General features: G+C 73.1%; 88 protein-coding genes, 1 pseudogene and 1 riboswitch (2 of these 90 cut by a window edge). Of the genes and pseudogenes, 43 read left to right on the top strand and 46 right to left on the bottom strand.

The annotated features are described in order from the left end of the window. On the bottom strand, positions 1 to 293 hold the 5' portion of the coding sequence (locus GR130_RS35515) for a bifunctional DNA primase/polymerase (RefSeq protein WP_159508506.1). It extends 379 nt beyond the left edge of the window; 293 of the gene's 672 nt are visible here — the first part of the coding sequence; its start codon is at positions 291 to 293; its stop codon lies off the left edge, out of view. 478 nt (positions 294 to 771) lie between these two features. Between GR130_RS35515 and GR130_RS35510 the strand changes: the two genes are divergently transcribed. Both GR130_RS35510 and GR130_RS35505 read left to right on the top strand, forming a co-directional pair. Then, positions 772 to 2,166, top strand: a complete 1,395-nt coding sequence (locus GR130_RS35510) for a transcriptional regulator (RefSeq protein ID WP_159508505.1) — start codon at positions 772 to 774, stop codon at positions 2,164 to 2,166. 258 nt (positions 2,167 to 2,424) lie between these two features. Then, the gene (locus GR130_RS35505; protein ID WP_236573809.1) at positions 2,425 to 4,302 is read left to right on the top strand and encodes a hypothetical protein; all 1,878 of its coding nucleotides are present in this window, start codon (positions 2,425 to 2,427) and stop codon (positions 4,300 to 4,302) included. A 116-nt stretch (positions 4,303 to 4,418) separates the two neighbouring features. Here GR130_RS35505 and GR130_RS35500 read toward each other — a convergent pair whose 3' ends face one another. Further along, a complete protein-coding gene (locus tag GR130_RS35500; protein WP_159508504.1) occupies positions 4,419 to 5,765 on the bottom strand; it encodes an ABC transporter substrate-binding protein in 1,347 nt (448 codons plus the stop codon). Positions 5,766 to 5,936: 171 nt separating this feature from the next. Here GR130_RS35500 and GR130_RS35495 point away from each other — a divergent pair, with 171 nt between their 5' ends. After that, positions 5,937 to 6,395: an SCO4402 family protein gene (locus GR130_RS35495; protein ID WP_201305089.1), complete on the top strand. Its 459-nt coding sequence runs from the start codon at positions 5,937 to 5,939 to the stop codon at positions 6,393 to 6,395. Positions 6,396 to 6,453: 58 nt separating this feature from the next. After that, entirely contained in the window at positions 6,454 to 7,344 is an 891-nt protein-coding gene (gene purU / locus GR130_RS35490; protein WP_159508502.1) for a formyltetrahydrofolate deformylase, read from the top strand. A gap of 92 nt (positions 7,345 to 7,436) precedes the next feature. Here the strand turns inward: purU and GR130_RS35485 are convergent, their stop codons facing one another. Together GR130_RS35485 and GR130_RS35480 are read right to left on the bottom strand one after the other, a co-directional pair. Beyond that, positions 7,437 to 8,885, bottom strand: coding sequence for a zf-HC2 domain-containing protein (locus GR130_RS35485; RefSeq protein WP_201305088.1), 1,449 nt, complete (start codon positions 8,883 to 8,885; stop codon positions 7,437 to 7,439). Further along, positions 8,882 to 9,538, bottom strand: a complete 657-nt coding sequence (locus GR130_RS35480; RefSeq protein WP_159508501.1) for a sigma-70 family RNA polymerase sigma factor — start codon at positions 9,536 to 9,538, stop codon at positions 8,882 to 8,884. The genes GR130_RS35485 and GR130_RS35480 overlap by 4 nt, the downstream gene beginning before the upstream one ends. A 629-nt stretch (positions 9,539 to 10,167) precedes the next feature. Here GR130_RS35480 and GR130_RS35475 point away from each other — a divergent pair. Further along, on the top strand, positions 10,168 to 10,542 hold the full coding sequence (locus tag GR130_RS35475; RefSeq protein WP_159508500.1) for an STAS domain-containing protein: 375 nt from the start codon (positions 10,168 to 10,170) through the stop codon (positions 10,540 to 10,542). Positions 10,543 to 10,596: 54 nt separating this feature from the next. Here the strand turns inward: GR130_RS35475 and GR130_RS35470 are convergent, their stop codons facing one another. The 5 genes from GR130_RS35470 to GR130_RS35450 form a co-directional block, all read right to left on the bottom strand. Further along, complete coding sequence (locus GR130_RS35470) at positions 10,597 to 11,838, bottom strand: sensor histidine kinase (RefSeq protein ID WP_443043722.1); 1,242 nt, start codon at positions 11,836 to 11,838, stop codon at positions 10,597 to 10,599. Beyond that, positions 11,832 to 12,494 carry a response regulator gene (locus GR130_RS35465; RefSeq protein WP_043265689.1) on the bottom strand — a complete coding sequence of 221 codons (663 nt, stop codon included), beginning with the start codon at positions 12,492 to 12,494 and terminating at the stop codon, positions 11,832 to 11,834. The genes GR130_RS35470 and GR130_RS35465 overlap by 7 nt, the downstream gene beginning before the upstream one ends. Positions 12,495 to 12,815: 321 nt before the next feature. Then, positions 12,816 to 13,148 carry a hypothetical protein gene (locus GR130_RS35460; protein ID WP_159508499.1) on the bottom strand — a complete coding sequence of 111 codons (333 nt, stop codon included), beginning with the start codon at positions 13,146 to 13,148 and terminating at the stop codon, positions 12,816 to 12,818. A 142-nt stretch (positions 13,149 to 13,290) separates the two neighbouring features. After that, positions 13,291 to 14,508, bottom strand: coding sequence for a helix-turn-helix domain-containing protein (locus GR130_RS35455; RefSeq protein ID WP_159508498.1), 1,218 nt, complete (start codon positions 14,506 to 14,508; stop codon positions 13,291 to 13,293). 61 nt (positions 14,509 to 14,569) lie between these two features. Further along, positions 14,570 to 15,586 carry a hypothetical protein gene (locus GR130_RS35450; RefSeq protein ID WP_159508497.1) on the bottom strand — a complete coding sequence of 339 codons (1,017 nt, stop codon included), beginning with the start codon at positions 15,584 to 15,586 and terminating at the stop codon, positions 14,570 to 14,572. A gap of 381 nt (positions 15,587 to 15,967) precedes the next feature. On the opposite strand from GR130_RS35450, the gene GR130_RS35445 reads away from it, so the two are divergent. The 3 genes from GR130_RS35445 (at position 15,968) to GR130_RS35435 (ending at position 21,968) form a co-directional block, all read left to right on the top strand. Further along, the gene (locus GR130_RS35445; protein WP_159508496.1) at positions 15,968 to 17,914 is read left to right on the top strand and encodes a serine/threonine-protein kinase; all 1,947 of its coding nucleotides are present in this window, start codon (positions 15,968 to 15,970) and stop codon (positions 17,912 to 17,914) included. A 186-nt stretch (positions 17,915 to 18,100) separates the two neighbouring features. Next, complete coding sequence (locus GR130_RS35440; protein WP_159508495.1) at positions 18,101 to 19,855, top strand: succinic semialdehyde dehydrogenase; 1,755 nt, start codon at positions 18,101 to 18,103, stop codon at positions 19,853 to 19,855. A 160-nt stretch (positions 19,856 to 20,015) separates the two neighbouring features. Then, positions 20,016 to 21,968, top strand: a complete 1,953-nt coding sequence (locus GR130_RS35435; protein ID WP_159508494.1) for a GMC family oxidoreductase — start codon at positions 20,016 to 20,018, stop codon at positions 21,966 to 21,968. A gap of 693 nt (positions 21,969 to 22,661) precedes the next feature. On the opposite strand, the gene GR130_RS35430 is transcribed toward GR130_RS35435, so the two are convergent. Continuing rightward, the gene (locus GR130_RS35430; protein ID WP_159508493.1) at positions 22,662 to 22,970 is read right to left on the bottom strand and encodes a chorismate mutase; all 309 of its coding nucleotides are present in this window, start codon (positions 22,968 to 22,970) and stop codon (positions 22,662 to 22,664) included. A gap of 268 nt (positions 22,971 to 23,238) precedes the next feature. Between GR130_RS35430 and guaA the strand changes: the two genes are divergently transcribed. The 4 genes and pseudogenes from guaA (at position 23,239) to GR130_RS35410 (ending at position 26,694) form a co-directional block, all read left to right on the top strand. Continuing rightward, positions 23,239 to 24,825 (top strand): glutamine-hydrolyzing GMP synthase, encoded by a 1,587-nt coding sequence (guaA, locus tag GR130_RS35425; RefSeq protein ID WP_159508492.1) that lies wholly within the window; start codon positions 23,239 to 23,241, stop codon positions 24,823 to 24,825. Positions 24,826 to 24,945: 120 nt separating this feature from the next. Beyond that, positions 24,946 to 25,545, top strand: a complete 600-nt coding sequence (locus GR130_RS35420) for a Uma2 family endonuclease (protein ID WP_159508491.1) — start codon at positions 24,946 to 24,948, stop codon at positions 25,543 to 25,545. Positions 25,546 to 25,568: 23 nt separating this feature from the next. Next, positions 25,569 to 25,804, top strand: a pseudogene (locus tag GR130_RS35415) (2-hydroxy-3-oxopropionate reductase); the annotation flags it as partial. A gap of 104 nt (positions 25,805 to 25,908) precedes the next feature. Further along, positions 25,909 to 26,694: a class II aldolase/adducin family protein gene (locus GR130_RS35410; RefSeq protein WP_159508490.1), complete on the top strand. Its 786-nt coding sequence runs from the start codon at positions 25,909 to 25,911 to the stop codon at positions 26,692 to 26,694. Positions 26,695 to 26,749: 55 nt separating this feature from the next. Here GR130_RS35410 and GR130_RS35405 read toward each other — a convergent pair whose 3' ends face one another. After that, positions 26,750 to 27,508, bottom strand: coding sequence for a bestrophin-like domain (locus GR130_RS35405; protein ID WP_159508489.1), 759 nt, complete (start codon positions 27,506 to 27,508; stop codon positions 26,750 to 26,752). A gap of 9 nt (positions 27,509 to 27,517) precedes the next feature. Next, on the bottom strand, positions 27,518 to 28,099 hold the full coding sequence (locus GR130_RS35400; protein ID WP_201305087.1) for a hypothetical protein: 582 nt from the start codon (positions 28,097 to 28,099) through the stop codon (positions 27,518 to 27,520). A gap of 399 nt (positions 28,100 to 28,498) precedes the next feature. Between GR130_RS35400 and GR130_RS35395 the strand changes: the two genes are divergently transcribed. Together GR130_RS35395 and GR130_RS35390 are read left to right on the top strand one after the other, a co-directional pair. Beyond that, a complete protein-coding gene (locus tag GR130_RS35395; protein WP_159508488.1) occupies positions 28,499 to 29,767 on the top strand; it encodes a hypothetical protein in 1,269 nt (422 codons plus the stop codon). 206 nt (positions 29,768 to 29,973) lie between these two features. Next, positions 29,974 to 30,513, top strand: a complete 540-nt coding sequence (locus tag GR130_RS35390) for a TQO small subunit DoxD (protein WP_159508487.1) — start codon at positions 29,974 to 29,976, stop codon at positions 30,511 to 30,513. Positions 30,514 to 30,933: 420 nt separating this feature from the next. Here the strand turns inward: GR130_RS35390 and GR130_RS35385 are convergent, their stop codons facing one another. Together GR130_RS35385 and GR130_RS35380 are read right to left on the bottom strand one after the other, a co-directional pair. Continuing rightward, positions 30,934 to 31,155: a hypothetical protein gene (locus GR130_RS35385; protein ID WP_159508486.1), complete on the bottom strand. Its 222-nt coding sequence runs from the start codon at positions 31,153 to 31,155 to the stop codon at positions 30,934 to 30,936. Next, positions 31,152 to 32,603 carry a PspC domain-containing protein gene (locus tag GR130_RS35380; protein WP_159508485.1) on the bottom strand — a complete coding sequence of 484 codons (1,452 nt, stop codon included), beginning with the start codon at positions 32,601 to 32,603 and terminating at the stop codon, positions 31,152 to 31,154. The genes GR130_RS35385 and GR130_RS35380 overlap by 4 nt, the downstream gene beginning before the upstream one ends. 407 nt (positions 32,604 to 33,010) lie before the next feature. On the opposite strand from GR130_RS35380, the gene GR130_RS35375 reads away from it, so the two are divergent. The 4 genes from GR130_RS35375 to GR130_RS35360 all read left to right on the top strand — a co-directional run bounded on the left by GR130_RS35375 (position 33,011) and on the right by GR130_RS35360 (position 38,393). Next, positions 33,011 to 34,810 carry a serine/threonine-protein kinase gene (locus GR130_RS35375; protein ID WP_236574062.1) on the top strand — a complete coding sequence of 600 codons (1,800 nt, stop codon included), beginning with the start codon at positions 33,011 to 33,013 and terminating at the stop codon, positions 34,808 to 34,810. A gap of 91 nt (positions 34,811 to 34,901) precedes the next feature. Further along, complete coding sequence (locus GR130_RS35370; protein ID WP_159508483.1) at positions 34,902 to 36,227, top strand: ATP-binding protein; 1,326 nt, start codon at positions 34,902 to 34,904, stop codon at positions 36,225 to 36,227. 110 nt (positions 36,228 to 36,337) lie between these two features. After that, complete coding sequence (locus GR130_RS35365) at positions 36,338 to 37,051, top strand: LuxR C-terminal-related transcriptional regulator (protein WP_159508482.1); 714 nt, start codon at positions 36,338 to 36,340, stop codon at positions 37,049 to 37,051. Between the two features lie 217 nt (positions 37,052 to 37,268). Next, entirely contained in the window at positions 37,269 to 38,393 is a 1,125-nt protein-coding gene (locus GR130_RS35360; protein ID WP_159508481.1) for an alpha/beta hydrolase, read from the top strand. Between the two features lie 171 nt (positions 38,394 to 38,564). Here the strand turns inward: GR130_RS35360 and GR130_RS35355 are convergent, their stop codons facing one another. Next, positions 38,565 to 39,506: a C40 family peptidase gene (locus GR130_RS35355; protein ID WP_159508480.1), complete on the bottom strand. Its 942-nt coding sequence runs from the start codon at positions 39,504 to 39,506 to the stop codon at positions 38,565 to 38,567. Between the two features lie 346 nt (positions 39,507 to 39,852). On the opposite strand from GR130_RS35355, the gene GR130_RS35350 reads away from it, so the two are divergent. Beyond that, a complete protein-coding gene (locus GR130_RS35350; RefSeq protein WP_159508479.1) occupies positions 39,853 to 40,206 on the top strand; it encodes a hypothetical protein in 354 nt (117 codons plus the stop codon). 165 nt (positions 40,207 to 40,371) lie between these two features. On the opposite strand, the gene GR130_RS35345 is transcribed toward GR130_RS35350, so the two are convergent. Continuing rightward, positions 40,372 to 41,496 carry a C40 family peptidase gene (locus GR130_RS35345; RefSeq protein WP_159508478.1) on the bottom strand — a complete coding sequence of 375 codons (1,125 nt, stop codon included), beginning with the start codon at positions 41,494 to 41,496 and terminating at the stop codon, positions 40,372 to 40,374. 8 nt (positions 41,497 to 41,504) lie between these two features. Next, positions 41,505 to 41,674: riboswitch (cyclic di-AMP (ydaO/yuaA leader) on the bottom strand. Between the two features lie 349 nt (positions 41,675 to 42,023). On the opposite strand from GR130_RS35345, the gene pcrA reads away from it, so the two are divergent. After that, positions 42,024 to 44,525 carry a DNA helicase PcrA gene (gene pcrA, locus GR130_RS35340; protein ID WP_159508477.1) on the top strand — a complete coding sequence of 834 codons (2,502 nt, stop codon included), beginning with the start codon at positions 42,024 to 42,026 and terminating at the stop codon, positions 44,523 to 44,525. A gap of 30 nt (positions 44,526 to 44,555) precedes the next feature. On the opposite strand, the gene GR130_RS35335 is transcribed toward pcrA, so the two are convergent. Both GR130_RS35335 and GR130_RS35330 read right to left on the bottom strand, forming a co-directional pair. Continuing rightward, complete coding sequence (locus tag GR130_RS35335) at positions 44,556 to 46,160, bottom strand: M23 family metallopeptidase (protein WP_159508476.1); 1,605 nt, start codon at positions 46,158 to 46,160, stop codon at positions 44,556 to 44,558. A gap of 224 nt (positions 46,161 to 46,384) precedes the next feature. Further along, positions 46,385 to 47,215 carry an esterase/lipase family protein gene (locus GR130_RS35330; protein WP_159508475.1) on the bottom strand — a complete coding sequence of 277 codons (831 nt, stop codon included), beginning with the start codon at positions 47,213 to 47,215 and terminating at the stop codon, positions 46,385 to 46,387. Positions 47,216 to 47,578: 363 nt separating this feature from the next. On the opposite strand from GR130_RS35330, the gene GR130_RS35325 reads away from it, so the two are divergent. Further along, the gene (locus GR130_RS35325) at positions 47,579 to 48,037 is read left to right on the top strand and encodes a cobalamin B12-binding domain-containing protein (protein ID WP_159508474.1); all 459 of its coding nucleotides are present in this window, start codon (positions 47,579 to 47,581) and stop codon (positions 48,035 to 48,037) included. Positions 48,038 to 48,054: 17 nt separating this feature from the next. Here the strand turns inward: GR130_RS35325 and GR130_RS35320 are convergent, their stop codons facing one another. Together GR130_RS35320 and GR130_RS35315 are read right to left on the bottom strand one after the other, a co-directional pair. Continuing rightward, on the bottom strand, positions 48,055 to 49,785 hold the full coding sequence (locus GR130_RS35320; RefSeq protein ID WP_236573808.1) for a DUF5691 domain-containing protein: 1,731 nt from the start codon (positions 49,783 to 49,785) through the stop codon (positions 48,055 to 48,057). Between the two features lie 93 nt (positions 49,786 to 49,878). Further along, positions 49,879 to 51,330, bottom strand: a complete 1,452-nt coding sequence (locus tag GR130_RS35315; protein ID WP_159508473.1) for an SWIM zinc finger family protein — start codon at positions 51,328 to 51,330, stop codon at positions 49,879 to 49,881. Between the two features lie 169 nt (positions 51,331 to 51,499). Between GR130_RS35315 and GR130_RS35310 the strand changes: the two genes are divergently transcribed. The 5 genes from GR130_RS35310 (at position 51,500) to GR130_RS35290 (ending at position 58,816) form a co-directional block, all read left to right on the top strand. Beyond that, complete coding sequence (locus GR130_RS35310) at positions 51,500 to 52,627, top strand: ATP-binding protein (RefSeq protein ID WP_201305086.1); 1,128 nt, start codon at positions 51,500 to 51,502, stop codon at positions 52,625 to 52,627. Then, a complete protein-coding gene (locus GR130_RS35305) occupies positions 52,624 to 55,257 on the top strand; it encodes a DUF5682 family protein (protein WP_236573807.1) in 2,634 nt (877 codons plus the stop codon). The genes GR130_RS35310 and GR130_RS35305 overlap by 4 nt, the downstream gene beginning before the upstream one ends. Beyond that, the gene (locus tag GR130_RS35300; RefSeq protein ID WP_159508472.1) at positions 55,254 to 56,516 is read left to right on the top strand and encodes a VWA domain-containing protein; all 1,263 of its coding nucleotides are present in this window, start codon (positions 55,254 to 55,256) and stop codon (positions 56,514 to 56,516) included. Before GR130_RS35305 ends, GR130_RS35300 begins: the two co-directional genes overlap by 4 nt. 134 nt (positions 56,517 to 56,650) lie before the next feature. Next, the gene (locus GR130_RS35295) at positions 56,651 to 57,568 is read left to right on the top strand and encodes a hypothetical protein (protein WP_159508471.1); all 918 of its coding nucleotides are present in this window, start codon (positions 56,651 to 56,653) and stop codon (positions 57,566 to 57,568) included. Positions 57,569 to 57,661: 93 nt separating this feature from the next. After that, positions 57,662 to 58,816, top strand: a complete 1,155-nt coding sequence (locus tag GR130_RS35290) for a hypothetical protein (protein ID WP_159508470.1) — start codon at positions 57,662 to 57,664, stop codon at positions 58,814 to 58,816. 194 nt (positions 58,817 to 59,010) lie between these two features. On the opposite strand, the gene GR130_RS35285 is transcribed toward GR130_RS35290, so the two are convergent. The 20 genes from GR130_RS35285 to GR130_RS35190 form a co-directional block, all read right to left on the bottom strand. Further along, on the bottom strand, positions 59,011 to 60,021 hold the full coding sequence (locus GR130_RS35285; protein ID WP_159508469.1) for a peptidoglycan-binding protein: 1,011 nt from the start codon (positions 60,019 to 60,021) through the stop codon (positions 59,011 to 59,013). After that, positions 60,021 to 61,664 carry a DUF6519 domain-containing protein gene (locus tag GR130_RS35280; RefSeq protein WP_159508468.1) on the bottom strand — a complete coding sequence of 548 codons (1,644 nt, stop codon included), beginning with the start codon at positions 61,662 to 61,664 and terminating at the stop codon, positions 60,021 to 60,023. The genes GR130_RS35285 and GR130_RS35280 overlap by 1 nt, the downstream gene beginning before the upstream one ends. 63 nt (positions 61,665 to 61,727) lie before the next feature. Then, positions 61,728 to 63,932: a hypothetical protein gene (locus tag GR130_RS35275; protein ID WP_159508467.1), complete on the bottom strand. Its 2,205-nt coding sequence runs from the start codon at positions 63,930 to 63,932 to the stop codon at positions 61,728 to 61,730. Further along, positions 63,925 to 67,851, bottom strand: a complete 3,927-nt coding sequence (locus GR130_RS35270) for a putative baseplate assembly protein (RefSeq protein WP_159508466.1) — start codon at positions 67,849 to 67,851, stop codon at positions 63,925 to 63,927. Before GR130_RS35270 ends, GR130_RS35275 begins: the two co-directional genes overlap by 8 nt. Next, positions 67,848 to 71,015, bottom strand: a complete 3,168-nt coding sequence (locus GR130_RS35265; protein WP_236574061.1) for a putative baseplate assembly protein — start codon at positions 71,013 to 71,015, stop codon at positions 67,848 to 67,850. The genes GR130_RS35270 and GR130_RS35265 overlap by 4 nt, the downstream gene beginning before the upstream one ends. Before the next feature lie 53 nt (positions 71,016 to 71,068). Then, positions 71,069 to 71,455, bottom strand: a complete 387-nt coding sequence (locus tag GR130_RS35260; protein WP_159508464.1) for a GPW/gp25 family protein — start codon at positions 71,453 to 71,455, stop codon at positions 71,069 to 71,071. Then, a complete protein-coding gene (locus GR130_RS35255) occupies positions 71,452 to 71,799 on the bottom strand; it encodes a hypothetical protein (protein ID WP_236573806.1) in 348 nt (115 codons plus the stop codon). Before GR130_RS35255 ends, GR130_RS35260 begins: the two co-directional genes overlap by 4 nt. 51 nt (positions 71,800 to 71,850) lie before the next feature. Beyond that, positions 71,851 to 72,375, bottom strand: a complete 525-nt coding sequence (locus GR130_RS35250; protein ID WP_159508462.1) for a phage baseplate assembly protein V — start codon at positions 72,373 to 72,375, stop codon at positions 71,851 to 71,853. A gap of 124 nt (positions 72,376 to 72,499) precedes the next feature. Continuing rightward, the gene (locus GR130_RS35245; protein ID WP_159508461.1) at positions 72,500 to 73,642 is read right to left on the bottom strand and encodes a hypothetical protein; all 1,143 of its coding nucleotides are present in this window, start codon (positions 73,640 to 73,642) and stop codon (positions 72,500 to 72,502) included. Further along, a complete protein-coding gene (locus GR130_RS35240) occupies positions 73,635 to 74,018 on the bottom strand; it encodes a hypothetical protein (protein WP_159508460.1) in 384 nt (127 codons plus the stop codon). Before GR130_RS35240 ends, GR130_RS35245 begins: the two co-directional genes overlap by 8 nt. Before the next feature lie 3 nt (positions 74,019 to 74,021). Next, positions 74,022 to 74,693: a hypothetical protein gene (locus tag GR130_RS35235; RefSeq protein ID WP_159508459.1), complete on the bottom strand. Its 672-nt coding sequence runs from the start codon at positions 74,691 to 74,693 to the stop codon at positions 74,022 to 74,024. A gap of 44 nt (positions 74,694 to 74,737) precedes the next feature. Continuing rightward, entirely contained in the window at positions 74,738 to 75,307 is a 570-nt protein-coding gene (locus GR130_RS35230; RefSeq protein WP_159508458.1) for a hypothetical protein, read from the bottom strand. 4 nt (positions 75,308 to 75,311) lie between these two features. Beyond that, positions 75,312 to 82,130 carry an eCIS core domain-containing protein gene (locus tag GR130_RS35225; protein ID WP_159508457.1) on the bottom strand — a complete coding sequence of 2,273 codons (6,819 nt, stop codon included), beginning with the start codon at positions 82,128 to 82,130 and terminating at the stop codon, positions 75,312 to 75,314. Then, positions 82,127 to 82,435 carry a hypothetical protein gene (locus GR130_RS35220; RefSeq protein ID WP_236573805.1) on the bottom strand — a complete coding sequence of 103 codons (309 nt, stop codon included), beginning with the start codon at positions 82,433 to 82,435 and terminating at the stop codon, positions 82,127 to 82,129. Before GR130_RS35220 ends, GR130_RS35225 begins: the two co-directional genes overlap by 4 nt. Positions 82,436 to 82,500: 65 nt before the next feature. Next, entirely contained in the window at positions 82,501 to 84,540 is a 2,040-nt protein-coding gene (locus tag GR130_RS35215) for an ATP-binding protein (protein WP_159510421.1), read from the bottom strand. A 33-nt stretch (positions 84,541 to 84,573) separates the two neighbouring features. After that, complete coding sequence (locus GR130_RS35210) at positions 84,574 to 85,602, bottom strand: DUF4255 domain-containing protein (protein WP_159508456.1); 1,029 nt, start codon at positions 85,600 to 85,602, stop codon at positions 84,574 to 84,576. Between the two features lie 217 nt (positions 85,603 to 85,819). Then, entirely contained in the window at positions 85,820 to 86,653 is an 834-nt protein-coding gene (locus GR130_RS35205) for a hypothetical protein (RefSeq protein WP_159508455.1), read from the bottom strand. Beyond that, on the bottom strand, positions 86,646 to 87,401 hold the full coding sequence (locus GR130_RS35200; protein WP_159508454.1) for a T4 family baseplate hub assembly chaperone: 756 nt from the start codon (positions 87,399 to 87,401) through the stop codon (positions 86,646 to 86,648). The genes GR130_RS35205 and GR130_RS35200 overlap by 8 nt, the downstream gene beginning before the upstream one ends. 106 nt (positions 87,402 to 87,507) lie before the next feature. Continuing rightward, positions 87,508 to 88,032 (bottom strand): phage tail protein, encoded by a 525-nt coding sequence (locus GR130_RS35195; protein WP_159508453.1) that lies wholly within the window; start codon positions 88,030 to 88,032, stop codon positions 87,508 to 87,510. Positions 88,033 to 88,110: 78 nt separating this feature from the next. Continuing rightward, complete coding sequence (locus GR130_RS35190) at positions 88,111 to 89,958, bottom strand: phage tail sheath family protein (protein WP_159508452.1); 1,848 nt, start codon at positions 89,956 to 89,958, stop codon at positions 88,111 to 88,113. A gap of 777 nt (positions 89,959 to 90,735) precedes the next feature. On the opposite strand from GR130_RS35190, the gene sucC reads away from it, so the two are divergent. Together sucC and sucD are read left to right on the top strand one after the other, a co-directional pair. Beyond that, positions 90,736 to 91,914 carry an ADP-forming succinate--CoA ligase subunit beta gene (sucC, locus tag GR130_RS35185; protein WP_159508451.1) on the top strand — a complete coding sequence of 393 codons (1,179 nt, stop codon included), beginning with the start codon at positions 90,736 to 90,738 and terminating at the stop codon, positions 91,912 to 91,914. 21 nt (positions 91,915 to 91,935) lie between these two features. Further along, positions 91,936 to 92,820, top strand: coding sequence for a succinate--CoA ligase subunit alpha (gene sucD, locus GR130_RS35180; RefSeq protein WP_159508450.1), 885 nt, complete (start codon positions 91,936 to 91,938; stop codon positions 92,818 to 92,820). A 91-nt stretch (positions 92,821 to 92,911) separates the two neighbouring features. On the opposite strand, the gene GR130_RS35175 is transcribed toward sucD, so the two are convergent. Continuing rightward, on the bottom strand, positions 92,912 to 93,820 hold the full coding sequence (locus GR130_RS35175) for an RNA polymerase sigma factor (protein WP_159508449.1): 909 nt from the start codon (positions 93,818 to 93,820) through the stop codon (positions 92,912 to 92,914). A 98-nt stretch (positions 93,821 to 93,918) separates the two neighbouring features. Here GR130_RS35175 and GR130_RS35170 point away from each other — a divergent pair, with 98 nt between their 5' ends. After that, positions 93,919 to 95,583 (top strand): cell division protein PerM, encoded by a 1,665-nt coding sequence (locus GR130_RS35170; protein WP_159508448.1) that lies wholly within the window; start codon positions 93,919 to 93,921, stop codon positions 95,581 to 95,583. 27 nt (positions 95,584 to 95,610) lie between these two features. On the opposite strand, the gene GR130_RS40090 is transcribed toward GR130_RS35170, so the two are convergent. Continuing rightward, the gene (locus tag GR130_RS40090) at positions 95,611 to 96,519 is read right to left on the bottom strand and encodes a hypothetical protein (RefSeq protein WP_201305085.1); all 909 of its coding nucleotides are present in this window, start codon (positions 96,517 to 96,519) and stop codon (positions 95,611 to 95,613) included. Between the two features lie 271 nt (positions 96,520 to 96,790). Between GR130_RS40090 and purN the strand changes: the two genes are divergently transcribed. Both purN and purH read left to right on the top strand, forming a co-directional pair. After that, positions 96,791 to 97,435 carry a phosphoribosylglycinamide formyltransferase gene (gene purN, locus GR130_RS35160; RefSeq protein WP_159508446.1) on the top strand — a complete coding sequence of 215 codons (645 nt, stop codon included), beginning with the start codon at positions 96,791 to 96,793 and terminating at the stop codon, positions 97,433 to 97,435. Next, the gene (gene purH / locus GR130_RS35155) at positions 97,432 to 99,000 is read left to right on the top strand and encodes a bifunctional phosphoribosylaminoimidazolecarboxamide formyltransferase/IMP cyclohydrolase (RefSeq protein ID WP_159508445.1); all 1,569 of its coding nucleotides are present in this window, start codon (positions 97,432 to 97,434) and stop codon (positions 98,998 to 99,000) included. Before purN ends, purH begins: the two co-directional genes overlap by 4 nt. An 86-nt stretch (positions 99,001 to 99,086) precedes the next feature. On the opposite strand, the gene GR130_RS35150 is transcribed toward purH, so the two are convergent. Continuing rightward, positions 99,087 to 99,659 (bottom strand): hypothetical protein, encoded by a 573-nt coding sequence (locus tag GR130_RS35150; RefSeq protein ID WP_159508444.1) that lies wholly within the window; start codon positions 99,657 to 99,659, stop codon positions 99,087 to 99,089. 208 nt (positions 99,660 to 99,867) lie between these two features. After that, the gene (locus GR130_RS35145; protein WP_159508443.1) at positions 99,868 to 100,620 is read right to left on the bottom strand and encodes an RDD family protein; all 753 of its coding nucleotides are present in this window, start codon (positions 100,618 to 100,620) and stop codon (positions 99,868 to 99,870) included. A 247-nt stretch (positions 100,621 to 100,867) separates the two neighbouring features. Here GR130_RS35145 and GR130_RS35140 point away from each other — a divergent pair, with 247 nt between their 5' ends. From GR130_RS35140 to GR130_RS41145, 7 genes are all read left to right on the top strand, one after another. Next, on the top strand, positions 100,868 to 101,725 hold the full coding sequence (locus GR130_RS35140; RefSeq protein WP_159508442.1) for a bifunctional methylenetetrahydrofolate dehydrogenase/methenyltetrahydrofolate cyclohydrolase: 858 nt from the start codon (positions 100,868 to 100,870) through the stop codon (positions 101,723 to 101,725). 49 nt (positions 101,726 to 101,774) lie between these two features. Further along, complete coding sequence (locus GR130_RS35135) at positions 101,775 to 102,203, top strand: DUF3017 domain-containing protein (RefSeq protein WP_159508441.1); 429 nt, start codon at positions 101,775 to 101,777, stop codon at positions 102,201 to 102,203. Between the two features lie 139 nt (positions 102,204 to 102,342). Beyond that, on the top strand, positions 102,343 to 103,563 hold the full coding sequence (locus GR130_RS35130; RefSeq protein ID WP_159508440.1) for an NADP-dependent isocitrate dehydrogenase: 1,221 nt from the start codon (positions 102,343 to 102,345) through the stop codon (positions 103,561 to 103,563). Positions 103,564 to 103,994: 431 nt separating this feature from the next. After that, positions 103,995 to 104,984 (top strand): malate dehydrogenase, encoded by a 990-nt coding sequence (locus GR130_RS35125; RefSeq protein WP_159508439.1) that lies wholly within the window; start codon positions 103,995 to 103,997, stop codon positions 104,982 to 104,984. 212 nt (positions 104,985 to 105,196) lie between these two features. Next, the gene (locus GR130_RS35120) at positions 105,197 to 107,125 is read left to right on the top strand and encodes a hypothetical protein (RefSeq protein ID WP_443043719.1); all 1,929 of its coding nucleotides are present in this window, start codon (positions 105,197 to 105,199) and stop codon (positions 107,123 to 107,125) included. Then, positions 107,112 to 107,534 (top strand): hypothetical protein, encoded by a 423-nt coding sequence (locus GR130_RS35115; RefSeq protein WP_328707580.1) that lies wholly within the window; start codon positions 107,112 to 107,114, stop codon positions 107,532 to 107,534. The genes GR130_RS35120 and GR130_RS35115 overlap by 14 nt, the downstream gene beginning before the upstream one ends. 6 nt (positions 107,535 to 107,540) lie before the next feature. Continuing rightward, entirely contained in the window at positions 107,541 to 108,560 is a 1,020-nt protein-coding gene (locus tag GR130_RS41145) for a hypothetical protein (protein ID WP_236573803.1), read from the top strand. Positions 108,561 to 108,617: 57 nt separating this feature from the next. Here the strand turns inward: GR130_RS41145 and GR130_RS35105 are convergent, their stop codons facing one another. Continuing rightward, the gene (locus GR130_RS35105) at positions 108,618 to 108,827 is read right to left on the bottom strand and encodes a DUF5988 family protein (RefSeq protein WP_159508438.1); all 210 of its coding nucleotides are present in this window, start codon (positions 108,825 to 108,827) and stop codon (positions 108,618 to 108,620) included. An 80-nt stretch (positions 108,828 to 108,907) separates the two neighbouring features. Then, complete coding sequence (locus tag GR130_RS35100) at positions 108,908 to 109,699, bottom strand: hypothetical protein (protein WP_159508437.1); 792 nt, start codon at positions 109,697 to 109,699, stop codon at positions 108,908 to 108,910. A 222-nt stretch (positions 109,700 to 109,921) separates the two neighbouring features. Between GR130_RS35100 and GR130_RS35095 the strand changes: the two genes are divergently transcribed. The 5 genes from GR130_RS35095 to GR130_RS35080 all read left to right on the top strand — a co-directional run. After that, entirely contained in the window at positions 109,922 to 111,439 is a 1,518-nt protein-coding gene (locus GR130_RS35095; RefSeq protein ID WP_159508436.1) for an aldehyde dehydrogenase family protein, read from the top strand. A gap of 69 nt (positions 111,440 to 111,508) precedes the next feature. Next, a complete protein-coding gene (locus GR130_RS35090) occupies positions 111,509 to 113,050 on the top strand; it encodes a GMC family oxidoreductase (protein ID WP_159508435.1) in 1,542 nt (513 codons plus the stop codon). Then, the gene (locus tag GR130_RS35085) at positions 113,050 to 114,237 is read left to right on the top strand and encodes a quaternary amine ABC transporter ATP-binding protein (protein ID WP_159508434.1); all 1,188 of its coding nucleotides are present in this window, start codon (positions 113,050 to 113,052) and stop codon (positions 114,235 to 114,237) included. The genes GR130_RS35090 and GR130_RS35085 overlap by 1 nt, the downstream gene beginning before the upstream one ends. Next, positions 114,237 to 114,407: a hypothetical protein gene (locus GR130_RS40085; RefSeq protein ID WP_201305084.1), complete on the top strand. Its 171-nt coding sequence runs from the start codon at positions 114,237 to 114,239 to the stop codon at positions 114,405 to 114,407. The genes GR130_RS35085 and GR130_RS40085 overlap by 1 nt, the downstream gene beginning before the upstream one ends. Next, positions 114,404 to 115,343: the start of an ABC transporter permease gene (locus tag GR130_RS35080; RefSeq protein WP_159508433.1), read on the top strand. It continues 1,058 nt past the right edge of the window; only the first 940 of its 1,998 coding nucleotides appear in the window; its start codon is at positions 114,404 to 114,406; its stop codon lies beyond the right edge, outside the window. Before GR130_RS40085 ends, GR130_RS35080 begins: the two co-directional genes overlap by 4 nt.

The following is a 115,343-nucleotide window of genomic DNA, read 5'->3' as shown; positions in this document are numbered from 1 at the left end:
CCCGTGGGCAGCAGGATCGACGCGCGCGGCTGCTTGCTCCACATACGGCGGACGGCGGACGCGGTGCCGCTGGCCTGGCCGGCCCAGCCGGGCGCGGTCGGATGGGCGCCGGGCGAGCCGCAGCCGGCGGCGTCGCACGAGCAGCGCGGCGTCTCGCCGTCGTGCTCCAGCCATGCGCCGGGGAACACGTCCCAGTGGCGTTCTTCCGCGTAACGCACCGCAGTGTCGAGCAGCTGCTCGCCGCGCTGCTTGGGGATCTGCGAGGCTCCTGTGACTCCGATGGTCTCTTCCACGCAGATGACAACTGCCCGTGTCACCAACGGTTACGGCCGAACGGGTGACAGCCCCGGCGCATCGTTCTGGCACGTGGGGCGCATGGATGCACCGATGGGGGCGCGTGTGCGGCCGGGGGCCGGGGAGCGGGTAGCCACCTGCATGACGGGCGGAGAGGCCGCCCGGCGGCAGCCCGCGGGCAAAAGGGGAGCTCTGCGCCGCGGCGCCGCGACCGGTGCACGGACACCGCACGCCTTCCCCTCTCGTGGATCAGCGCCTCGCACCTCGGAACTTCGGCCGTGGGACTTCGCTCGACGGCGCACGGGCTTCGCGCATAACGCTCGTATCCCGTGCATCCGCTGCAAAGCGCATGGCCCTGGTTCGTACCCCGCATATCCAGGATGTCTCGGATATCCAGGATATGTACGGGGAATTGATCGCGGGGAACGGCGTTCGCCGGTGAACGCGCAGCAGTAACAGCAGTACAGGGGGTACCACATGGCCGCCAGGCCACTCGTCGCGCGCCAGCCCAATGAGCGGCTGCAAGCGCTCATCCAGGAAGCCGCCTGCTCCAACGCGGGGCTGGCTCGCCGCGTCAACATGTGCGGCGCGGAACACGGTCTCGATCTGCGCTACGACAAGACCTCCGTGGCCCGTTGGCTGCGCGGGCAACAGCCACGGGGCCGCGCCCCGGCCGTCATCGCGGAGGCACTCGGCCGCAAACTGGGACGTACGGTCACCATCGACGAGATCGGGATGGCCGACGGCAAGAACCTCGCGTCCGGGGTGGGACTTCAGTTCTCGCCGACCGTCCTCGGGGCCATCGAGCAGGTCTGCGAGCTGTGGCGCAGCGACGTCGGGCGCCGGGACTTCCTCAGCGGCTCGACGGTCGCGGCCTCCGCGCTCGTGGAGCCCAGCCGGGACTGGCTGATCACCGGGGCGGACACCCAGGTCGCCCGCAACGCCGGTGCCAGAGTGGGCGTTTCGGACGTCGCGGCGGTGCGTGCCATGACCACGGCGCTCAGTGAACTCGACCACCGCTTCGGCGCCGGGCACGTCCGCCCGGTCGTCGTGCACTACCTCAACAGCGTCGTCTCCGGCCTGCTGGCGGGCTCGTACCGCGAGGCGGTCGGGCGGGAACTCTTCGCGGCCGTCGCGCGGTTGACGGAACTGGGCGGCTACATGGCCGTCGACACCGGCCAACCGGGCCTGGCGCAGCGCTACTACATCCAGGCGCTGCGGCTGGCGCAGGCGGCCGGCGACCGCGGCTACGGCGGCTATGTGCTCGCCGCCAGCATGAGTCATCTGGCCGCGTCGCTGGGCAACCCGCGGGAGATCGCACAGCTCGCGCGGGCCGCCCAGGAGGGCGCGCGGGGGCAGGTCACCCCCCGGGCGGAGGCGATGTTCTGCGCGGCCGAGGCCCGCGGGCACGCCCTGCTGGGCGACGGCCGGGCCTTCCAGACGGTGGCCGGCCGGGCGCTGTCCGCGATGGAGCGCGCCGAGGCGACCGCCGGCACTGGCGACGACCCGGACTGGATCGGGCACTTCGACCGGGCGTATCTGGCGGACGAACTGGCCCACTGCCACCGGGATTTGGGGCAGCCGGGGCCCGCCGGGCAGCGGGCCAAGGAGGCGCTGGACGGCCATCCGGCGGACCGTGCGCGGCGGCGGGCCATCGGGATGGTGCTGCTGGCCAGCGCCCAGGTGCAGCAGCGCGAGATCGAGCAGGCATGCCACACGGGCACGCAGGCGGTGGAGCTGCTGACCGGGCTGCGCTCGGACCGGGGCGCCGAATATCTGGACGACTTCCAGCAGCGCCTGGAGCCGTATCAGGACGAACCCGTCGTAAGGGAATTCGCCGCACGGATGGAACTGCGCGCCGCGGCGGCGTGAGCAACGCCTCAGGAGCGCCGGAGAAGAGAGCGGAGACACGAGGAACAGGACGGAGAGGAGGAGGGGACGCGAGGCGCGTTCGGCCCTCCGCTGCGGGGGCGGACCGGGATTCCGGCCCGCCCCGTCTGCGGACGGCGCGCCCGGGCGGCGCCCGTGGGGACGGAGGGGGTGGTGACCTGGACACATGGTCGAACGTCGCTGCGAACCGGTAGCGTGCAGCCGACGATCCCGTAGGTCTGCACGATGGTAGGAGTCCCGGTGACGCAGAGCGGACAGGGTCACGACCCGCAGAATCCTGCGGCCGGCCCGGCCAGAGAGGGCGTAGTGCTGCCCGCGAGTGGCGGCGACGCGTGGGCGCCCGACCAGCAGGCCGCGCCGCCGGCCGGCCAGCCGTGGGGCCAGCCCTGGGGTCCCGGGCAGCCGCCCGCGCGGCAGCCGGGATACGAGCAGGGGCAGCCGCAGCCGTACGGACAGGCGCCGGGGCACGGTTTCCCCTCCGCCCCGTCCCCGGGACTGCACCCGGCCGCCCCGGCGTCGGCCCCGCTCCCGGAGGCGCAGCAGCAGCCCGCCGCCTCCCTGCCGCCGCAGAGCCAGGGATTCCCGCAGGGGCAGCAGCCGCTGCCGCCCATGCCGAGCGCGCCGCCCGCAACGCCGCCGCAGGCGCCCGGGCAGCCGGCTCCGGCGCCCGCCGCCCAGCACGCCGGCGCGCCGCTGCCGCCCGCCGCCGCGGACGCCGAGGCGACCGCCCTCATACCCTTCGGCGCGCAGGACTCGCAGCCGGCGTCCGCCGACCAGGGCGCGCCCGGCGCCCCCGCGGCCCCGTTCGGCGCCCTGCCGCCCGAGAGCGGCCCGTCCGCCGCCCAGCCCCCGGCCCAGCAGTACCCGCAGCATCCGGACCCGTTCGGGCCGCAGGCCGCGAACCCGTCGGCCGCCTCCGGTGAGCTGGTCCGCGCGACCCGGCAGGCCGGTGCGCCGCTGCCCCCCGCCGCCAACGAGGCGACCACCGTCCTTCCCCCCGTCACCGGCGGCCCCTCCGGCGCCCCCGGTGCCGCCCCGCTGCCGCCCGAGGCGGCCGGCGAGTCCACCCAGCTGCTGCGGCCGGTCCGGCAGAACCAGGGCCCGGCGCAGGGGCAGCCGCTGCCGCAGTTCCAGCCGATGCCCGGCGCGGCGCCCGCGGACGCTGCGGAGGCCACCCAGCTGCTCCCGCCGGTCGGCGGCGGCATGCCCGCCCCGCAGTCCGGTGCCGCCGCGTACGCCACCGCCCCCGGCGCGCCCGGTGCCCCCGGCAACCGCGCGACGCCCGCCGAGTTCGAGGGCCTGTTCCGCGCCGAGCCGGCCGCGCCGGGCGCCGTCCCCGCACCGGACTCCACCGCGCAGCTGCCGCGCTTCGAGGACCCCGGCCGCCCCGCGTACGGCCAACAGAGCGGCTACGGCCGGCAGTTCCCGCCCGGTGGCGGCCTCGACCAGCCCGCGGCCTACGAGGACGGCGGCGGCCGAGGACGTGGCAAGCTCCCCCCTGCCGTGATCATCGGCGTGATCGTCGTGGCGCTCGCGGGCGCCGGACTCGGCCTCGGCTGGGCGCTGAGCAGCGGCAGCGGCGACGACCCCGGCACGAAGCGGGACCCGGGCACGAGCACCGCCAAGTCGGCGAAGGACAACGGGTCCAAGGCGACCGGCGACCCGGCCGAGGCCCAGGCCAAGGGGCTGGACGCGCTGCTCGGCGACAGCAACAACAGCCGCTCCTCGGTGATCGGCGCGGTGCAGAACATCAAGAGCTGCAGCAATCTCGACGGTGCGGCCAAGGACCTGCGGTCCGCCGCCGGCCAGCGCAACGACCTGGTCACCCGCCTCCAGCAGCTCCCCGTCGACAAGATCCCGAACAGCGCCCAGCTGACCGCCGCGCTCACCAAGGCCTGGCAGTCCTCGGCCGCCGCGGACAACCACTACGCGGCCTGGGCCGACGAGGCGGCCGGCAAGAAGGGCTGCGACGACGGCCACCCCAAGGGCGGCAAGGAAGCCGGGCAGGGCAACGCGGCCAGCGGCGACGCGACCAAGGCCAAGCAGGAGGCGGCGGGCATCTGGAACCCGATCGCCCAGAAGTACGGCCTGACGCAGCATCAGCCCGAGCAGCTGTGAACCGCCGCACGGGCGAGGCGGCTCAGCGCCCGACCGATGGGTCATGTTCGGAAAGGCCCTAGGGGCCGTCCGGTCGGACGGAACCGTCCGGCCGGGTGGGTCTGCCCGGCCGGCTGTCAGTTGCCGTCGTCCGTGCGCCGCCGCTCCAGCGTCAAGGTGACGTTCACGAAGCCGTCCTGGGCCGCGACCAGTTCGCCGTTGCGGACGACCTGATACGTCACCATGCCGTTGACGATGCGCGGGTAGTCCGTGACGGCCAGCATGTCGTCGTTGCGCCAGCGCAGCTTCGGCGTGAGACCGCCGGTGTCGATGGCGCGGTCGCCGCGGTCCAGGGTGGTCTGGAGGGCGTGCCCGGTGATGTCCTCGACACCCGCCTCGTCGAGCTGCCGGATCACCGCGCTCAGCACCGTGTAGGCGATCCAGGTCGTCTGGACGCCCTGGTCGGCCGGGTCGATACGGCTGTCGTCGAAGGCTTCCTCGTTGATGACCCGGCGCATCGGCAGCCAGCGCGGATCGCCGGCGACCGGGTACCAGCCGGTGATGTCCGCGCCCTCCAGAGGGCCGGAGGCGCCGCCCGTGCGGTTCACCGTCGACTGGTCGACGCTGCCCAGTACGGACGCCACCCGCACCTTGGGGCTCTGCTCCTGGAGCCGCCGGAAGGAGTCGAAGAAGGTGTCCGTGTGGTCGCCCAGGGAGGCGGAGACGCAGGAACCGGTCGCCTCGCCGCCCGCGTCGGCCGTCCCGTAGACGGCCGGGTCCGCGCCCACCGCCTTCAGGGCGGCGGTCACCTGGGGCGAGTAGTCGGTACCGTCCTCGGGCGCCTTGACGTCCTTGGCCGGGGCGCGGCTGCCGCTCTGCAGCCCGGCGTCCAGCAGCGACGGCATCTGGTCGCCCTGGATGCTGTCCGGGCGGACCAGCGCCACCCGCTTGCAGTCGCCGGCCAACTGGCGCCCGTTCCCGGCCAGGAGGGCGGCCTGGCCGCCGTTGACCGGATACGAGAGCGGGCTGGCGAACTCCTCGTCGGAGGCGCCGTACCCGCCGATGAACGGGATGCCCGCGACCTCCAGCGGGGACATGAACGAGCGGCCGTACTGGCTGTACGAGCCGACGACCGCCACCGCGCCCGCGTCCACCGCGCGCTGGGCGCACCGGGTGGCCTGCGCCGAGTCGTTGCGCTCGTTGCAGGTGAGGACCTTTAAGGGGTGGCCGGCTATCCCGCCGTGCGAGTTGACCCAGCGGGCGTACGCCTCCGCCATGGCCGGCATGCCCGGCATGTTGGTCGTCTTGGTGCCCTCGGGGGCCCAGGTCATCACCGTGACCGGCTCCTTGTCCCCGGAGCCGCCGCCGAGGACGGAGCCGCAGCCCGAGAGCAGCGACGCGACGACCGCCGTGCACACCGCTGCGGAGGCGACCGCGGAGGTGTGGGGGAAGGGGCGGGGGGAGGGGCGTCGCCGACCGGTCATGACTCGGCAGCCTGCCGCTTTGCCCGGAACGTGCGAGTGACGTCCGGGTAACCGACGGTGACGGAGAGGTGAACTCCGGGGGGCCGCTTGAGATCATCGGGGCGGAACGTACGATCGAATGCTGTGCAAGGTTCGGAGAAGTCTTCCCGTCGCGGGCGCCGCTCGACCACCATGGGCGGTATGCCACTCACTGACATGCCGTGGTGGCGCTGGCGCAGCAATGTGCGCTCCGCGCTGCACATGCTCTCCGACCCCGTCTTCCAGCAGCAGACCTGGCTGCCCGGTCGGCCCGGGTACGGAGACGTCACCGACGCCGTCTACCGGCTCGTCGAGGACACCTGGCTGGACAACTGGTCCGCCGACAAGTACGTCGGCACGATCTTCCGCGACGCCCAGGAGGCGCAGCTGGTCGACGCCGCCGTGCTGCGGGTGCTGCGGATCATGCACCAGGTGGGGGCCGACGCCCCGGTCACCGCGTACATGGAGCACCCCGGCTGGCCCGACGCCGTACGGGCCGCCCGCGAGGCGCATGTGCACCTGGCGGTGGCGGACGGCGAGAATCCGGACACCGTCCCGCACTCCCTCGAAGCGCTGGCCGTCATGACCGGCGCTCTGCAGGGCCCGGCGTGACCGGTGCCCAGGACGCCCCGGTCCGGCCCGGCCCGCGGATATGCGACCCTATGAGGTCATGAGCGAGTCGCAGCCCACCCAGCCCGGTCAGCACGATCGAAACGACCAGTACGTCCTCACCCTGTCCTGCCCGGACAAGCAGGGGATCGTGCACGCCGTGTCCAGCTATCTCTTCATCACCGGCTGCAACATCGAGGACAGCCAGCAGTTCGGCGACCGGGACACCGGGCTGTTCTTCATGCGGGTCCACTTCAGCGCGGAGGCGCCGATCACCGTCGAGAAGCTGCGGGCCAGCTTCGCGGCGGTCGGCGACTCCTTCGCGATGGACTGGCAGATCCACCGGGCCGACGAGAAGATGCGGGTCGTCCTGATGGTGTCCAAGTTCGGGCACTGCCTGAACGACCTGCTGTTCCGCTCCCGGATCGGCGCGCTGCCGGTCGAGATCGCGGCCGTGGTCTCCAACCACACCGACTTCGCCGAGCTGGTCGGCTCGTACGACGTCCCCTTCCACCACATCCCGGTCACCCGCGACACCAAGCCGGCGGCCGAGGCACAGCTCCTGGAGCTGGTGCGGAAGGAGGGCGTCGAGCTGGTCGTGCTCGCCCGCTACATGCAGGTCCTCTCCGACGACCTCTGCAAGGCCCTGTCCGGCCGCATCATCAACATCCACCACTCCTTCCTCCCGAGCTTCAAGGGCGCCCGCCCCTACCACCAGGCGCACGCCCGCGGGGTCAAGCTCATCGGGGCCACCGCGCACTACGTCACCGCGGACCTCGACGAGGGCCCGATCATCGAGCAGGAGGTCGAGCGCGTCGGCCACGAGGTCACGCCGGACCAGCTCGTGGCGATCGGCCGGGACGTCGAGTGCCAGGCGCTGGCGCGCGCCGTGAAGTGGCACAGCGAGCGGCGCGTGCTGCTCAACGGAAGCCGCACGGTCGTCTTCGCCTGACGCACCCCCTCGCGACGGCGCGGCCCGTCCCCAGGCCCGGGAACACCCGGCCAGGGGACGGGCCGCGCCACGTGCGGACCGCGGCCGGCCGATCAGAGGCGGGACAGCGCCGCCGTCGCGAACAGCACGTCGCGGATCGCCTCGCGCTCGCCGTGCTGTCCCACCGCGGTCTCCTCGGGGGAGATGTGCCCGGCGGCCAGCTGGCAGAACTCGTCGCTGTCCAGGGCGATATGGGCGACGGTGCACTCCGGCGAACCGAGCGCCGCCGGGGAGTCCAGGGCTATGTACCAGTGGCCGCCGCCGTTGCCCTCGACCTCCAGATGGAGCGTACGGCCCGGGGCGCCGGCCGCCACCAGCCCCTGCGCCGGCGCCGCGAGCCCGGCCCGCCGGCGGTCGGCCAGCGTGACCGGCAGCAGCCGTGCCGCGAGGTCCACCAGCAGGTGCAGATGCCCGGCGGCCGGCGGCTCGTACGGGTAGTCCACCGCCTCCGCGATGTCGCCGGCGTGCACCCAGCACTCGAAGGCGCGGTCCAGGAAGGAGTCGCGCAGGGCGAGGCTGAACCTGCCGTAGGGCACGTTCAGTTCGGCGGCGCCGCCGCCGGCGAAGGAGACCGTTCTCGTCAGCGCCTGGCTCTGCTCGCGCCACGGATCGTGGACGCCGAGCGGGCCCGTCTCCTCGCCCGCGCTGCGCCAGTACGCCTCGGTGCGGCGCCGCGGGCTCGGGGTGTCCGGCGGGGCCGCGGCACCCAGCGGATCGGGCAGCCCGAGGGCCGTCGCGACCAGCCCGTCCACCGCCATCAGATGCCCGATGACCCCGCCGACCGTGGTCTCGCGCTCGACCGGCCGCTCACCGTCGAACCAGCGCAGCCGCACCGGCGCCCGCCACTCCGACTCGCCCATGTCCCGCAGCAGCGCGTCCAGTTTGGCGGTCTCCGCGTCGTACGGCGTCGCCCAGTCCGGTACCGGAATGCGCGCCGGGCGGCGGCCCAGGCAGCCCTCCAGCACCCGCGAGCGCAGCAGCGGATCGAGATCGAGGCTGTCCGCGGGGTGCAACAGCCCCACCGCGTCGCGCAGCCGCAGCGCCTCCTCCGCGCAGGCGGCGCAGTCGGTCAGATGCTCCTCGACCGCGGCCGTCTCCTCCGGCGAGCAGGCGGCCAGCGCCCAGGCGCCGAGCAGGGACTTGAGCACCCTGTGCGGCGGGGTGCCGCCCGGAGCGGGGAGGGGCGGGTGGTGGTGCGGGTCCCGGGCGTCGTCGGTCACGGGGTCGTCATCGCTCTCGTACTCCGGATCGACGTCGTGGGGCGGGTCGGGGTCGGGCCCCGGGGCGGCACCGGGCTCCTGGGCGGGGCGGGGCTCCGGCAGGCCGTGCGGCAGGCCCGTGATGGCGTCGCCGAGCATCTCGGCGAACGACGCGGGCGGGCCCGGCGGGGTGTCCGGCAGCGGGCCGCGGTCCTCCGCGGCGGGCCGCGGTGACGGTATCCGCGGCCGTTCACCGTGCCCTTCGGGGTGCTCCCGGTCGTCCCACTCGTCCGGGCCCCTCACAGCGACCGCCCAGGGCCCGGACCGGGCGGTGAGTACGGGGCGTGCGAGGGGCGGGCGGGATGCGCCCCCCGGGAGGCGGTGCGGCCGAGCGGGACCGCGGGCAGGGCCTGGTGGTTGTGCGCGGTGGACAGCAACTGGAGGCCCAGGCGGAGCCGGCGCCGCGCCTCGTCCTCCGTGACGCCCAGGTCGGCGGCGGTCTGGCGGTAGTCCCGGCGCTGGAAGTACGCGAGTTCCAGGGCGTCCCGGAGCGGGGCGGGCATGGACGTGACGATGTAGTCGGCGCGGGCGGCGGTGGAGGCCTCGTGGATCTTCCGCTCTATCTCGGCGGGCGCCGGGGCGTCCTCGCCGCAGTCGCGCGCCGAGGCGGCCTCCGTCTGGCGCAGCCGCTGGACGGCCTGCTGGCGGGTGACCCCGGCCACCCAGGAGCGCAGCGAGCCCTGCTTGGGGTCGTACGCGTCCGGGTGCTCCCAGATGTAGCCGAACACCTCGCGGGTGATGCGGTCGGCGGCGTCCCCGTCGTCCAGGACGCGGTAGGCGAGGCTGTGCACGAGCGAGGCGAAGCGGTCGTAGAGCTCACCGAGCGCGGCTGCCTCGCCGCGGGCCAGCCGCTGCTGCATCCGCCTGTCCCAGCGCGGTGGTGCGTCGTGTCCCATGGGACCCCCATCCCTGCCCGTCGCGGCCGGGCTCACACCTCGGCCGCCGCCTCTCACCGTGACCTGTTGCGTCACTCCCGCTCACTCTCGTACCCGCCAGGGTCCCTCCGCGCACGATCCACGGTGCCTCACCCGGACCGGCGGGGCACCGGACCCCGTCGGTCCGTCCGGCGGCCACCGGATCCCGTCCGTCCGCCGGATACGGTGCGTGCGCACGCCGTGACACCGCATCGTGACACCGAATGTAGTGCGCGGGTCCGACACCGCATGCGTCTTTGCGGCAAAGCCCGCCCGCAAGGGCGATGCGGATGGTAATGGCGTGATGACGGTGTGGTGGTGATTCCCGATCGCACGCGACCGAACCGGGAGAGGATCCGATGGAAGCCGGTTGAAACGGAATGATGCGGACTGTTTGTGCGCGTTTCAACCCATGTGTTATGCGCGTGTGACCGGTCGCGGGCGAAAACCCGTCGCCCCGTGGGCATAGCCTTATGGGGGAACGGCCCGCCGCGCCGAGGATCCGGAAGAGTTTCGGGGGAGAGAGGCCGGGCAGTCGAGCCGGGGAAGGGTGGGTTCCGCGTGCAACGGGGGCGCATCCGGTCCGAAAGCGAGCGAAAGGCTTCGAGCGCGTGTCGTTGAAGGTGGCAGAGGACGAGAAGGGCCCCTGGGCCGTACTCCAGGTCTCCGGCGAGATGGACCTGGTCACGTCGCCTGCGGTGCGCCAGCATGTGCACGACGCGGTGGCCGACGGCCGGCGGTCCCTCGTGCTCGATCTCTCCGAGGTCCGGTTCTGTGATTCCAGCGGTGTCGGCGTGCTGATCGCCGCCCGCCGCCTGATGCGCTCCTGTCAGGGGCGGCTGCGGCTGATCCTGCCCGCGCAGGGGGCCGTCGACGGCTCCCACGTCAACCGCGTCCTCGCCGCGCTCGGCGTCCGCCGGCTCTTCGAGGTCTACCCCGACCTGCGCACCGCGGTGGACGAGACCGCGGCACCGCTGTCCGCCTGAAGGCCGCCCGCACCGCGGCCCCGAAAGGCCCCGCGGCCCCCTTCGCCTTCACCGTCACCCTCTCCCGTACGGGAGTTGTGCCCGTACGACGAAGCCGCCGTCGGACGTGGGGCGCGCCTCCAGCGTCCCGCCCAGGCTCTGCGCGCGCTCCCGCAGCCCCACCAGGCCGTGGCCGCCGCCGGGCAGCGCGGGCGCCGTCGCGGTGGCGTCCGGCGGCCCGTTGCGGATCTCCACCAGCAGCCCCGCCTCCGCCCCCTCCGCCGCGTCCGGCGGCTCCACCGCGTCGATCCGGACCCGCACCCGGGCCCCGGGCGCGTGCTTGCGGACATTGGTCAGCGCCTCCTGGACGGTGCGGTACGCGGCCCGCTCCACCGTCCCCGCGCCGCTGGGCCGGCCCGCCCCCGCCATGGCACCGCCCTCGTACGTGACGTCCAGCGCGCTCATCTCGATCAGCCGCGGCAGCTCGTCCAGGTCCGGCTGCGGCGCCAGCTCGCGCGCCTCCTGCGCGTCGCCGCCGGCCGCCCGCAGGACGCCGACCATGTGCCGCAGCTCCTCCAGCGTCCGGATCGACAGCTCGCGGATGGTCCGCGCGCCCGTACGGGCCGCCTCGTCCGCCGTGCTGACCTGCACGGCGCCCGCCTGGAGGCTGATCAGGCTGACCTGATGGGCCACCACGTCGTGCATCTCGCGGGCGAGCCGGGCGCGTTCGGTGGCCTTCACCCGCTCCGCCAGCAGCCGGTCCTCGCGGCGCATGCTGCGGGTCAACTCCTCTATATGGGAGGCCAGTTCGCGGCGCGTGCGGACGAGCAGGCCGAGCGCGATGGGCGCGGCGGAGGAGACCGTCGCGTCGATCAGGACCTGGGTGTTCTCGCGGTACGCGGTCGGGTCGAAGTCGGAGATCGGGTACGGGAGGAAGTGCGCGGCGATCAGCAGCAGCGCGCAGCCGACGAGCCGGACGCGGCCGGGCCGGCGCACGGCGAGGGTGTAGAGGGCGATCATCGGCGCGAACCAGATGTAGCCGATGTACAGGCCCGGCAGGGTGACCAGGAACACCGGCAGCGGCCAGCGCCGGCGCAGCAGCAGCGCCGCCGCGGCGGCCACCGAGACGCCCAGTTCCAGGGCCATCCCCAGCCCGTTGACCAGCAGTGCGTCGGCGATCGAGAGCAGCACCGGCACGACGACCGGGCCGATCCGGAGCAGCCACCGGGCCACCCGGCCGAGGGCGAGCGCCCGCACGCGGTCCCGCAGGCCCCGCCCGCCGCGTATCCGGGACGCACCGTCCCCGGAACTCACCACGCCCCCCGCGGATCCCCCGCCACCAGCCCCGCGCGGTCGGCGACGATGGCCGCCTGGATGCGGTTGATCCCGCCCAATTTGCCCAGCAGCGCGCGCACATGGTCCTTGACGGTGCTCGGCGCCAGCCCCATCCGGTCCGCGATCTGCGCGTTGCCCAGCCCCTCACCGAGCAGCGCCAGCACCTGCGACTCCCGCGGCGTCAGCCCGCTGACCGCACGGGCCGCCGCGGCCTGGTCCTCGGCCGTCAGATAGCCGCCGATCACCGCCCGGGTCACCCCCGGGTCCAGCACGCTCCCGCCCGCCGCCAGCGTCCGCACCGCCCGCACCAGTTGCTCCGGGTCCGAGTCCTTCAGCAGGAAGCCGGCCGCGCCCTCGCGCAGCGCCGCCGTCAGGTACTCCTGCGCGTCGAAGGTCGTCAGCATCGCCACCGCGGGCGGCTCCGGGGCGGCGCGCAGCCGGCGCAGCACGGTCAGCCCGTCCACGTCCGGCATCCGGATGTCGAGCAGGACCACTTCCGCGCCGCAGCGCAGCACCGTCTCCACGGCCTCCGCCCCGCCGCAGTCCGCGACCATCTCGATGTCCGGGGCGGTCCCCAGGATCATCCGCAGTCCGGACCTGACGAGCCGCTCGTCATCCACCACAGCGACACGGATCACCGGCCGCCCCTTTCTCCTCCGCACCCATCCGAGCCCCCGGAACCGCCCGGCGCTGCGCGACTCCGTCCCCCTGCCGACGGGTCCCCCTCGCGACGGCCCCGCACCCCCGCCGACCGGCGGGGGTGATCCCGCGACCTGTGGAGGATGCCGCGGGGAGCACCCGCGGGCAGAGTGGTTCTCATGCTGCACCACTGAAGAGGCCACAAGCCCAGGACGCGTTGCAGCTCACATCGACGGCCGCCGCGGCCCCCACACGCGGCGGCCGTTCCCGGCGTGCGGGGGCGGCCCGGAGGGGGACCTCTCCCGCACGGCCGCGGAGGCTCAGGAGGCCCGGTGGCCGCCGTCTCCGGCGCCGTCCTCGTCCTCGGCGTCCGCCAGCCGATCCCCTCGGCTCTCCGCGACGCGTACGGCGTCGTGCAGCGCCGTGCTGAGCTGCGCCGACAGGAACCGCAGCTGCCGCGCGTCGGCCGCCGGATCGTCGATCACCGCCCGCGCGTGCTCCAGCAGCCCGGCCCCCATCCGCAGTTGCAGTGCCTCGACCTCGTCGGCACGGCGGGAGACGAAACCGCCGCCCGCGCGGTCGGTGAGCAGATAGCAGGGCCGGCCGTCGGGCCCGCTCCAGGGGAGCAGGCGGGGGGTGCACGGTGTGGGCATGGGCGGCCTCCATCTGCGTACTCGACAGGCCGGCAACGCTAGGCGGCAACGACCGGTGCGAACAGTGACGCCCGGTGCCACTTCGCGCCAGCACTAGGACGCCATGTCCTGGCTGAGCCCCGGAGCCGAACCGACCCACGCGCTACGCGTGCAGGTCGAGCCGGTCGGCGAGTTCCGTGAGGGGGGAGGCGCGGCGCCGTTCCCGGCCGCGGAGGTCGGCCACGAGGCGGAGGCTCGTGGAGTGGTAGCGCATCCACTCCGGTGCCGTGCGCTCCGCGGTCAGCAGTGCCGCGACCGCGGCGTCGTCCTTGTCCAGGTCCGCGTAGGCCAGGGCGCGGTCGACATGGAACCGTGCGCGCCACGTCGGAGGCAGCGTGTGCAGCTCGGGTACCGTGCGTGCGGCGCGCAGGGCCGCGGCGCTCTCCTCCATCTCCACCAGGAAGTTGACCTTGGCCACGCCTGCGTTGGTCGGGCCGAACGGTGTCGCGTAGTCGAGACGGTCCACGGTGATCCTGGCCGCTGCCGCGGTGGCCATGGCGAGCAGCTCGTGCACGGTGTCCCGTCGTTCCCGGCGGACGGCCGCGGTGGCCGCGCGGAGCAGCAGGATTCCCCACAGCGCCAACTCGACCGGCGGGGAGCGAAAGCCCGGCTCGATGCGCTCCGCCGCCTTCAGCGCGACGCGCTCGGCGTCGGCCAGCCGTCCCTGCTTCGTCAGGACCCAGGCGAGGCTGGAGAAGCCGACGGTCTCCAAATGCGGGTCGTCTCCTTTGGCCGCTGCCGCCATCGCCCGTTCGAGGGCCGTGAACGCGGCGTCTTCCTTGCCCAGCGCCGCCAGGGTCGTCGCGGCGACCTGATACGCCTCGGCCAGTACCGACTGCGCCGCAGCCGCCTCGCTTCCCGTGGCGGCGTGCGCCACCGCCTTGGCATCCTTGATCAACTGCGGTAGCAGTGCGCCGATTTCCGCCATCCGCCCCTCCCGGCGGATGCGTTCCGTCGACCGCAGCGCATCCTGCAACGCCGCGATGCCCGGCGGGTCCTCGGGGTCCGGTTCCTCGCCCAGCAGCTCGGACACCGGGGAGACGGCCTGACGCAACGCCAGGACGGACGGCTGGTCCCCCTCGCCGCGCACCTCGAACGTGGCGGGCTTGCCGACGAGCGCGGAGGGCTCCACGTCCAGGGCCTTGGCCAGCGCGTTGAGCGTGCTCAGCCGAGCCGTCTGCCGTACGCCCTGTTCGAGCTTGCGCACGACGTCGACGGACAACCCGGCCCGCTCGGCAAGCCCTTCCTGCGTCAGCTTGCGCCGTAAGCGCAAGCGGGCGATGCGGTCCCCGATGCCGGGTTCCTCGTGGAACAACTCCATGGCCACCCCCGCGAGACGGACGTACCGTCCACGCTACGCCTGCGCGGCGTGGGGGAACGAGTCACTCGGTGGTGGGAGAGGCGGCCTCGCCGTACGTCTCCGGGGCGCCGAACCCCCGCCCCGTGGCCAGGACGACGACCGAGGTCATGGCGGCCAGGGCGTAGGCGGTCGTGGCCATGGAGAGGGCGCCCTCGGGGGTTTCGAAGGACTGGTTGAAGAAGTCCGTCACGGTCAGCCAGACGACCGTGCGGACGGTGAGGTAGAGCTCCATCGCGGCGAAGACGAGGAGCGCGCCGCGGATGTCGCGGCGGGCGCGGAGGGCCAGCACGCCGAGGACGAGGAGGACGACCACCGAGCCCGCGGTGGTGAATTCGCTGGACGCGGCCACGTTGAGGGTGCCGAGGACGGAGCCGTCGACGACGCCGCGAAGGTAGCGGGCGGCGTCCATGCCGGGGGTCGTCAGAGTGCGCACGGTCAGGGCGAGGCGGGCCAGGCCCATGAGGAGGAAGAGGACGCCGCAGATGCGCGAGAGGCGGCGGGGGCGCCCCCTGGAGGGCGGCGTGGCCCCGCGGCCGGACCGCCACTGCTCCGTCGCGGGGAACATGGCGGCCAGTACGGTCACCGCGACCACCAGGCCCAGCGCCCGGGTCGCCAGCGCCCAGCCGCCCAGCGGGTCGATGCCGTACCGGTCGCGGTAGGCGGCGTCGAAGAGACCGACGCCCTCGCGTACGGAGAGGGCGAGGAGGAGGAAGCCGCACAGGAGGGCGGCGGTGCGGGCCAGGCGGCGGTGCGTGAGCGCGAGGCCGGCGGTCGCGAGGAGGGCGGCGGTGAACGCCCATTCCCAGGGGCCGACCAGTTGGGAGGCGGGGGAGGCGCCGGGGTTGAAGAGGCCCTCGACGAAGTCCCGGACGGTGCCGTCCCCTTGGATGATGCCGTAGACGGTCCAGCCGATCAGGGCGGTCGCGTAAAGGGACAGGAAGAGGGCGGTGGTGTGGTAGGCACCGTGGTGTTCCGGCGCGGCGCGGGCCGGGTCGGGGCCCGGACGGACGTCCAGCGCTGCGCCGTCCTGCATCGCCATGGCCGATCCCCGTTCCCGTGCTGCCTGTTGCCGTGCCGCGGTGTCCGCCGCCTCACTTTGTCAAGGACGGGCGGAGGGGCGGGGGAGGTTCCACCCCGTGTGTCGTGAGTTGATCATGGCGTATCGGAGGCGGTCGGGTAAGGGCGGGGGCGGGTCGGGCTGCCGCGTCCGTGCACCGCGTGCGGCGGGCCGCCGCCGCTGCCGGGTTGCGATTGCCGCGGCGGGCCGTGGCGCGCGGCCTGCCGGATGGCGGCAGCGGATCACGGCGGGCGCAGGTCAGGGCGGCCTTGCGGTGAACCCGGGGTAACCCGGGGGCCGTTCGGGGGACGCCGGCTTCCGCCCGGCCCCGCCCGCCCCGGCTCCGTGCGGCAAGATAAGGCCATGGGGATCTTCGGGGGCGAAGGCCGGCTGATCGGTGGACGGTACCGCCTGGGCATACGGCTGGGCCGCGGAGGCATGGGGACGGTCTGGCGCGCCGCGGACGAACTGCTGGGCCGTCAAGTGGCGGTCAAAGAACTTCACTTGGACGAGGGCGCGGCAGAGCCCGAGGCGCGGGCGCAGCGGGACCGGGCGATGCGGGAGGCGCGTACGGTCGCCCAGGTCAAGCACCCGAACGTGATCGTGGTGCACGACGTGGTCGAGCAGGACGGCCGGCCGTGGATCGTGATGGAGCTGGTGGAGGGCCCGTCCCTGGCCGACCGGCTGGCCGGCGGCGGACCGCTGGCGCCCCGCGAGGCGGCCCGGATCGGGATCGCGCTGCTGGGCGCGCTGCGCGCCGCGCACACCCGGGGCGTGCTGCACCGCGACATCAAGCCGGCGAACGTCCTCCTGGAGAACGGCACCGCGCGGGTCGTGCTGACCGACTTCGGGGTCGCCCAGGTCCCCGGCGTGACCACGCTGACCGACGTCAACGGCTTCGTCGGCTCGCCCGAATACACCGCGCCCGAGCGGATTTCCGGCCGCGGCGCGGGCCCGGAGGCCGACCTCTGGTCGCTCGGGGTGCTGCTGTGCGCCGTACTGAGCGGGGTGACGCCGTTCCACCGGGACTCGATGGCAGGTGTGCTGCACGCCGTCGTGGACGACGAGATCGAACTCCCGGAGGAGGCGCGGCCGTTGCGCGCGGTGGTCGGCGGCCTCCTGGAGCGCGATCCGCGGCGCCGGCTGGACGTCGCCGAGACGGAGCGGCTGCTGCGCGGCTACCTCCGCACGGGGCGGGCGCCGGAGCGCGGCGGCACGGGCGGGCACCGGGGGTTCGGGCACGGCGCGGGGCGGGGCGGCGGGCCCGCCGGGGAGGGGGCCGCGGGGCCGGCCGCGGCGGCTGCGGCCGGGGCCGGCCCGCCACCGGAGCCCGGAGCGCCGCGCGACCCGTTCCACGACGGACCCGGCGGCGGCCGCCCCAGCGAGCACCCGCCCAGCGAGGACCCGTTCCACCCCGTGGGGGAGGACCCCTTCCGGCCCGGCAGCACGCCGGTGCTGCCCGGCCCGGACGACGCGGCGCCCCCGGCCGGCGCCCGACCCGGGGGCGCGGCCCCCGACCGGCCGCCCGCCCGCGCTCCCGCCCGCCGGACCCCCGGTGTGCCCATCCCGGCGGTCCTCGACGACCGGGCGCTGGCCGCCGCCGCCCGCCCGCACACCGGCCGCACCCGGCTCGCGCTGCTGATCGCGGGCGCCGTGGTCGTCGTCGCCGGTGTCACCGCGGGCGTCATCGCCCTCGTGGCGAACGGGACCGGGAGCGGCGGCGGGACCGTCACCGGCCCGCAGCCCGGCGGCTCCGCGCAGGCGACCGGCCGGAAGGGGGCCACGGGCCCGGCGGCCACCGCCTCGCAGTCCGGCCCCCCGGTCACGGGCACCACCGTGCCTTCCTCGGGGGACGGCGACACCGTCCCGGCGGGCTACCGGATGATCGAGGACCCGGACGGCTTCGCGCTGGCCGTCCCGGTGGGCTTCACCCGCTCCTACGAGAACTCGCGCGTCTACTACTGCTCCGAGGGCAAGCGCTTCCGGATCGGCGTCCAGCTCCAGAAGACGGTGCCGGAGGGGCCGCTCGGCGCGATGCGCACCGCGGACGCCAAGGGCCCCGCCGACTACCCCGGTTACCGCGACGGCCGGGTCACCGAGACCACCCACAACGGCTTCCGGGCCGGGCTCTGGGAGTTCGCCTGGGACGGCAGCGCCCAGGACGCCGGCGCGCGCTATACGTACGACCTCAGCTGGAACGAGGACGGCAAGATGATGGACGTCTGGATCTCCTCGCCGATCGCCTCGCGCATCGAGGCCAAGCGGCACTTCGACGCCGCGGTCGCCACGTTCCGGCTGACCGGCCGGTGAGCGGTCGGTCGGTGAGCGGCCGGGCGGCCCGGGTGCGCAGGGAAGCGGGTCGGCGGGGCGCCCGCGCCGTATCCCACCAGCCCAGCACCATTGCGGCCAGCGAACACTGGCGCGATTGTGTGTGCGCCGTGAAAACCTGTTACTGCCGGGTACACAAAGTGTCCCCGGAGGCATACGCTCGCCCGCATGACGGACTCGCAGGACGCCGGATCGTCCCCCCTTCCCGACTCTGCTCGCACGGGAGGCGCCCCCGCCGCCACCGGCGAGGCCCCGCAGGAGACCTCCGCCGAGGCCGCGCAGGAAACCGCCCCCGAGGCTCCGCGGGAGACCGCCCCCGAGGCCCCCGCCGCGCCCGCCGGAGGCAACCCGGTCGCGGTCGCCGCACCCGGCACCCGTACGGCGGCCGACGTGGTCACCCCGGAGGTGGCCGCCCGGCTCACCCGCGACGTGGTGGGCAGCGGGCAGACCGCGAACCACGCCCCGTTCACCGGCGAGAAGCTGGCCGACCTGCCCGAGTCCACCCCCGAGGACGTCGCCCGCGCCTTCGAGCGGGCCCGCGCCGCCCAGGAGCGCTGGGCGAAGGTCCCGGTCAGGCAGCGCGCCGCGGTCCTGCTGCGCTTCCACGACCTGGTCCTGCGCCGCCAGGCCGAGGTGCTCGACCTGATCCAGCTGGAGACCGGCAAGGCGCGGCTGCACGCCCATGAGGAGGTGCAGGCGGTCGCCGTCGCCGCCCGCCACTACGGCCGCAAGGCCCCCGCCTACCTCCGCCCCAAGGGCCACACCGGTGTCGTGCCGACCCTCACCAAAGTCACCGAACTCCGCCAGCCGCGCGGCGTCGTCGGGCAGATAGCCCCCTGGAACTACCCCTTCGAGCTGACCGTCGGCGACGCCCTGCCGGCCTTCGTCGCGGGCAACGCCGTCGTCATGAAGCCCGACACGGAGACCGCGCTGACCGCCCTGTGGGCCCGTGAGCAGCTCATCGAGGCCGGGCTCCCGGAGGACGTCTGGCAGGTGGTGATCGGCGAGGGCCCGGTCGTCGGCCCCGCGGTCGTCGCGCACGCCGACTACGTCTCGTTCACCGGCTCGACCCGGACGGGCCGGGAGGTCGCCCAGGGCGCCGCCGCCCGCCTGGTCGGCGTCTCCCTCGAACTCGGCGGCAAGAACGCCATGTTGGTGCTGCACGACGCCGATGTGGAGAAGGCCGCCGCCGGCGCCGTCCGCGGCTGCTTCTCCTCCGCGGGCCAGCTGTGCATCTCCATCGAGCGGCTCTACGTCCACGAGTCGATCGCCGACGCCTTCGTCGAGCGGTTCGCCGCCCGCACGAAGTCGATGCGGCTGGGCAACGCCCTCGCGTACGGCGCCGACATGGGCTCGCTGGTCGGCGAGCGCCAGCTGGAGACCGTCACCCGCCATGTCGACGAGGCCGTCGCCAAGGGCGCCCGGCTGGTCGCCGGCGGCCGGCCCCGCCCCGACATCGGCCCGCTCTTCTACGAGCCGACCATCCTGGACGGCGTCGGGGCGCCGATGGCCGTCTGCACCGAGGAGACCTTCGGCCCGGTCGTCTCCATCTACCGCTTCCGTGACGAGGACGAGGCGGTCGCGCTCGCCAACGCCACGCCGTACGGCCTGAATTCCAGCGTCTGGACCAAGGACGGCCGGCGCGGGCGTGCGGTCGCGGCCCGGCTCCGCACCGGCACGGTCAACGTCAACGAGTCGTACGCCGCGGGCTACGGCAGCGTGCAGTCCCCGATGGGCGGCATGGGCGACTCGGGGCTGGGCCGCCGGCACGGCTCCGAGGGCATCCTCAAGTACACCGAGGCGCAGACCGTCGCCCAGCAGCGACTGATGCCGCTGGCGCCGGCCTTCGGGATGGACGACGAGAAGTACGCGCAGTTCATGACCCGCAGCCTGCGCGCGATGAAGGCGTTCCGGTTGCGCTGACGCGGACGATCAGCGCTCGTCACCAGCCCCTCAGGCGGGAAATTCCAGCCTCTCCGGCGATTGGGGAGCGGGGTCCGGGGCGGGGGCGAAAGTTCAGCCCCTCCGGCGATTGAGGAGCGGGGTCCGGGGCGGAGCCCCGAATACGGATACGGAGGTTCCGGTGCCACAGGAGAACGCTGCTCAACACCACACCCCGGACGGGGAGTCCGCCGAGGCCGCCCACAGGGGCGATGCCCACGAGGACGCCGGCTACGACTACGACGTCCTCGTCATAGGCTCCGGCTTCGGCGGCTCCGTCTCCGCGCTCCGCCTGACCGAGAAGGGCTACCGCGTCGGCGTCCTCGAAGCCGGCCGGCGCTTCACCCGCGAGACGCTGCCGAAGAACTCCTGGGACCTCAGGAACTACCTGTGGGCGCCGGCCCTCGGCCTCTACGGCATCCAGCGCATCCATCTCCTCGGCAACGTCATGGTGCTGGCGGGCGCCGGGGTCGGCGGCGGCTCGCTGAACTACGCCAACACCCTTTACGTACCGCCCAAACCGTTCTTCGACGACCCCCAGTGGAAGGACATCACCGACTGGCAGGCGGAGCTGAAGCCGTACTACGACCAGGCCCGGCGGATGCTCGGCGTACGGCTCAACCCGACGATGACCCCGTCCGACGTCCACCTGAAGGAGACCGCCCGGGCCATGGGCGTCGGCGACTCCTTCCACATGGCGCCGGTCGGGGTGTTCTTCGGGGACGGCAAGGACGCCTGTGACGGGGAAGAGACCGGCGGGGAAGAGGCGGAAGAGACCGGTGGGGACGGGGCGGTGCAGGTGCCGCCCGGCGGCGAGGTCCCCGACCCGTACTTCGGCGGCGCCGGCCCCTCCCGCAGGGCGTGCACGGAGTGCGGCGAGTGCATGACCGGCTGCCGGCACGGCGCGAAGAACACCCTCAACGAGAACTACCTCCACCTCGCCGAGCGGGCCGGGGCCGTCATCCACCCGATGACCTCGGTCGTCGCGGTGACCGAGGACTCCCGCGGCGGCTTCGCGGTCCGCACCCTGCCGACCGACAACAAGAAGAAGGGCCGACGAGGAGGGGCGGGGCGAAGCCCCTCGATGAGGGGCGGTGGCCGGGAGACGGGCGGGCGTACGTTCACCGCCCGCCGGGTGGTCATGGCGGCCGGGACATACGGCACACAGACGCTGCTGCACCGGATGAAGGACTGCGGTCTGCTGCCGTACCTCTCTGGCCGTCTCGGCGCGCTGACCCGCACCAACTCCGAGGCCCTGGTGGGCGCCCAGACCGACGACCGCCGCTACCGCAGGCAACACGGCGCGGACCGGGTCGACTTCACCAGGGGTGTGGCGATCACCTCGTCGATCCACCCCGACGAGAACACCCACATCGAGCCGGTCCGGTACGGCAAGGGCTCCAACTCCATGGGCAGCCTGACGATCCTCCAGGTCCCCTACCGGCCCGCCGGCCGCGTCCTCGGGTGGCTCGGCAACATGGCCCGTCACCCGCTGCTGGCCCTCCGCTCGCTCTCCAACCGCCGCTGGTCCGAGCGGACCATCATCGGCCTGGTGATGCAGTCCCTGGACAACTCCCTGACGACCTACCGCAAGCCGAGCGGCATCGGAAAGGGCCTGCTCACCGCCCGCCAGGGCCACGGCGCCCCGAACCCCAACCAGATCCCCGAGGCCACCGAGGCCGCCACCCTGCTCGCCCAGGAGATCAACGGCTTCGCGGGCAGCAACGTCGGTGAGCTGATGGGCACTCCGCTCACCGCCCACTTCCTCGGCGGCTGCCCCATCGGCGCGGACGCCGACCACGGCGTCATCGACCCGTACCACCGCCTCTACGGGCACCCGGGCATCTCGGTCGTCGACGGCGCCGCGGTCTCCGCCAACCTCGGCGTCAACCCGTCGCTGACCATCACCGCACAGGCCGAACGCGCCATGTCCCTCTGGCCCAACAAGGGTGAACCGGACCGCCGCCCGGCCCCCGGCCGCCCCTACGCACGCCTGGCCCCGGTCGCGCCGGTCCGCCCCGCCGTCCCCGAGAAGGCGTTCGGCGCCCTCAGACTGCCGTTCCTGTCCGTACCGCCGGTGCCGCCCAAGAAGTAGCCCGCACAGCGGGCCCATAGCGAAGGGCCCCGGGATCCATCCGCGAGGGGGGGATGCGGACGGCCACGGGGCCCTTGGCTTTCGGTGCCGGCGTCAGGGCAGCGCCGGCACCGACGGGCGGCGCTGGGGGGGGTAGCGCCGCTGGCTTGTGGGTGGTGCGGGGTGATGCGGGATGGTGCGAGGTGTTCCCGGCGCGAACTGGTCGGACCAATGGCAGGCGAGGCAAAGGTCCGCACCGGACGCGGTAAGCGGTTCGTCAAGCATCGTCCTGGATGCGCCTCACCCGGCGCAACCGTTTCGACCGGATGCGGTCGGTCCCGGGCGTCCCCAGGACCGACCACCCCATCGGTGTGACCGGGCTGCTGTCCCCTGCTGACCGGCCACGGCACCGGAACGAGGTCCCACGACACGGACCGCTGCCAGCGGCCGGCGTCTCATCGCTCCGGTCTTTCCGCCCGTGGGGCGGCGTCTACGCGTAGTCCTGCAGGCCGCGCCTGGCTGGCGTGGCACCGGGAACAACGACCCCTCTCGGCGGCCGGTCACGCGCCGTACGGGTGAGTCGGCAACCGAACTCAGATGCGGCAGCTGCGCCGGGCGCACACCCGCACGGCACGCGCCGCGGCCCGCTTCCCGGACGCCTCCCGCACCCCCGCGCACCGGTCGAATCCGGCCACGCCCGACCGGCGTTGCCGATCAGATCCGGCCGCGGGAGAGCTCCAGCAGAGTCATCGCCAGCGCGGTGCCCGGCTTGCCGAGCTGATCGCGGTAGTGGGCCAGGATCTCCATCTCGCGGGAGAGGCTCACCCGGCGCCCGCCGGAGGCGAGCCGCTCGCGCTGGACGAGCGCCGAGACGGCCATCCGTTCCTGTACGAGCCCGATGATCCGCCCGTCGAGATCGTCGATCCGCCGGCGCGCGTCGGTGATCACGCCGACCGGTTCCGGGGTGTGCGCGCCGGTGCCGGTGGCGGCCGGGGCGGTGGCGTTCGTGGTCTCGCTGCTCATTTCCGTGTCTCCTGAGGTCGGGGTTCGAGAGCCCCCGGGAGCTGCGGGCCGGTAAACGGTCCCGGACACGGACAGGCGCCCCGGACCTTGCGGCCCGGGGCGCCTGGGGAAGTCGCTTGTCAGTCGATCAAGCAGCACGACCATGGCAGCCGGACGGGCCGGTGCCATAGGTAAAAGCGAAGGTCAGCTGCTGGGACATGGCCCTCAGTATGAGCCCGTTAGAATTGAAAGTCCAACCCCTGCTCCACACCGCCGGAAGGCCGCCGAAGTGCCATCAGCGCCCCCTGCCGCTGCCCCGGACGTCGTCCTCGTAGTCGACTTCGGCGCACAGTACGCCCAGCTCATCGCCCGTCGGGTCCGCGAGGCCCGGGTCTACAGCGAGATCGTGCCGTCCACCATGCCGGTGGCCGAGATGCTCGCCAAGAACCCGAAGGCGATCATCCTTTCCGGCGGTCCCTCGTCGGTGTACGCCGAAGCCGCCCCCAGCCTGGACCGCTCGCTCTTCGACGCCGGCGTCCCGGTCTTCGGGATGTGCTACGGCTTCCAGCTCATGGCCACCACCCTCGGCGGCACGGTCGACAACACCGGCGCCCGTGAATACGGTCGCACCCCGCTGGCCGTCACCAAGCCCTCCTCGACCCTCTTCGAGGGCACCCCGGTCGAGCAGTCCGTCTGGATGTCGCACGGCGACGCCTGCTCCGCCGCCCCCGAGGGCTTCACGGTCACCGCGTCCACCGACGTCGTCCCGGTCGCCGCCTTCGAGAACGACGAGAAGAAGCTCTACGGCGTCCAGTACCACCCCGAGGTGCTGCACTCCACGCACGGCCAGCAGGTCCTGGAGCACTTCCTCTACCGTGGCGCGGGCATCGAGCCGAGCTGGACCACCCACAGCGTGGTCGAGGAGCAGATCGCCGCGATCCGCGCCCAGGTCGGCACCAAGCGCGCGATCTGCGGGCTGTCCGGCGGCGTCGACTCCGCGGTGGCCGCGGCTCTCGTGCAGCGGGCCATCGGCGACCAGCTGACCTGCGTCTACGTCGACCACGGCCTGATGCGCAAGGGCGAGTCCGAGCAGGTCGAGAAGGACTTCGTGGCCGCCACCGGCGTCCAGCTGAAGGTCGTCGACGCCGAGGAGCGCTTCCTGAACGCGCTGGCCGGGGTCAGCGAACCCGAGCAGAAGCGGAAGATCATCGGCCGGGAGTTCATCCGCGTCTTCGAGCAGGCGCAGGCCGAGCTGGTCGCCGAGGCGGGCGCCGAGGGCGAGGAAGTGGCCTTCCTGGTCCAGGGCACGCTCTACCCGGACATCGTCGAGTCCGGCGGCGGCACCGGCACCGCGAACATCAAGTCGCACCACAACGTCGGCGGGCTGCCCGACGACATCGAGTTCGAGCTCGTCGAGCCGCTGCGCCAGCTCTTCAAGGACGAGGTCCGGATGGTCGGCACCGAGCTGGGCCTGCCGGACGAGATCGTCCAGCGCCAGCCGTTCCCCGGCCCCGGCCTGGGCATCCGCATCGTCGGCGAGGTCACCAAGGACCGCCTCGACCTGCTGCGCGAGGCCGACGCGATCGCCCGCGAGGAGCTGACCGCGGCCGGCCTGGACCGCGAGATCTGGCAGTGCCCGGTGGTCCTGCTCGCCGACGTCCGCTCGGTCGGCGTCCAGGGCGACGGCCGCACGTACGGCCACCCGATCGTGCTGCGCCCGGTCTCCTCCGAGGACGCCATGACCGCGGACTGGACCCGGATGCCGTACGACGTCCTGGCCCGGATCTCGACCCGGATCACCAACGAGGTCGCGGACGTGAACCGCGTCGTCCTGGACGTCACCAGCAAGCCCCCGGGCACCATCGAGTGGGAGTGAGTTCCCGCCGACGTCGATGACATGCGCCGCCGCTCGCTCGTTCGAGTGGCGGCGTTGTCGTTCCCGCTCGGTACGCTGGCTGCACAGGCGAGACTCCGTCGCATGGCAATGGGAGCGATCATGAGCGCCGCACCCGAGTACGAGCTGGACGAGCGGTACAACTACCCCGTCCCGCCCCCGGGCGGCTGGACCGCGGACGACCTCGACCGGCTTCCGGACCTTCCTCCGCACACGGAGCTGATCGACGGGAGTCTCGTCTTCCTGAGTCCGCGGACCGCGTTTCACGCCCGCACCATGCGGCTGTTGGAGAACACCCTTCTCGCGCAGGCGCCCGACGACTTGGATGTCATCCGCGAGATGACCGTCAAGCTCAACAAAAGGAACCGTCCGGAACCTGATGTTCTGGTGTTTCGGGCAGAGGCTAACAGCGGAGCAGGCCAGACCTGGTACAGGCCGGAAGACGTCGTCCTGGCCATCGAAGTGGTGTCCGAGGACTCCGAGGACCGGGACCGCGAGGTCAAGCCCCGCAAATACGCGGCTGCCGGGATCCGGCACTACTGGCGAGTGGAGGAGAACGAGGGGCTGCCGGTCGTGTACGTCTACGAGCTGGACCCCGCTACCAACTCCTACTCGGCCGCCGGCATCTTCCACAACCGGATCAAGGTTCCTGTCCCCTTCCCCATCGACGTCGACCTCACCGCGATCAACCACCGCCGCTGAGCGCGGTCGACGCCCGGCAGCCGGCGACGGAACGGCTCATCGTCGCCGCCGCCGTCCGGGCACGTGCCGAGGCCGTCGTCCTCCTGGAGAAACCGGGCGCCGACCTCGCCGCCGCCCGCACCATCGGCGCCCCCTCCCCGTCGGCGCCGCCGTGGCCCAGCCGATCGCCTCCGCGGTGGCCCGCGGCGACGGCGCCCTCGACCACTCGGCACTGCTGCGCGGCGTGCAGCTGCTGAGCGGCTACGACCAGGGGGACTGAGCGCTCCGCCCTACGCGGTCCTCCCCGGCCCTGGTCTCCGCAGGAACCGGAGGGTAGCTTCCGCCCGAGCGCTGTGAGCCGTACGCGCCAGGAGGAGAACCGCGATGCCCGAGCCGACGCCGATACCCACCGAGCAGCTGCAGTTCGCGATGCCGCCGACGCACGAGAGCGTCGAGGAGGAGCGCAGACACCGCAAGGAGCGCCTGGTGGCGGCGCTGCGCCTCTTCGGGCGCCTGGGGTTCGAAGAGGGCGTCACGGGCCATATCACCGCGCGCGACCCGGAGTTCACCGACTGCTTCTGGGTCAACCCCTTCGGGATGTCGTTCTCCCTCCTGACGCTGAGCGATCTGATCCTGGTCAACAGCGAGGGGCAGGTCGTCGAGGGCCGCCACCACGTCAACCAGGCCGCGTTCGCCATCCACGCGCAGATCCACCGGGCCCGCCCGGACGTCGTGGCCGCCGCGCACAGCCACTCCACGTACGGCCGGGCGCTCGCCGCCCTTGGTGAACCGCTGGACCCGATCAGCCAGGACGTCTGCGCGTTCTACGAGTCGCACGCCCTCTACGACGCCTACAGCGGCGTCGTCGTGGACGAGGAGGAGAGCCGCCGGATCGCCGCCGCGCTCGGCCCGCACAAGGCCGTGATCCTGCGCAACCACGGGCTGCTGACGGTGGGCGACTCGGTCGACGCGGCGGCCTGGTGGTTCCTCACGATGGAGCGGTGCTGCCAGGTGCAGCTGACGGCGAAGGCGGCCGGAAAGCCGGTACTGATCAGCCACCACGACGCCGTCCGCACACGGGAGCAGCTGGGCGGCGACCTGGTCGCATGGATCAACTACCAGCCGCTGTACCAGCAGATCGCCCGCAGCGAGCCGGACATGTTCGGCTAGGCCCGGTCGACCTGGGAGCCGGAGGGCGGCGCCCGGCGAGGCGCCGCCCCGCGCCTCAGACGTGCGGGAACAGCGCGAAGAAGGGGTCGGCGGCGGTGGCGAGACCGCGGCTGAAGGGCGCGTCGAAGTCCCACACCAGGAACAGCAGGAAGGCGATCAGCGCGCTGAAGACGCCGGCCATCAGCAACTCCCGCCCCGAGCGCCGGATCTGGAGCGTGAACATCACGCCGATGGAGATCACGCCCCCGGCGATCAGCCCGAACCACACCACACCCGGGAGCGTCGGTTCGACCGCGTCGGCACGGGCGCTGCGGGCCCCGTTCGCCACCCCGACCTGGTCGACGACGGGCTGGTAGGACTCCCGCTCGTAGTCGTCGCGCGGGTGGTAGTCGATGACATCGGCCCGCACCTTGTCCAGCAGGTCCGCGCTGTGCTGCGTCAGCTCGCCGCGGTCGGCCATCACCGGCCATTCCTTGTGGACGACGTCGCCGACATAGGAGTCGACGTCGGTGCGGATCCGGTCCCGTACGGGCGCCGGCCAGGCCCGCACCCGCTCGCTGACCTCGTGCAGCGCCTGGGCCTCGGTCCGTACGGTGTCCTCGGCGGAGCTCTTGGCCTCCCAGACGCCGGCGATGGCGAGGCCCAGCACGATCGCGTAGACCACCCCCACCATCATCGTCAGGTACTCGATGACATCGGGTGTTTCGTTCGGGTCGTCGTCCTTGCCGACCCGGCGCTCCTTGAGGACGGTGATGGTCAGGACGACGCCGCAGACCGCGGCCATGGCGATGGTCAGCACCAGCCATTGCGACATGGAGACCTCCTACGAGGAACTGCGCCCGGCGGAACGGGACGCGGAGCGCGAACGGGGACGGAGGGCGGCGGCGGCCAGCAGCGCCGGGGTGGTGACCAGCAGCGTCCTGGTCACCACGGAGTGCCCGTGGGGCGGTTGGGGGCGCACCGGCGAGTAGCTGCGCGGCATGGCCGGGACGGGGGCCGCCAGCTGCCGGGCCGGGGTCGGGGTGGCCGGCGGCGGTGGCGCGGGGGCGGGGCGCCGGTACGGAGTGGGCGGCGCCGGCCGCGGCGTGCCGGCGGGCGCCGGAGTGCGCAGCGGGCGCGGGCGGGGAGCCGGGGCACGGCTCGGCGCCGGGGGCGGTGCGGGTGTGAACGTCGGAGCGGGCCTGGGTCGGGGCGTCGGCTTGGTGCAGGGGATGTGCCAGCCGGGCGGCACCGGGAGATCGGTCGGCAGCCGGACCGGCGGCGCGGTCCCGGCGAACGCGCAGTTGTCCCCCGGCGGTTGACGGAACGGGCCCGGACGGGCGGCGGCAGCGGGCGCCGCACCGAGGGCCGGCAACGCGGTGAGACCGGCGACCGAGGCGACACCGGAGAGCACGGCCCCCGCCAACAGGAGCGCCCCCTTCCTCCCCGGCCCTCCGCCGCGCCGACCGCGATCGGCACGCGTACGGGCTCCACTCACCGCGTCGGTTTCGTGAGATTCGTGTATCTCGCGCACGGCGGGAAGCTTGCGCAGCTCTCGGCCCGGCCAGCCTTCGAGCGACGCCGATTCGCCCGAACGGGGGAAGCGTCGGGAATGCGCGTCCGGGTGGGCACCGCACCCCGTGTGCCGCTGAACGGGCCGTTGTACGTCAACCCGCCGCCGCCGGCCGCACCGTCCGCCACCTGGACGATGAGGGGTCGGACCCCGTATCTGAGGCACAATTCGCCGTCTAGGCAGAGAAGTTGGGACGAGCGGCGGCGGGGCGGTACGGACGTGTCGGTGGATTCGGCGAGCAGGGTGGCCGGAATGGGCGGACCGGGGGGTGGCGGACGGCCCGGTGACGGCGGTGTGTGCCGGTGCGGACGGTGCCCGCACGGCGCCCGTGAGGGGCACCGGCAGGCGGTCGCCGCCTTTGCCGCGCTCCGCGAGGACTTCGCCGCCGGGCGCGGGGTGCCGGCCGGACTGGCGCACTCCGCCGGCGCCGCCCGCCAGTGGGTCTCGGACGAACTGACCCTTTCGGCCCGCGCGTTGGCCGAGCGCGCCGCGGCCGAGGGGGCCGGCTGGCCCGCGGCCGTCCAGGGGCGCACCCTGCTGGCCGTGTGGGCCGCGGTGGTGGCCCTGCTGCTCGGGCAGGCGCTGACCGCCATCGGGACGGGCTGGACGACGTCCCGGACGGCCGGACTCACCGCGGCCGTCGTACTCGCGCTCGGGGCGACCGTCGCGGCCTGGCGGCACCGCGCGCACGGCGGCGCGCTGGCGCCGGTGATCGGCGAGGACCGCCGGTTCTCCACCTCCCGCGCGGTCGCCGCCGGGTGGGTGCTGGCGGTGCTCTACGCCGTACTGATGCTCGCCGTCCAGCTCGCCGCGGCATCCGGCCCGCGCCAGCGGCGCCGTCTCCTCTCCGGCCTCGAACTCCACTCGTCCGGCGGGCTGTTGTCCCTGCTCGCCGTCGGGTGCGGGGTGGCGGTGCTGGCGTACGGCCTGACCGCCGGGCGGATCCGCTCCGGACGCGTGCAGAAGGTGCCCGCCGAGCGCCCGCGGGCCGCGGACCTGCTGGCGGACGACGCGGGGCGCGGCAGCCTCACCGACGCGCAGTACGCGCTGCTGAACGCGTCCCTGCTCGCCCTCACCCTGGTACGCCTGGCCACAAACCCCGGTCAACTTCCCTCCGTCCCCTGGGGATTGGTCATCCTGGCCGTCCTCTCCGGCGTGACCTACCTGGCCGGGAAGAGCGTCGCCGGCGGCCGGCCGGTCATCCTGTCGGTCGTACGCTCCCGGGAGGTCGGCGATCTCGCCGCGCCGATCCGCACCGGCGACGACATCGAGATCCGCGGCACCGGCTTCGTCCCGCCCGGCGCCGGCGCCCCCGACCGGCTGGCCCGCACCGTCGTACGGATCGGCGCGGTCCACGTACCGGTCCCGCTGGTCCCCGTGGCCGGCGGCTTCGCCAACCCCACCGACGGGGTGCTGACCGTGCCGGTGCCGGTGGACGTGGAGCCGGGCACCGTCGAGGTCCGCGTCATCACCGCCGCCGGTGTGGAAACGGCCGGTTACCGTATCGACGTCCGGGACTGATCGATGTCCAGGACCGGGAAGCCGTAGCGGCTGAGGACGGGCACCACGGGCAACCACCGTCCCCACGCCGAGATGGCGGGTCAGGCAGCCGCCCGACCCGCTCCGCGGGGAACATCTCGTCGCGCATCTGTACGTACACATCTCGCCATGCGGTGCGGACGACGGCACAATCGGCTCCTCCCGGTGGCAACGGAGAGGCGGACGTCATGGTGCACGCGAATCGCACACGCGGTGCCGACTTGGGAGGCGCGGACGTGGGCAGCGCCGGACTGCGCGGGTGGTGGGCACGCCACGCGCTGTTCCCGCTGCGGATCTTCCTGGGCGCGACCTTCCTCTACGCAGGGCTCGACAAGCTGACGGATCGGGCGTTCCTGGCCGCGAGCGGCACCGGATCGCTCGGCGCACTGCTGCGGCAGGTCCATTCCACGGCCGCCCTGCCGCAGCTCGTGGCGCTGGCCCAGAAGAGCCCCGTGGCCGTCGGCTATGCGATCGCCGGTGGTGAGCTACTGGTCGGCGTCGGCGTCCTCGTCGGGCTGCTGGGGCGCCTGGCCGCACTCGGCGGCGCGCTGATCTCGCTGACCCTGTGGCTCACCGTGAGCTGGCAGACCCACCCGTACTACTACGGCAACGACCTCGCCTACCTGATGGCCTGGACCCCGCTCATCCTGGCCGGCACCCCGAGATTCTCCCTGGACGCGGCGCTCACCAACCGCCGCAACCGGCACGGGGCACAGCTTTACGGCTAGGTGGGCCTGCGCAGGGGCCACCGCCCTGCGGCAACGGTCGCGCAACGCCGTTTGCCCGCCCCGTCCGGTGGGGGCTGGCGTGGCCTCGGTTGCGGTCCGGTGGGTGGGGGCCGGAGGGCTGCACGGGAGTACTCCCCCAGCCTTCGGCCGGGTGGGGGTCCCCCCAGCGGTAGCTGGGGGAGTGCCCCCACGGCGCGGGCGCATCTGGTCTGTGGATGAGGAATGCCGCGGCGTTCGCTCCAGGTCCTGCGGGCGCACTCCGGTACATCCCTCCGGCCCTGCGCCGTCGCCGACCGGCGGACGGTGGCTCCGACCCACGGTGCCAACGGTCCGGGGCCCGGCCGGCGTCCCTGTGGTTTCCGCGCGAGCCGCGCCCCCGCCCGGCGGCAAGCGACACCGAACCGGCTCACGAGAACCGGCTCACGACACCCCACCCGGTGGCGATTGCGGCCGATGGCGGCGGACCGTGGCCCAGACGGCGGAGGTGACGCCGGAGAGCACCAGCCCGGCCGGCACGGCGAGGAACAGCCAGAGGCCCGGCGCATGCCAGACGCCGAGGGCGTCGAGGCCGTAGCCGGCGCCGACGGCGAGGGCAGCGGCGCCGGAGACCAGCCGGCCGGGTTCGAAGGGGTGGCGCTTCACTGGGGGGCTCCCTGGGGGGTCGGGGCCGACGAGGGGGCGGGCGCGGCACCGGGGACGGCCTGCTCGACGGCGACCTGACCGGCACCGACCTTGAGGGTCAACTCCAGCGCGCCGCGCGGCTTCTCACCCTTCTTGAGGCCGTCCGCGGGCAGTGTGATCGTCCGCTGCGGGCCGCCCGCGGAGAAGTGCACGTCATGGGGGCCGTCGCCGGGCAGATGGGTGTCGCCGACGCCGAGCCGGATGTGGAGCGTGGCGGTGACGCCTCGCGGGAGCGTCACCTGGAGGCGGCCGGCGCCCACTTCCGCGCTGGTGCGGACCGTGGCGCCGTTCTCGACGGGCAGCCGGCTGAGGTCCAGGCGGCCGTCCCCGGAGCCGAGGGCGTAGTGCGGCTGGACGGCGGCGACTTCGGCCGGGGCCCAGACGCGCTCGCGCCAGTCGGTGGTGATGTTGGCGGGCAGCATCGTCGCGCCCGCCAGCAGCGCCGCCGTCAGTACCACCATGAAGACCGTGCCGCCGCCCGTACGGCCCAGCCAGGCGCTGAGCACCAGCCCCAGGCCGAAGACGGCCAGCGCGCAGGCCAGGCCCGCCTGGAGGGACGGGGCGAGCGCGGCGTGTTGGTGGACGGCGAGAGCGGCGCCGGTGCCGGCAAGCGCCGCCAGCAGGAACGTCCAGCCGCCGATGGGGCGCCCGGCGCGCGCGGGCGTGCGCGGGGCGGCGGAGTCCGGGGCGGGTGGGGGAGTCCACGGGGCGGGCCGCCCGGCGCCGGTCCAACTGCCGTGTGGCCGGGGGCCGGTGGCCGCGCCGTGCACGGCCTCGTAGCGGATGTCGAGCCGGGTGTCGTCCGGTCCCCAGAGATAGCCCGCACCGCCCGCCGCTTCCCGGCCGCGCGGATCGCGCCACCAGGACGGGGTGTTCGGCGCCGGGGGCGCCTGGGTCTCCGGCGGGGCGTCGGCGACGGCCTGGGCCGTGGCGGCGTCCATGGTCTCCAGGCCCTCGGCCTCCGCGCGGCGGCGCTGCCGCGACCAGTAGGCGGAACCGGCCACGGCCAGCGTCAGCATGATGGCGAAGGACATCATGCTGCCCTTGCCGAGGGTGGTCAGGAACAGCGCGCAGCCGACCAGCGCGAACAGCAGCGCCGTCAGCGCGGAGCCCTCGACGCGGCCGGAGAGCAGCCTGCGGCCCTCGTTCTCCTCCTCGCCGTCGAGGGGGATGATCAGCCAGGCGAAGCCGTAGAAGATCAGGCCGAGGCCGCCGACGGACAGCACGGCGAGCACGATGCGGAAGATGACCGGATCGAGATCCCACTGCCTGCCGAGCCCGGCGCACACACCCGCGACGACCTTGTGCCGCCTGCTGCGGCGCAGCGTGGCGGTCGGCCCGGCAGGCGGCGGGGTGGGACCGGCGGGGTCGGAGGCCGCCGGCTCCGCGACAGGGGGTGCATCGTTCATGGAGCCATGGTGACAAGGCCCGCGCCTCGGCGGTATCGGTGAAAACCCTGGCTGATCCCTGAGATCCCCTGACAGATCCCCGACGCGTCCCACGGGGCGCGCGGGCCCGCCCCGCCGGACGCGCGGCGACGTTGGTCTCGCGTCTCGCGCACATGCGATCTGTGCCCATGTGCGCCACGAACCGCGCACCCTGCGCCTCCGGACGGGAACCCGCCGCGGTTCCGGCGGGAAAAAGGGCGGGTCGCGCGGTGGCCGGAGGGCTGTTCGCCGACGTCGGAGACTATCGTTGCGCCCTGGATACGTACGGGTTTCCGGAGGGGCGTGCGGTGGCGGAGACGGCGTCGGTGGACGAGGGGCGACTGGTCGCCGGGCGGTATCGCCTGGTCGAACGGATAGGCCGGGGCGGTATGGGCACCGTCTGGCGGGCCCGGGACGAAGTCCTCGGGCGACAGGTCGCGGTGAAGCGCCTTCATGTGTCGCCGCAACTCGACGCGGACGAACTCGCCACCCGCCACGAGCGCACCACCCGGGAGGCGCAGGCCGCGGCGCGGATCAACCATCCCAACGTGGTGGGCGTGCACGACGTCGTCGACGACGCCGGGCTGCCGTGCATCGTCATGGAGTACGTCCCCTCGACGACGCTGGGCGACGCGATCAAGGAGGCCGCCCAGTCCGACGCCTTCCTCACGCCGCGGGAGGCCGCCCGGATCGGCCGCGGCATGGTCGCCGCGCTGCGTGCCGCACACTCCGCCGGTGTGCTGCACCGCGACGTCAAGCCGGGCAACGTACTGCTCGGTGAGGACGGCCGGGTCGTCCTCACCGACTTCGGGATCGCCGTCGCCACCGGCACCTCCACGCTCACCAAGACCGGCGAACTGGTCGGCTCCATCGACTACCTGGCGCCCGAGCGCGTCAAGGGCGGCACCCCCGGCCCCGCTTCGGACCTGTGGGCCCTGGGGGCGACGCTCTATCAGGCGGTGGAGGGGCGGCCCCCGTTCCGGAAGAACACCGCGGTCGAGACGGCGTACGCGATCGCCGTCGACCCGCTGGAGCCGCCGCGCAACGCCGGGCAGTTGGCGCCGCTGATCGAGGCGCTGCTCGCCAAGGAGCCGGCGGAGCGGCCGACCGCCGCGGTCGTCGAGCAGGCACTGCGGACGGCCGAGGCCGAGGCGGAGACCGCGCTGATCGGCTGGCCGACGCTGGCCCTGGGGACGGTCGGCCGCGGGCGTCCCGACGGGGGCGAGCAGCCCGAGGCGCCCACGCGGCCGGTGGACCCTAGGGGCGGGGCGGGCGCCGCCCAGGACGCGGGGCGCGGCACCGGTACCGGGGCGCCCGCGGATGCCGGCACGGGTGCGGGCTCCGCGACCGGCGGCCATACGGGGCCGGCCGTGGGCGGGGGCGCCGTCGCAGCGGTGGCCGCCAGTGGCGGGACCGGTGCCGGGACGGCCGTCGGCGCCGATGAGACCGGACGGGTGGCGCTGCCCGGCGACGCGGCCGGCGGAGCGCCCGCCGATGCCCGCACGGACGTGACCGGCTCCGGCCAGGCGCCCCGCAAGCGGCGCGGCCGGGCCGTGGCCTGGAGCGTCGTCGGGGTGCTGGTCGTCGGGGGCGGCGCGGGCGCGACCTGGTACGTGACGCACCGTGGCGACTCCGGTGCGTCCAGTGCTTCCGGTGTGTCAGACGCGTCGGCCGGCGCCCGCACCCCCGTACTGCCGAGCGCGCCGAAGAGCAGCATCGGGCCGCCCCCGCCCCTCCCCAAGGGCTACCGCCGGGCCGACGAGAAGGCGCTCGGCGTGTCCTTCCCCGTACCGTCCGGCTGGACGCGGGAGGTACAGGACGACGGTCGGCAGATCGTCTACACCAACAAAGCCGAGCTGGCGCAGCTCACCGTCAGCGTCCTGGACTTCTCCTCCGCGGACCAGGTGCAGCACTTCAAGGACGTCGAGGCGGACGTCAAGACCCAGTACTCCGTCTACAAGCGGCTGCGGCTCCAGGACACCGTCTTCCAGGGCGACCCCGCCGCCATCTGGGAGTTCTCCATCCAGGGCCGGGCCCGCGAGTACCGGGGGATCGACCTCGGCTTCGGCCGCGAGGGCAAGAAGGAGTACGCGATCTACGTGTCCGCGCCGTCCGCGAACTGGTCGAAGTACGAAGCGGTCTTCTCGAACGTGAAGGACGGATTCCGGAGGACCGCGGAGTCGGGCTGAGCCGGAGGCAGGGGTTCCCTGAGGAAGGTCAGGGACGGGTTCAGGGTCGACCCTGATGTCTCCGGCCCGCCGGCGTGTGACGATCTGGGACATGACCACAGCGCCACCCCGCGCCGAGACGATCTACGCCCCGGCACCGGACCCCGACGACCCGCCCGTGCGCAAGCTCTACCGCAGCGCCGACGGGCGGCTGCTCGGCGGTGTCGCGCGCGGCCTCGCGGGGCACCTCGGCCTCCCGGTCTCCTGGGTGCGGGTCGTCTTCCTCGCGCTCTTCATGGCCGACGGCATGGGGGCCCTGCTCTATGCCGCGTTCTGGTTCTTCGTGCCGCTGGGCGTCGGCGGTGTCGAGACCCGGCAGCCCGCGCCGGGTGAGGAGAAGCGGCGGATCCTGGGCCGCCGCCCGGACAGGAGCCAGGTCCTCGCGCTGATCGCGCTGCTGGTGGGCGCCTCGTTCGTGGCGTCCAGGTTCCAGCTGGGCCGGGCCAACGGCTATCTCTGGCCGGTGCTGCTGATCGGCGCCGGCGTCGCGCTCGTCTGGCGCCAGGCGGACAACTCCCGCCGCGCCCAGTGGCTGGAACTCGGCCGCCGCAAGGCCCTGTTCCCGGTGCTGCGCGGCGCGGCCGGCGTGCTGCTCGTCGGCGTCGGCGTGACCGGCATCGTCGTGCTCCAGGGTTCCGTGCAGAACCTGGGCTCGGTGCTGCAGGCCGCGCTCGCCGTCGTCGTCGGCATCGCCCTGCTGGCAGGCCCCTATCTGGTGCGGATCACGCAGGACCTCTCGGAGGAGCGGCTGATGCGCATCCGTGCCCAGGAGCGCGCCGAGGTGGCCGCGCACGTCCATGACTCCGTGCTGCACACCCTCACCCTGATCCAGCGCAACGCCGACGACCCCAGGGAAGTGGCGCGGCTGGCCCGTGCCCAGGAGCGCGAACTGCGCGCCTGGCTCTACAAGCCCGAGGGCCGCGGCAAGGACGAGGACGAGGAGCCGGCGACGCTGGCGGAGGCGGTTCGCGCGTCCGCCGCCGAGGTCGAGGACCACCACGGCGTCCCCATCGAGGTCGTGATCGTCGGCGACTGCCCGCTGGACGAGCCGCTTGGCGCCCAGATGCAGGCCGCGCGCGAAGCGATGGTCAATGCCGCCAAGTACGGTGGCGAGGGCGGTGCGGTGCAGGTGTTCGCCGAGGTGGAGGGCCGGACGGTCTTCGTCTCGGTGCGCGACCGCGGCCCCGGCTTCGATCTGGACGCGGTCCCCGGGGACCGGATGGGCGTACGGGAATCCATCATCGGCCGGATGGAGCGCAACGGCGGCACGGCCCGGCTGCGCTCGGCCCCCGATGGCGGCACGGTCGTCGAGCTGGAGATGGAGCGCGCCGAAGAGCGCGCCGAGCGCCGCACGGGCGCGGAGAGACACACGGAGTGAGCGGGGCGGCGGCCGTCGGTGGGGCGGGCCGCGGCAGTGGGCCCGCGGCGACAGCGGGGGCCGGGGCAGGGGATCATGACGGGGCAGACAGCGAAGGGCGGACGGACGAGATGAGCAGCGACGAGGCACAGCAGGGCGGGACCGGGAGCGGCGCGGGCGGGGACCGCACCGTGCGGGTCGTGCTGGTCGACGACCACCGGATGTTCCGTACGGGCGTCCAGGCCGAGATCGGCCAGACCGAGCGGACCCGCGTCGAGGTGGTCGGCGAGGCCGCCGACGTCGACCAGGCGATCACGGTCATCACCGCCACCCGGCCCGAGGTCGTCCTCCTGGACGTGCACCTCCCCGGTGGCGGCGGTGTCGAGGTGCTGCGCCGCAGCGCCGCGATGATGGCGGACGCCGAGCGGCCGGTCCGGTTCCTGGCGCTGTCGGTCTCGGACGCGGCCGAGGACGTCATCGGGGTCATCCGCGGCGGCGCCCGCGGCTATGTCACCAAGACCATCACCGGCACGGACCTGGTCAACGCGGTCTTCCGGGTCGCCGACGGGGACGCGGTCTTCTCGCCGCGGCTGGCCGGCTTCGTGCTGGACGCGTTCGCCTCGACGGACGCCCCGCCGGTCGACGAGGACATGGACCGCCTCACGCAGCGCGAGCGCGAGGTGCTGCGGCTGATAGCGCGCGGATACGCGTACAAGGAGATCGCCAAGCAGCTGTTCATCTCCGTGAAGACGGTTGAGTCACATGTCTCGGCCGTGTTGCGCAAGCTCCAGCTTTCCAACCGGCATGAGCTGACACGCTGGGCGGCGGCGCGACGCCTGGTCTGACCTGCGGTTCCGCGCGGAAGTGGGGATGCGGTGACGGGCGAACGCCCGGTGCCGGACGGGCGACTGTGACGGAAGGGGCACGTAAAGAAGGACTAAAGTCACGCAACCAGGCTTGCGCGGATTCCCATCTAAGGGCGCGGAGAGGCTCGCTGCCCGAAGGCAGGGCCGGAACCCACGCCCACGTCCTTCGTGTTTACGTCCTGGAAACGAGATCCCGATGAGCCTGACGGGCACTCCCTTCTTTCTCTTCGCGCTCCTGCTGCTGATCGTCGCCTTCGTCCTGCCGTTCGCGGTGTGGGGCCGCGTGGCCGGACCGCCCGTGGTGAGAGGGATCGCGCGGCTGCTGATGCTGCTGTTCGCGCAGGTCACCGCCATCACGGTGGTCTTCCTCCTGGTCAACAACGCCAACAACCTCTACGACAACTGGGGCGACCTGCTCGGCACCGGCAACCACATCGACGCGGCCCGTAACCTCGGCCCGGACGGCCTGGGTGGCAAGAACCTCCACGACCAGCCCAAGGTCCACCAGCAGTTCCGGCCGGCCGACGACCCGGTGGTGGGCCCCAACGTCCAGATGACCGACCTCAAGGGCCAGATCTCGGGCGTCAACGGCGAGGTCTACGTCTGGCTGCCGCCGCAGTACAACGACCCCGCGTACAAGGACAAGAAGTTCCCGGTGGTCGAGCTGCTGCCCGGCTACCCCGGGTCCTCGAAGTCCTGGCTGGGGTCGCTGAAGGTGGCCCAGCAGCTCACGCCGCTGATGCAGAGCGGTGCCGTCAAGCCGTTCATCCTGGTGTCGCCGCGTACCAACGTGCTGCCCAACGCCGACAGCGGCTGCGTCAACATCCCGGGCAAGGTCAACGCCGACAGCTGGCTGACCGTCGACGTCCGCCAGATGATCATCGACAACTTCCGGGCCGGCGACAAGCCGGACGCCTGGGGCCTGGCCGGCTACTCGGCCGGTGCGCACTGCTCCGCCAAGCTCGCGCTGGCCCACCCGGACCGCTTCCGCGCCGCGGTCGCCATGTCCGGCTACAACGACCCGGCCATCGAGCCGGACTCGCTCGCCGGCAAGGACCCGAAGCTGCGCGCCGAGACCAACCCGATGCACATCCTCAAGGCCGCCAACGATGCCGGGAAGCCGCCCCGTACGGCGCTGTACATCTCCGGTGCGGCGGCCGACGGCTACTCGGCCGGCATGGGTCTCAAGCAGATCGCGAAGCAGCCGACGACGGTGAACGTCCAGATGATTCCGGCGAGTGCCGGCGGCCACACCGTGCCGGTGTGGAAGCGCCAAGTGCCGGAGATCTTCCGCTGGTTCGGGCTGTTCCTGCGGGCCTGACCGCCTGCGGGGCAAGCGTCCGCGAGCCCGGGAAGCGAGTGTGACGAAGGGCCTGTCCGCCGGATTCGGCGGACAGGCCCTTCGCGTGTTCCGGGGCCCGGAGGAGGGGCCTTGGGGAGGCGGGCGTGGGGGAGGTGTTCTGTAAGGTGCCTGCGGGCGGTCGGACGGACCCTAGGCCGGGCGGGTCGCTCCGGCGAACGGCAGCCGGTCGATCGGAGCGATGCGCACCGGTGCTCCCGGGTGCGGGGCGTGGATCATCTTGCCGTCGCCGACGTAGATCCCGACGTGGCTGATGCCGGAGTGGAAGAAGACCAGGTCACCGGGGGCGAGTTGGGGCCGGTCGACGCGGGGGCCCGCGTTGATCTGGGTGTAGGTGGTGCGGGGCAGGGTGACACCGCCGGACTTCCAGGCGGCCTGGACCAGCCCGGAGCAGTCGTACGCGGACGGCCCGGTCGCGCCCCATGCATAGGGCTTGCCGAGCGCGGCATAGGCGAAGGCGACGGCACGGGCGGCACGCGGGTCGGGGGTGGTCGCTCGTCGCCGCTGTTCCGGGCCCGGGTGGCCGCGCGGGTCCTCGGCGGTCCCCAACGTCTGGACGGTGGCGCTCCGTTGGCCTACGAGCGCGGTTCCGGCCCCCGACAGGTGCCCCTTGGTGGTCCCGGTCTCCGGCAGGTGCCCCCTGGCGGTCCCGGCCTGCGGCAGGTGATTGCCGGCGATGGCTCCGGTCTCCGGCAGGCGGTCCCCGGCCGCCCCGGTCTTTGGCAGGTGTGCCGTGGTGGCCTCGGGCTCTTCCCGGTGTTCCGGATTGGTCCCGGCCCGGCGGTGGAGCCGGCGGACGCTGCCGAGCCGGTGCGCGTGACCGGTCACCGCGGTCGCCTGGTGGCTGCCCGTACGCTCCAGGACCGTGGCGCCGTCCAGGCAGCGTTGCGGGTCCGCGGACAGCGGCGGCCGTACGGTCGGCGGCTGTGCGGCCGGGGCCGCTCCCGTGCGGTGCCGGGTGGCGGCCGTGGTGCCGGCCTCGGCCCCATCGGGGCCGTCGAGGGCGGTGACAACGGTGTCCGTGAGGGCGGTGTCCGTGACGGCCGGCGGGGCGGCGGTGCGGACTCGGGTCATGCGGTGCGACGCCACGGGGGCCGTCACTTCCTTCCCTCGGGGAACGGACGTGTCAGGGGGGCGACCGTGACGGCGACCGGAGCCGTGACGGCGACCAGGGCCGTCATCGATGAGCCGTGAGCGACGACGGGCGGTGCGCCGGCGGTTGCCTGCGAGAGGACGCTAAGCGCGCACGTCACGGGTGGGCGCCGGGTTGCCCGGCATTGTTCGTTTCCGACTCTTGAGTGTGCGGGGGTGACCGGGGTTCCGGCGCCGGGCGGCCGGGAGCGGCCTGCGGTGACCGATGCGGTGATTGCGGGCGCCCTGCCGGAAAGGCCGTGCTAGGGGGCGGCTACGATCCACCACTATGGACGTAGTAATCAATATCTTCGTCGCCCTGCACATCATCGGTATCGCCGCCCTGCTCGGCGGTTTCCTGACCCAGATGAAGGCGATGGGCGCGGGCACCGCCCGCTTCGTGCCGGGCATGCTGCACGGCGCGCTGACGATGCTGGTCACCGGCGTCGCGCTGGTCGGCCTGAACCAGATGCAGGATCATCCGGTCAACAACATCAAGATCGGCATCAAGATGGCCGTCCTGGTGGTGATCCTGGCGCTGGTCTACGTCAAGCGGGACGAGGAGAAGATCGCCAAGCCGCTCTTCGGCGCGGTCGGCGGGCTCACGATGCTCAACATCTTCATCGCGGTCCTCTGGACCTGAGTCCCTGGACCTGAGCCATCGCGGTCCTCCGGAGCCGAGCCCCGGAGGACCAGCTGAGGCCCCCGCCGCAGAGACGACTCACCGCGCGGTCATCCCGCTCCGTACCCGGAGGCGGAGGATGGCCGCGCGGTGGCGTGTGGGGGGAGGAGGGGGAGTGCGGGCCGGTCAGCTGAGCCGGACGCTTCCGTAGATCGGCATGTAGTAGATCGACTCGACGCGGACGCTGGCGCCCGGGTGCGGGGCGTGGATCATCTGGCCGTTGCCGATGTACATCCCGACGTGGCTGATGTCGCTGAAGAAGAACACCAGGTCACCGGGCTGGAGGTCGCTGGTGGAGACCCGGGTGCCGGCATTGACCTGGTCCCAGGTCGTCCGCGGCAGATCGACTCCGGCGGCCCGGTAAGCGGCCTGCGTCAGGCCCGAGCAGTCGTAGGAGCTCGGTCCGGTGGCGCCCCACACGTACGGCTTGCCTATCTGGGCGCGGGCGAAAGCAAGCGCCTCCGCGGCCTTGCTGGAGGAGCTGCTGCCGGACGAGCCCGAGCCGGTGCTCGAACCGCCGCCGCTGGGCTGCTGGCGCTGCTGCTGGGCCTGCTGGCGCGCCAGTTCCGCGGCCTTGCGCTGGGCCTCCTGCTCCTTCTGGCGCTCCAGTTCCGCCAGCCGCGCCTTCTCCTGGGCGGTCAGCCGGGACAGCAGCTGCCGGGCCTCGGCCAGTTTGGCCTGCACGGACTGCTTGCTCTCCTTGAGGGACTCCTGGGACTGCTGGAGGCTCTCCAGGCTGCGGGTCGCCTCGGCCCGCTGCCGTGCCGCCGACGCGGCCTCCTGCTCGTAGGCGGTGACGGTCTGCTTCTGCCGGCCGGTCAGCCGCTCCATGAGGTGGTTGCGGTCGACGAACTGCTGCGGGTCCTTGGCGAGCATCAGCTGCGCCGTCGGGTTCATGCCGCCCGTCTGGTACTGGGCCGAGGCGAAGGTGCCCAGCTCGCGCCGGGACTGGTTCATCTTCTCCGCGCGCTTGGCGGCCTCGTCGAGCAGGCGGTTCACGGTCCGCTGCTGGCTGTCCGCCTTCTCCTTGGCGGCGTTGTACTTCTGGGTGGCGACCTCCGCCTGCTGGTAGAGGCCGTCGACCTTCTGCTTGACGTCCTCGATGGACGGCTTCGGTGACGTGGGGGCCGCGTTGGCGGTCTGCGAGAGCAGGGTCACCGAGGCGAGGGCGGCGGTGGTGAGCCCGGCGGCCGTGCGGCGGCTGCCGGGCGAGGTGAGTATGTGGGTTCGCGGCTTGCGATGCGACGCCAAGGCCGGCGACTCCTTCCGTGGACCGCCTACCGGGTTAGCTGTCGGGTTCGGGCGGTGGCGCTGACGGAAGGCTTGCCCTACGGTCCGTACGTCCGCCTGGCGACGGCCGTACCGATCGATTCACCCCGGTGGTGCTGGTGGGTCCCCGGCTCCGGGTGCCTGGTGGCAGGGCCGGACTCGGCGGGGGCGGCCCGTGCGGACGCTGTCGTTCGCGGGGAGGGCGGGCTGCCCGAGCGAGACGGTAGCCAACCGGTGTGGCTCCTGTGAAGGCTGATGTTCGATATGCCCGAAACCTTTTCGTGACCTGAACGTGGCTCCGGTTTCCTTGCGGTGGAAGTCGCCTACGGGCGGCCCGTTCCGAGCCAGGGCTGGTACGGTGCACGGTCGCGCCGCGTACGGAAGGAACCGGGGCCGAGCCCCGCACGAGCCCCGCAGGGCCGCCGCCGGGACCTCCGCGCCTCACTTCCCCGCCGCAATCGGCCACTCCGCAACCGCTTGTCAGTGCGGCGGCCTAGACTCGGTGGGCGATGAGCAGCCTCTTTGACGACAGCTTCCTGGCGGACCTCGGGCCCTCGGACGAGGAGCCCCCGCCGCCCCCCGAGGACGAGCACGGCCCGGCCCCGGAGGAGATGCCCGCCGACCTCTTCGGCGGCAGGTTCGACGCGCCCGCGCCCAGGGAGGCGCACTACCGCGACGGCGCCGCCCGCCCGGTCCTCGACGCGGCGGCGCTCCTGGAGGGGCTCAACGACCAGCAGAAGGCGGCCGTGGCGCACACCGGCAGCCCGCTGCTGATCGTCGCCGGCGCCGGTTCCGGCAAGACCCGGGTGCTGACCCACCGCATCGCGCATCTGCTGGCCGAGCGTCACGTCCACCCCGGCCAGATCCTCGCGATCACCTTCACCAACAAGGCAGCCGGCGAGATGAAGGAGCGCGTGGCGGACCTGGTCGGCCCGCGAGCCAACGCCATGTGGGTCTCCACCTTCCACAGCGCCTGCGTCCGGATCCTGCGCCGCGAGTCCAAGAAGCTCGGCTTCACGTCGTCCTTCTCGATCTACGACGCGGCCGACTCCAAGCGCCTGATGGCCCTGGTCTGCCGCGATCTGGATCTGGATCCCAAGCGCTTCCCGCCCAAGTCCTTCAGCGCGAAGATCTCCAACCTCAAGAACGAGCTCATCGACGAGGAGAGCTTCGCGGGGACGGCCGCCGACGGTTTCGAGAAGACCCTGGCCGAGGCGTACGCGATGTACCAGGCGCGGCTCCGCGAGGCCAACGCCCTGGACTTCGACGACATCATCATGACGACGGTCAACCTCCTCCAGGCGTTCCCGGACGTCGCCGAGCACTACCGCCGCCGCTTCCGCCACGTCCTCGTCGACGAGTACCAGGACACCAACCACGCCCAGTACACCCTCGTCCGCGAGCTGGTCGGCCCGGGCACGCCCGAGACGCCCGCCGCCGAGCTGTGCGTGGTCGGCGACGCCGACCAGTCGATCTACGCCTTCCGCGGCGCCACGATCCGCAACATCCTCCAGTTCGAGGAGGACTATCCCGACGCGACCACGATCCTGCTGGAGCAGAACTACCGCTCCTCCCAGACGATCCTCTCGGCCGCCAACGCCGTCATCGAGCGCAACGAGAACCGCCGCCCCAAGAACCTCTGGACGGACGCCGGCGCCGGAGCCAAGATCACCGGCTATGTCGCCGACACCGAGCACGACGAGGCCCAGTTCGTCGCCGACGAGATCGACCGGCTCACCGACGCCGGCGACGCCAAGGCCGGCGACGTCGCGGTCTTCTACCGCACCAACGCCCAGTCCCGGGTCTTCGAGGAGATCTTCATCCGGGTCGGGCTGCCCTACAAGGTCGTCGGCGGCGTGCGCTTCTACGAGCGCAAAGAGGTGCGCGACATCCTCGCCTACCTCCGGGTGCTCGCCAACCCCGAGGACACCGTCCCGCTGCGCCGGATCCTCAACGTCCCCAAGCGCGGCATCGGCGAGCGCGCCGAGGCCATGATCGACGCCCTCTCCGCGCGCGAGAAGATCACCTTCCCGCAGGCGCTGCGCCGCGTCGACGAGGCGTACGGGATGGCCGCCCGCTCCGCCAACGCCGTCAAGCGGTTCAACGTCCTGATGGAGGAGCTGCGCACGATCGTGGAGTCCGGGGCCGGCCCCGCCACGATCCTGGAGGCGGTCCTGGAGCGCACGGGCTATCTGGCCGAACTCCAGGCGTCCACCGACCCCCAGGACGAGACCCGGATCGAGAACCTCCAGGAACTCGCCTCCGTGGCCCTGGAGTTCGAGCAGGACCGCGGTGCGGAGGAGGAACCGGAGGCCGGCACCCCCGGCCCCGGGACGCTCGCCGAGTTCCTGGAGCAGGTCGCGCTGGTCGCCGACTCCGACCAGATCCCGGACGAGGACGAGGAAGGCGCCGGTGTCATCACCCTCATGACACTGCACACCGCCAAGGGCCTGGAGTTCCCGGTCGTCTTCCTGACCGGCATGGAGGACGGCGTCTTCCCGCACATGCGCTCGCTGGGCCAGACCAAGGAGCTGGAGGAGGAGCGCCGGCTGGCGTACGTCGGCATCACGCGCGCCCGCGAGCGGCTCTACGTCACCCGCTCGACGATGCGCAGCGCCTGGGGCCAGCCCTCGTACAACCCGGCCTCGCGCTTCCTGGAGGAGATCCCGGACGACTATGTGGAGTGGCGGCGGCTGTCTCCTCTGGGCTCCGGCCCGGCGACACCGTCCGCCTCGATGGGCGGCCTCTCGTCCGGCGGCGGCTTCGGCGGCGTCGGCTCCTCGCTGTCGTCCGCGCGCTCCAAGGGGCCGAGCGGTTTCGCCACCCGGCGCGCCAAGGACCGCCAGGTGGTCTCGCTGGCCGTCGGCGACCGCGTCACCCACGACAGCTTCGGACTCGGCACGGTCGTCGGCGTCAAGGGCAGCGGCGACAACGCCGAGGCGACGATCGACTTCGGCGGCGAGAAGCCGAAGCGGCTGCTGCTGCGGTACGCGCCGGTCGAGAAGTTGTAGCGCCCGCGGGCGACGTCAAGAGCCGCGGCCTCAGTACGGGTTGAGGTCGTGGCTCCGCAGCCACGGGATCGGATCGACGGCCGCGCCGCCATCGGGGCGCACCTCGAAGTGCAGATGCGGACCGGTGGAATTGCCCGAGTTGCCGGAATATGCGATCTGGTCACCGGCCTTGACCGATCCGGAGCGGACCTTGGTGCTGCTCAGATGGCAGTACCACGTCTCGGTCCCGTCGGGCGCGGTCACGATCGCCATGTTGCCGTAGGCGGAGTTCCACTGGGTGCGTACGGTGCCGTCGGTGGCGGACATGACCGGGGTGCCGTAGCTGACCGGGAAGTCGATACCGGTGTGCACGGACATCCAGTTCACCCCGGCCTGGCCGAAGAGCGCGCTCAGTCCGTGCTGGGTGACCGGCAGCACGAACTTGGGGCGTGCCGCCTCCTTGGCGGCGGCCTCCTCCGCCTTGCGCTTGCGCTCCTGTGCCTGCCGCTCCTTGAGGTCGAGGCGCTCCTGCGTGCGGCTGGCCCGTTCGCGGAAGTCCTGGGCGCCGGCGTTGAGTCCGGCGAGCTGGGAGTCCAGCTTCTTGTTGGCCGGGGAAGCCTTGACGGATGCGGTGTCCGCCGCGGCCTGCGTGGTCGAGTTGTCCTTGCCGTCCCCGCCGAACTGGCCGACGGAGGCGGCGGCAGCCGCACAGACACCCATCGCGGCGACCGAGGGCACCGCGACGGTCAGCAGCGCCGAACGCTTCGCCGGGCGCCGCCGCCCACGGCCGCCGCCGCGGACCGCCTTGCCCGGCTCGGGGCCGCTGACGCGCCGGGAACCGGCGGCCGGGGCCGGGGCGGCGACGGGCATCGCCTGGGTCATCGCATCGGCGATGGACGCCGGATCACCGGGGGTTCCGGGCTCGGCGGCGGGCTCGGTGTCCGGGGCGGCCTGCGGGGGCGCGGCCTCCTCCGGAGTCTCGTACTCGTACCGCTCGGCGCCCTGTTGGTGGCTCTCGGCGGTGCCGTATGCGCCGGTGTCGCGCCAGGACGCGGCGTCCCACTGGACCGTGTCGGCCGCCGGCGGGCCGGCCTGCGCGGGGATGCCGGGAGCGTAGTCCGCGGTGGACCAGACGGCGGTGGCCTCGTGGCCGCCGGGATCCTGGAGGGCGGTGGCGGTGTCGTAGCCGGTGGTGGCGTAGGCGCCGGTGTCGTACCCGGTGGAGGCGTAACTGCCGTTGTCGTACGTGTCGTTGTCGTACGTGCCGGTGGGGTAGCTCCCGGTGTCGTACGTCGCCCCGCCGGGGTAGCCGCCGGCGTAGGCGGCGCTCTCGTAGCTGTCGTAACCGCCGGTGTGCTCGTAGGCCGTGGTCGCGTAGGCGCCGGTGTCGTAGGCGGTGTGGGCGTAGGGGTCGTAGCCGGCGGTGCCGTAGCCGCCGGTGTCGTAGGTGGCGGTGGCGTAACTTCCGGTGCCGTACGCGGCGGTGGCCCGGCCGTCGGGCGGGTAGCCGCCGGTGCCGTAGCCGCCCTGGTCGTACGAGCCGGGGAGCGAGCCGAAGAGGGCGTCACCGTCGCCGTATGCCGGGGGCTGTGCATAGGAGGCATCGGAGGCAGGGGCGGTGTGAAGCTGAGCCCCTGATGGGTGACGGTCGTCCACCAACTTCTCTTTCGCCTCGGCTGCAGGAGAATTAGCGGCGACTGTACCCGGCGGTACGCGACGGCGACAATCTTCCGGGACTTTCGGGCTCGGCGGGATGGGGCGGGCGGCCGCCTTCCGGCAGCGCTCTTGCGTGCTCTTGGCGCGTCGTTCGAATATCGTTCGACAAAACGCCGACAAGAGGCGCCGGACACCGGCCGGACTTCACCCGAGGGCGCCTGCCGTCAGGCCACCGAAACGGCCGCGCCGGCCGTTTGCGCCGTCTCCGCCGAGGTCAGGGAATTCCTTATACCGGCCGCCACCGTGCCGTTGACCGGCAGCGCGAGATGCCCGACCCCGGCGACCCGGACGTTGTCCGCGCGCAAATCGGGGTGATCGATTCTGGCGGTCTCCGCCGGCACCATCACCTGATCCGCTTCGCTCCAGAACGCGACGAACCGCGTTCGGCAATGCGGCGCCGGACGCGCCAACTCCGCGATCACATCGGAATCCGGGCGCATTTGCCGGACGATGGGATGCGCCGACATCAGAGGCGCGATACGGGTGCCGGAGTGCGGTGTGCCGAGCGTGATCAGCGTACGGACGCGGGTGTCGCCGCCGAGGCACTGCACGTAATAGCGGGCTATCAGGCCGCCGAGGCTGTGGCCCACGATGTCCACCCGCCGGTGGCCGGTCCGCGCGCACACCTCGTCCACATGGCGGCTCAGCAGCTCGGCGGCCTTGCGTAGATCGCAGGTCAGCGGGGAGTAGTTGAGCGCCTCGACATGGCGCCAGCCGTGGCGGTGGAGGGAGCGCCGCAGCAGCACGAAGACCGAGCGGTTGTCGATGAAACCGTGGAGCAGGAGGACGGGCGGATGGGCGCGGCCCTCGGTGGGGAGGAGGGCGGGGGCGTCGGGAGCGGCGGCGTCCGGCGCGGACCGTCCCCCCGCCGGGGGGAGGGGCCCTTCCCGGGCGATGCCGGTCGGGTAGAGCAGGAGATGGCCGGCCAGGATCGCCAGCTCCACGAGCATGCTGCGGAGGAGAAGCGGTGCGGTGAGAACAGGCAGGGCCCCCATGGCCGACCTCCCGAACGGCATGCCGAAGGCGGCGACGACCCCCGTATGCCCTCGTGGGAAGCCATGCGCAGCGGCGGCGGCAGTGCGGCGGCCCGCGCGACGGCCCGGCTGCGGCTCCCCGGGCGCCCGGACCGCGTGCCCGTCGCCGGCCGTCCCTGGTGGCGACGCGACACGCGGAACACGGCGCGTAGCGAACATGTCCCATGTGTGATTTCCCCCTCGCCGCATGTCACGAAACGGCTGGGTACGGGATGCTGGAGATAACGTTCGTTCACGCTCGTGACCGCCGGTTCGCGGTCGCGCGATCGATTGTCGGCTCGGCGGCACCGCCCTGCGGATGCCGTGCATGGCTTGGAGGCAGTGATGAGTGTGGCGCGGCAAGACGGGGCGCAGACGGGGAGCCAGGGCGCGGCGGGCCGGTCCGGGCCGATCCGGGTCGTTGTCGCCAAGCCGGGGCTCGACGGGCACGACCGGGGAGCCAAGGTCATCGCGCGGGCGCTGCGGGACGCCGGTATGGAGGTGATCTACACCGGGCTGCACCAGACGCCGGAGCAGATCGTCGACACCGCCATCCAGGAGGACGCCGACGCGATCGGGCTGTCCATCCTCTCCGGCGCGCACAACACCCTCTTCGCGAAGGTGATCTCCCTCCTCCAGGAGCGCGACGCGGCGGACATCAAGGTCTTCGGCGGCGGCATCATCCCCGAGGACGACATCGCCCCGCTCAAGGCGCAGGGCGTCGCGGAGATCTTCACGCCGGGGGCGACGACCGCCTCGATCGTGGAGTGGGTCAACGCGAACGTGCGCCCGCTGGCCGTGTGAACCCTCTGCCGGGGCGGTCATGAGCCGGCCCCGGCCAGTTCGGCGTGCATGGTGGCGCGCAGCCGGAGGGTGCCGACCAGGCGCTGGAACGCCTCGGACCAGTAGCAGCCGGAGCCCGGTGAGGCGCCCTCGGGCTCGTCCGTGAGCGCCGTCAGCATGTCGAGCCGGTCCGCCGCGCCCGGGTCCAGGCAGCGCTCCGCCAGCCCCATCACTCCGCTGAAGCTCCACGGATAGCTGCCCGCGTCACGGGCGATGTCCAGTGCGTCGACCACCGCGCGGCCCAGGGGCTCGGCCCAGGGGACCGCGCAGACGCCGAGCATCCGGAAGGCGTCCGCGAGGCCGTGCCCGGCGATGAACCCGGCCACCCACAGGGCCCGTTCGTCGCCGGGGAGGACGGTCAGCAGCTTCGTCACATCCCGCGACGAGCCGCCCGGCGCCACCTCCGCGGCGGCCTGCGCGGGGGTGCCGGGCGCGCCCAGCAGCGCCCGCGCCCAGCCGGCGTTCCGCTGGCGCACCGCGGCGCGGCACCATGCGTCGTGCAGCTCGGTCCGCCGGTCGCCGGCCACCGGAAGCGCGACGATCTCCGCCGGACCGCGGCCCCCGAGGTGCCCCGACCAGCTGTCCAGGGGCATCGCCTCCACCAACTGGGCCAGCCACCAGGCGCGTTCGCCCCGCCCGGATGGGGGCCTGGGGGTGATGCCGTCCCGCTGCATCCCGGCGTCGCAGGCGCGGGGCGGCTCGATCGTGAGCAGGGGCCCGCCGGTGGCCCGGCCGTCCACGGCGACGCAGCGCAGGGTGCGCTCCGCCATCCGGGCCGCGAGCGCGGAGCCGGGCAGCGCGGAGAGCAACTCGGCGGCGGTGCCGCGGACATTGCGGCTGCGGTCGGACAGCGCCTGTTCCAGGAAGGGCTCATCGCCCGCCGACAGGCCCTCGCCCAAGGAGTCCAGGAACATCAGGCGGTCCTCGGCGCGCTCGGTCGCCCAGGTGGTGCCGAGCAGCTCCAGGCCCGCCCGCGGGTCGCGGCGGCGCAGCGCGGTCAGCAGGGCGACGCGTTCGGCGAACAGGCCCTCCTCCCAGAGGCGCCGTACGGCCTCGGGGTCGCCGGCGCCCGGCAGTGCGGCCGGGCCGCCGATGCCGCGCAGCGCGAACTTCCACGCGTCGTTGAGCCGCGCCAGCCACAGGGCGCGCGGGCCCGCCAGGGCGAGCGCGGCGGGCCGCAGGTCCGTACGGGCCCTGGCCGTGTCGAGGAGCGCGGGGAGCAGCGCCTCGGGGGCGCGGTAGCCCTGCTCGACGGCGGCGGCCAGCCACTGGGGCAGCAGTTCGGTGAGATCGGGGGCCGTACCGCGGCGGCTCCCGGCGCCGGTGCCGCCCCGGTCGGCGAGCAGCAGGGCGAGCCTGCGCCGCGCCGCGGGCGGCAGCGGTGGCCGCGGGTCGGCCGGGGCCGGGGCGGGCCGCTCGCCGGCCGGGGTGGGGCGCAGCGCGGCGCGCCGGCGCACCGTGCTGATCGCCGCCGCGTCCAGCAGGGCCGCCGCGGCGCTCTGCCCGGGGCGGACCGGTACCGGCGGCGTCCGCCGCTCGGCCCCGAGCACGGCGGCGCCGACCAGTTCGGACCAGGGGGCGGCGGAGGCGGAGGGGCGCCGGGGGACAGGGGGCGTGGCAGCGGTGGTGGTGGTCGCAGCCGCAGTAGTCGCAGCCGCAGTAGTCGTTGCCGAGGTGGTCGTAGCCGCGGGGGGCGGTGGGGTCGTCATGCCCTTCCTCCAGGTGAGGGTGGTGCACGGGTGCGGGGCGCCGCTGCTGGACGCGGTCGGCCGGAGGGCCGGGGAGGGGGCGCCGGGCCGGGGTCAGGAGGTCAGCGGCACCGGCGCGGGGTCCCACGCCGTCAGGGGCAGGAAGCCGCGGTGGCCGCATTCGCCGAAGACCGTGAGCGGGGCACCGCCCGATATCGCCGCCAGCTGCCAGACGGCCGTACGGCGCAGGCAGCGCGGGTCGAGCGGCAGCGCCGACTCGCCGTCGGCGTCGGCCAGTTGCCACCCCTCGCCGTCCCGGCCCGGTATGGGCGTGACGTCGGCGAGCACCACCGGCCAGGCGTCCAGCCAGGGGTCGTCGCGCAGCGCGTCGCCGTACGCGGCCAGGGCGGCGTCGATACCGCAGCCGGGCGGGACCGGGCCGGGCACCGCGGGGGCGTGCCGTTCGCCCAGGGCGGCGCGCAGCGGGCGGGCGGCCGGGTAGTACGCGAGGTCCGCGTCCAGCAGCAGACCGGGGGGCAGGGCCAGGTCCAGGGGGCGGTGGCCGCCCCCGAAGGAGAGATGCAGCGCCATCCGGCCGGTCCGCTCTCCGCGCAGGAAGATCCGTCGGGTAATCAACGCGCCGTCCTCGCCGTCCTGTTGGGCGAGGACCAGCCAGCGGTCCCGGACCGTCGCGGCATCCGGGCCGGTCAGCAGGCCGGCGGCCTCCGTGGTCAGTCCGACGCGGGAGCGGACGGTCGCAGCGAGGGGGGCCGGCAGCCGCTCGATGCCGAGGAACCCCTGGTCGAGGAGGTGCAGCAGGGCGCACTCCTCCAGGAGACGGGACGGCCAGTCGGCGCCGGCGGCGCTGATCGCGCCCAACTCACGCACCCGCGCGGCCAGTCCAGGGGCCTGCGCGTCGACCATCCGGGCGGCGGTCTCGTCCCAGGTGCCCGCGCCGGTCCCGGACCCGGACCCGGCTCCCGACGAGGCGGAGGCGCCGCCGGTGCGGCCCGTCGAGGCCAGGCCGGAGTGCAGCAGGTCCTCCAGACGCTGCTCAAGTTCCGTTGCCCCGGCGGCGATACGCCGCATCCGGCGCTCCGTCCGGGGCTCCGTCCGGCGCTCGGCGGCCTTCGGCGCCGCGGGCGCGCGGGACGGGGCGCCGCCACCGGGCGCCGCGCCGTCCGGCGGGCGTCCGGCGCGCTCGCCGCGCGCGGCCAGCCACTCGGCCGCCCACGAGGGCGGCTCCCCGGCCGCCACCGCTCCCGGCCCCCCGCCGTGCCCCCCGCCGCCCGCCCCGACCCAGAGCAGCAGCAGTCCCAGTGCGTGCTTGCACGGGAACTTCCGGCTCGGGCAACTGCACCGGAACGCCGGGCCCTTGACGTCCACGACCGTCCGGTAGGGCTTCCCGCCGCTGCCCTTGCACTCCCCCCACACCGCGCCGCCGTCCGCGCCCGTCTCCGACCACGGGCCCGGCGCCGCGAGCCTGCCGCCCGCCGTGCGTGATGCCTCGTCAGGTGCCAGTGCGAGCACCTGATCCGTCGTCCAGCGTTCCCCCTGCGGATTCATGTCCCCGACGCTACGACGCGGCACTGACAATCGCGCAGGACCTCGCTGTTTCCACAGGTCAACAGTGTTTTTCGGGGGATTGTCAGTGGCCTGGTGCAGGCTGGGAACCGCAAGCGGCCGGCGGTGTTTTCGCGCGGTGCCGGCCGTGCATCGCGACGAGGGGGAAACGATGTCCGAGAACACCGAAGCGACGGCGCCCGGCGATCGGAGCATGGCCGGCGAGGCGCTCCGGCCGCACGCGGAGGACACCTTCGCACACGAGCTGACGGCCCTCGCGGCGGTCGACGACCGGCCGCGCCCGGAGCGCTGGCGGCTCTCGCCGTGGGCGGTCGCGACGTATCTGCTCGGCGGCACGCTCGCGGACGGCACGGTCGTCACGCCGAAGTACGTCGGCCCGCGCCGGACCATCGAGGTCGCGGTGACGACCCTGGCGACGGACCGCGCGCTGCTGCTGCTGGGGGTGCCGGGGACGGCCAAGACCTGGGTGTCGGAGCATCTGGCGGCGGCCGTCAGCGGCGACTCCACCCTGCTGGTGCAGGGCACGGCCGGCACCCCCGAAGAGGCGATCCGCTACGGCTGGAACTACGCCCGACTGCTCGCCGACGGCCCCAGCCGCGAGGCGCTGGTGCCCAGCCCGGTGATGCGCGCCATGGCACAGGGGATGACCGCGCGCGTCGAGGAACTGACCCGCATCCCGGCCGACGTCCAGGACACGCTCGTCACCATCCTGTCCGAAAAGACACTGCCGATACCGGAGTTGGGCCAGGAGGTCCAGGCCGTCCGCGGCTTCAACCTGATCGCCACGGCCAATGACCGCGACCGCGGTGTCAACGAACTCTCCAGCGCACTGCGCCGCCGCTTCAACACGGTCGTGCTGCCACTGCCCGCCACACCCGACGAGGAGGTCGACATCGTCGCCCGGCGGGTCGCGCAGATCGGCCGCTCGCTCCGGCTCCCGTCCGCGCCCGAGGGGCTGGACGAGATCCGCCGGGTCGTCACCGTCTTCCGCGAGCTCCGGGACGGCAGCACCGCCGACGGCCGCACCAAGCTCAAGTCGCCCTCCGGGACGCTCTCCACCGCCGAGGCCATCTCGGTGGTGACCAACGGGCTGGCGCTGGCCGCCCACTTCGGGGACGGAGTGCTGCGCCCCGGGGACGTGGCCGCCGGGATCCTGGGCGCGGTCGTCCGCGACCCGGCCGCGGACCGGGTCGTCTGGCAGGAGTATCTGGAGGCCGTGGTGCGTGAGCGCGACGGCTGGAAGGACTTCTACCGCGCCTGCCGCGAGGTGGGCGCATGACCGGCGGGAGCGCGGCGGGGCCGGTGCTGCTCGGGGTGCGGCACCACGGCCCCGGTTCGGCGCGGGCGGTGCGGGCCGCCCTGGAGCAGTGCGCGCCCGGCGCGGTACTGATCGAGGGCCCACCGGAGGCGGACGACCTGGTCCCGCTGGCCGCGCGGGACGACATGCGGCCCCCCGTGGCCCTGCTCGCCCACGTGGTCGACGACCCCGGCCGCGCGGCGTTCTGGCCGCTGGCCGAGTTCTCCCCGGAGTGGGTGGCGCTGCGCTGGGCGCTGGCGCGCGGCGTTCCGGTGCGCTTCATCGATCTCCCGGCGGCACACTCACTGGCGATGGCGGCAGAACCGGAAGCAGAACCGTCGGCAGAGCCGGGAACGGAGTCGGGGGCGGGGCCGGAGGCGGCGGCAGCGCCCGCGGCACGGGTCGACCCCCTCGCCGTGCTCGCCGAGACGGCCGGCTACGACGATCCCGAGCGCTGGTGGGAGGACGTCGTCGAGCACCGGGGGGCATGGGGGTCCCCCGGCGCATGGGAGTCCTCCCGGGTATGGGGGTCCCCCCGCGTGAGCGAAGCCGAGTGTGGGGGAGGAGCCGAGCGTGGGGGAGAAGCCGAGCGTGGGGGAGGGTCGGGCACGGATGCGCTGGCTCCGTTCGCCGCGCTCGCCGAGGCGATGGCGGCGCTGCGCGCGGCCTACGGGGACGGTGGGCATCCGCGCGACCCGGTGCGCGAGGCCCATATGCGGCTCCGACTGCGGGCCGCGCGCCGGGAGTTCGGGGACCGCGTCGCCGTGGTCTGCGGGGCCTGGCACGTGCCCGCGCTGACCCGGCGCACCACCGTGGCCGCCGACCGGCAGCTGCTCAAGGGCCTGCCGAAGGAGAAGACGGCGCTCACCTGGGTGCCCTGGACGCACCGGCGGCTGGCCCGGCGCAGCGGATACGGCGCCGGAATCGCCTCCCCCGGCTGGTACGGCCATCTCTTCGGCGCTCCCGACCGCCCCGTGGAGCGCTGGCTGACCAAGGTCGCCCGGCTGCTCCGCGAGGAGGACTACCCGGTGTCGTCGGCGCATGTCATCGAGGCGGTGCGGCTCGCCGAAGGGCTGGCCGCGGTGCGCGGGCGGCCGCTGGCCGGGCTCGCGGAGCTGGATGACGCGGTCCGGGCCGTCATGGGCGGGGGCTCCGACGCCCCGTCCGCGCTGATCCACGACCGGCTGGTGGTCGGCGAGGTGCTGGGCGAGGTGCCCGAGGACGCCCCCGCCGTCCCGTTGCAGCGCGATATCGCCCGCAGCCGGCGGGCGTTGCGGCTCAAGCCCGAAGCGGTGGCGCGGGAGCTGGAGCTGGATCTGCGCACGGACACCGACGCGGGTCGCAGCCGGCTGCTGCATCGGCTGCGGATGCTCGGCGTCCCCTGGGGCGAGCCCGTCCGCTCCCGGGCCGGGAAGGGCACCTTCCGGGAGACCTGGCGGCTGTGCTGGGAGCCGGAGTTGACGGTCCGGGTCGCCGAGGCCGGTATCTGGGGCACGACCGTGCTCGCGGCGGCCACCGCCAAGGCGGCGGCGGACGCCGCGGGGGCGGTGGCCCTCGCCGAGGTGACCGCGCTCGCCGAGCGCTGTCTGCTCGCCGGGCTCCCCGACGCGCTGCCGGTGGTGATGCGGGTGCTCGCGGACCGCGCCGCGCTGGACGCGGACGTCGGCCATCTCGCCCAGGCGCTGCCCGCGCTCGTCCGGTCGGTGCGGTACGGGGACGTCCGGAGCACCGATGGCGCGGCGCTCCGCGAGGTCGCGCACGGGCTGGCCGAACGGATCTTCGTCGGGCTGCCGCCGGCCTGCGCCGGGCTGGACGCGGACGGCGCGGTGGAGATGCGGGGCCATCTCGACGCCACCCAGCAGTCCGTCGGCCTCCTCGGCCAGGTGGCCGGGGCGGCCGGCGAGCCCCCGGCGCCGCTGCGGCAGCGCTGGGCCGGCGCGTTGCGCACGGTGAGCGAACGCGACGCCGTACCGGGTCTGATCCGCGGCCGGGCCACCCGACTCCTGCTCGACGACAGGCGGTTGGGTGACGGCGGGGCGGAGCGGCTGATGGCGGCGGCGCTCTCGCCGGGCACCCCGCCCGCCGACGCCGCGGGCTGGATCGAGGGCTTCGTCGGCGGCGCGGACGGTGGGATGCTGCTGGTGCACGACGAACGGCTGCTGGCCCTGGTGGACGGCTGGCTGACGAGCGTGCCGGCAGCCGGGTTCACGGACGTGCTGCCGCTGCTGCGCCGGACGTTCGCGGAGTACGAGGCCGGTGCGCGGCGCACCCTCGGCGAGCTGGTCCGCCGCGGCCCCTCCCCCACTCTCGGCTCTGCTCGATGGGGAGGTACCCCCATCGCCGCCCGGCATCCGGCGGGCGACTCCACGGCCGCGGCGGCGCCCGGCTTCGGCCCCGGCCTGGACCGCGACCGCGCCGCCGCCGTACTGCCCACGCTGCGGCTCCTCCTGGGGACGGACCGGGACGGGGGCGGGAGCGGGGACTTGGACGGGGACGGCAGCGGCTACGTCGGCGACGGCAGTGCCGGCAATGCCGACACCGACGCCATAAAGGCCGGCGACATCGACACCAACGGCCGCAACGCCGACACTCTTACGGAGGCGGGGAAATGACCGCAGGCACCGGAGCGACCACAGCGACCACAGCGACCACAGCGACCACGGCGTCGGACACGCCCGCGCCCGCGCCCCCGCCCGCGCCCCCGTCTTCCGCCGCCGAGCGGCTCCGGCGCTGGCGGCTGGTGCTCGGGGACGCGGGGGCGGACGGCACGGGATGTGAACCGCGGGGGCGGGACGCCGCGATGGACCGGGCGCTGGAGTCGCTCTACGGGCAGGGCCGGGGCGGCGGGCGGGGCGGCGACGGCGGCGAGCGGCGTACGGCCGGGCTCGGGGCCTCGGCTCCCGGGGTGGCGCGCTGGCTCGGCGACATCCGGACGTACTTCCCGTCCTCGGTGGTGCGGGTGATGCAGCGGGACGCCATCGACCGGCTGGGGCTGTCCGCGCTGCTGCTGGAGCCGGAGATGCTGGAGGCCGTGGAGGCCGACGTCCATCTGGTGGGCACGCTGCTGTCGTTGAACAGCGTGATGCCGGAGACGACCAGGGAGACCGCGCGGGCCGTCGTCCGCAGGGTCGTCGAGGACCTGGAGAAGCGGCTGGCCACCCGCACCCGGGCCACGCTCACCGGGGCGCTGGACCGCTCCGCGCGGATCAGCCGGCCGCGGCACCGCGACATCGACTGGGACCGGACGATCCGGGCCAACCTGAAGAACTACCTCCCGGAGTACGGGACGGTCGTCCCCGAGCGGCTGGTCGGATACGGCCGAGCCTCGCGGTCGGTGAAGAAGGACGTGGTGCTCTGCGTCGACCAGTCCGGGTCGATGGCGGCGTCGGTGGTGTACGCCTCGGTGTTCGGGGCGGTGCTGGCGTCGATGCGGGCTATCGACACCCGGCTGGTGGTCTTCGACACCTCGGTGGTTGATCTGACGGACCAGCTGGACGACCCGGTGGAGGTGCTGTTCGGGACACAGCTGGGCGGCGGTACGGACATCAACCGGGCGCTGGCCTACTGCCAGTCGAGGATCAGGCGCCCCGCGGACACCATCGTGGTTCTGATCAGCGACCTCTACGAGGGCGGTATCCGGGACGAGATGCTCAAACGGGTCGCGGCGATGCAGGCGTCCGGGGTGCGGTTCGTGACGTTGCTTGCGCTGTCCGACGAGGGGGCGCCCGCCTACGACCGGGAGCATGCCGCGGCGCTGGCGGCCCTGGGGGCACCGGCGTTCGCTTGCACACCTGATCTGTTTCCGGAAGTGATGGCGGCGGCAATCGAAAAAAGACCACTTCCCATACCGGACATGACGGAGCAACGGTGACAGGAGTGCTGCAGGGAGTTGCACGGCACCTGGTCCGTCGTGCAAGGATCAGCGCATCGCTCGATCACCCGTGATGCGCGCGACACCGAGGCACTGTGCCCGGGTGTCCCCGTCCGTATGGGAAGGTCCCCTCCTTGTCCGCTGTGTTCGCCATGCCTGCCGCCGTGCGCCTGCCGCGCACCGTGGTCGTGCGGCGTGCGCTGATGGCGGGGCTCTTCCTGGTCGGCTTCCTCGCTCTCGGCTTCGCCTTCGGCACCGGCGCACACGCCGCCGACCGGGCGCAGGCCGACGGCAGCTCGGGCCCGCAGGCCCTCACCGGAGCCTCGGCTCCGGACGGGGCGGCGGCCGGAGCCACCACCCCGGACCGGGCCGCCACCCGGGCCGGGGCGGCGTACCACTCCTCCGGACTGCCGTCCTCCCAGGCCGCGTTGGCGCGGCAGGAGGCGACGGCCGAGGCCCAGGCCACCCGGCGTAGGGACACCGCGGCCGGTGCGGCCACGGATGCCGTACGCCCCGCCGAGCGGGCCGCCGACCGGGTCGCCCAGCCGGTGGCCGGAGTGGTCGGCGCCATCAAGGACATCGGCGGCCTCGGGGACGTGGTCGACGGTGCGCTGCCCGTCCACCTCCCGTTCGGTGAGCTGCCGGGCCGTCCCGGCGACGGCACCGCGCCCGGTCACGGCGGGGCGCCGAGCGGCGCGCTGCCGGCCGGTGCCGGGAGCGTCGTCACCGGCCAGGCCGCCGGCGCGCAGCCGGTGATCCGGCCGGCACATTCCGCGGGCGGCGCACACCAGGCCGCCACCGCACAGTCCCGTCCCGTCGTGCACCAGCAGCGGGACACCGGCCACCGCGGCCTGCCGGGCCAGCTCCCGCAGGGCCCCGTGGCGCCCGCCCCGCAGTCCGCGGGTGACGGTCACGGCCCCCGTGGCGGGGGCCAGTACGCCGCCTTCCCGGCGGACTCCCCGCGCTTCCGGCTGCTGCCCGGTGGCGTCCGCACGGCTGATGGCGCCCCGACGCGCCGCCGTGCCGAAGAAATCCTCGAATTCCCCGGCTAGGGCAGACCGTTCCGCGTCTGTAACTGGACCTGCCGCGCGGGGGCGGGACAGGTCTGCCCGACACCACTCCTGAATTCGAAGGACTTCTCCACCATGCGCTCGAACATCCGCCGTTCCATCGCCGTTGCCGCTGCCGCTTCCGGTCTGTGGGCCCTGGGATCCGTCGCCGCCAACGCGGCCGAGCTGCCCGCCACCCCGAGCCTGCCCGCCGCCGGCTCGGTGACCGGCGCCACCCAGCACCTGCCCACCAGCGATGTCGCCGGCACCGTCACCAAGACCGTCTCCGGCGTGACCGGCAAGGCGACCGGTGCCCTCGGCGGGGTCTCCGCCGACCGTCTGCCCACCGGCCGGCTGCCGCAGCTCGGTGGCGCCGTGGACGGCGTGCAGCAGCTCGTCGCCGGTGCCGGGCTCTCCGGCGTGCACACCGACGGCATGACGAAGGCCGACGACGAGCAGGGCAAGAAGGCCAAGAAGGGCAAGAAGGACAAGAAGTCCGGCAAGGGCGCAGACCTGGGCAAGGTCGGCAAGCTGCCGAAGCTGCCCGCGACCCCGGGCCTGCCCTCCGCCGGTCTGCCCGGCGTCCCGGCGCTGCCCGGCGTCCCCGCGCTGCCCAAGACCCCGGAGCTGCCCTCCGCCCCCGCGCTGCCCAAGGCCCCGGGTTCGGTCGACAACCTGCTGGCCGGTCTCGCCGGTGCGGGCGTCCGCCCCGAGCAGCTGACGAAGCAGGCGCAGGGCGCGCTGGCCACCGCCCGTCCGGTCGTCGACAAGGTCGCGGCCGACGTGCTGCCGCCGGTCGCCGGCCGCGCCGTCACCAAGGTGCTCCCGGTCGCCCAGGGCGAGGTCGGCAACGCCGGCAAGGTCGCCGGTGACGTGGCCGCCAAGGCGACCCCGTTCGTGACCGTCGTCGACGGCCACGCGCAGCTGTTCGTCGAGGGCCTGCGCACCGAGGCCGTTCCGTTCGCCCAGCGCGTCGCGGCTGACGCCACGCCGTTCGCGCAGGCCGTCACCGGCAACACCACCGCTCTCGCGCAGGGCCTGGGCGCCGACTCCGTGCCGTTCGCGCAGAGCCTGACCGTCGTGGTCGTGACCGACGCGAAGGGCACCGCGACCACCACCGTCGCCGGTGCGAAGAGCCTGGCCCCGATGGGTTCCGTGCCGGCCGTGCCGGCGAACCTGGCCGACCTGACCAACGCCGCCAACATCCCGGCGCTGCCCGCCGTCCCGGCCCTCCCGGTCCAGGGCGTCTGAGGCCCTCCGGGCATCAGCCCCGGTAGCGGCCGCGGCGGTGGCCGGTACCGGAAGTCGCCGGATTGATATTGCGTGACGGCACGTCACTCCGGCGCACCTCATAACAGCCGGGCGGTCCTCTGTGGGGGAGGACCGCCCGGCTTTGCGTTTCCGTACGCCCGACGGGACTGGTGCGCGTGGCGGGCCGAACGTGACTATGAGGACCGTGAGTTCGGGACCTGGAGCCGGTCCCAGGTGACCCGGCCGGGCACCCCGTCCGCGTCCTTGCCGTGGAAGCCGAGCCTGCGCTGCCAGGACGCGTACGACTTGCGGTGCGCCTCGTTCCACTCCGGGCCGGGGCCGCTGTGCCGGTAGTGGTCGCAGCCCTCGGCGACCAGCCGCCGGCCCATCGCCTCGATCACCGGTCCGCGCGCCCCCGGCCGGAAGAACTCCCCACCGGGGAACGGCTCGTACGGCGGATGCTGCGGCATCGGAGGCACCGGCGATTCCGGCGATTCCGGCGACTCCTGCGACACCGGCGCCCCACCCCCGGCACCATCGGCGGAACCGGAACCGGAACCGGTACCCGCGGTGGAACCGGAACGGGTGCCGGTCGCCACCGGCCCCTCCGCCGGCCGGTCCAGCCGTTCCCTGATCCGCTGTCGCAGGCCGTCCATCACGATGCCGCGCGGGTCGATCTTCCCCGGTTGCCACTCCTTGTGGCCGATCACCGACCGCTCGCCCCAGCCGTGCGCCCGGCAGATCGCCGCCGTGGCCTTCTCGATCGCCAGCAACTGGGCCTCGGGCCAAGGGTCCACGCCGTCGCCGAGGTTGATGCACTCGAAGCCGTAGAAGTGGCGGTTGCCGTCGGTGTCCGCGGTGCGGTCCTTCGGCAGTACCTCCTCGTCGATCACGGCCTGGAGGACGTCGCGGTCGCCGAGCCCGGCGTGGTTGGCGCGGCCGTTGCCGACGAGGTGGACCTCGCCGTTCTTGTCGATCACCCCGTGGCAGAGCGGCCCCGGCAGGTCCGGGCGCCCGTCGTAGCAGAGGCCGACCGAGCCGTCGGTGCCCTCGGTGGCGGTGTGGTGGACGACCACGCCGTTCACCGGGCCCCAGGGGCCCTTGGTGTTGCGGTTGTGCCGGCGCCAGTCGCGGACCTCGTGGACGGTCAACCCCTCCCCGCGCAGCGCGGCCAGGAGCTGACTGCCGGTCAGCGGTACGGCCATCAGCCCGCCCCCTGTTCGTCGACCGCCGCTTCGGCCTCCGCGGTGGTCTGCGACCGGCTGTGCACCGGGCCGCCCAGGGTCCCGAGCGTCGACCCGCCCCCGCCGGCCGACAGCGGCGAGGCGCCGGCCTCCTCGGCCCGCGCCTCCGCCTCGGCCGTCAGTGCCGCGTCGTCCGCCGCCGGGATGCCCGCCGACAGCGGTCGGAACGCCAACCGCAGGTCGGGGACGGCCTGTTCGCCGTGCACCCAGGCCAGCGGCGCGTAGTGGACGGCGATGCCGAGCGGCGGCCGGAGCAGCGGGCGGCGCGCCGCGTCCGCCGGCCACTCGACGCCGCCGGTGGCGGTGCGCGCCGGGATCAGCCAGAAGTCGCCGGTGCGGTAGGTGCCGCCGGCTGCGAAGTACACCTCGACGCCGTCCTCCAGTGGCAGCCAGACGCCTTCCTCGACCGGCACCGCGCCGTGCTTGAGCCGGCCGGGCCGCTCACCGCGCCGCACCGTCCTGCGGCTCCCCTCCTGGTGGTCCCAGCGGCGCAGGAACGGATGCAGCTCGGGCCGCCGGCCGACGCCCGGGGCGGGCTCGTCCGACAGCCGCACCCGGCGCCCCGGCAGGTCCAGTTCCTCCACCCGCAGCAGCGGTGACGGCTCGCCCCGGCTGGTGTACGCGGTGTCCACGAACTCGACCAGGTCGCCGACGTGCAGCGACAGCTTGTCGTCGCTGCCCAGGGACGCCAACTCCACCCACGTACCGTCGAGTTCGTCGACCGGGAAGGTGACGGAGCCGTTGTCCCGGGACCAGGCGAAGGTGGCGTCCTTCGCGGTGCCGCCGTCGTGCACCTCGACGCGGTAGAGCTGGTTCTCCGGCCCCCGGTAGCGGGCGTCCGGGGCGACCAGGCAGGGGTCGTCGTCCGTGTGGTCGGGGCGTTCGCTGCGCGCCGCCATCCGGGAGGCGGGGGATGCCTCCTTCTGGGCCCAGCGGGCGAACGCGGTGCGGATGTCGTCGATCGGGGGGTTGTCGCCGTCCAGCCCCAGCGCGGACGCGGGCAGCGGCAGCACCTGCCACACGACCTTGGCGCGGGCCGCGGTGTCCGGCATCGCGGCCCCCAGCGCGACCTCGCGCAGCGCCGGGTCCTCGGCCGCGGTGACCATCCGCTCCCACACCTTCAGATAGACCAGGTACGGGAATTGGGAGGGCAGCCGGTCGCCGGGGCGCTCCGGGTCGCGGAAGCCGTCGGGCTGGTCCCAGTACGTCCAGGTGGCGGGCGGTGCGGCGGGTTCGGTGGCGTCCGCGGCCTCCTCGCCCTCCTTGTGGCCGCCCTCCTTGTGGCCGCCCTCGGCCGGGACCGGCTCGCCGGGCCGCGGGCGGCCGGCGTCGCAGAGGATGCCGTCGACGTAGTAGCGCCCGCCGCCGATGACCAGGTCGTCCAGCTCGCGGCTGCCGCCCCGGAGGTCGATCTTGAAGCCGGTGGCGCCGTGCGGTCCGCCGTGCGGGCCGATCAGATCGGTGGCGAGGGTGCGGGCCTGGAACAGCTGGATCATGGTCTGCTCGTTGGCGTCGGCGTCCAGCTGGACGCGGCCCTGCTGCGCCACCACCGCGGAGTAGTGCCGCTCGGGCCGGAAGGTGATGCGGGAGAGATCAGCGTGCATGGAAGGGGTCCCCCTCGTACGGGATGCTCGAACGGTCGTCGGTGGCGGTGAACGGCGGGCGGCTCATGTGACGAACACGATCCCCGCGTCGGTCCCCGCCGGGGTGTACTCCGCGAGCCGGGCCCGCAGGCTGTCCTCGCGCTGCGGCTGGTAGAGGTCGTGGTACGCGCCCAGCTCGGCGCCGTCCTCCGCGCCCCGCCGGATCTCCTCGGCGCAGCCCGCCGCCAACTGCCCGTACCACGGCGTCCCGTAGCGCTCGGCGCGGAGCTGCGGACGCACCCGCTCGGCGCCCCCGGGCCCCGCCAGGTCCGGCTGGCAGCGGTACCGGCGCGGGGTGCGCGACCCCGGCGGGACGTAGCTGAACCGCAGGCAGCCGACCCCGCGCCGGGCGACGTTCAGCCGCCCGGTGAACAGGCTGTTCTCGGCGAGCTGCACCGCGTGCGTGTGGACCTCGCCGATGACCGTGGTCCGGTGCGCGAACAGCACCGCGTGCGCATGCCGGCAGTCCGGCGCGGACAGCGCCTCGCGGTCGGACCGGGTGGCGTCCAGGATGCTGTCGCGCAGATGGATCGGCAGCGGGTCGGTGCCCACCTCGTCGCCGATCACCTCGATCGTGCCGAGGATCGTCCGGTCGATCTCCACACAGGCGGTGGTGCGGTCCAGTACGAGGCTCGGCTCCTCGGGGGAGGCCGGATGACAGTGCGGCTCCAGCGACCAGCCCGGCACCAGGGTGCAGTGCCGCAGCACCAGCGCCCCCAGCGGTCCGGTGACGTTGAGGCCGCGGCCGGTCACCAGCAGCCCGTCCAGCACCATCCGGGGCCGCTCCCCGGGCGCGCAATCGCCTTCCCGCGCACGGATGTTGAGGGCGTCCGGCCGGTTGCTGTACCAGTCGAGCAGCCGGATGACCGGCCGGGTGCCCTCGGCGGCGCGCAGCTCCAGCCGGTCGCCGGGGTCCAGGTCGAAGTCCAGCTGCTCCTGGTAGGCGCCGCTGTGGGTGATCTCGATGATGCCGTCGGGGCCGCACCGCCCGGCCCGCCGGTCGTGCCGCCACGCCGCGTAGGCGTCCATGATCCGGTGGAAGTCGTGGCCGGGGCCGACCCGGTAGACGGCGGCATCCGGCGGGGCGGCCTTGGCCCCGCTCCGCTCGCGGGGGTACTCCCCGCCGCCCAGGTCGTCGCCGAACCCGTAGTGGTAGTCCACCCAGACGCCCTGGCGCGGCGCGGACCGCGAGCCGAAGGCCATCCGGCCCAGCTCCGGGTCGACGGCGACCTGTCCGCGCCTGGGCCGGTAGCGCCAGTCGCTCAGATCGGCGACGACGATGTCGGCGATCGGGACCGGGTGGTCCTCGCCGTCCCGCCGGATCACCAGGCTCTTCCCCGGCCCGTAGTAGTCCGCGAGCCGGTCGTGCAGCTGCCGGCGGCGGATCAGGGCCGGCACGTTGTCGATGGTCGCGATGTGCGTCGCGGACGGCTCCGGCTCCGGGCGGGTCACCAGGGGGGTGTCGTTGCCGAGGATCGAGAAGGTGTAGAGGTTGCGGGCCCGGTCGATGCAGTACGCGGGCGCCCGGGTCACCGCGTACGGACGCAGCCGCCAGACGAACAGCCCGACCCCGGCCGGGGTGTAACCACCTTGTGTACGAGGGGAGTTGACGCGCCGTACGTCCGCCGAGCGGGCCAGTGCGGCGAACGGTCCGTCGGCCAGGTCCAGTGCGGCGCCGTCGCGGACGTCCACCAGCCGGCCGCGGGAGTGTCGCCGGGCGTTGACCGCCGCGGTGCCCGACCCGTACAGCTTCACCGGCTGCTGGTGCGCCACCAGCCGGGACAGCTCCACCGCCCGCGCCGGCCAGCCCGCCACCTCCTCGGACAGCTCCTCCAGCAGCGCCAGGGTGCCCTTGCGCCGCCGGTTGCCGACGGTGGCGGCCACATCGCGGCGCGGTGCCAGCGCCTCCGCCAGCCGCCGCCGCGAGGAGTCCGGCAGCCCGCCGTCCCGCAGCCCGGTGGCCAGCACCCGCTCGTAGCCGGGCAGCGGCCGGTAGCCCACCAGGTCGCCGAGGTAGGGCAGTGCCCACTCGGCGGCGGTCTCCACGAACCAGTCGTCGTACTGCTGGTCGACCCCGTCGCGGACCCGGTCCACCTGCTCGGCGATCACCGCCAGCAGCGCCCGCAGCGGCTCGCCCCGCGCGGGATCTTCGGAGTCTCGCAGCCTGAGCCACTGCGGGAGCAGCTCCGCGAGCCCGTCCGGCTCCCGCGCCGTGCTCTGCTCACTCATCGGGTACCTCCGTCAGGATTAGCGTGTCCGCGACCCGCGGCGAGAACAGCGCGAGCTGGGCCGGCCGGATGCCGCGGAAGACGCAGACCGCGCGGCCCTTGGGCAGCGGTCGGGTGTCGGTGATGTCGGGGTTGAGCCGCAGGAGTTCGGCCAGCGAGATGCCGTACCGGGCGGCGACCGCGGTCAGTGTCTCGCCGTCCGCGGTCACTTCGTGGATCCGCTCGTCGTACGTGGCGAGGCGGGACGGTACGCGAGTGGCCGGCGGGCCGGTGAACCGGTCGGCGAGGCGGGCGAGTTCGGCCGGGGTGACGGACGCCGGAACACCGGTGAAGGCGTCCACCTCCACGTAGTCCACGCCGGGAACGGACTGGGCGGCGGCCAGCACCTCCGACAGCTCCGCCGGCTGCCCCAACTCCCGCCCGTCGTAGCCGAGCTGTGCCAGCAGGGCCTGCCGGACCCGGGGCTCGACCAGCGGCCAGGCGTAGTCCGGCGCGACCTTCACCCGCGCCACGAGCAGCAGCAGCACCGGCTCCCGGACGTCCACCCGCACCGGCAGCCGGGCGTCGCCGTACTCCGCCAGCGAGGACCGCAGCGCCCGCAGCACCTCGGCGTCGGGCGCGATCGGGATGTCGTCCACGCCCGCCACCGTCACGTGCAGCACCTGCCGCCGCCCGTCGTACACCTCGCGGGCCGCGGCCCGGCCGATGCCCGCCCGGGAGCGGGCGAAGTCCTCGTAGTCGGCGAGCGACACCAGCCGGTCCAGTGCGGACACGGCCAGCGGGATGGTGCGCCGGGTCAGCGCCGGGCCGTCCGCGTCCGCACCGCCGGTGGCCGGCTGCGGGTTGGTGACGCCGGTGACGCCGAGCGGGCGGGTGATCGCCTGGGTGATCCGGCCGGCCGCTACGTTGGCGGCCCGGCCGGTGCCGAAGCGGTAGCGTGCCCGCACGTTGTCGTGGCCGGTCGGCAGCCGGGCGCCGTGCACACCGTCGCCGAACGTCACCGTCGTCCGGCTTCCCCCATTCTCGGCTCCGCTCGAACGGGAGGTGCCCCCAGCCGTCGTGCCGGTGACGTACACCCGCTCGCGAGGGCCGCGCCCGGCCAGGCTGTCGACGGCGTGCCACAGCAGCCCGTCGACCCGGATCTCCAACTGCGGGGTGGCGCCCAGGGGGTTGGCGGCCGGCAGCCACGTCAGCGGCGACTGCCACAGTGCGAAGGTCTGGTTGATCCGCGCGGCGTCGCCGCTGCCGATCGCCTCGTCGCGGCTCTCGCCGTGGGTGGCCGGTACGACATTGCCCTGGATGCGGACCGACTCCCGCCGGTAGCGGTGCGTCAGACCGCCGGTGAGGGTCAGCGTGGTGTGCACCCGGTCGCCGGGCAGCTGCGGATCCAGGGTCTGCTCGACCTTGGCGATCACCGCCAGCTCGGTGCCCCGCACCCCCGTCACCCCCGGGATGTCGGTCCGCTCACCGGACACCACCAGATAGCGCCCGGGCCGCAACCCGTCGTACAGCTCGGCGAGTTCCAGCCGGTCGCCGTGCACGTCCTCGCCCAGCGGCTCGTCCGCCTGCTGGAGCGCCTGCCCGGCGGCGTGGACGGTGGTGTCCCGGATCGCCGACAGCGCCACGTCGTGCTCGTCCAGCCACGGATCGGCGAGGGTGAGCACGGTGCCCCGGCCGGTGATCCCGTACTGGGTGTGCACCGCGGTACGGACCGCCGTGACGCGGGTGGTGACGAACGCCAGCTTCTTGTCACCGGGGATGCCGTCCGGGCCGTCCGCGCCCTTGAGGGGCCGCTCGATCGCCACCCAGCTGCCGACCGTGATCCCGTCGTACACCGTGTCCAGCGGCAGCGAGCGCCGGTCCGCCGGCTTCGGCACCGTCGCGATGGCGATCTCCACGGCGGGCGGCTCGCCGCCGGCCGCCACCCGCACGCTGACCTCGTACTCGCCGTGCGTGATCTGCCGGTGCTCGCCCGGCCCCAGGTCCCAGGACTGCGGTGTCCCGTTGTCCACGGAGACGTGGATCCTGCCGTCCTCGCCGGGCCGGGACACGAACAGCGTCCGCTCCGGCAGCCCCGCCAGGAACCGGGCGGTGACCCCGGGCTCCTGCGAAGCGGACGGGCGGCGGCCCAGCCAGCTCAGATCGTGGTCGTGCCCCGTACGGGTGTGCAGTTCGACCTGTCCGGGCCCCAGCGCGAAGGTGCCGTCGCCGGGCAGGTTCTCCGCCCGCTGCGCGGAGGTCCCGGTCTCGATGTGCTGGAACTCCGCCCGCACCGGGACCTTGCCCGCGGTGTCGTAGACCACCCGCATGCTGGTCAGCGACGCCCCGGTCAGCGGCCAGTCGGCCGTCCTGATGACCCGCCCGTGCTCGTCCTGCACGGGCTTGAGCGGAGCCGTGGCGCCGAACGGCGTGGCGGTCGCCCGCATGGCCAGCAGGCCGCGCAGCAGCGGCGGTTCGGGCGCCGTGCGGGGCGGGACCGCCTGCCGCCAGGCCGGGTAGAGGCCGTCGGCGACTCGCGGATCCAGCGCGGCGAGCAGCTGCGCGCCCAGGTCCGAGCCGCCGTCGAAGACCCGCTCGGGATCACGGGCCACCGCCCGCGCGCCGGACGGCGGCCGGACGACCCGGGTCCGCAGTGCGGGCAGCACGGCGGCCAGGGCGGTCAGCGCGGCGGGTGTGGCGGGCGCACCGGTGGCGCCGTGCGGCCGCGGAGCCGCACCGGCACCCGCGTCCGCGCCCCAGGCCGCGGCCTGCGGTTCCGGTCCCGTTTCTGGTCCCGGTTCCGGTTCGCCGGACAACTCCGCGGCCCGGCGGGCCAGATCACCGATGACGCCCTGGAGCTCCTCGAACCACGCGGCGACCTCCTCGTATGCGGCCGCCACCGCCTGCGCCTCCGCCAGCCGCTCGTGCGGCCCGGCCAACCGCGCCACCAGCGCGTCCGGCGTGCCTATCCCGCCCAGGTCCGCGCGCAGCGGCGCCAGCACCTGCGCGTCGAAGTCGGCGATGAACCGGCTGACCGGCCGCGGGTTGGGGGTCTGCGGGGTGGGAGGCGGCGGGTAGTCCGGATCGTCCGGCTCCATTGCCGTCGAGGGAGGCTCCGTGATCCACTCCCGCAGCTCCGCGATCAGCTCCGGCAGCGACGCCGGCGCCGCCTGCGGCAGCGTCAGCGCGGTCACGTCCTCGGTGCGGTCCGGCCGCACCGCCGCCACCGGCAGCAGCACCCGCTGCGCCCCGAAGTCGAAGAGCAGCCGGTCGCCGACGGTGAGCCCGGTGGTGGTGCCCGCGACCAGCAGCTCCGGCCGGGACTTGAGGTCGTCCGGGGTGAGCAGGGCGGGCCGCCGGTGCCGGATCGCCAGCTCGTTCCACGCCCAGCGGGCCGTCAGGTCCTCGTCGGTCTCGAAGGTCTGCGACTCCTCGCCGGACCCCGCCGGCACACTGTGGCTGCGCGCCCCGCGCGGGATCAGCACCGGCAGGTCCGCGGCCCGCGGATCGCGGTCGAGGGTGTACGCGAGATGGGTGTCGGCGGCGACCCCGGGCCGCGGCCGGTGGCCCACCAGCCGCCCCAGCAGCGCCAGCGAACGGTGCTCGTTCGCCGTCCGCAGATAGCCCTCGTCGGCGATCCGCTCACTGTGGAACGTCAGCAGATCGCCCAGTACGGCCCAGGAGTCCAGCAGCCCGATGGACGGGTCGTCGGGGGTGCGGACGGTCAGGCCGCGCAGCGCCGGATAGGCCGGCGACGCCAGCCGGTCCAGCATCGCGGCGAGGAACGAACCGTACGTGCCGACGCGGTAGTCGAGGGCCGTGCGGCCGGGCGGGTTGTAGAGCGCGGGATCGGCCCGCCGCTCGTCGTGCCCGCCCGCGCGGCCGTCGCAGCCACAGCTGCGACTGCCCCCGCGCGCCGTCTCGTTCTCCGTCTCCGTCATCGCCCACCCCCGAGCTCGATGACCAGCCGGCCGTTCTCGGGCCGGTCCGGGTCGTTGTCGCACCGGGCGATCTCCAGCGGTCCGAGCCGCAGCACACCCGCCTCCAGTTCCCCTTGGTCCTCATGGAAGAGCCGGCGCAGCCGGGTCACCGCCACGCTCCGCACCCCGGGCACCGCCGCGGCCACCGCGGTGAGGCGGCTCAGCCGGACCGGCTCGCCGAACGTCAGCGCGTCCGGGTGGAAGAACCCCAGCCGTCCGCCGGGCAGCGCACGGTTGCCCAGCACCCGGCTCAACTCGGCCAGGATCTGCCCGTGTTGGTGCCCCGGCTCGGCACACACCGCCAGCGCGATGTCCACCGGCACCAGCCGGGCCGGCTGCACGACCAGGTCGTGCCCGATCCGCCGGTAGCCCTCCAGCGCGTACGCCACGGCGTCCAGCAGCGCCGCCGGAGGCTCCTCCGTTCCGTACGCGTCGACGGCGATCTGCGCCTCCTGCCCGGCGCCGGTCCAGCGGATCTCCGCCGCCGCGCGCTGCACGCCCGGCAGCCCGGACGCCAGCTCCGCGTAGTCCTGCGCCGTGACGGCCCGCAGCCGGGTCCGCTTGAGGTCGAGCGGCGCCAGCTGCCGCACCTGCTCGACCGGCTCCGGCTCCGTACCGCCCACCGCCGGCAGCGGATTGCGCACCCCGGCCACCGGCAGGGGCGCAGCGGACTCCGACTCCCGCGGATCGCGCCGGAGCACGAGGTGGTTGATCGCCTCGGCGCCCACATTGCCCGCCGTGCCGCCACCGAGCCGGTAGTGCAGCGTCAGCCGGCCACCGGGCGCCGGCCGGGCGCCGTACCGCCCGTCGCCGAACCGCAGCGCCAGCCGCCGATCGTCCTGCAGCTCACCGGTGAAGTGCCGGTCGCGCGGCCCGCTGCCGAGCAGATCACGCCGCGGCAGCCAGACCGCCGCACCGTCCTCGCACTCACCCGCCCCAGGGGCGTGCTCCACCAGCCGCACCGCCGGCAGCGCCTCCCGCGGGTCCTGGACGACCGCCGCGGCCGGCCCGTGCAGCACCGGCTCCGCCGGGTCCAGCCCGGACGCGTACCCGGGCCCCCACGTGTGCGCGATCTCCCACGCCGTCCGCGCGTCCAGCACCGTGCCCGCCCGGGCCCGCGCCGCCAGCACCGCCAGCCGCCGCAGCTTCCCGTCCAGCAGCTGCGGGCTCCGGTGCAGCAACTCCCGCAGCGCACGCACCGGATGGACCACCAGCTCCAGGCTCTCCAGCACCTTCAGCCCGAACAGCACGGTCAGCTCGGCGACCTCGTCGTCCGTCAGCCGGTCCCGCTCCCGCACGTCGCGCCACAGCTCCACCAGCCGCTCCCGCACCCGCTCCGGGATCGCCGCCAGCCGCGCCGCCTGCCCGGCGGCCAGGAACGCGGGCCGCGGGAACGGCACCGCCTGGACGACGGGGGAGCGGTGCAGCACCGGCCGGAACCGCGGCGCGATCCCCGGGTAGAGGGACTGCGCGAGCAGCGTCCGCAACGCCGCGGCCTGCGCGTACGCGGTGCCCGGCACCACCTTCTCGGTGCGCCGCCCGGCCTGCTCCAGGCCGATCCCGGCCCGTGCGGCCGCCTCCTCACCGGCCACGGTGAACAGCTGCCGCACCTCGTCCGGGACCAGCGCCCGGCCGCCCTCCGCCCGGTCGATCAGGTCGTCGACCAGCCGCGCCACCTCGTTTCCGCCGTGCCCGCCGTCCCAGCAGCCGAACGCGGGCGGAGCACAGGAGCCCAGGACGGCCGGGACCGGCGGCACGGTCACCGCCTCGGGGACCTCGTCCCCGGCCCCGTCCAGCGACCGCCCGTGGTCCACCAGCACCACATTGCCGCGCGCCACGCTCACGTCCTCGACCTCGCCGCAGTCCCGGCCGCCGCGGGTCGACAGGCACAGCGGGAACGCCAGCGCGTCCTCCGGCGCCCATGTCACCTCCAGCACCGGCTGCCCGTCGAGCCGGTCGATCGCCGGGGTGACGGAGGTGAGCCGGACCGCCTGCCGGTGCGCCGGGTCCTGATCGCCCGGCGTCCCCGTACGCGGCCCCTTCACCTCCTCGAAGAGCAGCAGATCGCCGGGGGAGAGGCGCAGCGCGCGCTCCGTGCGGTCGTCGTCGGTCCACGCGTCGCGCAGCGTCGCGGCGGTGGCGCCGCCGCGCAGGGTGCAGACCTCCCCGCCCCAGGTCCACAGCCGGATGGTGTTGTGCTCGGGCCGCAGCACCAGCGGCGCCTGTGCGACCGGTTCGAAGACCTCCACCGCGCCGCGCTCGTCCAGCACGGCCAGGTCCCGGTCGTCGATGACCGTCCCGATCTCCGGCCGGTCGTGCGGCCCGAACGTCCTGGTGTCGACAGCGGCGAAGCGGTACCCGCCGGCGAGCAGCGTCAGCTCCTCGACGACCTCCAGGGACACGAACGCGCGGGCGTTGCAGCCGTCGTGCATCGGGTAGTCGATCAGCCGCACATGCCGCCGGACCGAGACCCGCCGCCGGGCGGTGTCCAGATACGCCTCGGTCGCCACCGCGTCCTGCTGGTAGCTGATCTGGTCGGCGGTGTACGCGAGCAGCTCGACCAGCGTCATCCCGAGGTCGGCCGGGTTGCGCTCGGCCCAGTCGGGCGTGGTCAACCGCAGCCGGTCCAGCACCAGTTGCCGCAGGGTGTCGTAGTCGCGTGCCGTGTAGTCGATGACCGGCGCGGGCCGGAACGTGTCCGGGCAGCCGCCGGCGTCCTCGTCCGCGCAGTCGAAGGGGCTCGGGCAGTCCGCCCGGAAGAAGAACTCCTGGCCGAAGTACCGCTGGTCGAAGCCCTCGTACGGCTCGGTGCCGGGCCGGCCGTACGGGTCGGTCTCCACGAGGGAGAGCCGGTAGCGGGAACGGTCCCCGGTCCGGTCCAGCGTCACGAACAGCCGGTCGTCCAGCTCTGGATCCTCCTCCCGCTCGACGGATATCTCCAGGGCCGCGAGCCCCGTCACCCGCCGCCCGCCGTCGATCCGGACGTTCTCCGGCCGCAGCCCGTGCGGCGCCTTCCCGAGGAAGGTGACCGTCAGCGTCACCCCGTCGTCCGCCACCTCGACCTCGTCGACGCCGTTCAGCCGGGCCGCCCTGATACGCCCCCGCCGGCTGTCCGCACCGCACACCAACCCACCGGAGAACCCACCGGAGAACGCCCCGGAATTGCCGGCCACTCGCCTCATCCCTCGCCCCGCCCCTCGAACACGTCGTCACGCCGGCTCGCGGTGGCGCGCACCACATAGCGCAGAGACACCCGGACGACGTTGTCCTCGCTCACCACGTCCAGCGACTCGACCTCGATCAGCTCGCCCAGCCACCGCTGCAACGACGCCTGGACGGACAGTTCGACCGCCGACGCCAACTCCGGGCTGTTCGGCGTGAAGACCAGATCCAGCAGCCCGCAGCCGAAGTCCGGCCGCATCACCCGCTCGCCCGGACTCGTGAACAGCAACTGCTCGATCAGATCCCGTACATGCGCGTCGGGACCGGCGTGCGCGGTCCGCCCGCGCCCGTCGATCCGGAACGGAAAAGCGATCTCGGTACGGACCTTCCGTGTGGTGCTCATCGGCTGCCAACCCCCTGCCGGCCCTGGTCGACGAACGCCACGACCGGCGGGCCCTGCGGCACCAGCCCGGCGCTGAAACAGATCGCCGCGGTGGTGTCCAGCAGCACCGGCACCCCGTCGACCCGCACGGCGTCCGCCGCCGCGCCCGGCATCCAGCGCACGCTGGTACACGGCTGCGGACGGCCCGCGACGACATGCGCACACCCGACGACCGTGAACGGATCCGCGGTCGACGCCACCGGCGCGCCGTCGATCCGCACCCCGTCCGCCCCGCCGGCACCGCCCGCGGCGGCCGATAACGCGCGCCCTCCGTGCGGGCAGCCGATCAGTGTCCCCCCGTGCACAACATTCCCGACATTCCCGGTGGCCACGTGGACCTCACTCCCCCGTTCCGGCTATCGCTTCTTGGGCACGGTCAACCGGCCCTCGTTGATGTCCACTTGATCGCCGGCCAGGGAGATCGACGCCCCGTGGCCGTTGTTGATGTGCACCCCGGTCGCGTCGATCCTCACGTAGGCGCCGCCCGGAGCCTCCAGCAGAATTCCGGTGGTGGGCACGTCCGACATCACGATCTTGTGCTTCCCCGGCGTCTGGATCACCACCGGATGCGCCGTCGCCGGATCCGGCTGCGCATCCTCCGGCAGCTCCTCCCGGCGCCCGTACCAGCACCCGGTCCACACCGGGAAACTGGGATCGCCCTGTTCGAACTCCACCCACACACCCGCCCCGACGGACGGCACCACCACCTGCCCGGCCCGCTCCCCGGTGAACGGAAAGCACGGCAGCGCCCAGGTGGAGGTCTCGTCCCCCAGCACATCCGGGACCTGGACCCGCAACCGCCCGATTCCCATCGGGTCGTCGTTCGCCGCCACTCGGCCACGGAACTTGCCGAGAAAGCGGTTGTTCTGTGCAGCGGCCATGCGCGGCTTCTCCTCTTACGGAACTCTGCGTGCGGACGGTGCGTAGCGTGGCGGGACGTCGGCATACGGCCGGACGCCGGCCCACGCCCAGTGGCTATGGCTACGGCTATGGCTACGGCTACGGCTACGGCCGGACGGTGCCGCTGCGCGCGATCAGCCCCTCCCGCGACAGCGTGAAATTCTGCAGATACGAGCCGGGCCGCAGGTTGTGCGTCACGGACTTCACGTAGTAATCGCCGTCATAGGTGATCCCGGAGCCCCGCACGCCCACCAACTCCCGTGGCCGCAGCACATATCCATGCCGCGTCACATCCAGCGACCCCGACCCCGAAACGGCATCCGCACTGGTGGCGGCCCGCCCCAGCGCCTCCGCCTTCGCCAGCCCCTCGTCCATCTTCGCCGTCCCGCTCAGCGTCTTCCGCTTGAGCGCCGGCGACCCCCGCAGCCCCAACGGCGGACGCAGTGGACTGATATCGGGCTGCGAAAGCAGCGGCGCCTGCCGCGTCACCGGATCCTGCACCCGGGCCTGCGGCTCCTCCCGCGCCGTCCCGTCGTAGGCGAAGGTGAGCTGGTCGACCGTCGAATTCGCGTCCATGTTGACGTTCAGAGCGTGCTGCCGCTGTCCCAGCCGCTGCTCCGGCCCCCAGAACGCCGTCGACCGCCCCGGCACCGGCCCCGGATCCAGATAGAACGTGTACCCGTTCGCCCGCGCCAGTTCGTTCACATACTGCAGATCCGTCCCCGTCTGGTAGTCGACCCGCACCTGCTCCCGCGGCGGCTGCGGAATCTGCTCCCGGATGATCCGCGCATCGATCCCGTAATCCGCGTACTTCCCCAGAATCCGCTCAACGCGCTGCGAGGGCGCCAGATTCGGATACCGGTCCGTCCGCTCTTCCAAGTCCATCAGCAGCGTCAGGTCTTCCCCGGTGACGGTCAGTGTGCTCTGCCCCGGGTGGTTACTGCTCCCCACCTCCTGGCGCACGATCACCCCGTCCAGCAGCACCGTCGGCGTCCCCCGCACCGCAACGGTCACAATCACCCTGGTCTTCGGATCGAAGAACCCCTCAGGCAGCAACCGCTCGACAATCGCCCCCTTCTTCGTCAGATCGAACGCCAGCTGAAACCCGCTCCGTTCACCCGCCGTACTCGTGATCTGCGCCGAAAGCAACGCATCCACGACCTCCTGCGGCACCAGCCGCGCCAACTTCGGCCCCATATACAGCGACACATGAATGGGCCCGCGCCCCACCGGCGCGTCATCACCCATGCCGCACCTCCGGCCCGCCCATCCCACCCGGGAACCCACCCGGCAGCGGAACGGCTATCTCCTCACCCGGCTCATCCGTCAACTCCCGGGGATCCAGTACCGGGTTGGCATCCGCGATCCGCCACCACTGCCCCGGGTCCCCGAAATACCGCTGCCCCAGCTGATCCGGCCGCTCGCCACTGCTGACCACATGCGTCACGGCCTCCGCCTCGCCACGCTCCGGCTTCGGCAACAACCGCCGCTTCGCGTACCGCACTTCACTCCCGTCGGGCATCGTGTGCACCCCGATCCCGATCCCCGCATACCGGCTGCTCCGCGGATACGGATGCGCCCCGGGCACATCGTCCAACGCCCGCTCGTACGGCTCGATGCCCATGCCTCAGATCCCCCTCCCCAGCCCCAACTGCGCAAAGGACCCACCCCTCGCCCGGCGGGCCAACTGCTCCTTCTGCGCCAGATGCGCGAGATACAACGCCGCCCCGGGATGTCCCGCCGGCAGATCACTTACCGTCAGCACCTTCATCCCGATACTCAACGAAGCCCGTATCGGACACAGATTCACATCGAACGCCGACTCACTGACCGACAACTCCGTCAGCCGCACCGGCATGACGCGCTTGCTACCCCACGTGAACAGCGTCAACGGCGTCTCGATGGGACTGATCTCAATAGTCCCCTTCTTGGTCAGCTTCGACGCCGCCAACAACTGCGCGACGGTCGGCTGCACCAGCATCTCCAGCACCGCCAACTCCGGATGAATCCCGTCCGGCGCCGCCACATCCAGCTGATCGGTGGCATCGATCTCCGCCGTGAACTTCCACGTCTCCTCCGCCGGCCCCTTCAGCCGCAGCGCCTCGTTGCGATCCCCGCCACTCCCACCTCCACCGCCCCCGCTGTCCCCCTCCCCACCCGCAGCCTGCGGCGCCACCTGCCGCTCCAACGTGTCGGGATTGAACTGCAACACGATGACGCGCTGCGGAATCCCAAGCTCGGGATCGACAACGACTATTCCGGAACGGATGGGTTTGGGGATGTCGGCGTAGCGGGTCATGTTTTCATTCCCCTTCGAATTCTGGGATACGGTGACGCCTGCTCTCACGTGCCGTCGTGTAGATCCAGACCCTCCAGAAGATGACCGGCGTCACGGCGGACGGTTTCGTCCGGGTCGTTGGCGTTCATGAACTCGGCGATGCCGCGCACTTGAGCCCACGTGCCCAGGTAGCCCATTCCAACGAGTAGGGCTCGGCGTACCTCAGAGTCGCCATCTCGTGAACAGGACCGCAAGATCTCCAAAATGCTTTCGGATTCCTCGCCTGGAGAGCTGGCGGCAAGCAGGTAGATGCCGTGAATCTTCTCGTCCCGGCCGTGCGCCCGCAGAAGATATTGCGATGCCTCTTCGAGCGTCCAGCAGGGTAGTGACGAATGGATGATGCGGCTTACTGAAGGGCTCTGGGGCCCCTGCACGGCGATGTAACGGAGTTCGAGGTACGGATCTTCGAGGTAGGTTACGAAGGTGTCGCCGCCTCTGGTTTCCCAGACCTGACGGCGAGGTGATTCTCCTTTACGTGTGATGGACTTGATCTCCCAATGCTGGTCATAGGCGAAAACTCCGACGTCGCCCAGACCTACCTCGCGTTTCAGTACGACCCTTACGGTACTTTCCATGAGTTCACCCTCGGTTGTTGGTTATGCCGTGATGTTCCATGATGAACTTCCTGATGAACTCTACGACATCTTGTCTCGAGTTCCCCCAGGTTCCGCCTGAACCTTCCAGGCGTACGGTGAGCCACCGTGTAGCAAGGTCGATCTTGCGCCGTTCGAGCTCTCGGCGATCCCCCTCCTCGCCGTGTTCCTTCTTGCCTCTGATCCGGTCCTTCTTGTCCTCGGCCTGTAGACCTCGGGCGGCTGCTGCCGCGCCTTCCATGGATGCTGGGAAGCGCCCCCTTCCCCCGATTCGCTTGCGCTCTGCCCCTTCCTTTTCTGGTTCGAACTCTGCGAAGGCTTGTTCAAACGTCATGTCCTGTCGGGCTATGAGATCCATGGTCATCGGGGCAAGCGCCACATTCTCGGGGTCGCGGACGGACTCGCGGACGTACATCAGGTATGTGAGGCGGCCGAGCCTCGCCTTCTCGGCAGGGCGCAACTCCGGTGGCCATTTTCCAGTCGCCAGGAAGTTTTGAACCAACTGAGCGATGGATGCGTCCTCGAGTTCTAATTTCTTGAGGTCGTTGACTGTGTTGGCGTCCAGGTCGCCCTTCGTCTGCTTGCGTTTGACTCTGCGAGCCAATGTCCTCCAGGTATTTCTGAGGGTGCGAGAAATGCTCGGATATGAGTGTATGCTTTGCACTACGGCGTTGGTGGGGTGAGTGCCTGCATGTTTCTCGGTAATCCGCTGCTTTTCTTCGCCTATCGTGTACGCCATCCGGCTGCGAGGAATGTCCGTTCCTCGTTCCTGCATGTGTCGCACGGCTCCCGGGAAATCTGCCCCATGTGAAATGTGCGGCAGATCTGCATCCGGTATTTCCTTGGTCTCTGCCGCACTGTTCCGCAGTGCAGATTCTTCGCTGCTGAGTCTCTGGGCAGAGTTAGCGATGGTTCGGTCGGCGAGGAGGTCTGTCACGGCTTCGCGAATTATCCCGCGAAGCTCCCCGGGTTGGGGTACATATGCATTTCCGCTCGGAAGTTTCGGGTTGAGGGTGGCCCATATCTCGCGATGCGCACCGGCCTCCTTGGCTTCCAGAGATGTCAGTCGATACCAGAGCCGCATTGCGCCGAGTGTGGCGCGGAAGGTGATTCCGGTAGTGCCGCGGGAAAGTGTCCGCTGGATCAGCGGCTTGACGCGGGCCACGATGCGGGCCAGCCGTTGCTCCTTCGACTCCTTGGACTTCTCCTTCTTCTTCCGCTCCTCGCGGCGCCTCTTCTTCTGCTCCGCGCGGTGCTTCTTGTGGTCCCGCATGTGGTCCCGCTTCTTCCTGAAGAAGTCGCGGGCCTTCTTGGCGCCGTTCTTGAGGGCCTTGCCGAGTTTGGACTTGCGGAGTTTCTTGCCCAGGGCCTTGCCGGCGTTGCGGACCTTCTTGAGGGCGGACTTGACCTTGCCCTTGATCTTTTTGAGGGCGCGGCCCAGGGGGGACTTGGGCTGGCGGGGCCTGGTGCGCTTGGGGGCCTCGGTTTCCTTTTTCTTCTTGGGGGATGCGGGCTTCTTCTCCGGTTCGTGCTCGGGCTTGTGCTCCGGGGGCTTCTCCTCGTGCTCCTTCTTGGGGGTCTTGGTGCCCGGTTCCTCGTTGGTCGGCTTCTTGGGGTCCGGGGTGTGTTCGTTCTCCGGCTTCTTGGGGTCCGGCCGCTTCTTCGGGTCCTCCGCGTCGCGTTGGCGCTTGGCGGCGTCTTCGTCGCGGCGGTGGTCGCGTTCGTGGTTGGGGGTGCGGCTGTTGGGGCGGTCGTGGGAGGTGGCGGGGCCCTTGGCGTGGGGGTGGGTGGTGGGATGGTGTTCGGTGGAGGCGCCGGGGCGGGTGGGGACCTTGGGGCCCCTCGGTTTGGCGGGGCCGGTGGGTTTGCGGAGGGCCTGGGTGGCCTTGCGCACGGCGCCGCGGGCGCGGTTGACGGCGTTGCCGGCCGCCTTGCGGGCGCCTTTGCCGGCCTTCTTGAGGCCCTTCATGATTTTTTGGGCGATGCCCTTGAGGCGGGTGCCGACGCCCTTGGCGGCGCGGCCGAGGCGCGCCAGGAGGAGGTTGGTGATGAGTTCGAGGAGGGCGACGACGCCGGCGGCGACGGCTTCGGCGAAGAGGCATGCGGCCGGGCCGGACTTCACCGCCTTGAGGAACGCGAAGAACTTGCCGAAGGCGGCGAGGATCGCGCTGATGGACTGCCAGGCGGCCATCAGCCCCTGGATGATGGTGAGGATCGCGCCGGCCGCGGGGATGATCATCGAGACGACCTTCTCGATGACGAGCTGGGCGATCATCATCGGGAGGGCGGCGATCACCGCGTCCCAGGCCATCTTGCCGATCTGCTTCAAGGACATGCAGCCCTTGATCAGGACGTTGATGACGGCCTTGCCGAGGCCGAGAATGCCCTCGACCTTGGTGTCGAACCACTGCTTGACGGCGGTCTTGATGGCGCCCCAGAGGTGTTCCTGGATACCGGTCTTGGCGGCGCTGCCGGCCTTCGAGAGCCAGCCGCCGGGGTCCGGGGCGATGTCCGCGACGAGGGCGGCGAACTGGCCGAGTGCCTGGATCGCGGCCTCGGCGAACTTGAGGGCGCCGACGATGGCGTCGCGGTAGATCTTGATGGCGGCCTTGAGGCCCGCCTCCAGGACGTTGAGGAGGGCGTTGAGCCCGGCCGCGAGGGCGTCGAGGAGGTCGTTGACGGCCTTCTTGAGGCCCTCGGCGAGCTTGTTGACCGTGTCGATGGCCTTGTCGCGCAGGTCGTTGATGGCCTTGCGGAACTTGTCGCGGAGTTCCGGGAAGGCGGCCAGCAGGACGTCGCCGATGGCGATGAGCGCGTCGGCGACCGCGTTGATGGCCTTGACCGCGAAGTCGCGGACCGCGTCGATCGCCTTGTTCGCCCAGTCCTTGAAGGTGTCGATGACGCTGTTGATGGCCTTGCGGGCCTCGTCGAAGACCTTGGTGACCGCGTCCAGGAGGCCCTTGAAGAAGTCGCCGACGGCACTGATGAGGCCGCCGAGGAGGCTGTCGGAGTCTTTCTTCTTCTCTTCCTTCTTCTTCTCGGCGTCCTTCTCGGCCTGGTCGGCCTTGTCGCCGATGTCCTTGTTGTCGCTGTTCTTGCGGTCCTCGACCTCCTTGTCCTTGCCGTCGCGCTCCTTGGTTATCTTGTCGTTGCCGTCCTTGTGCTCCTTGTCGGTGCCCTTGTCGGCCTCGTCGATCTTCTTGTCCTGCTCGTCGCGCCAGTTCTGACGCTCCGTCCTGGCCTGGTCGGCGACCCGGCCGCGCTCGGCGGTCTGCTGGTCGGCGTTGCGGGAGACCTCGGCGTCGATCTCCTGCTGCTTCTGCTGCTTGGCCTTCTGCTCGCCCTGCTGCTGGTCCTTCTCCTTGCCGGCCACCTCGGTCCGCGCCTGGCCCGTGGCGCTCTTGATGTCCCCGCCGCGCTCCTGCTTGGCCACCGCCCCGGCACCCGGCTTCGGCGTACCACCGGGCGCCGCGCCACCACCGGCCCCGGCAGGAGCCCGGCCGCCCTGGGCCTTCCCCTGGAGCTCCTCCTTGGGCGCGTTCGGGAAGATCCTGTCCTCGCCCAGCGACTTGGACGCGTCCGCCCGGCCGGTGTCCTGGATCTTGCCCTGCTTCTCCTTGAGCTTCTCCGCCTGCCTGTCCGTACGCTGCGGATCGCTCTCCCCCTCCAGCTTGATCTTGGGGGCCGGCCCGACCGTCTTGTTGCGCAGCTCGGGGTCGGTCGTCGGAACCTGGTCGGCCGCCGCCGCCACGCTCTGGGCGTCCTCGGCCGTCATCTTGCCGTCCTTGGCGGGCGGCAGCGTCGGCGTCTGGATGTTGTCGGTCGGCTTGGCGCCCTCGGCCTTCTCGCTCCCCTTGGCCCGCTGCTTCTCGCCCTGGTCCTCGGGGCCCAGCCGTTCCAGCTGCCCGGTGACCGGAGTCTCCGCGGCCTCCTCCTGCGGAGGCCCCGACTGGGTCTGCGGAGCCCCCGAAGGCCGTTCACGCTTCGGCGGGTTCGCGTCGAGCCGCTGCTGCTCGTCGTTGACCTTCTTGTCCGCCGCGCCGTCCAGCCCCGGCAGCGCCTCCTGTGCCTGGTCCGGGGCGAGCTGACCGACCGTGTCCAGCGCCGACTGCGGATCCTGCGACGAGACGTCCGGCGGCGGCTCCTTCTTCTCCTCGGCGCCCTGCGCGCCCCCGCCGCCCCCGCCGCACGCGCCGCCCTCCTGCTTCTCGGGAGCCGGCTCCGGCGGCGCACACCCCCCGCCGTCCTTCTCCAGCGAGGCGTCCGGCTGCGCCTTCGCCCCCTCCGGCGCCGGCGCGCCCATCTTCCCCGGATCGTCGGCCTGTTCGGCCGCCGGGCTCACCGCCGCCTGGGCGACCGACGGCGCCCCACCGGGCCCGGCGGCCGCCGACGGCAGGGCAGCCGGCTCGGTCCCGCCCACCGGCCCGCCGGGCGCCGCACCCGGCCCGGCCTCCTTCGGCACCGCACTCTTCGCGGCCGGCGCCTCCCGCTCGGCCCGTACCGGCTCGGCACCCCGGCGCGCCGCGGGGGACGGATGCCGGTCCTCGCCGGGCGTACGGTCCGTGTGCGCACCGGCCGGCGGTGCCGACGCCGCGGCCGTACCGGACGACGCCGAGGCATCCGCACCGGAGCCCGCCGCCCCGTCCGTCGGAACCCCGGCCGGCTTCCCGGCCGCCGCCCCCTCCGGCTGCCCCGGTGCCTCCCGCTTCTCCTCCTGAGCGTCCTGCTCCTTCTTCTCCGCCTGCTCGTCCTGGGCTTCCTTGGCGTCGGGCGCCTCCTCGCCGCTGCCGCCCTCCGCGTCCCGGTCCGCGTCCTTGTCGTCCGCGTCCTGCTTGGCGCGGCGGGCACCGTCCTCGTCCTGGTCCTGCGCCTGCTCCGGATCCCGCTTCTCCTCGGCCTCCGGCTCCTGGGCCTGCCGCTCATCGGCCTCCGGATCCGGACCCACCTCCTGCTCGACCGGCTTCTCCGGCTGGAGGTCCTTCTCGGTACGGTCCCCCGCCTCGGCCGCCGGCCCGTGCTCCGGCTGCGGCGCCTCGCCCTCGACCGGCCCCAGTTCCGCACCCGGCGCCTTGGTCTCGGCCTCCGGCTCGTCCTCGTGCTCCTCGTCGTCGGCCGCGTTCTCCCGCTGCTGCTCGACCTGCTCGGCCCGCGTGGGCGGGGGCGCGGGGAACGACGGCAGCGCGGCATCGGGCTGCTCGGCGGTCGGCACCGACGACACGTCCAGATCGGCGGCCGGCAGGAAGTCCTCCGGCTTCAGCTCCGCCTCGCCCGCACCCGGACCGCCCCTGGCCGGCGAACCGGCGTCCCCGCCCGCGCCGATGTCCCGCTCGGCACCCGCCTCCAGCCCGACGGGCTGCTCCTCCTCGCGCGGCGGGCCGTCCTCCTCGTCCTTCTCGTTCAGCCCGTGCTCGGACAGTGCACTGTCGCGTTGATCGGCCCGCTCGTCGACCTTCTCCGGGCGGACCGGCCCCGGCTGCTCCTTCTTCTTCTTTTCGAGCTCCTCCTGCTTCGACCCGTCCGCCGGCTTCTTCGCGTCGTCCAGGCGCTTGCGCTTGTCGGCACCCGGCCGCATCGCCTGCTGCGGATCGGCCTCCTCGCGCTCCCGCTGTGCCTTGCGCTCCTCCTTCGTCCGCTCGGCGCCGTCCTGGGCCCGGTCGGCTCGCGCCGCGTCGGCCTGATCGGCCTCCTGGCGCTCCTGACCCTGCTTCTCCTCGGCCTGCTGCTCCTGGTGCCTGGTGTCCGCGTTCTCCTCGGCGCGTACGTCCTCCTGCGCCGTGCGCTCACCGGCCTCCTGCTTCTCCGCCGCCGCGTCGCGCTGCGCCCGGCTCTGCTCCCGGTCCCCCTGCTCCGCCTGCCCCTTGGCGTCCCGCTTCTCCTCGCCGGCGTCCTCGGCGCGCTGTTTCTCCGTCCGCGCGGCGCCCTGCGCACGCTGCTCGCGGGCGTCGCGCTCCTCCATTACGAGGTCGAGGGCGTCCCGTACCGGCTCCGGTGCCGGCGACGGCTGGAAACCCACCGGCAGCGCCTCGGACTCCGCCACCAGGTCCAGCAGCCGGTCGAACTCCGAGCTGAGCAGCCGCACTTCCAGCCGGTCCAGCACCGAGTCCTGCAACTCCGGTGCCATCCGCGCCAGTTCGAGGCGCACCCGACCCGACCGGTCCTCCGGGTCCCCCCGCAGCGACCGCAGCACCCCGTTCGCCAGCCGGTCCACCAACGTCGCCGGATCCACCAGCTCCATCCGCCGCCGGTCCGCGTCCACCGTCGCGTACCGCAGCCACCCCGGCGTCGCCTGCCCCGGCTCCACCTCCGCCGCCGGCCCGCCGTCCCGTACGGCGCCCAGCATCGCCGCCCGCACGGACTCCTGCGCCGCCGCCTCCGCCTCCCGCTCCGCGGACTCCTGCGGCAGGCTCACCGCGCCCAGGTCCCGGCCCGCCCGCAGCGCCCCCAGGCCGTGCGGATTCTGCACCGTGTGCAGCAACTCGTGTGCCAGCAGCCGCTGCCCGTCCGCCGTCCCCGGCCGGTAGGCGCCCTCCCGGAAGAAGATGTCCCGGCCCACCGCGAACGCGTCCGCGCCCATCAGCTCCGCCAGCCGCCCGGAATCCCGGTCGGTGTGCAGCCGCACCTGGCCGAGGTCGTGGCCGAGCTGCTCCTCCAGCTCCCGCCGCACGCTCAGATCCAGCGGCTGCCCGGCCCCGCTGACGATGTTCTTCGGCTCCGGAACCGCCGACCTGCCCCGCTCCCGCCGCTTCCGGCGCTTCTCGTCACGGGCCGCCCGGGCATCCTGCGCCGCCGACTGCGCCGTACTCACCGGACCTCACCCCGCCCCGCGAGCCCCGCGTGCACGGCCCGGGCCAGCGCCTGCCCGATCCGCACCGGAGACGCGGTCGCCGGCAGCGGCGGAAGCCCGGCCAGCCCGTCCACCGCGACACCCGCCCCGCCCGCCGCCAGCGGCACCCCGCCCTCCCGCACCAGACGGGCCAACTCCCGCTGGAACGCGGCCGATACGCGCTCCGCGTCCACACCGGAGGCGAAACCGTCCAGGACCAGCTCCCCGATGTCGATCCGGACGCCGCCGACGGCATCCGGCCCGCCCGCCACCGATGGACGCGCCACCGCCTCCCCGGCCCCTGAGCCACCCCCGTACCCGGCCCCGTAACCAGCCCCGAAACCGGCCTCGTTCACACCCATCCGTGGACCTCCGACGGCGTCAGGGAGCGCTCCAACTTCAGGTACTCGGTACGTGCGGCGGCCAGCATGTGCCGCATCTGGAGCCGGTCGCCCTCCTCCGCGGCCAAGAACGCCCCCGACAGCGCGATATTGCGGATCGACCCGCCCGCGACCGTCAGCTGCGCCAGCAGACCCGGCTCGATCCCCTTCATCGGCGCCTGCGACGGCAGCACCCGGCGCCAGATCTCGGCCCGCTCCCGTTCGGTCGGGAAGGGGAAGTCGACGACGAAGCGGATACGGCGCATGAAGGCCGAATCCAGCGCCTTCTTCATGTTGGTGGTGAGCACCGCCAGCCCCCGGTACGCCTCCATCCGCATCAGCAGATAGCTGACCTCCAGGTTCGCGTAGCGGTCATGGCTGTCCTTCACCTCGCTGCGCTTCCCGAACAGCGCGTCCGCCTCGTCGAAGAGCAGCAGCGCCCCACCCCGCTCGGCCGCGTCGAAGACCCGGCTCAGGTTCTTCTCCGTCTCACCGATGTACTTGCTGACCACCTGGGACAGATCGATGATGAACAGATCCAGCCCCAGCTCCCGGGCCATGACCTCGGCGGCCAGCGTCTTCCCCGTTCCGGAGCCCCCCGCGAACAGCGCCGTCACCCCGAGACCGCTGCGCAGCGCCTTCGCGAACCCCCAGTCCTGGTACACCGTGCTGCGCTGGCGCACATGCGCGACGACCTCCTGCAGGATCCGCAACTGCCGCTCGGCCAGCACCAGGTCGTCCCAGCCCGCCCGCGGCTCGATCCGGCGGCCCAGTTCGTCCAGCCCCATCCGCGCCTCGGTCAGCCCCGCCTGCCAGGCCAGCTCGGCGGCGTCCGACGTCTCCGCAACCGGCAGATCACGCCGCACCGACGCGGCCGCCGACCGCACGACATGCGGCGGCAGCTGGAACTGCGCCACCAAACCGGATAAATGACGCGCCGTCACATCAGGCACGTCCGCGAAGGCCGCCGACCACACCCCCAACTGCTCCTCGTCGGACAGCCGCGGCACGGTCACCCGCTCCCCGCGCGGCTGCCCCGTCTGCCGCGGATCCTGGCCGGACACCACCAAGGGCACCGCCGCACCCGCGATGAACGCATCCGCCGCGGCATGCTGCTCCCGGTCCATCTCCCCGACCTCGACGAGCAGGGCGGCCGGCAGCAGAATCGCCTCACGCTGCCACAGCCGGGCCAGCCGATCGCGTTCCGCCGCATCGGTCGGTACGTCGTCGGCGGCCATGGAGTAGAGCCCCAGCCCCGAACGGCGCGCCGCCACCGCCGCGATATCGGCCCGCGAACGGAGATCGCCACCGACCAGTTCGACCCGCAACGGCGCCTCCGGACCCACCCCCGCCCACCCCGCCGCGACCCGGCCCGCGGCCGCCTCGTACGAGGGCGGCAGCGCCTCGGGCGCGGCGGTGCGGCGCAGCAGCCCGTGCAACCTCGCGTCCAGATAGGGCGAACCGACGAGAAGGTGCAGGATCCGCTCGTCCAGCCGCAGCCGGCAGGTGGTCAGCCGGGTCTCGTCCTCCAGGTCGACCAGCCGCCAGCGGCGCAGCGGGGCGACGGGCGTGAGCGCGCTCCAGTGCGGCTCACCCAGCGCCGCCAGGGCGAGCGAGAACGTCGGATACGCGCGGGCCGGATCGCCACTGGCCGCGGCGCAGCGCGCACCGGTCGTCGGATCCAGCTCGGCCGCGGCCGTGAGCAGCACGACCTCCTGCTCGAACCGCGTGAGCCCGAAACACGCGGTGAGCACATCGAGAGCGCGGGGGGAGGGGAGGGCGGGCGCGGGTGCGGAGAGGGAGGGGGGGAGGGGGGAGGAGGCGGGGGAGGGGGTGTTGTGGGGGGTGTCCGGCTCCGTCGCCGCGGCCGTGCGGGCGCGCGCGGCATGGGCGTCCAGGCGCGCGAGCACGGCCCGCACGGCAGCGGCCAGCACCGCGCCGTCCGCCTCGCCGCCGGCCCCACCGTCCGCCGCCCCGACGTTCCCCGGACCGCTCGTACCGCTGCCCGTCATGTCCTTCTCCGCCCCCGTGCCGCGCACCGCGTCTCAGCTCCCCCCGCCGTCGGTACGGCCCGCGCCGCCCGTATCGCCCGCCTCGCCCGAACCGCCGCCCGCCGCCTTGCGCGGCCGGTTGCGGCTCCGTGCCGCCGGACGCCCGGCGGTACTTCCGGCGACACCTCCGGCTCCGTCTCCGCCCGAACTCCCGGCCGAACTTCCGCTGATCGCGGGGGACTTGGCGGATCGACCGCCCGACGCCTTCTTCGCGGCCCGCTTCGCGGGGGCGGTCGCCCCGCCGGCGGAGGGGGCCTCGCCCGCGGCGCGGTCCGTGCGGGTATCCACGGCCGCCGTGCCCGACGTGCCCGCCGACGGCACCGCCTTCGCCGTCTTGGCCGCCTTCGCCGTCCCCGGTGGAGCCTCCGTCCCCACCGGCGCGTCCGGCGCCACGGGCGGCAGCGGCTCTTCCGGCGGCACCTCCGGCACCACCGTCACCTCCGGACGCCGCACCGGGCGCGCCGGGGCCGGCTTCTGATGGCCGTCCAGCAGCACCAGCGACGCCTGGTAGGCCACCGACAGGGCGTACGGCGTGTTGTTGAGCATCCCCCAGAGCTTGGAGGTCTCGTCCACATCCATCTGGGTCGGCGTGAAGCGCACCTTCTGGGGCGACTCGGCCAGGTCGCTCCCCGCCAGATAGGGCCGTTCGGCCGCCTCGACGATCAACTCACGTGGCAGTACCGGGATTTCGTGCAGCGTCCGCACCACGCTCCCGATCAGCCGCTGCCCGACCAGCTCCTGCTCCTCCCCGTACGCGCTGATCAGGAAGTGGAGGTCGATCGCCGCGGCGGGCCGCTTCAGCAGTGTGCCGTCGGAGGCACGGGTGACCAGGTCGTTGTTGCGCATGGAGGAGTTGTGGGTGACCTGGTAGAGGAACACGGTGATCGTCGGGTCCGTCGGCGGATCGGACGGCGGCTTGCGCGTCTCCACCGACACGGCCATGTCGATCTCGGGATGGAGGTTGTGCTCGATCAGCAGCGCGAGCGCCTGTGTGACCGTCGCGACCGCGAGTGCGTTGCTCATGACGTCCGTCCCCCCGAAACCGGCCCCGACCGCGCCACCCCGCGCATCCCCGCCTCGCGTATCCCGGCCCTGCGCATCCCCGCTCCGTTCACCGGCGGCCCGTTCACGGGTGTCCCACCCACCGGTGCCCCACTCACCGGCGCCCCCACAGCCCTCACTCCCACCCGCAGTCGCACTCGCACGCGCACTCCCGCTCCCTCTCCCACCCGTAACCCCGTCACGTCGGCCGCTCCCCGCGCGCCAGATAGTCCGCGAGGGTCAGCGACGGCGCGCGGCGCTCCGCGCGCGCCGGCCGGCCGCCCGCCGCGGGCCGTTCCGCACCGGCCGCACTGACCTCCAGCCGGCCGATCTGCACATGCACCACCCGCTCGGCGGGACCGCGCTGCCCGCGCCGCCCGCCGGGCGCGGCCCGTGGCACGGGCGTACGGGCCGGCGGCAGTACGTCCGCCCGCGGACGCAGCACGGCGACCGGCCCGTCGGACGCGTCCGCCGTTCCCGACGCGCCCGCCGAGGACGCGGCCGCCCGGTCCGCCGCGGCGCGCTCCGCGCCCGCCGCCCCGGTCCGCCCGCGTGCCCGGACGCTCTCGGCGGCAGTGGCCCGCAACCCGGGTTCCGGCACGGCCGCCGGCCGCAGCAGCGGGCCCGCGGCCGGTCCGGCCGTCCGTCCGGCGTCCGCCGGGTCCGCCCGCGCCACCTCGCTGCGCAGCACGGTCTCCCGCTCGCTGACGGTGCGGATCTCCCGCTCGTACCGCGGCTGTTCGCCCGCGTACGGTGTGGCCGGCCCGGCCGCCGCCCGCGGATACAGCGGCTCGGTCCCGCCGTCCTCGCCGGCCCCGGCGCCGCGCAGTGCCTCCACCCGCTCGAACGGCCCCGGCAGCCGCGGCTGCACCAGCACCCGCCGGCCCCCGTCGGGACGGCCGGGCGCCCCGCCGTGTCCGCCCGGCCCTCCGAAGGGATCGCCGGGGCCCGTCGGTGCCGGCGCATAGCGCGCCAGCAGCCGGCCGAAGTAGTCGCCGGACTCGCCGGACTCGCCGGGTATCTGCTCAGACATCCGCGCACAGCTCCAGGTAGTAGCGGCGGCGCAGCGGGCTCAGCGCCAGGATCTCGGGCTCGCTCCAGCCGTAGGCCGAGGCGAGCAGATGGACGTCGAGGAGCACGTCCCGCGCCCAGGCGTCCAACTCGGTCCACAGGTACGCGGCGATGTCCAGCTCCGCCGGGGTGGCCGCGCCGCACTCGGGGCAGGCGATGTTCAGCGTCAACTCCGCTCCGGGGTCGGCCTGTTCGGCCGCCCTGGCGAAACGATCGAGCACCGCTCCGGGCAGCTGCCCGACCTCGTCCGCCGACGCCTCCCGGCCGCCCCGCGCGGCCGAGACCGCACAGCGGGCGGCCAGCCGCCGCCGGGCGTCGGCCTCGTCCGCCGCAACGGCCGATACGGCGGTGAGATCCGCGGCGCCGGGCAACCGGAACGCCACCTCCCACTCGCCCTCCGCCACCCGCAGTCCGCCCGCGGGCAGCTGCGGGCGGGCGGCGCCCAACTCCCGTGCGTCCAGCTCGAACTCCATCGCCGCACCGCACTCCGTCCCGGCGCAGTCGATCTTCACCTGCATCCGGTCGCCGAACAGCGCCCGGCGCAGGGCGAAGAGATCGGCCGCCCGCTCCCCGAGCGGCACCGACAGCAGTGCGTCGGTGTCCGCCCCGGGGCGGGCCGCGCGGTGCAGCAGCAGGGCCCGGCCGGCGCTCTGCCGGTCCAGCCCGGCCTCCCAGGTGGCCAGCAGTTCCGCGGGTCCCGTGACCGCCATTCCTCACCTCGTCCCGCTGCCTGTGCCGTTGCCTCGTCCTGTGCCCCGCCCGTCACGCCGGATGGTTGCGTCGGCCGTCACTCACCCCGCACGGTCGAGTCGCCCCTCACGCCGGATGCGTGAAGGACGGCTCCTGGGGTTCGGGGACCTCGTAGTCGCGCTCCCAGCCCTCGCATTCGAGCTTGAGGCTCTGGATGGCGACGGCGTTGGCGTTGGCGTCCATCTCGCCGAGGACCTGGTACTCGCTCGGCCAGGAGCGGTAGATCTTGTGCGAGACGGCGACCTGGCCGGCTTCGTTGAGGACCTGGATGACGATGTCCTTGCGGAAGTCGGCGAGCGAGACCTCGGAGCCGAGGCCGGCGCCGACCTGCCAGACCTTGTTGGCCCAGCGGTCGAACTCCGGGTCGTGGGTCACCCCGCGCTCCAGGGTGATGCCCTCGAACTCGGAGCGGCCCGGCGACTTGCGCGGTGAGCTGGGGTCGCCGCCGTTGCGGTGCTTGACGACCTCGGTGGTGCGCTTCAGCGGGCTGATCTTGCTGACCCCCGCGACCGTACGGCCGTCCCACAGCACCAGGAACTTGAAGTTCTTGTACGGGTCGAAGCGATGGGCGTTGATCTGAAACTCAGCCATCGGAATCCTTCACGTCCTTTGCCTGCACTGTGCCTGCATGTCCTGTGCCTGCACGTCCTGTGCCTTCGCGTCCCTGGGCTAGAGGTCGAACTGCCCGGCCAGCTGCTGGATCTTGACGATCACGAACTCGGCCGGCCTGACGGGCGCGATGCCGACCACGACGTTCACGATCCCGTTCTCGATGTCCGCCTCCGTCGTCGTGTCCTTGTCGCACTTGACGAAGTACGCCTGCCGCGGCGTGCCGCCCTTGAAGGCGCCCTTCTCGAAGAGGGAGTGCAGATACGCCGAGGCGTTCAGCCGGATCTGCTGCCAGAGCTGCTCGTTGTTCGGCTCGAAGACGACCCACTGGAGGCCGCGCAGCAGGCTCTCCTCCACGTGGAGGGCCAGCCGGCGCACCGGGACGTACTTCCACTCGCTGTCCAGCGCGTCCGCGCCCGCCAGCGTGCGGGCGCCCCAGACCAGCGGGCCGACCACCGGGAAGGTGCGCAGGCAGTTGACGCCGAGCGGGTTGAGCAGCCCGTTCTCGCGGTCCGTCAGCTTCACCGTCAGGGCGTGCACCCCCGCCAGCCGCGCCTCGGTGCCCGCCGGCGCCTTCCACACCCCGCGCTCGCCGTCCGTACGGGCGATGACGCCGGCGACGGCGCCGCACGGCGGGAAGGAGCGCAGCCGGCCGGTGAGCGGGTCGGTGAGCTGGAGGTGCGGGAAGTACAGCGCGGAGTGGTTGCCGCGGACCGGGTCGAAGGCGCCGATGCCGGCCCGGGCGGCGTCCACGCTGCCCCAGGCGGCGGGCGCGTCGGCGAGCAGGAACATCCGCCGCTCCGTGCACAGCCGCTCGGCCGCCGAGAGCACCGTGAGCATGTCGTCGACGGACTCGTACGAGGCCAGTTCGGGCAGGGCGAGCAGATTGACGTCGGGGACGTCGCGCAGCGCCTGGAGGCCGCTCTTGCGGGCTTCGCTGCCGATGATGTCGCGCGGTCCCGGCGGGTCGCCGTCCTCGCCGCCGCACAGGGCGAACACCGGCGGGTTGACGGACGCCTCCAGGCCCAGGTCGTTGGCGCACTCGCCGAGGAAGCGGACCACGTCGTCGGGGTCGGTGGAGCCGGCGACGACCTGGATGCGGCGCCCGAAGGCGGTGACCTGGGTGCCCGCGAAGGCGTGCTTGCCCGGGGCGTCCGGCAGGGACCGCAGCTTGTGCTCCAGGAGCAGCGCCAGTTCGGTGACATCGCACGGCGCCGGGCCGTCGCAGTCCGGGTCGTAGAGCGTGAACTCGCGCTCCACCTCGCCGATCTTCACCGTCAAGTCGACGTTCAGATCGGGCAGTTCGCGGTGGAACGCCTTGGAGACGGTGCCGGACGGGTCGGGGCGGCCCTCGCCTACCACGGCCACCCGGATCAGCGCGGAGCCGGCGTTGACCACCGTCTCGGCGTACCGGCCGTCGCCGGGATCCATGGACAGGCCGGAGAAGGACTCCCGGGCGGAGCCGTGCGCGTCGAGGACCTGGAGGTTGAAGGTGTCGTCCGGGCACGGGGTGTCGTGGTCGACGGCGACCCGCAGGCCGTCGCCCCAGACGCCGGGCTCCTTGGCGTGCACCTCCAGTACGGGGCACTGGCTGTGGCCCTCGGTGGACTCCAGGACGACCTGGGCCTCCTTGCCGCTGCCGGCCCTGGCGACCCGGACGATCACCGCGACGGCGCCGCCGTTGCCGAAGAACTGGTGGACGGCGTACGCGACCGGGCTGCGCGAGGTCAGCCCGCCGAAGCGGCGCTCGAAGTCGGCGAAGCTGGTGATCTGTACCGGGTGGTTGAGCGGGCCGCGCCGCGTGTGGCCGACGAACGCGGTGACGGATGTCGTAACGGTGGTGATGCTGCGGATGCTGCTGGGAAGCTCTTCGACATAGACGCCGGGATAGGCCGTATGTGTCGGCATTCCCCCTCCAATCCCCTTGGGCACCGAGTGTGAGGACACCAAGAAATCGAGAACGCCGGGAGGGATGGTGGGAAGAAGGGGGAGGGAAGGCGGGTGCGGAAGGGCCCACGGCCGCGACCGGTCAGCTCCGCAGCGGTCGTGCATCCCCCAGCACCCATCAAGTTCCCCCGTCTGCACCCGTGCGGAACGATCTGCCGACCGACCTGCACGGGACCAAGCCCGAAGCGCGACTCCGGCTTGTGACTCCTGATGCATAAGTGCGCAACGCAGTCTCCGCTGTGGGGAGTTGAGGGGTCAAGGGGGTGTTCCGGACACCCTGTGCGGAGGTGTTGTGCGGCCCTTGCGCACCTTCTCTCCAAGCGGATTCCCGCATACCCGGAACCGGAACCGCGCCGGACGGGGCGCCCGGGTGCCGCCGCCCCCGCGCGCGAACGGCGCACGGCATCGGAGTGCACGGCGGATGGCGACACGACCGCCGCGCCGTGGCCGGCGACCGGCGGAATATGTCCCGCACCCCGTCGGCGGCATGCGGAAATGCGACGGAGAGCTAACTTGGCTTAAAGATCTGTGACCGTAATCACCGCCGGAGTGTGATCTGCGATTTAGGGCCGCGCGTCCTGCGGCGATAACCTGCGAGACGGACATGCCGCGTATCCGGACTCCGTGTATACGCCTCCCCTGTGACAGCGCCGTCACGTTGCCCTTCGCGGCACGCCCATCGCAGACAACGAACCGCGATCACTACGGCGATTCTGAGAAGACAAGGGACGGACGCGCGTGGACCTGTTCGAGTACCAGGCGAGGGACCTCTTCGCCAAGCACGGTGTACCGGTGCTGGCCGGTGAAGTCATCGACACGCCTGAGGGGGCCCGCGCGGCGACCGAGCGCCTTGGCGGCAAGTCGGTCGTCAAGGCGCAGGTGAAGGTCGGCGGCCGCGGCAAGGCCGGCGGCGTGAAGCTGGCCGCCTCGGCGGACGAGGCCGTCGCCCGCGCGACGGACATCCTCGGCATGGACATCAAGGGCCACACGGTCCACAAGGTGATGATCGCGGAGACGGCTCCGGAGATCGCCGACGAGTACTACGTCTCGTACCTCCTCGACCGCACCAACCGCACCTTCCTGGCCATGGCCTCGGTCGAGGGCGGCGTGGAGATCGAGGAAGTCGCGGCGAAGACGCCCGAGAAGCTCGCGAAGGTCCCGGTCGACGCCAACGAGGGCGTCTCGATCGAGAAGGCCCGCGAGATCGTGGCGCAGGCGCAGTTCCCGGCCGACGTCGCCGAGCAGGTCGCCGAGATCATGGTGACCCTGTGGGAGACCTTCATCAAGGAGGACGCCCTCCTCGTCGAGGTCAACCCGCTGGCCAAGGTCGCCGACGGCCGCGTCATCGCGCTCGACGGCAAGGTCTCCCTCGACGAGAACGCCGAGTTCCGCCAGGCGGAGCACGCGGCCCTGGAGGACAAGGCCGCGGCCAACCCGCTGGAGGCCGCCGCCAAGGCCAAGGGCCTGAACTACGTCAAGCTCGACGGCCAGGTCGGCATCATCGGCAACGGCGCGGGTCTCGTCATGAGCACCCTGGACGTCGTCGCCTACGCCGGCGAGAACCACGGCGGCGTCAAGCCCGCCAACTTCCTCGACATCGGCGGCGGCGCCTCCGCCGAGGTCATGGCGAACGGCCTGGAGATCATCCTCGGCGACCCGGACGTGAAGTCCGTGTTCGTCAATGTCTTCGGCGGTATCACCGCGTGCGACGAGGTCGCCAACGGCATCGTGCAGGCCCTGGAGCTCCTGAAGTCCAAGGGCGAGAACGTCACCAAGCCGCTGGTCGTCCGCCTCGACGGCAACAACGCGGAGCTGGGTCGCAAGATCCTCTCGGACGCCAACCACCCGCTGGTGCAGCGTGTGGACACGATGGACGGTGCGGCCGACAAGGCCGCCGAGCTGGCCGCGGCCAAGTAAGGGACGAGGACTCCAACAACCATGGCTATCTTCCTCACCAAGGACAGCAAGGTCATCGTCCAGGGGATGACCGGTGCCACCGGCATGAAGCACACCAAGCTGATGCTCGGTGACGGCACCAACATCGTCGGCGGCGTCAACCCGCGCAAGGCGGGCACCGAGGTCGACTTCGACGGCAACGCCGTCCCGGTCTTCGGCTCCGTCAAGGAGGCGATGGAGAAGACGGGCGCCAACGTCTCCGTCCTCTTCGTCCCGCCGGCCTTCGCCAAGGCCGCCGTCGTCGAGGCGATCGACGCCGAGATCCCGCTGGCCGTCGTCATCACCGAGGGCATCGCGGTGCACGACTCCGCCGCCTTCTGGGCGTACGCGAAGGCCAAGGGCAACAAGACCCGCATCATCGGCCCGAACTGCCCCGGCCTGATCACCCCCGGCCAGTCCAACGCCGGCATCATCCCGGGCGACATCACCAAGCCCGGCCGCATCGGTCTGGTGTCGAAGTCCGGCACGCTGACCTACCAGATGATGTACGAGCTGCGTGACATCGGCTTCTCCTCGGCCGTCGGCATCGGTGGCGACCCGGTCATCGGCACCACGCACATCGACGCCCTGGAGGCGTTCCAGGCCGACCCCGACACCGACCTGATCGTGATGATCGGCGAGATCGGCGGCGACGCCGAGGAGCGTGCGGCCGACTACATCAAGGCCAACGTCACCAAGCCGGTCGTCGGCTACGTCGCGGGCTTCACCGCGCCCGAGGGCAAGACGATGGGCCACGCCGGCGCCATCGTGTCCGGCTCGTCCGGCACCGCCCAGGCGAAGAAGGAGGCCCTGGAGGCCGCGGGCGTGAAGGTCGGCAAGACCCCGTCCGAGACCGCGCTGCTGGCCCGCGAGATCCTCGGCGGCTGACGGCTCCCGAGGCGGCACCGCCGATGTGACGGCCGTGGGCCCGTACCCCCAGGGGTGCGGGCCCACGGCCGTCGCGCCTGCGGGCGGTGGTTCAGCGCAGGACGTCCGGGGTGAGGCGGGCGCCGGGGTGCCGCGCGCGGTGCGCGGCACCCCGGTCCGGTGCCGCCCGGTGCTCCGGCCGGGCCTGCCGTACCTCCCGGGTCGGCGAGGCCGCCACGGAGCGCTCCGGCGGCGGGGCGTGGCCGCCCGGCGAGGTGATGGCCACCGACACCGCGGTCAGCGCCAGCAGCCCGGTCACCCCGAAGCCCGCGCGGGTGGTCCGCCGGGTGCGCCGCTCGCTGCTCTCCCGTACGGTCCGCGCGGGCGGCGGCGCCACCGGCCGGGACGCGGTCAGCGCGGCCAGCCGGTTGTGCAGCACCGCGCCCTGGCGCCCCGGCGGCAGCTCCCTGAGCCCCAGTTCCGGCAGCCGCTCGGCGAGGTACTCGCGGGCGTGGGTCAGCCGCCCGGTCGCCGCCGGGATGCTGGCCTCCACCTCCGCCGCGGTCTCGTCCAGCCCGAGCCCGACCCCGTCGTGCAGCAGCAGGGTGCGGCGGTACGGGGCGGGCAGCGCCAGCACCGTCTCCAGCAGTGCCCGGTCCTCGGGCGGGAGGGGCGGCGGTGCGGGCGTCTCGGGCCGGGGGCGCTCAGCGGCCCGCGGCCGCAGCCGCCGCCAGGGGGCGAGCGCGTGGTCGTGGGCGGCGGCTCGCACCCAGCCCACCGGATCCGCGTCGACCGCTACCTCCGGCCACCGCTGCCAGGCCGTCTGGAAGGCCCGCTCGACGGCCCGGCGGGCGAGCCGGGCCCGTCCGGTGAGCAGGTACGCCTGCTGGGTCAGGGGCCCGGCATGACCGTCGTAGAGCGCGTCGAAGGCTGCTGACGGTCCATCAGGCTTGGTGTCCCCGCTGGTTTCTGACGTGGTGTCGGGGACGGGGGCGAGGTGCCGCCGGTCGCGCTGTGTCATAGGAGCAGTGTGAAAACGGGTGCCGGTGGATCCCGCGCGACACGTCGGGCAAATGCCCAGTACGTGGATGAAACGGGTGTTGTTGGCAGCATGACGGTGTGAGCCAGCCGATCGATCGCGGTCCCGCGTTGTCCTCGCACGGCCGCACCGCCGCACAGCGATCCTCCGCGATCGGCGCCGCGTTCGTCGGCGGGGTGACCGCCGCCGGCCTCGGCCTGGGAGCCTTCGCGGTCGCCGTCCTGCTCCTCTGGGTCGCCTCCCCGTACCCCGACAGCGGCCCGTCCCGATCTCTGCACCTCGCCGCCGACCTGTGGTTCATGGCGCACGGCGGCGGCCTCCTCCGCGACGAAGCACCGATCGGGGTGCCGCCGCTGCTGCTCGCGGTGCTCCCGGTCTGGCTGCTCCACCGGTCCGCCCGGCACACCCTGGCCACCGCGTCCGACGACGATGCCGACCCGGCGCCCGGCCCCGACCCGGCGATCTCGCCGCGCACCCTGCTCGGTGCGCTGCTCGCCGGTTACCTGCTGGTCGCGGCCGGTGCGCTGCTCTACACCTCGACCGGCCGGCTGTCCGCCGACCCGATCGGCGCGCTGCTCTTCGTCCCGGGCACCGCGGTCGCGACCTTCGCCGGCACCGCCTGGCACACCCTCGGCCGGGGCGCCGCCGCCCTGCTGCCGCCCCGGATCCGGCACGCCCTGGCCCCACCGTCCGGCGCCGGCGCCCCCTCCTCCGGCTCCCGGCTCGCCACCGCCGCCCGGACCGCCGCCACCGCCCTGCGGACCACCGTGCTCCCCGCCCTCGTCCCCGCTCCCCGGACCGCCCTCGCCGCCTGCCGGGCGGGAGCGGCCGCCACCGTCGCGCTGCTCGCCGCCGGAGTCCTCCTCACCCTCCTCGGGCTCGCCGTGCACCCTCATCGGCTCTGCCGGGACCTGCTCCAGCTCGCGCCGGACTGGGCCGGGCGCTGCACGGTGCTGCTGCTCTGCCTCACACTCCTGCCCAACGCGGCCGTCTGGGGCGCCGCCTACGGGCTGGGGCCCGGCTTCACGCTCGGCGCGGGCAGCGCGGTCGGGCCGCTGGGCACCTCCGCGCACCCCGCGCTGCCGCCCTTCCCGCTCCTCAGCGGCCTGCCGGACCCGGGCCCGGGAACCCCGCTGACCTGGGCGGCGGCGGTGGTGCCGGTGGCCGCCGGCGCGATGCTCGCCCGGTACGCGGCCCCGGACGGGCACCGGGCGTGCTGGGCGACCGTGAAGGTGGCGGCCCTGGCGGCGGCGCTCTGCGGCGCGGTGCTGGCGGTGCTGGCCGGACTCTCCGGCGGTGCGATGGGCAACGGCGCGCTGGCCGCCTTCGGCCCGAGCTGGTGGCTCACGGGCCTGGCGGCGGCGGGCTGGACGGCGCTCCTCGGCGTCCCGGGCGCGCTGGTGCTGCGCGCCTGGCACCGGCACACCGACCGCCGCGCGGCGGCCGGCCGGATCAGCATCCGCCGCTACGTACCCCGCCCTGCCCTGCCCCGCCTCCCCCTCCGCCGCCGCCGGACCCCGGCGGCCGAAGCCGTAACGGTCTCCGAAGCCGTAACGGTCTCTGACGGTCTACCGGTCTCCGGCGACGCACCGCTCTCTGACGGCGTACCGGTCTCCGGCGACGCACCCCTCTCTGACGGTGCACTGGTCTCCGACGACGTACCGCTCTCGGACGGACTACCGGTCTCCGGCGACGCACCGCTCTCCGACGGTGTACCGGTCTCCGACGGAGGGCGGGAGCGCTGACGGCGGACGCCCCGTCGGGGCCTGTGCCTACTGCTGCTGTTGGGCGAGCAGCGGTCGCAGCTGCGGCGGGAGGAGGTTCTCGCAGGACTTGCTGGCCGACTGGGTCAGGGCGTCGTTCACGCAGGAGAAGTAGTCGCGGTAGACGATCTGGACGGTGAAGGTCGCGGCCACCATCATCAGCGCCAGCGAGGCGGTCACCAGGCCGGCGATCGCCGCGGTGGTCTGCGGGCGGGTGGAGCCCGGTGCGGGGGGCGGGCCGGCGGGGGAGGGGCGGCCCTCTATGGCCGCGGTGGCCGCCGCGGCCCGCGCCTTCGCCGGGTCGGGCTTGCCGCGCAGCGAGCTGATGCCCCAGTACAGGGACAGCGAGCCCAGCAGCAGTGCGACCTCGGGCAGGCTGAACAGCACGAAGAAGAACGCCCACATGCCGGAGAGGAGGGCGTAGCGCGCCCGGCGCTGGACCGGGTCGGTGGGGTCCCAGCGCAGGCCGCCCGGGGTGCCGGGCCCGCCCTGGCCGCCGCCCTGCGGGCCGCCGCGGCCCGGACGGCTGCCGAACTCGCCGCTCTGCCGGCCCGGTTGGCGGCTGCTCCACTGACTGCCCCAGGCCGGGGGCCCGTCCTGCTGTTCCTGGTCGCCGCCGCCGTTGCCGTCGCCGTCGGCCTGCCCGTGCCCGGCCGGGGTGCGGGGGTGCCACTCCTGGTCGGGGGTGCCGGCGGGCGGCGGGGCGAAGGGGTTGTCCCGGTCGGGGGCGGGGGATCCCTTGGGGGCGGGGGTGCCGGCGGAGCCGGGCGTACCGGCGGACGGCGAGTCCGGGGAGGACGACGACTTGCGCTCACGCGGCAGCAGGACCGCTCCACGGGCGGTGGCGGTCTGGGGTCCCCTCCCAGCGGTCGCCGGGGCAGGGAGGAGGAGAGCCGCGCGGCGGCGTCGGTCCGGCATCTGGAGTGCGTCTTCCCCTTGTCTCGGGCGTCCGTCCGGCGGGTCGGCCGGGGGGACGGTCACCATGAACTGCGTGCGTTCTCCCGCCCGACGCTACCTCCCGTGCCCGCCCCCGTCCCGCGGGGGCCGCTCGGTGTGCCGGTATCGTTGCTGACGGTCGGCTCGTTCGTAGGGTTCCCCGTATTCACGCGACCCCTCGCTTTGTGCGACCGTACAACTCCTACATCGCACCTCAAGACCCGCCCTTACGACCGCGAGAAAGACCCCCATCGTGGCCCCCTCCTCTCTTCCCGATCGCCCCGCCCCGGCCCGGATCGTGGTCCTCGTCTCCGGTTCGGGCACCAACCTCCAGGCGCTGCTCGACGCCGTCGCCGCGCAGGGCGCGGCCGAGTACGGCGCCGAGATCGTGGCCGTGGGCGCCGACCGGACCGGGATCGCCGGTCTGGAGCGCGCCGAGCGGGCCGGGCTGCCGACGTTCGTGTGCCGGGTCAAGGACTACGCGGACCGGGCGGCGTGGGACGCGGCGCTCGCCGAGGCGACCGCCGCGCACGCCCCCGACCTGGTGGTCTCGGCGGGCTTCATGAAGATCCTCGGCAAGGAGTTCCTGGCCCGGTTCGGCGGCCGGACGGTCAACACCCACCCGGCGCTGCTGCCCAGCTTTCCCGGTGCCCACGGCGTGCGCGACGCGCTCGCGTACGGCGCGAAGGTCACCGGCTGCACCGTCCACTTCGTCGACGACGGCGTCGACACCGGCCCGATCATCGCGCAGGGCGTGGTCGAGGTCCGGGACGAGGACGATGAATCCGCGCTGCATGAGCGCATCAAGGAAGTCGAGCGATCGCTGCTCGTCGAGGTCGTGGGGCGTCTGGCCCGTCACGGCTACCGCATAGAGGGACGAAAGGTACGTATCTCGTGACCGCCACCGAAGGTACGCAGCGGCCCATCCGCCGCGCTCTGGTCAGCGTCTACGACAAGTCCGGGCTGGAGGAGCTGGCCCAGGGGCTGCACGCGGCGGGCGTCCAGCTCGTCTCCACCGGGTCGACGGCCGCGAAGATCGCCGCCACCGGGGTGCCGGTCACCAGGGTCGAGGAGCTCACCGGCTTCCCGGAGTGCCTCGACGGCCGGGTCAAGACCCTGCACCCCAAGGTCCACGCCGGCATCCTCGCCGACCTGCGCCTTGAGGACCACCGGCGGCAGCTGGCCGACCTCGGCGTCGAGCCGTTCGACCTGGTGGTCGTCAACCTCTACCCGTTCCGCGAGACCGTCGCCTCCGGCGCCACCCCCGACGAGTGCGTCGAGCAGATCGACATCGGCGGCCCCTCGATGGTCCGCGCCGCCGCCAAGAACCACCCCTCGGTCGCCGTGGTCACCAGCCCCGAGCGGTACGCCGACGTTCTCGCGGCCGTGCAGGGCGGCGGCTTCGACCTGGCCGCCCGCAAGCGGCTGGCCGCCGAGGCGTTCCAGCACACCGCCGCCTACGACGTGGCCGTCGCCTCCTGGATGACCAACGTCTACGCGCCCGAGGCGGACGCCGCGCTGCCCGAGTTCCTCGGCGGGACCTGGGAGCGCCGCAGCACCCTGCGCTACGGCGAGAACCCGCACCAGGGCGCCGCCCTCTACGTGGACGGCCAGCCGGGCGGCATCGCCAACGCCGAGCAGCTGCACGGCAAGGAGATGTCCTTCAACAACTACGTGGACACCGAGGCCGCCCGCCGCGCCGCCTACGACCACGAGCAGCCCTGCGTCGCGATCATCAAGCACGCCAACCCCTGCGGCATCGCCGTCGGCGCGGACGTCGCCGAGGCCCACCGCAAGGCGCACGCCTGCGACCCGGTGTCGGCGTACGGCGGGGTGATCGCGGTGAACCGCCCGGTGACCGTCGCGCTCGCCGAGCAGGTCGCGGAGATCTTCACCGAGGTCATCGCGGCCCCGGCGTACGAGGACGGCGCGGTCGAGATCCTGGCCCGCAAGAAGAACATCCGCGTGCTCAAGGTCGACGGTCTTCCGCACCAGCCCGGTGACCTCAAGCTGCTGTCGGGCGGCGCGGTGCTCCAGCACACCGACGTCTTCCAGGCCGAGGGCGACGACCCGGCCACCTGGACCCTCGCCACCGGAGAGGCCCTGGCGGCGGAGGAGTTGGCGGAGCTGGCGTTCGCCTGGAAGGCGTGCCGCGCGGTGAAGTCCAACGCGATCCTGCTGGCGAAGGACGGCGCCTCGGTGGGCGTCGGCATGGGGCAGGTCAACCGCGTCGACTCCTGCAAGCTCGCCGTCGAGCGCGCGGGCGAGGAGCGGGCGCGCGGCGCGTACGCGGCGTCGGACGCGTTCTTCCCGTTCCCCGACGGCCCGGAGATCCTGATCGCCGCCGGGGTCAAGGCCATTGTCCAGCCGGGCGGTTCGATCCGCGACGAACTGGTCGTCGAGGCCGCGAAGAAGGCCGGCGTGACGATGTACCTCACCGGGACCCGGCACTTCTTCCACTGAGCCGGAGCGGTACGCACGGCCGGTACGCACGGAGGGCCGCACCCCTGCCCGGGGGTGCGGCCCTCCGCCGCATGGTGCGGCCGCGGTCAGTAACGCGGCCTGCTGAACCAGGCGTTGCCCTCGTCCTTGCTGACGAAGACCACCACCAGGATGCCCAGCACGGTGTGCACCAGGCCGAACGGGATGGTGAACAGGCTCACCACGATGGTGCCGACGCCGAAGACGATGGTGCCGACGCGGACGCCCTTGCCGCCGTTGCCGAACTGCGCGGCGAGGGTGATCGCGGCGGCGGTGAACACCACGATGAGGACGATCGCCGCGATCAGCAGGCCCTTGCCGACGTTGAACGCCGACATGTCCGCGTAGGGCGAGGACGCCGCGTCGTGCGACGCCTTGCTGACGCCGCCCAGCCCCAGCACCGCCAGGACCAGGCCGATGAGGTTGAGTCCGGCGAGCACGAACAGCATCGCGCGGGCGCCCTTGACGCCGCCCGGCATCACCGTCGGGTACTGCTGCTGCATACCGGGCATCGGGCCGCCCGGGTAGGCGCCGTACGGTGCCATGGGCTGCTGCGGCTGCATCGGCTGCTGCTGGGGATGGCCGTATCCGGGCTGCTGGCCCGGGGGCGGCCCGTAGGGGTTCGGGTTCGGATAGCTCACGAGCGGTGTCCTTCAGGCGACTTGAGCCGATACCGGCGCTCGCGCGAGCGGATATCGGTGCGTTTGACGGGACGGTAGGCCACCGGGCCTCCGTCATGCTCCACCGGGCACGGACCCGGCTCCGTACAGCGCCACGAAGGCCCCCGGTCGCGAGTGCGAGGGGGCCTTCGGTGGGCTGTTCAGGGCGTCCGTGCGGCCCGGTACGGCGTTACTGGGCGCGGACGACCACGGTGCCGGCGACCTTGTCCGCGAACGTCTGCGACTTCTCGTCCCACAGCGGCCACAGGTAGCCGATGGAGCAGGCGAGGCTGTCGAGGAAGTGGCAGATCTTGCGCACGAAGGCCATGCCGAAGCCGATGGGCTGACCGGTGGTCTCCTTGACCAGCCGGATGCCCAGCGCCTTCTTGCCCGGGGTCTGGCCCGTGCTGCCTTCCTTGGCGATGAGGAAGATGCCGCCGACCAGCGCGATGATCGCGGCGAGCACGATGCACAGGATCGCGCCCGTCGGGGTGGCGCTGGACGTCGCCGAGTTGGCCGCGTTCTGGTAGCAGGACATGTCGCCCGGCTGGCAGGCCGAGTAGTCCGGGTGGATCGACGTGGCCGCGCTCGCCGTCATGCCGATGCCGATGGCGTACAGGATGCCCGGGATCAGGCCCACGATCAGACCGTCGATCAGGTAGGCGCCGACGCGCGCACCCCAGCTCGCGTAACCCTGGGGCATCCCCGGCATGCCCGGCTGGCCGTACGGGGCCTGCGGCTGCTGCGGGTAGCCGCCGTACTGCGGCGCGCCCTGCTGGGGGTAGCCGTACGGCTGCTGGGGCTGCTGCGGGGCGCCCTGCTGCGGGTAGCCGTAGCCCGGCGCGCCGCCCTGCGGCGGGACCGGCGGCTGCTGGCCGTACGGGCCCTGGGGGGCCTGCGGCGGCTGCTGGCCGTACGGGTTGTTCGGGTCACCGAAGCTCATGGTGCTGCTTTCCTCCGTTGGGTGCCAGTGGGGGACGACGCGGCGTGACTCGGAGGAAAAACAGGTGGTTTCACTGGCCCGCCCCCGACGATGCCTGCGGCACTGCGCGTCAATCCTTCTAGGTGAGGAATCCCTCTGTCCAGTCAGGGTGGTCAGCCTTTGTCCAACCGCAATGATCATTTCCGGACAACTGCCGTCCGTGCGGCCTGATTGGAACACGGGTGCCTCCATCCGGGAGGATGGGGGTATGACTGCCCAGATTCTGGATGGCAAGGCCACCGCCGCCGCGATCAAGTCCGAGCTCACCGACCGCGTCGCGGCGCTGAAGGCCAGGGGCGTGCAGCCCGGCCTCGGCACCCTGCTGGTCGGCGACGACCCCGGAAGCCGCTGGTACGTCAACGGCAAGCACCGCGACTGCGCGCAGGTCGGCATCGCCTCGATCCAGCGCGAACTGCCGGCGACCGCCACGCAGGAGGAGATCGAGGCCGTCGTCCGGGAGCTCAACGAGGACCCGGCCTGCACCGGCTACATCGTCCAACTCCCGCTTCCCAAGGGCATCGACGCCAACCGCGTGCTGGAGCTGATGGATCCGGCCAAGGACGCCGACGGGCTGCACCCGATGAGCCTGGGCCGGCTGGTGCTCGGCATCGAGGGCCCGCTGCCGTGCACCCCGTACGGCATCGTCCAGCTGCTGCGCCGGCACGGGGTCGAGATCAAGGGCGCGCACGTGGTGGTGGTCGGCCGCGGCATCACCATCGGCCGCCCGATGCCGCTGGTGCTGACCCGCAAGTCGGAGAACGCCACGGTCACCCAGTGCCACACCGGCACCCGCGACCTGTCCGCGCACCTGCGGCAGGCCGACATCATCGTCGCCGCGGCCGGTGTGCCGCACATCATCAGGCCCGAGGACGTCAAGCCCGGCGCGGCCGTGCTGGACGTCGGCGTCAGCCGGGACGAGAACGGCAAGATCGTCGGCGATGTGCACCCCGGTGTCGCCGAGGTGGCCGGCTGGGTCGCCCCCAACCCGGGCGGCGTCGGCCCGATGACCCGGGCCCAGCTGCTGGTCAACGTCGTCGAGGCGGCCGAGCGCGCCGCCGCGGTCTGAGAGCCTGTCTACGACACGACCCGGACACGGAAGGGGCTGACCGCCACCCATGGCCGCCGAAGCGCACTCAGAGGGCGCATCCGAGCCGCAGCGCACCTCGCGCCGCTTTCCGCAGGTCACCCGGGACACCGCCCGCCCCGAGGGCGGTGGCCGGGCCGCCTCGGGCGACTCTCCCGCACCGGCCCGGCAGTGGCCGCTGCTCGCCGTCATGGGCGGAGTGGCGGCCGGGCTGCTGCTGGTCGCGGTCGACGCGTTCCGCATCGGCTCGATCGTGATCGGCCTCTCCCTGCTGGCCGGCGCGGTGCTGCGGTGGGCGCTGCCGTCGGTGGGGATGCTGGCCGTACGGTCCCGCTTCACCGACATGGCGACGTACGGCGGGCTCGGCTTCGTCATCGTGATCCTGGCGCTGATGGTGCAGCCCAAGCCGTGGATCCACGTCCCGTTCCTCGACGACATCGTGCACTTCACGGTGCGGTAGCCGAGCGCGGCGCGCCCCCCGGGGCGCGGTGGTCGCGGAACGGCGAGCCGCCCGTGCCGTAGCCGCCCGCGCCCGTGTGACGCGGGTAACTTGGCGACGTCCGGGGGGTGCACCGACCGCGAGAGGGATGTTCCGCCTCATGGCCAAGATCAAGGTTGCCCACCCCGTCGTCGAACTCGACGGCGACGAGATGACCCGCATCATCTGGTCGTCCATCCGGGACCGGCTGATCCTCCCGTACCTCGACATCGAGCTGGCGTACTTCGACCTGGGCATCGAGCACCGGGACGCGACCAGCGACCAGGTGACCGTCGACGCCGCGCACGCCATCAAGGAGCACGGCGTCGGCGTGAAGTGCGCCACGATCACGCCGGACGAGGCGCGGGTCGAGGAGTTCCACCTCAAGGCCATGTACCGCTCGCCGAACGGAACCATCCGCAACATCCTCGGCGGCGTGATCTTCCGTGAGCCGATCATCATGGAGAACGTGCCGCGGCTGGTCCCGGGCTGGACCGAGCCCATCGTCGTCGGCCGCCACGCCTTCGGCGACCAGTACCGCGCCACCGACCTCAAGATCCCCGGCGCCGGCACCCTGACCCTGGCCTTCACCCCGAAGGACGGCAGCGAGCCGATCGAGCTGGAGGTCCACGAATTCCCGGGCCCCGGCGTCGCGCTGGCCATGTACAACCACGACGACTCGATCCGCGACTTCGCACGGGCCTCGTTCCGTTACGGGCTCGACCGCGGATACCCGGTCTACATGTCGACGAAGAACACGATCCTGAAGAAGTACGACGGCCGGTTCAAGGACCTCTTCCAGGAGGTCTTCGACAGCGAGTTCCGGACCGAGTTCGAGGCCAAGGGGCTGACGTACGAGCACCGGCTGATCGACGACATGGTCGCCATGGTGCTCAAGTCGTCCGGCGGCTACGTCTGGGCCTGCAAGAACTACGACGGCGACGTCCAGTCGGACGTCGTCGCCCAGGGCTTCGGGTCGCTCGGGCTGATGACGTCGGTGCTGATGTCCCCCGACGGGCGGACCATCGAGGCGGAGGCGGCGCACGGCACCGTCACCCGCCACTACCGCCACCACCAGCAGGGCAAGCCCACCTCCACCAACCCGATCGCCTCGGTCTTCGCCTGGACCCGCGGGCTCGCCCACCGCGGCCGGCTCGACGACACCCCCGAGGTCGTCCGCTTCGCCAAGGCGCTGGAGCAGGTCTGCGTGGAGACCGTCGGGGGCGGCCAGATGACCAGGGACCTGGCCCTGCTGATCGGCCCGGCGCAGCCCTGGCTGACCACCGAGCAGTTCCTGGACGCCCTGGACGCCGGGCTGCAGAAGGCGATGGCGCCCGCCTGAGGCGCACCGGCGGCCCGCAGGCTGGCCGGGATTCGCCGCTCGGGGCGGGCGGCCCCGCGGCCGGGGGATTGCCCGCGCGGATACCGGGCATGCGCTCGAATACCCCCCACGGGTGTGGCACAGGCCGGTGGCCGCCCGCGCTCCCCTCCACAAGCGGGCGGCCACCGCACCGCCGCGCGGGGACCGGCCGGTGTGCGCGCCGGGGTGCGCGCCGGGACCGGGGCCGCCCGGTCAGGTGGCCGGTCCGGGTCCGGTGAGGTGGCCGGTGAGGTGTCCCACACCGGCCCGTCGTCGGGGCCGGGCGGGGGTCCGATAGCCTGACGGCCGGGTCTCTCGATACCAAGAGACCTCGATAGATGGGCAGGGACACCCACCGCCACCCAAGGTGGTCCAGGGGCTTGCCCCCGGAAAACACCGCGCAGGAGATCGCCATGACCCGCACTCCCGTCAATGTCACCGTCACCGGCGCCGCCGGCCAGATCGGTTACGCACTCCTCTTCCGCATCGCTTCCGGTCATCTGCTCGGCGCGGACGTGCCGGTCAAGCTGCGCCTGCTGGAGATCCCGCAGGGGCTGAAGGCCGCCGAGGGCACCGCGATGGAACTCGACGACTGCGCCTTCCCGCTGCTCCGCGGCATCGACATCTCGGACGACCCGAACGTGGCCTTCGACGGCGCCAACGTCGCGCTCCTGGTCGGCGCCCGCCCGCGTACGAAGGGCATGGAGCGCGGTGACCTCCTGGAGGCCAACGGCGGCATCTTCAAGCCGCAGGGCAAGGCCATCAACGACCACGCCGCGGACGACATCAAGGTCCTGGTCGTCGGCAACCCGGCGAACACCAACGCCCTGATCGCCCAGGCCGCCGCCCCGGACGTACCGCGCGAGCGCTTCACCGCGATGACGCGCCTGGACCACAACCGCGCCGTCTCGCAGCTCGCGCAGAAGACCGGCACCCCGGTCTCCGAGATCCGCCGCCTGACCATCTGGGGCAACCACTCGGCCACCCAGTACCCGGACATCTTCCACGCCACGGTCGCCGGCAAGAACGCCGCGGAGACCGTGAACGACGAGAAGTGGCTGGCCGACACCTTCATCCCGACCGTCGCCAAGCGCGGCGCGGCGATCATCGAGGCCCGCGGCGCGTCCTCCGCCGCCTCGGCCGCCAACGCGGCCATCGACCACGTCCACACCTGGGTCAACGGCACCGCCGACGGCGACTGGACCTCCATGGGCATCCCGTCGGACGGCTCCTACGGCGTCCCGGAGGGCCTGATCTCGTCCTTCCCGGTCACCACCAAGGACGGCTCGTACGAGATCGTCCAGGGCCTGGAGATCAACGACTTCTCCCGTGAGCGCATCGACGCCTCGGTCAAGGAGCTGGCGGAGGAGCGCGAGGCCGTCCGCGGTCTCGGCCTCATCTGAGCCACCCCCGCCTCCCGAACGAGCCCGCACGGTCCCAACGGCCGTGCGGGCTCGGTCGTTTGACGGCCCGAATCGCGGTGCGCCGTGCGGCGCGCTCCTCTATGCTGCGGCTTCCCTGCCACGTACGGGTGAAGGCGGCGCGCTGCCGGAACAGCGCCCGCACACCGGCACGTTGAGGCGGGTAGTCGGTACAGCGGCGACGGGGGAGGCCGATGAGCGGTACGGATGTGTCTGCGCAGCCGGAGGAGCCGGAGGAGCCGGAGGAGCCGGAGGAGCCGGAGGAGCCGGAGCGGTCGGGCGGTCCGCCACGGCTGAGCAAGGGCGTGCCCGAGCAGTCCGCGGGCGCCGCGCCGGCCGCCGCCCCCCTCCCGCCGGTCCTGCCCGTCCCGCCGGGCGCCAGCGACACCACCCGCCTGCTGTGCGCCGGCACGTACATGGACGAGGCGTTCCGGGATGCCGTCATCGACGAGCTGTACGTCCATGAGGAGCGGTTCGCCGCGCCGTCCCTGGGCATCGACGCCGCCCGGGTGCTCGCCCACGCCCTGCGGGCCCGCCGCCTCGAACTGGGCTGGGCGGCGCTGATGTTGCTCGCCTGCGTCGTGGCGCTCCCGCTCTCGCGGTGGCTGGCGGTGGCCTATGTCCTCCCGGTAGTCCTGCTGGGGATCGGCCGCTACGTCCGCCGGGCGCCGCTCCCGGAGTGGCTGGCCCGCGGCCTGTCCCTCCTCTTCCGCTGGAACGGCCGCCTCATGCTGACCCTGCTCGTGGTGGGGCTGGCGGTGGCGGCGTTCAGCGGGGACGATGCCGCGACGAGCTTCGCGTCCCCGCTCGCCTGGCTGCTGGACAGCCTCTTCTCCGGCTCCTCGGGGTCCGGCTCCCTCGGCGGCGGCTTGGGACCGGGCCCCTACGCCGGCCCCGGCTCCGCTGCGGCTGTGTCCGGCTCGTCTGGTTCGTCCGGCTTCGCCGCGGTGTTCCCGGTCTGGGTCGCGCTGCTGCTGCCGGTGGCGCTGGCCGTGCTGGTCGCCCTCCGGCGCGGCCGGTTCGCCCACGTGCTGGCCCGCGAACTGTCCCGGGAGCGCTTCCCGGACGTGCTGTCCGACCCCGCCGAGCAGTCCGACGGCATCCGTTTCCAGCGGCTGCGGCACCGCGTCCGGGTCGAGCAGCACGGGCCGCTCGTGATGTACCGCGCCGCCGACCCGTTCCGCGGCGCCGGCGAGGCGGTCAAGCCCTGGTCGCTCTCGGTGGAGCTGGTCCCGCGAACCGGCCGCGCGGCCGAACCGCTCGACAACGGCGCGATCCTGGCCCGTGTCGTCCCGCTGGTCGAGGAGCTGCGCGTCCCGTCCGGATCACCGCAGACGGCAGCGGCGGTGCGCGACCGGCTGCGCGCCCTGGAGATCGACGAGTGCGTCTTCCTCCCCGCCGACGGGCTGCCGACCCGCGCGGCGGCACCGTACGACCCGGCGGCGTTCGAGGCCCACCGGGCCGCCGCGATCGAGGAGGGCGGCGAGACCCGCCGGCACTTCCTGCGGATCAGGGTCGGCGGCTGGAACGAAGGCGTGGTCACCACCGTGTTCGTGCGGGTCCACTCCCAGGGCGGCATGCTGATGTTGGAGGTCGCCCCGCATGTGCTGCTGCCGCTGCGCCAGCTCTTCCAGGACGCCGACCGGATCGCCCACCGCTACCGCCACCACGGCCACTTCGGCACGGCGGTCTGGGCGCTGACCCACACCCCGCGTGCCGTCGGCGACGCCGTGCTCACCCTGCTGCGCGGGCTGCGGACCGCCTGGCGGCTGCTCACCGGCGGCAACGGCGGCGCCCTCCCCGAGGGGCCCGCCGCCTCGGTCCGAGAGCTGGGCTCCTTCGGCGAGGCATCGCTGTTCCAGGACATGGACGTGGCCCGCTACCTGAAGTCCATTCAGGACCGGGTGGCGGCCGGGGTCATGACCGCGCTGCGCGACGCCGGCTATCGGACCGAAGAATTCGAGCAGCGGATCGTCAACATCGCCGAGGGCGGTGTCTACGTCGAGTCCGCACAGGGCGCCGTGGGCATCGGCGACCACAACACCCTCATCAGCAACGGCGACAACACCATCCAGCGCGATTCCGCGTCCAAGAAGGGCAGGCCCCAGCGTGGCAACGGCTGACGCACCCGGCAACGGCGACAACCCCGGCAACGGCGGTAACGGCGGCGCCGACCAGGGCATCCACGGGATCCACATCGGCAGCGTCCAGGGCGCCTTCGCCATCGGCAACCACAACACCGTCACCCATCACCAGGGCTCCGCCCCCGCCACCGACCCGGCGCAGCAGGAACTCCTCCAGGCCGTCCGCGCGCTGCGGGAGGACCTCGGGCGGCTCGTGGGCAGCCCCGAGATCACCGCCCTGACCGCCCAACTCACCGACACCGAAGGCGAGATCACCGAAAGCGGCGCAGCCGGCCCCGGCCGCCTGGCCCGGCTGCGCACCGCCCTGACCGACGCCGGTTCCCTCGTCGGCCTGCTGTCCTCGGGGGCCTCGGTCGTACAGGCGGTCAGCGCCCTCCTGGGAGGCTGACCGGCCATGCCCGACGGACCCGCACCGCACTGGAACCCGGACACCCAGTCCTGGGAGACCGGACCCCCGCGCCCCGCCCGCCCGTACACGGGCCCGCTGCCGCCCCGCCCGACGACCGCCCCGTCGATGGGAGCGCCGTCCGCGGACGGTACGGCGTCCGGTGCCGGCGCCCCGCCGCCCGATGTGCCCTGGCCGCCGTTCGCCTCCTCCGGCACCCCGGCGCCGCCACGCGAAGGGCCCGCGGTCCCACCCGCGCCCGTGGCGCCGTTCCCACCCGTGCCCGAGGCGCCGTTCCCGCCTGCCGCCGAGGCGTTCGCACCCGCACCGGAGACCCCTTACCCGCCCTTACCGCCCGTTCCGGGCACCGGCCGCCGCCGTACGAGGGCCCTCATCGCCGCAGCGGTGGTGGGCGTCCTGGCGATCGGTGCCGGTGGCGCCTACCTCCTCTGGGGCCGCACCCCGGCACGCCCGCCCGCCGCCCACCCGCCGACCTCGTCCGCCTCCGTCACCACCACCCCCACGGCGCCCGCCACCGGCGGCACCGCGTCCGGTACGCCGACCGTCTCGCCCACCGCCTCCGGCGCCCCGGGCGGCTACCACGTCGTCCACGACGTCAAGGGCTTCACCCTCGCCGTCCCCGACGGCTGGCAGCGCGACGAACGGCCCACCGGCGTCTTCTACACCTCGGCGGACTCCCGCAACCTGCTCCAGATCTTCCAGATCACCGAATCCGGCCTCACCCCCCAGCGGGCCCTGGAGCAGGCGTCCCAGGGACTCGCCGGCAACCCCGGCTATCAGCAGATCAGCCTCGGCCCGGTCCCCGGACCGTCCGGTTCCAGCGGCGCCCAGCTGGTCTACGCCTACGACAGCGACCGCCTCGGCATCCGCGTCCAGGCCGTCGACACCGCGTTCGCCGCCGCGGACGGCCGGCAGTTCGCGGTCCTCGTCCTGGGGCCCGCGGCGGACTGGCCCCGGCAGCAGGAGACCGAGCACCTGGCCCTGCAGTCCTTCTCCCCCACGAGCTGATCCGGCGGGCGGGGCGGCCCGCGGGCCGCCCCGCCCGCCGGGCACGGAGCTGCGGAGCTATCCCGGCAGCTCCGTGCGCTCCCACCACTCGTAGACGGGCAGCCGCCCCTCGGCCGTGTCCCACTCCCGCTTCGTGACCCGGAAGTGCTCATAGCCACCGCGGTAGGGAACCTTCAGGTCGTCCCCGTCCGGATCCACCTCGACGATCCGCTCCGTGATGCCCTCGGGGCCGCCTTGAAGTACTGCCTTCGGTGCCTTGCTCGCCATGCCCGCAGTGTCTCGCGCCCCTCGCACCCGCCCCCGACGGCTCGCCGGGCGTTACCCGAGCAGCCCTGCGGGCGGTCGGGTCAGACGCTCTGGACGGGACCTTCCAGTACCGAGATGTCGGTGGTGGCGCCGGGATCGGGGGTGTGGGAGGGGACCGGCCGGTCGTAGTCGCTGAGCTGGATGGTGCCGGTCTCGCCGTCGATCTCGGTGACCAGCTTCCGCGGGTAGTGCCGGCCCTCGATGGCGACGTAGACGGTCTGGGCGGCGCCGCCGGCCTTCTTGGTGACGGGGAGGACGGGGGTCCCTTCCTCGGTGGTCGGCCGGCCCTTGGTGAGGGTGAACGAGGGCGACTGCGGTGCCGGGTCGGGAGGGGAGGAGGACTCGGGGGTGGCGACCGCCTGCTGGAAGCTGTTGAGGTCGCAGGCGGCGGTCAGGCGCTGGAGGAAGTCGTCGTCGGTGGTGCCGTGCAGGAAGCGGCCCCCGTAGGCCCGGGCGGCGGCGGTCCCGTCGTTGCCGGGGAACTGGCTCTTCCAGAAGGCGGCGTCGGGCTTCACCCAGACGTTCTTGCCGCGCTTGACCAGGTCGACCCGGCCGAGCGGGCCCTTGCTGATGTGGCCGGCGCAGTTGCCTTCGCGGTCCAGGGTGAGATCGAGCCGGGTGGGGTCGGTGCTGGTCGTGCTCCGCAGGCGCAGGGACTTCGCGGCGAGGAGCTCGTGCACGGCGTCGTCGGAGATCTGCTGGGCCGTCCGGTGCGCGAGGTCGCCCTCGCTGCCGGGGTTGTGGGCTGCTGCCGTGGCGCCGCTCCAGACGGTCGCTGCGACGAGGGCCGTGCCGCAGGTCAGGGCGGTGAGGGTGCGGCGGGTGCCGGTCATCTCGCTACCTCCGGTCCCGAGGGGCTCCCGTGAGGGCATACGGCTATTCAGGGTACGTTCCGGGCTAATCGGGCGCATATGGAGTGCCCGACGTGACTCGGGTCACTTTCCGTGCACGTTTGGGCATAGGCCGAGGGGTTTCGGGGAGGGGTTCCCGTTGCTGGCTGCCCCCGGGGTGCCGGCGGTGAGAACGCATCGGTAAGTGGAAGGCAGAAGATCGACGTGTCGGCAACCGAGACAAGCGCGACCATTCACGTAGGCGGGGAGTGGCTGACGGCCGCGTCCGGCGCCACGCGGGAGGTCCTGGACCCCGCCGACGCGACGACGCTCCAGCTCGTGGCCGAGGGCGGCGCGGAGGACGCCGACGCGGCGGTCGCGGCGGCCAAGCGGGCCTTCGGCGGCGGCGCCGGGGCCTGGCCCCGTACGGCGGTGGCCGAGCGTGCGGCGCTGCTGCGCCGGGTCGCCGACCTGCTCCAGCGCGACCGCGAGGAGATCGCGCTGATCGAGAGCCGGGACACCGGCAAGACGCTGGAGGAGGGGCGGGTCGACGTCGACGACGTGACCAACGCCTTCCGCTACTTCGCCGACCTCGTGGTGAACGAGAGCGGCGGACGGGTCGTCGACGCCGGGTCGGCGGACGTGCACAGCATCGTGGTGCACGAGCCGGTCGGCGTCTGCGCGCTGATCACGCCCTGGAACTACCCGCTGCTCCAGGCCAGTTGGAAGATCGCGCCGGCGCTGGCGGCCGGCAACACCTTTGTGATCAAGCCCAGCGAGGTCACCCCGCTCTCGACCGTCCACCTGGTCGGGCTGCTGGTCGAGGCGGGCCTCCCGGCCGGCGTCGCCAACATCGTCACCGGGGCCGGGCTGCCGGTCGGGCAGCGGCTCGCCGACCACCCCGACGTGGACCTGTTCTCCTTCACCGGCGGGCTGGCCAGCGGCACGAAGGCGGGCGCGGCGGCGGTCTCCGGCGCCAAGAAGATCGCGCTGGAGCTGGGCGGCAAGAACCCGAACGTGGTCTTCGCCGACGCCTGCGCCACCGACGAGGGCTTCGACACCGCCGTCGACCAGGCGCTGAACGCGGCGTTCATCCACAGCGGGCAGGTCTGCTCGGCCGGCGCCCGGCTGATCATCGAGGAGTCCGTCCGGGACCGCTTCGTCGCCGAACTGGCCCGCCGCGCCGAGAAGATCAAGCTGGGCCGCGGCACCGCCGAGGGCGTCGAGTGCGGCCCGCTCGTCTCGCAGCAGCAGCTGGACAAGGTCGAGGCGTACGTCGCCTCGGCGCTGGCCGAGGGCGCCCGGCTGCGCTGCGGCGGCGCCCGCCCCGCGCCGAGCGACGTCCGCCCGGCCGGCGGCTACTTCTACGCGCCGACCGTGCTCGACGGCTGCCATCGCGAGATGACGGTGGTCCGGGAGGAGACGTTCGGCCCGATCCTGACCGTGGAGACCTTCACCACCGAGGACGAGGCCGTCGCCCTCGCCAACGACACCGAGTACGGGCTGGCCGGCGCGGTCTTCTCCGCCGACACCGCGCGCGCCCGCCGGGTCGCCGCCCGGCTGCGGCACGGCACCGTATGGATCAACGACTACCACCCCTACCTGCCGCAGGCGGAGTGGGGCGGCTTCGGCAAGTCCGGCATCGGAAGGGAGCTGGGCCCCTCCGGGCTCGACGAGTACCGCGAGAGCAAGCACATCTACGAGAACCTCCGGCCGGAGCCGGTGCGCTGGTTCGCGGGCTGACCCCCGTACCCCCGGCAGCCCCCAACTCCCGGACCCCGCGCACTTCTTGCAGTAAGGAGCACACCCCTCATGCCCGTGTACGACTATGTCGTTGTCGGCGGTGGCACCGCCGGCTCCGTCATCGCCTCCCGGCTCACAGAGGACCCCGGCATCACCGTGGCGGTGATCGAGGGCGGCCCGTCCGACATCGACCGTGACGACGTCCTGACGCTGCGCCGCTGGCTCGGCCTGCTCGGCGGCGACCTCGACTACGGCTACACCACGACCGAGCAGCCACGCGGCAACTCGCACATCCTGCACAGCCGCGCCAAGGTGCTCGGCGGCTGCTCCTCGCACAACACGCTGATCTCCTTCAAGCCGCTGCCGTCCGACTGGGACGAGTGGGAGGCGGCCGGCGCCACCGGCTGGGGCGCCGCCGACATGGACCCGTTCTTCGGCAAGCTCCGCAACAACATCGTGCGGGTGGCGAAGAAGGACCAGAACCAGATCGCCACCGACTGGGTCGAGGCGGCGCGGACGGCGCTCGGCGTGCCGGAGGTCGTGGGCTTCAACGACCGGCCCTTCGACGAGGGCGTCGGCTTCTTCGACCTCGCCTACCACCCGGAGAACAACAAGCGGTCGTCCGCCTCCGTCGCCTACCTCCACCCGCACATGGAGGCCGGCGACCGGCCCAACCTCACGCTGCTGCTGGAGACCTGGGCGCACCGCCTGGAGCTGGACGGCGCCCGCGCCAAGGGCGTCCACGTCCGCACCAAGGACGGCGAGGAGGTGTACGTCGAGGCCGCGCGCGAGGTGCTGGTGTGCGCGGGCGCGGTGGACACCCCGCGGCTGCTGATGCACTCCGGCATCGGCCCCAGGAAGGACCTGGAGGCGCTGGGCATCGAGTGCGTACTGGACCTGCCGGGCGTCGGGGAGAACCTGATCGACCACCCGGAGTCGGTGATCGTGTGGGAGACCGACGGGCCGATCCCGGGGAACTCCGCGATGGACTCGGACGCCGGGCTGTTCGTCAAGCGGGACCCGGAGCACAAGGGCCCGGACCTGATGTTCCACTTCTACCAGATCCCGTTCACCGACAACCCCGAGCGGCTGGGCTACGAGCGCCCCGAGCACGGTGTGTCGATGACCCCCAACATCCCCAAGTCCCGCGCCCGCGGCCGCCTTTACCTCACCTCCGCGGACCCCGAGGTCAAGCCCGCGCTGGACTTCCGGTACTTCGAGGACGAGGGCGACTACGACGGGCAGACCCTCGTCGACGGCATCAAGCTGGCCCGCAGGGTCGCCCAGGCCGAGCCGTTCGCCAAGTGGCTCAAGCGGGAGGTCTTCCCCGGGCCCGAGGTCACCGACGACGCGGAGATCGGCGAGCTGGTGCGCAAGGCCGCACACACCGTCTACCACCCGGCGGGCACCTGCAAGATGGGCGCCGCCGACGACGAACTCGCCGTTGTTGACCCGGAGTTGAGGATCCGGGGACTTGACGGCATCCGGATCGCGGACGCCTCGGTCTTCCCGACGATGCCCGCGGTCAATCCGATGATTGGCGTGCTCATGGTGGGGGAGAAGTGCGCCCAAATGCTTCACGCGACCCCGACTCAAGGAGGTGATGCGTGATGGCCAGCACCTCCGTCGGCGCATCTGACGTGCCCAACCCCCGTAAGAACGACGACAACGCCGACCACGCCGCTGACGCCGACCACGCCGACAACAAGAACACCGTGGTGGACGGCGGGCCGGACGAGCGGCCCGTGGTGTTCTCCGTGCGGCACCTGTGGAAGGTCTTCGGGCCGAAGGCGGACCGCATTCCGGAGAACACCGACGTCGCCGGGCTCAGCGCCCAGGAGCTGCGCGAGAAGACCGGCTGCACCGCCGCCGTCCGCGACGTCTCCTTCGACGTCCACAAGGGCGAGGTCTTCGTCGTCATGGGGCTCTCCGGCTCCGGCAAGTCCACCCTCGTACGCTGCCTGACCCGGCTGATCGAGCCGACCAGCGGCAAACTGGAGATGGACGGCGAGGACGTCCGCTCCATGGACCGCGGCGCGCTGCGCGAACTGCGCCGCCGCCGGGCCGCCATGGTCTTCCAGCACTTCGGCCTGCTGCCGCACCGCACCGTCGTCGACAACGTCGCCTACGGCCTGGAGATCCAGGGCATGGGCAAGACGGAGCGCCGCGAGAAGGCCGCCGAGATCGTCGACAAGGTCGGCCTCGCCGGACTGGAGAAGCGCCGCCCCGGCCAGCTCTCCGGCGGCCAGCAGCAGCGCGTCGGGCTCGCCCGCGCGCTCGCCGTCGACCCCGAAGTCCTCCTGTTCGACGAGCCGTTCAGCGCGCTCGACCCGCTCATCCGGCGCGACATGCAGGAGGAGGTCGTCCGCCTGCACCGCGAGGAGGGGCGGACCATGGTCTTCATCACCCACGACCTCGCCGAGGCGCTGCGGGTCGGCGACCGGATCGCGCTGATGCGCGACGGCCGGATCGTCCAGCTCGGCACCCCCGAGGAGATCGTCGGCTCGCCCGCCGACGACTACGTCCGCGACTTCGTCCGGGACGTCCCCCGCGAGCAGGTGCTGACCGTGCGCCGCGCGATGCGCCCCGCCGAGGACGGCGAGGCCGACGAGGGCCCGGAGCTCGCCCCCGACACGCTGATCTCCGACGCCATCGAGGCGGTCGCCCGCACCGGCGGCCCGGTCCGCGTGGTGGACGGCGCCCGCTGTCTCGGCATCGTCGACCACGCCTGTCTGCTGAACGTCGTCGCCCGCCTCCAGGGCCCGCAGCACGACGAGCACGGTGAGGTGGCAGCCTGATGTACGCCGCAGCCCCCTACCGCGGCGCCGCCCGCGCCATCACCCCCCGCGCCCCCGCCGCCGGCCGCCGCGCCCGGCTGCGCGCCACCCTGCTGCGCCACTGGCGCGAGGCCCAGCGCGCCGCCGCGATGAACGTGCCGACGGGCACCGTGAAGCGGGGTCGGGCATGAGTACCGCAGCACCCACCACCACGCCCGGCGCGCTGGGCGCCGCCGACCGGTTCGGCCCGGTGCAGACCCTCCTGCGCCGCCGCGGCCTCGCCAAGCTCCTGCTGCTCGCCGTCGCCGCGGCGGTCCTGGTCCCGCTCGTCCAGGCGAAGTGGTCAGGCGCCGCCTGGCCCGGCGCGCTGACCGTCGACCTCTCCGGCCCGCTCGGCAAGACCAGCGACTGGATCATCAACAACCGTGACAGCCACTGGCTGTTCGTGTACTTCCTGGGCCACCTCAGCAACGCCGTGGTGATCTCGGTACGCGCCGTCTACCTGCTGCTGCTCGCCCTGGGCTGGACCGGCGTGACCGCCGGTCTGACGCTGCTGGCCTGGCGCGTCGCCGGCCTCCGGATCGCCGCCACCGCGCTGGTCTCCTTCCTGGTCAGCGGGCTGCTCGGGATGTGGATCCCGACCATGCAGACGCTCGCCCTGATGGTCGTGGCGGTCGCCGTCTCGGTGGCCGTCGGCGCGCTGCTCGGCCTCGCCGCCGGCCTCTCCGACCGCCTCTTCCGCATCCTGCGCCCGGTCCTCGACACCATGCAGGTGCTCCCCGCCTTCGCCTACCTGCTCCCCGTCGTGCTGGTCTTCGGCATCGGCGTACCGGCCGCGCTGCTGGCCACCGTCATCTACGCGGCGCCTCCGATGGCGCGGCTGACCGCGCTCGGGCTGCGCGGCGCGGACGCCGGCGTCCTGGAGGCCGTCTCCTCGCTCGGCGCCACCGGACGCCAGCGGCTGCTCACCGCCCGGCTCCCGCTGGCCCGCAAGGAGCTGCTGCTCGGCGTCAACCAGACGATCATGATGGCGCTGTCCATGGTCGTGATCGCCTCCATGATCGGCGCGGCCGGCCTCGGCGACCGCGTCTACCAGGCGCTGGCCTCGGTGGACGTCGGCTCCGCGC

The sequence above is a fragment of the Streptomyces sp. GS7 genome (assembly GCF_009834125.1).
Taxonomy (GTDB): Bacteria; Actinomycetota; Actinomycetes; order Streptomycetales; family Streptomycetaceae; genus Streptomyces.
The sequence above is the reverse complement of the archived record's forward strand: the minus strand, read 5'-3'. Positions and strand labels throughout refer to the sequence as shown.

Excerpts from the sequence above, each read along its gene's own strand:
- GR130_RS35510 (WP_159508505.1), top strand. The coding sequence starts at position 772 with ATGGCCGCCAGGCCACTCGTCGCGCGCCAGCCCAATGAGCGGCTGCAA.
- GR130_RS35500 (WP_159508504.1), bottom strand. The coding sequence starts at position 5,765 with ATGACCGGTCGGCGACGCCCCTCCCCCCGCCCCTTCCCCCACACCTCC.
- GR130_RS35495 (WP_201305089.1), top strand. The coding sequence starts at position 5,937 with ATGGGCGGTATGCCACTCACTGACATGCCGTGGTGGCGCTGGCGCAGC.
- purU (WP_159508502.1), top strand. The coding sequence starts at position 6,454 with ATGAGCGAGTCGCAGCCCACCCAGCCCGGTCAGCACGATCGAAACGAC.
- GR130_RS35480 (WP_159508501.1), bottom strand. The coding sequence starts at position 9,538 with ATGGGACACGACGCACCACCGCGCTGGGACAGGCGGATGCAGCAGCGG.
- GR130_RS35460 (WP_159508499.1), bottom strand. The coding sequence starts at position 13,148 with ATGCCCACACCGTGCACCCCCCGCCTGCTCCCCTGGAGCGGGCCCGAC.
- GR130_RS35455 (WP_159508498.1), bottom strand. The coding sequence starts at position 14,508 with ATGGAGTTGTTCCACGAGGAACCCGGCATCGGGGACCGCATCGCCCGC.
- GR130_RS35450 (WP_159508497.1), bottom strand. The coding sequence starts at position 15,586 with ATGGCGATGCAGGACGGCGCAGCGCTGGACGTCCGTCCGGGCCCCGAC.
- GR130_RS35445 (WP_159508496.1), top strand. The coding sequence starts at position 15,968 with ATGGGGATCTTCGGGGGCGAAGGCCGGCTGATCGGTGGACGGTACCGC.
- GR130_RS35440 (WP_159508495.1), top strand. The coding sequence starts at position 18,101 with ATGACGGACTCGCAGGACGCCGGATCGTCCCCCCTTCCCGACTCTGCT.
- GR130_RS35430 (WP_159508493.1), bottom strand. The coding sequence starts at position 22,970 with ATGAGCAGCGAGACCACGAACGCCACCGCCCCGGCCGCCACCGGCACC.
- GR130_RS35420 (WP_159508491.1), top strand. The coding sequence starts at position 24,946 with ATGAGCGCCGCACCCGAGTACGAGCTGGACGAGCGGTACAACTACCCC.
- GR130_RS35410 (WP_159508490.1), top strand. The coding sequence starts at position 25,909 with ATGCCCGAGCCGACGCCGATACCCACCGAGCAGCTGCAGTTCGCGATG.
- GR130_RS35405 (WP_159508489.1), bottom strand. The coding sequence starts at position 27,508 with ATGTCGCAATGGCTGGTGCTGACCATCGCCATGGCCGCGGTCTGCGGC.
- GR130_RS35395 (WP_159508488.1), top strand. The coding sequence starts at position 28,499 with ATGGGCGGACCGGGGGGTGGCGGACGGCCCGGTGACGGCGGTGTGTGC.
- GR130_RS35390 (WP_159508487.1), top strand. The coding sequence starts at position 29,974 with ATGGTGCACGCGAATCGCACACGCGGTGCCGACTTGGGAGGCGCGGAC.
- GR130_RS35380 (WP_159508485.1), bottom strand. The coding sequence starts at position 32,603 with ATGAACGATGCACCCCCTGTCGCGGAGCCGGCGGCCTCCGACCCCGCC.
- GR130_RS35375 (WP_236574062.1), top strand. The coding sequence starts at position 33,011 with ATGGGCACCGTCTGGCGGGCCCGGGACGAAGTCCTCGGGCGACAGGTC.
- GR130_RS35370 (WP_159508483.1), top strand. The coding sequence starts at position 34,902 with ATGACCACAGCGCCACCCCGCGCCGAGACGATCTACGCCCCGGCACCG.
- GR130_RS35365 (WP_159508482.1), top strand. The coding sequence starts at position 36,338 with ATGAGCAGCGACGAGGCACAGCAGGGCGGGACCGGGAGCGGCGCGGGC.
- GR130_RS35360 (WP_159508481.1), top strand. The coding sequence starts at position 37,269 with ATGAGCCTGACGGGCACTCCCTTCTTTCTCTTCGCGCTCCTGCTGCTG.
- GR130_RS35355 (WP_159508480.1), bottom strand. The coding sequence starts at position 39,506 with ATGACCCGAGTCCGCACCGCCGCCCCGCCGGCCGTCACGGACACCGCC.
- GR130_RS35350 (WP_159508479.1), top strand. The coding sequence starts at position 39,853 with ATGGACGTAGTAATCAATATCTTCGTCGCCCTGCACATCATCGGTATC.
- pcrA (WP_159508477.1), top strand. The coding sequence starts at position 42,024 with ATGAGCAGCCTCTTTGACGACAGCTTCCTGGCGGACCTCGGGCCCTCG.
- GR130_RS35330 (WP_159508475.1), bottom strand. The coding sequence starts at position 47,215 with ATGGGGGCCCTGCCTGTTCTCACCGCACCGCTTCTCCTCCGCAGCATG.
- GR130_RS35325 (WP_159508474.1), top strand. The coding sequence starts at position 47,579 with ATGAGTGTGGCGCGGCAAGACGGGGCGCAGACGGGGAGCCAGGGCGCG.
- GR130_RS35320 (WP_236573808.1), bottom strand. The coding sequence starts at position 49,785 with ATGACGACCCCACCGCCCCCCGCGGCTACGACCACCTCGGCAACGACT.
- GR130_RS35315 (WP_159508473.1), bottom strand. The coding sequence starts at position 51,330 with ATGAATCCGCAGGGGGAACGCTGGACGACGGATCAGGTGCTCGCACTG.
- GR130_RS35310 (WP_201305086.1), top strand. The coding sequence starts at position 51,500 with ATGTCCGAGAACACCGAAGCGACGGCGCCCGGCGATCGGAGCATGGCC.
- GR130_RS35305 (WP_236573807.1), top strand. The coding sequence starts at position 52,624 with ATGACCGGCGGGAGCGCGGCGGGGCCGGTGCTGCTCGGGGTGCGGCAC.
- GR130_RS35300 (WP_159508472.1), top strand. The coding sequence starts at position 55,254 with ATGACCGCAGGCACCGGAGCGACCACAGCGACCACAGCGACCACAGCG.
- GR130_RS35290 (WP_159508470.1), top strand. The coding sequence starts at position 57,662 with ATGCGCTCGAACATCCGCCGTTCCATCGCCGTTGCCGCTGCCGCTTCC.
- GR130_RS35285 (WP_159508469.1), bottom strand. The coding sequence starts at position 60,021 with ATGGCCGTACCGCTGACCGGCAGTCAGCTCCTGGCCGCGCTGCGCGGG.
- GR130_RS35280 (WP_159508468.1), bottom strand. The coding sequence starts at position 61,664 with ATGCACGCTGATCTCTCCCGCATCACCTTCCGGCCCGAGCGGCACTAC.
- GR130_RS35275 (WP_159508467.1), bottom strand. The coding sequence starts at position 63,932 with ATGAGTGAGCAGAGCACGGCGCGGGAGCCGGACGGGCTCGCGGAGCTG.
- GR130_RS35270 (WP_159508466.1), bottom strand. The coding sequence starts at position 67,851 with ATGACGGAGACGGAGAACGAGACGGCGCGCGGGGGCAGTCGCAGCTGT.
- GR130_RS35260 (WP_159508464.1), bottom strand. The coding sequence starts at position 71,455 with ATGAGCACCACACGGAAGGTCCGTACCGAGATCGCTTTTCCGTTCCGG.
- GR130_RS35250 (WP_159508462.1), bottom strand. The coding sequence starts at position 72,375 with ATGGCCGCTGCACAGAACAACCGCTTTCTCGGCAAGTTCCGTGGCCGA.
- GR130_RS35245 (WP_159508461.1), bottom strand. The coding sequence starts at position 73,642 with ATGGGTGATGACGCGCCGGTGGGGCGCGGGCCCATTCATGTGTCGCTG.
- GR130_RS35240 (WP_159508460.1), bottom strand. The coding sequence starts at position 74,018 with ATGGGCATCGAGCCGTACGAGCGGGCGTTGGACGATGTGCCCGGGGCG.
- GR130_RS35235 (WP_159508459.1), bottom strand. The coding sequence starts at position 74,693 with ATGACCCGCTACGCCGACATCCCCAAACCCATCCGTTCCGGAATAGTC.
- GR130_RS35230 (WP_159508458.1), bottom strand. The coding sequence starts at position 75,307 with ATGGAAAGTACCGTAAGGGTCGTACTGAAACGCGAGGTAGGTCTGGGC.
- GR130_RS35215 (WP_159510421.1), bottom strand. The coding sequence starts at position 84,540 with ATGACGGGCAGCGGTACGAGCGGTCCGGGGAACGTCGGGGCGGCGGAC.
- GR130_RS35210 (WP_159508456.1), bottom strand. The coding sequence starts at position 85,602 with ATGAGCAACGCACTCGCGGTCGCGACGGTCACACAGGCGCTCGCGCTG.
- GR130_RS35205 (WP_159508455.1), bottom strand. The coding sequence starts at position 86,653 with ATGTCTGAGCAGATACCCGGCGAGTCCGGCGAGTCCGGCGACTACTTC.
- GR130_RS35200 (WP_159508454.1), bottom strand. The coding sequence starts at position 87,401 with ATGGCGGTCACGGGACCCGCGGAACTGCTGGCCACCTGGGAGGCCGGG.
- GR130_RS35195 (WP_159508453.1), bottom strand. The coding sequence starts at position 88,032 with ATGGCTGAGTTTCAGATCAACGCCCATCGCTTCGACCCGTACAAGAAC.
- GR130_RS35190 (WP_159508452.1), bottom strand. The coding sequence starts at position 89,958 with ATGCCGACACATACGGCCTATCCCGGCGTCTATGTCGAAGAGCTTCCC.
- sucD (WP_159508450.1), top strand. The coding sequence starts at position 91,936 with ATGGCTATCTTCCTCACCAAGGACAGCAAGGTCATCGTCCAGGGGATG.
- GR130_RS35175 (WP_159508449.1), bottom strand. The coding sequence starts at position 93,820 with ATGACACAGCGCGACCGGCGGCACCTCGCCCCCGTCCCCGACACCACG.
- GR130_RS40090 (WP_201305085.1), bottom strand. The coding sequence starts at position 96,519 with ATGCCGGACCGACGCCGCCGCGCGGCTCTCCTCCTCCCTGCCCCGGCG.
- GR130_RS35145 (WP_159508443.1), bottom strand. The coding sequence starts at position 100,620 with ATGAGCTTCGGTGACCCGAACAACCCGTACGGCCAGCAGCCGCCGCAG.
- GR130_RS35140 (WP_159508442.1), top strand. The coding sequence starts at position 100,868 with ATGACTGCCCAGATTCTGGATGGCAAGGCCACCGCCGCCGCGATCAAG.
- GR130_RS35135 (WP_159508441.1), top strand. The coding sequence starts at position 101,775 with ATGGCCGCCGAAGCGCACTCAGAGGGCGCATCCGAGCCGCAGCGCACC.
- GR130_RS35130 (WP_159508440.1), top strand. The coding sequence starts at position 102,343 with ATGGCCAAGATCAAGGTTGCCCACCCCGTCGTCGAACTCGACGGCGAC.
- GR130_RS35125 (WP_159508439.1), top strand. The coding sequence starts at position 103,995 with ATGACCCGCACTCCCGTCAATGTCACCGTCACCGGCGCCGCCGGCCAG.
- GR130_RS35120 (WP_443043719.1), top strand. The coding sequence starts at position 105,197 with ATGAGCGGTACGGATGTGTCTGCGCAGCCGGAGGAGCCGGAGGAGCCG.
- GR130_RS41145 (WP_236573803.1), top strand. The coding sequence starts at position 107,541 with ATGCCCGACGGACCCGCACCGCACTGGAACCCGGACACCCAGTCCTGG.
- GR130_RS35105 (WP_159508438.1), bottom strand. The coding sequence starts at position 108,827 with ATGGCGAGCAAGGCACCGAAGGCAGTACTTCAAGGCGGCCCCGAGGGC.
- GR130_RS35100 (WP_159508437.1), bottom strand. The coding sequence starts at position 109,699 with ATGACCGGCACCCGCCGCACCCTCACCGCCCTGACCTGCGGCACGGCC.
- GR130_RS35090 (WP_159508435.1), top strand. The coding sequence starts at position 111,509 with ATGCCCGTGTACGACTATGTCGTTGTCGGCGGTGGCACCGCCGGCTCC.
- GR130_RS35085 (WP_159508434.1), top strand. The coding sequence starts at position 113,050 with ATGGCCAGCACCTCCGTCGGCGCATCTGACGTGCCCAACCCCCGTAAG.
- GR130_RS40085 (WP_201305084.1), top strand. The coding sequence starts at position 114,237 with ATGTACGCCGCAGCCCCCTACCGCGGCGCCGCCCGCGCCATCACCCCC.